Origin of the sequence: Larkinella bovis, assembly GCF_042655385.1 — a bacterium.
GTDB classification, from domain to species: Bacteria; Bacteroidota; Bacteroidia; order Cytophagales; family Spirosomataceae; genus Larkinella; species Larkinella bovis.
Genome location: NZ_JBHSMA010000008.1, coordinates 115344 through 225752, shown reverse-complemented (window position 1 = coordinate 225752; position 110409 = coordinate 115344). Strand labels below are relative to the sequence as shown.

Genomic DNA, 110409 nt, shown 5'->3' with positions numbered 1-110409 from the left:
GCAATCATCTTCAGCACGTCTGCTTTAAAAGTCGCGTCGTATTTACGCCTTTTAAGGGGGGTGTTTTTAGGCTGCATGTTCTTGCAAGTTAAGCAAGTTCACTGTGCCGATTTATTGGACCATCTCAAAGTAAACCATTGGTTGTTCGTTTTAACGGGGGGCATCAGGCAGGACATACTGTCGTTACTTCTGAGGGGAAAAGACATATCTTTTCCAATTTTGGCTCTGGAACTTTAAGAGGGATACCTACCTATTGGTCTAAGTATTGTACATTTTCTCCAGAATCAACATCAAATGAATACAAAGAGCTTAAAAAGTTAGATGTATCTCCGACTCTTATAGTTGATCAAAGGTGTCCAATTACTACTCATTATGACATTCTTTACAATCGAGCAATAGAAGCAACCAGAGGAAGTGCGAGACATGGAAGTTGCGGGCAAGGTTTTGGAGCTACTATAGAAAGACATAATCTTAAAAAGATAAAATTATACGCCCAAGATCTTTTGGTTCCATCTCTTTTAAAAGAGAAACTTCATAATATTAGATTATACTACAAGAAAAAAATAAATCAAGAAACACAATTTACTTTTGAGCAATTTGATCACGATAAGGAAGATGAGCTTTTTCATCAATATGTTGTTGAAATTTATAAATTAAATCAGGAAGGTAATATCCGTTTTTTAAAAGAATCAGAAATATTTTCTTGGAGCCATGAATGGGAGTCTTTTGTTTTCGAAGGTGCTCAGGGAATCCTATTAGATGAAGATTTTGGATTTTACCCTTATGTGACTCGAAGTAATACTACTTCTAAGAATGCAATTAATATTTTGAATAATTATTCATTATTCAATTTCGATATCGAAATTTTTTATGTAACCCGTAGCTATCTGACTCGACATGGTGCAGGCCCCTTTCCAGAAGACAGATGTATTAGTTTAGTAAATGTTGAAGAAGAGTCAAATAATTATAATAAGTATCAAGGTGAATTTAAAACTAGTTGCTTAGATATAGACCTTTTAAATTATTCACTTAGATGTGATACGAAGTTTTCGTCCAATTTTAAAAAAAAATTGTTAGTAACATGCCTGGATCAGATGCCAAACAATTTTGTTCCAATATATCAAAACAATACTTTAAAAGTAATTGCATGTAATGATCTTTGTGGGTTTTTAGAGTATACATTTGAATCTTGTTTATTTAGTTATAATAAATGTTCTGAGCATTTGGGGAATCATGATTTTATAATGACATAATCTGCAAACAAAATGCATATTTGTCATTGATAACCATATCAACATTCTATATGAATTAGCTTAATATTAATGCTATCAAGTAAATTTTCTAAACAAGTATTGTTAGGGAAACATGAATAGTTCTACAGAAATAATCTTTTACATAAGGGAAAGATCTAATCAAGTATCTGAAAATGATAAGAACATAATCGTTCTTATTCATGATTTATGGGATGATTGGTTCACTTATTCTACTCTTTATAATATTTTTTATTTTAACCATTATGGAGAAAAAAAACGATTAGGTTCTATAAAAATTGGTCAAAAAGGTATGGGTGTGTCCCAGAGAAAACCAAATTTGCCTGAAATTTTTACCTCATTAAGTTCTGATTTCTTCTCTTTGGGACAAGATGTAAGCTATTATGAAGAATTAAATGAATTAGGTGAGGATCTTAGAGATAATATATTAAGTTCTTTGAATGATATTTCATTTAATCAAGATATATATATATCAGCGCTGGAGGAAAATGTAACAAAGATTTCTTTGTTGAGGGATGTTAGCCAAAGGTCAGTTGAGGGCCAATTCAGGCGCTTAGCTCAAGGCAATGCAGTTTTAACTTCCTATAAATTCCAGTTTATTGTGCCATCACAAAGCAAGTCAGAAATTCCAAATATGGTCCTAGATTTTAATGTAGAACCTAAATCAAACCCTCCAACAAATATACATGTAATTATCGGTAGAAATGGAGTTGGGAAAACCCATTTATTTAACAATATGATTTTAGCTTTGCTTAATGAAAATCAAAAAAACACAAAAAGTGGATACTTTTCCTCTGATGAGGACGAAAAGCGATTATTCGCAAATTTGGTATCAGTATCCTTCAGTGCATTTGATGAAATGAGTCCAATTAATGAAAAAAGAGATAAGGTAAACAATATAAACTATTCTTATATAGGATTAAAAAGACAAAGTAGTGGGAATAAAATGTTGCCACCGAAAAGCCCTACAATTTTAAAAAATGAATTCGTAAAAAGTGTAGAAAAGTGTAGACTTGGATCGAAAAACTTAAGGTGGCTTAGAGCTTTAGAAATGTTAGAGGCAGACCCTAATTTTAAAGAAGCTGAAATATCAAAAATCGCACTAATATCAATTTTTGAAGATTTTAAAGATTATTCATCGAATATTTTTTCAAAACTAAGTTCAGGCCATAAAATTATCCTATTAACTATTACTAGGCTTGTAGAAACAGTTGAAGAAAGAAGCTTGGTAATATTGGATGAGCCCGAAGCTTATTTGCATCCTCCGTTATTGAACGCCTTTATAAGAGCTCTATCTGATTTATTAATACAAAGAAATGCAGTTGCTATAATAGGTACACATTCACCCGTAGTACTTCAAGAGGTTCCTAAATCTTGTGTTTGGAAATTAAGAAGAATAGGAAATAATGCTATTGGTGAAAGGTTAGATATTGAATCATTCGGGGAGAATGTTGGGTTATTAACTCAGGAAGTATTTGGATTAGAAGTAACAGATTCTGGATTTCATAAAATATTAAGGAAACTAGCTGACAGTAACGATACGTATCAAGAAGCTATATTAGAATTAAATAATCAGCTTGGCTTGGAAGGAAAGTCAATCTTACGAAATTTAATCTCTACAAAAAAATGAGAAAGATTGAAAGACCCGGCTTTAATGTAAGAACAGTTTTTGAGCAATGTATAAGTAATATGGCAAACCAGGAATTAAGAACTGAACTAACTGACTCACTAGATAAGATTGAGAGGTCTGAAGAAGATTTTAATGAAAAGAAAGAAACAAATGAAATATATTTAATTAAAAGAAACGTCGAAATAAGCGAAACTGCAAACACAGATGTTCTTGTTAAAATTTATACAGAAAGGTTAGTGAATAAAAAAAATAATGCAAGAAGATATTATGATCAAATTTTATTATCGGCTCCAAAAGGGAAATGCCCATTATGTAATCAAAGGATTGCAGATACATTAGATCATTACTTGCCAAAAACTTTATATCCATTATTATCAGTTACTCCTATTAATCTTATTCCAGCTTGCTCAGTATGTAATAAAGGAAAATTAATTGATTATCCTTTGAATAGTGAACAAGAATCTTTACATCCTTATTATGATAATATTGAAAATGAAGAATGGTTAAAATGTGAAGTATTAGAGGTAAATCCAATTATTTTTAAATATTCAGTTCAATCGCCTGATTGCTGGAGTGAATTATTGAAAGAACGCGTTATGAATCATTTTAATTCCTTTAAATTAAATACTCTATATGTAATTCATGCCATTGAAGAATTCGCAAACATTAAATTTCAAATCGAAAAATTATTTAATAATGGAGGACAGCAGCTTCTGAAAGACCATCTCTCTGACTGCTACGAGAGCCGTAAAATAATAGATAGGAATTCTTGGCAAACCGCTTTTTACAAGGCATTGTTTGATAATGATGATTTTTGTAGAGGAAATTTTATTGGCAATAGTTATTGATCCGTGAATTAGTTTGTAATGAAGGCCACCTCTTTTTTGTTGAAAAAAGCCTTTACTGATTTAGGATCATTTTCTAATCGATTGGTTTGCTCAAGAACTGCTACAGTTAGGTGTTCCAGACTAGTGAATACTTGGTTTTTCAAGTCGTCCTTCAACCGACTCCAGACCAGTTCAACGGGGTTCAATTCCGGTCGGACCGCCGATGCGGCTGTAAGCGGGCAAGCGTTCCAAATGAATCCGACCGGGGCGCTCACGAAGGAACTGCTTAACGGCCTCGCAACGATGAATGGCGGCTCCATCCCAGATAATCAGTAAATCCCGCTTCCGATAACGCCTACAGAGTTGGCTTAAAAACCATTCGATGTCCTCACCCGTGAAGGGCTGATCTTGACCGGCCACATAAATTCGACCGTTGGGGGCAATAGCCGCAATGAGGCTTAAGTGGGTCCGTCCCGCTTGCTCAACCAGTACCGGTGTCCGCCCACAAGGAGCCCAGGTATGAGCTACCAGAGGCAGTAGATAACAGGCTGACTCATCAACATATAAAATGGCTCTCCCTTCGTCCTTAGCTTTTTCGCTTCGGCGATCCGATTGAGTTCGGGTAGGCGCTCCTCTCGCCATTGGGCAACTGCCCGCTTATCCTGCTGGCGGGCTTTGCGCTGCGGTAACTGCCTGCTCCAGCCTACTTTTTTCAAAATACGCCCTATTTGAGATGGGTCATAACTGACGCCAAACAGCTTTTTAATCACTTCATTGACTCGGGGACGGGTCCAGATGGCTCCGCTAAATCCGTGATATTCTGCCCCTTTGTTAAGTTCGCTCACTAATTGTTCCAGTTGTTCAGCCGACAGACGGGCTGGTGCACCGGTTCGCTTCCCTTCTTGCAAGGCGGTCGGTCCTTGCTGGTTGTATTTCTTCAGGGTTCGACTGACCCAGGGTTGAGTTAGCCCAAACGCCTGAGCGATAGCTAATTGCTGCCAACCGGCCTGACTAAGCTCAACACAGCGTCGGCGGAGCGCTTCGTAATCTGATTGTTTGTAGATTGCCATTGAAAGTAAAAGCAACTTATATAACAGAATTACTCACGGATCAATAAATAAATACGGCATCCATTGCATCATTGACATCATTCTGCCGCAGTTCAGCCAGATAAACCTCCGTCGTCGAAAACTTACTATGACCTAGTGCCTTACTCAAAAGACGTTTGTCACTTACTTTTTGATCGGCCAGTGTGGCAAACGTATGACGGGCTATGTGAGTGGTGAGATTCACCGGTATTTCAGCTTGGCTCGCAATTTTCTTCAGTAACTTATTAACACTTGCTGTTTTTGCTTCAATGTCCTCAACTAGTCGAGGTTCATGTACTCCTCGAATGGCGCCGTTGGGAGGAATGAATTTAAGCCATGGCATCAGATAGTAATTGCCGGGATCATAATATTTTCTTACCAACTCAATAGCGTTGAGGGAAAGCCTGACAGAAATAACATCAGCAGTTTTGAAGGATACATACTCAATGCGCCATTCCGGCCCAGTACAGACGTTTTCCGGCCGAAGCAATAGCACATCCGATATTCGGGAGCCATAAAGGTAAAATTGCAACAGAAATGTGTCCCGCGCCCAGGCCATTTTGCCCGTTAGCGGCAGTTCTTCCAATGTTTGAATTTGGGCTGCGGTCAGTTTGGGTTTGCGAACCGTGGCTTTCTTGAATTCCAGAAACCGAAACGGGTCAGCATTCGTCAAACCCCGACGTCGGGCATCATTAAAGATTGTTTTTACGTATGCCATCCGTCGATGAAGGGTATTATCCGACTTAGCTCCCTGTTCCCGTAGCCAGCGAGAAAACTTGAGTATCCATTCCTCGTTGACTTCATCCATGGCCACGTCTTTACCTCCGAGATAGTCGCTTAATCGGTTGGCATGGCTGCGATATTTGTTGACTGTGTGGTAAGTGCCATTTCCTTCCAATCGTTCGCTGTAGGCACGCGAATGAGCTAGCAGTCCGGTAGGATCTTTTTGTTCTTCAAAAACAGCTTCGGCGGAAATTGGAAGCCCCCGGTGTTGGAGTTCGAGCAATCGCCCCTCAGCTTTATTAAATTCATCCGACAAACGGTTGTTCAGTGCGATGTAATTCGGGTGAGTCTTTCGGATTCGTTTATCTTTGGGATTCCAGTACTTGGGCTCAACCCGACATACCAGTTTGCGTTTGAACTGACGACCGTTGATGGTGTCATAGATGAGCCGGAGCATGACAGCCTGGGTGTTGTCGCTGTATACTTTTTCGTGGAGGACGAGTTTTATCGAAGCCATTCAGAATTGGGTGCACAATAGGTGCACAATAAAGCTAAGATAATGCCCGCAAATATCCACTAATGATTTTTCAAAAAGTGGGTTTTTGATGGTACTAAGCTACATTTACAGGTTTTATCCTTGTAGTTTCGAGTTCCTGCGTCTCCACAATTCAAAACCCTGTAAGCCATTGGCTTACAGGGTTTATTTTTGCTGCTTCCGTATTAATGGCAAAAAATGGCAAAGAAAAATTGCCGTTGAAATGTTCCACCGTATCACTAAAAAGGAAAAGTACCCATTTGAAGAAGCATTTTTATCTAAGCCTGAGATAACAGCCTGGCAGTGGGTAGTTGAATACGGAGCCTGGTCCGGGAGCCATAAACGGTGGTCGTATCAAGTAATTTTAGGCGCTAGTTGGACCTGGTTGCAGTACGACAATTGTAGCAAATACACGCCTGTCTACTTTATCCGGAATAGGAATGCCCCATGCGCAGGTAAGACTTCTACTAATTTTGCCGGGGGAGTGTAAAGCCCCCGGCTCAACTACGGATTTGCGGTTATAACCACCGTGGCGGTTTGGCTCATTTTCAATTATTGATAAACGCTACCGGTATAGACGGTCCGCAGTTTTTCAATCACACGTTGCAACCGTGGACGGGTGTAGCGTTGCAGTAAAATGGGGTAAACGTTTAAAAAGAGGTTCGATACGATCAACCCAAGGGCATCGAGGGCTGAATACGCCAGTACAACGTAGCCCGCAAGGAGGAAGACAATGGTCCCAATGACCAGATGCCCCACTTCGGCCACGCGGCTCGCTCGCTCGTAGGCCTGAAAATCAGCAAGGCTTTTTTTAATAGGCGTCTGCTGTTGTCTGATTTTTTCCCATCCGCTTTTAATTAAAATAGCCCGGTACCACTCGATACCCAGCATCCGGTACAACTTCCCCTGCTTTTCAAACGGATAGGCGTTGAAGTAGGAAGCGTTCAGCGTTGGCTTGAGCTGGGATTCCAGCAGGGTAAACCAGAACATCAGCGCAAAGTTGACGCCTATACTAAAGGCGACCGAGGTAACATCCAGATAACGAAGCATCAGGCTGATTGTCAGCGTCGCCAGACAGACTATCAGGAGGACTTTTACCCATTTAAGAAGCATAAAAAACGAGTTATTGCTAAGGAACCATTCTTGGGAAGGGTCACGACACGGGCTACCGTTGGCCGGTTAGCAGCCTGCATCTGAGGACCCGGCCATTAAAACAAAACCGGAACCGCTACCATCACCGTATCCCAGCCCAAGTACATGGTGGCGGTTTTGGCGTCTTTTTTGGCAAACTGGATGGCGAAATTCTCAATCACCGTGTCGGATTTCTGCACCGGCACCGTCACGCGGGCGACGTCGAGGGCTTCGTTGTAACTATAGGCACCCCACTGGTCCACATCGGAGCTGAGGATAAGGGTCCACGCGGTTTCGTTCGGAATCGCCAGTAGCGCATAGGTTCCAGCCTTGATCTTTTTGCCGCCAAAGGTCACATCCTGGTAAAATTTGATCTCCGGGGCTTCATTCGCCCCCACCCGCCAGACCTTGCCGTACGGGGCCAGCTTGGTGCCGAAAATTTCCCGGCCGTTCTTCGCCGGGCGACTATAGGTAATCCGAATCATGGCCTTGTCGGTACCGATTTTGTCGGGGGCAAACTTGCGGTCGTGGGCGTAATCGTCGGGGTAGTAGGCCATATCCATCGGTGATTTGTCGAGGCCACGGAACGTAAACGATTGGGCCTGAGCGCCAATCAGGGAAAGAAAAAGCAAGCCAAAAAGTAAAGCGGTTTTTTGCATTGTGTTTTGGGGTTGAAAGGCGAATGAGCCACGGTTGGCCGGGCCAAGTTACAAAAGAAGCGGATTATTCCCGCTGTGGCCGCCAGACCGGACAGAAATCACTATATATGGGGCTCATGGGGAGTCTTCACAACCTAAAGGCAAAGCAGACTTCCATCGGTTCGTGTTTCAAGCAGGTTCCGTTACCGCAGCCGTATGGTTGCTTAACCTGACCCGAAGCTGACATCCGTTCGGTTGGGAAGACTTGTCGAAGCATGACCGCGCAAACCGCGGCCACCATGAGGGTGTAGGAAGGATGGACTCAACGATCCGCAGGCTAAAAAAAGGTAGGCGAATCCTGTTGATTTTCAGTATGTTTATGTGCTCATCGGAGTGTATAGTCCTATCTGTTCCATTCATCGCCATGAAGATGCTTTTTCGATCACTTCCCCGGTTTTTAGCCGCTGTCTGTGTTTTGGCAAATACGGTTTTTGCCCAGATTATGCCGGCGCCGACTCCTTCGTACTACGTATCAAAAGTCAAAGAATTGAACCCTGACGGGATTGGAGCTTCCGGAGCCTCGCTGGTAGAACTCAACGGGAAACTCTATTTTGTAGCCGATAATGGCACCAGCGGCAAGGAATTGTGGGTAAGCAACGGCACGGAAGCCGGGACCTACATGCTCAAAAATATCAATCTTACCGGTTCGTCCACTCCTTATTACCTCACCGTCATGAATGGCGCTTTGTACTTTTCGGCGGATAATGGAACCCATGGCCGGGAACTCTGGAAAACCGATGGAACGGCTGGGGGCACCCGGATGGTGCGGGAAATCAATCCATCGGGCGACGCTGATCCGATGGGGTTAGTAGCGAATGGAAACATACTTTACTTCTCGGCGGATAATGGAACGGTGGGCCGGGAACTCTGGAAAACCGATGGAACGGCCGAAGGCACCCGAATGGTCAAGGATATTAACCCGGCAGGAAGTAGTATGGACGCCTATCTGGCCAGCCAGCTGGTGGTGTATAACGGGAATGTTTATTTCGGCGCAAAAACGGTAGCCTATGGGCTGGAACTCTGGGTTTCGGACGGAACCAGCGCCGGAACCGTGCTGGTAAAAAATTGTAACCCCACGGGAGATGGCAACCCGCAGTACCTGACGGTTTGCAACGGAAAGCTCTTCTTTTCGGCTAATGGATCAGAATTATGGAAGTCGGACGGTACCAGTGCCGGAACCGTACTGGTGAAAACCGTTAACGCAATGAGTCTGAAGGCCGTTGGGACGACTCTGTTCTTCGCCGGGCTTGGTCCGACGACCGGGCGAAACCTCTGGAAGTCGGATGGCACCAGCGCCGGCACCGTGCTGGTGCGCAATATCAATCTTTCCGGAGACGATGATTTGAATTCCTTAACGGCTTTCCAGAATCAGCTTTTTTTTGCCGCCAGCGATGGGACCAGTTATGACTTTTGGAAGTCGGATGGAACGTATAGCGGTACGCAGAAGGTGAAGTCGATATCTCCACACCGATTGACCGTCATTGGGAATTCGCTCTACTTTAGTTCTGGAAAACTCTGGAAGTCGGACGGCACCAGCGACGGGACGAAAGCGCTGGCGTCGGGGTATGCCTACAGCGATCCGTGGTTTATGACTGGTCTGGGCAATAAGATTCTATTTTTTGCGTCGGACCAAAGTGGTGATTACGAGCTGTATCAGCTGGCACCGTGCACGATCTGCCCCATCCCGAATGCCCGGGAAGGAACCGGCCCCGAATCGGTAACCGGCCTGACCTTGACGGTTTCGAAAAACCCAACGCCCGATGACGTTACGGTTGAAATCCGGGGTGCTGCCGGTCAGCCGCTTTCGCTGCACCTTACCAACCTGCTCGGCCAGCTCATCGTGTCGAAAATGATCGAAACCGCCGGGCCGCTCGAACGGCACCGGTTTGACCTCCGGACCCAGCCGGGCGGTTTGTTGCTGTTCCGGGCCATTAGCGGGGAGCATTCGCAAACCGTGCGGATCAGCAAGACGGACTGATTGAGGTACGGGCGAAACCTTCAGCAAAGCGACCCGTCGGATTCCGACCAAACGTTGTCAAAAAGATGTACGGCGTTGCTCCCTCAGGCTTGTAAATCGGCCACCGGTTCCAACTGGGCCTCCAGCCGGGCCGAAACCCGGAAAACCGGTGTTTCTTCGTTGCGGGAGGTCACAATCAGTTGGGTGCTGTTGAGGTGCGGCAGAAAAAGGTCGCGGACCAGAAACGGGCTGTTGTTGTCTTTCGACAAATGGGACAACAGGACGTGGCTCATAAACGGCGGTTTGTGGGTCCGGAACAATGCCAGCGCCTGCTGGTTCGATAAATGCCCTTTGCCGCCCCGGATACGCTGTTTCAGAAAATACGGATACCGTCCGTTTTCCAGTAAATCTTCATCGTAATTGGTTTCCAGGAAGGCCGCATGGCACTGGCTGAAGTGGTGAATCAACTGGTCGCAGGCGATGCCGATATCGGTAAACACGCCCACTCTGGTGTCGTGGTACGAAACCGTAAAGCTGTGCGGATCGGCGGCATCGTGGTGTTTCGGGAACGCCATGATGCGCAGGTCGCCAATACCAATCGGCTCATGGCTACGAAAAGAGCGGATCGGAAACGTATGAAGCGGAAGCCGTGAATTTTTTAGCGTTTGGGCCGTGATAAAAACCGGAATCTGGTACTTGCCAGCCAGTTTCGAAAGACCGCTGATGTGGTCGGAATGTTCGTGCGAAATGAAGATCGCCCTGACCGTCTGCATCGACAAACCCAGGCGCCGAAGCCGCGTTTCGGCCTGGCGGCACGAAATCCCGGCGTCGATCAAAACCGCATCCTGCTCGTTTCCGACATAATAGCAATTTCCGTTGCTACCCGAATTGAGGGAGGTAATAAACAATGACATATACCCTAAAGGTATAAAAATAATTAACGGGATGCATTACTCACCCCCGGTTTTTGGGCCTCCACCAGAAACCAACTCTCGGGAGATTGTACGGTTTTTCGGACAAGGACTACCGGCTAAAAAACAAATCCCGGTCAATTTGACCGGGATGTTCCACTTACCAATCTCTATTAATGAAAGTCGTACCAGTAGTACATCTTCACTACTAAGAGGAAAAAAAGGGGTATTTATCACCATGAATTTGGAAATATTTTTTAAGTTTTTTTATAACTGACAGACAGTCAGTCAGTAGCAATGTGTAGAAAAGACACAATGAAACGACCGGTTCTGCACCGTTGGGGGTACGTTTACCTATTTTTCCGGTTCGGACTTATGGGCCGTCGCCCTGACGATGGTAACGGTCGATGAGGTAGCTGTGGGCAGTGCCGGTCCATCCTTCACCTCGCCGATCATGAGTGCCGCCCGGGGGCCGATGGTTTTGTCCAGAATTTGGCGGGTGGAACGGATTTTGTGGTATGTGCTGTCAAAATAGTCAAACCGCACCTCGATCTGTTCGTAGGCAAAGGCATCGGAGGTGTTAGTGATCGTAAATCGGTGTACATTGGTCGGTTTTTCGTCGGACGCGGTTGCCTCCGTTTTTTTCCAGACCACCCGGTCGACGAGCAAATCACGGTAGGCGTCGGCCGGTCGGTCTTCCTGATTTTTGGATTGGCAGGCCAGCACGCTTAAAAACAGCAGACAATACAGAATTTTCATCGGGAAAGTGCAAGTCAGGTGAATGAGAAAAAGCGTAAAATGTACGCAAGTATGGAGAATTCCCCTAAAAACTACAAAGCCCGGCAGCAAATGCGACCGGGCTTTGTGCGAATATCTATCGTACTATAAAAAGAACTCAATTGAAACACTACTCAAAAAAGCCGCAAAGAGGCTATTTAAAATAGGGTACAATGCACAAATTTAACGAAAGAGGGGCGATAAGACAAATGGAAGTAAGTATATGGTACAAAACCGGGACCGGGTTCGGTGAACAAAAGGGGGCTGTTATTGGATTAGTAAAGCATGCGTTATAACCTTAAGGAACTGATTGAACAGGGGGAAGGCACCCGGCTTGAATTCAAATCGACGATTCATACGGCCTACCGTATTGCCCGAACGCTGACGGCGTTTTCCAACACGGCGGGCGGTTTGCTGGTCGTCGGGGTGTCGGACGATGGCCGGATTTCGGGCATTGAGTCGGAACTGGCAGAGATGCAGAAAATAGAAAAAGCAACGGATTTTCTGGTCGATCCGGCCATTTCAATCAGTTACGAAGTGGTTAGCGAGGGCAGGCGGCAGGTCATTTTTATTGATGTGGCCGAGAGCAGCGAAAAACCGCACTATGCCATCGACGAGCGCGGAAACCGCACGATCTACATCCGGGCCCGTGACAAGTCGGTGCCGACCAACAAGCTGATCCTGAGCCATCCGGCCTCCCCCGATAGCCAGTTGCTGCAAACTCCCAATGTGCGCAATCTGATTCAGGCGCTTCGGAAGTCGGACTTTATTACGGCCAAACAATATGCGCAGCTGGTGAATATTTCAGAGTACCGGGCGAATAAACTACTCCTGCAACTGACCGGGCAGGGCCTGCTGGTGATGGTTGACAAACCCCGACCGGTCCGGTTTTCGCTGAAAATAACCGAATAAGGGGTCTCGGCGGACTTTAGTCTGTGAAGTCGTGCGGTTTTCGGTCCGCAAAATACTCAGGTCTTCACGGACTAAAGTCCGCCGGTACGTTATCTTTGCGGGCAGAAAACCGCACGACTTCACGAATGAGAATCGATAAACAGGCGATTACGGATTTTTTTACGGATTTACAGGATCACATTTGCCAGGCGCTGGAAATTACCGACGGCACGGGAACATTTCACGAAGACCGCTGGGAACGCGCCGAAGGGGGAGGAGGGCGTACGCGAATTATCCAGCAGGGCGGAGTGATCGAAAAAGGGGGCGTTCTTTTTTCGGCGGTTCACGGCCCGGCGTCCGAAGCCGTTCTGAAGCAGATGAAGGCCACACAACCGACGGACTTTTACGCCACGGGTGTTTCCATCGTGCTGCATCCGCACAGTCCGATGGTGCCGATCATTCACATGAACGTGCGGTATTTTGAACTCAGTACCGGCGAATGCTGGTTCGGGGGCGGTATTGATCTGACCCCCCACTACGTCGATGCTGAGGATGCCCGCTGGTTTCATGCGCAACTGAAAACCGCCTGCGACCGGCACGATCCGGCCTATTATCCGCAGTATAAAACCTGGGCGGACGACTATTTTTTCATTCGCCACCGGGCCGAAACCCGCGGTATTGGCGGTATTTTTTTCGATTACCTGCGTCCCGGCGATGACGATCATAAAGCGGCCCTGTTTGCGTTTGTACAGGAAGTCGGCAATTCGTTTGCGCCGATTTACACGCATTTCATGCAGAAAAACCGGGATTTGCCGTTTGGCAAGCGCGAAAAAAAATGGCAGATGCTGCGCCGGGGCCGGTACGTGGAGTTCAATCTGGTGTGGGACCGGGGCACGAAATTTGGTCTGGAAACCAACGGCCGGACGGAATCCATATTGATGAGTATGCCCCCGCAGGCAAATTGGGTGTACGACTACCAGCCCGAAGCCGGTAGCCGCGAAGCCGAAACCTTGCAGTGGCTGAAAAAGGGCGTTAACTGGGTATAAACCACTATGCTATCGGCGCAGCGCGAACAGCTCCGGCATTACATGAACCGGACCATCGGACCCAGGGCCGATCAGTGGGCGTCGTTTGCCGATGCGTTTGAATACGTCGAATATCCCAAGAAGAGCTTTCTGACTCCGGCTGGCACGCCCGAAAATTACCTGTATTTTTTGCTGGAAGGAGCCACCTCATCGTTCTTCGTGAACGAAGGGCGCGAAAAATGCCTCGACCTCTGGTTTGCCGATCATTTTGTTTCGTCGTACATTTCCTTTCTGACCCGGCGACCTTCCGAAATTTTCATTCAGGCGCTTTTCCCGACCAAAGCCCTGCGCGTTCATTACGATGTGTTGCAGGAGTTTTACCGAAAAGACGACGAAAGCAACCGGGTTGGCCGGCTGTTTGCCGAGGGGTTGTACATCGCCCGCACCCAGCGGGAAATCCGGTTTTTAAGCCAGACCGCCGACGAGCGGTACCGGGATTTGCTGCAACGGCAACCCGAACTGATTCAGCAACTTCCGGTTAAAATCATTGCCTCCTACCTGGGCATTCATCCCGAAAGTCTGAGTCGCATCCGCAAGCAGGTGGGACCGTGATTTCCTAACACAGATCATTTTTTACGCCGGAGGGCCGGTCTACTTTTGTCGAAATCAATCGATAACGATATGGCTTTCTTTGTGTTCATGCTTTCGATCTGGGCGGTTCTGTGGCTCATTTCCCGGTTTGCGTTTCGGCCGGAACTGGCTTCTCACGCCAAAAAAGCCCGTATAGCTGCGGGGGTGGCCTTCATCCTCATTGGGTTTTCGCACCTTGCTACCCCCGAAAAACTGGTTTACATGGTGGAAGGGTGGCTGCCCTACGCCCACGAACTGGTGCTTATCAGCGGAGTGGCGGAGATTGCCGGTGGCATTGGCTTGCTGATGCCGCGCTTTCAACGGCTGGCGGCCCAGGGGCTGATCCTGCTGCTGGTGGTGATGTTTCCGGCAAATATCCATGTGGCTGTCAATCAGTTACCGCCCCCGGGTGGGTTGCCGGTTGCGGCCTGGTACGTCTGGTCGCGGCTGTTGTTCCAGCCCGTTTATATCGCCTGGATCTGGTGGAGCGCTTTGCGAAAACCGCAACCGAAAACCGTCGGGAACTGATCGGGAAAGACTGTCCGGACCCGCCAGGGGATTTCAACGCCGGATTCGTTTCAACGATAGCAAAAACTTAGGGAAATTCGATCCGGTTCTGGACATTCTCCTCAACCCGAATACCGCGCCGGGCTTCCAGCATTGCCAGATTCCAGCGTTTGGATGGGTCGGTTTTCAGAAAACCACGGTCAATGGTCAGGGGACTTTCAAGGTTGTTGTGGTAGAGCTGACCGGTGCCGAGGCCCTGGGGGAGCGGATTTTTGAACTGCGCGGTATACTGAGCGATGGCATTCAGGCCAATATTCGATTCGAGGGCGGAGGTAATCCACCAGCCGATGCCGAGCCGACTGGCAATTTCGATCCATTGGTCGCAATGAATAAAGCCGCCTAATAAGCTGGGTTTCAGGGTGATGAACTGCGGCTGGAGTCGTTTTAATAACCGCGTTCTGTCCACATATTCCATATGGCCAATCAACTCCTCGTCGAGTGCAATCGGAACCGGCGATTGTCGGCAGAGCTCGGTCATCGAATCGAATTGCCCCGGTCGGATGGGCTGTTCGATGGAGTGGATCTGGTAAGTCGCCAGTTGCTTCAGTTTCTCCAGGGCGTCGTCTACCGAAAAGGCCCCGTTGGCATCGACGCGAATGGCAATCTGGTCGGCGCCGAACCGGGAGCGAATGGACTCGATCAGGGCGCATTCCTGCTGAAAATCAAGGGCACCAATTTTTAATTTGATCGTTGTATAACCCGCTTCCAGTTTCTCCTCAATCTGCCGGCGCATAACCTCCGGCTTGCCCATCCAGACCAGCCCGTTGATCGGAATGGCTTTTTCCCCCGTACCAAACTCATTTTTAAAAACCGTCCGCTCACCGCCATTGATGAAATCGCGCATGGCGGTTTCGAAGCCAAACTGGATCGAAGGCAGCTGATCGCTGATGAGTTGCAGAAAAATCGGGACATTCCAGTGAAAAAGCTGCAAATCCAACTGGTTGAACAGATCGCAGGTGTGTCGGAGTTGTTCGGCAAAGTCGGGCCGGTCATCGATACTCAGGCCCCGGAGCGGAGCACATTCCCCCCAACCCACCACGTCCGGATCGTCATCATCACTGATCCGGACGAAATAACTGTCTTTTTCATTCAATACGCCCCGTGACGTCCCGGCCTCGAACGTAAAATGCAGGGTGTATTTAAAGAAGTTGGCCTTGAGACTCATGGGAAAGCGGAAATGGACAGGCATTCAGCATAAAAGTAGTAATTTTGGGTGTTACTGGACAGATTTGTTACTAAATTATTACCTGAAATTTAGTGTTTGTTCGATTGCTGAAGCCCCTGAATTGGTTATACGGTGGAATTACTGATATCCGTAACCGGCTGTACGACAGTCGGGTTATCAAAGCATTAAGCCCCGCCATCTATACTATTGGTGTAGGAAATCTCACGGTTGGCGGTACGGGCAAAACACCGCAGGTCGATTACCTCGTGGAACTGCTGAAAAAGAAGGTGCCCGTGGCCACGCTCAGTCGGGGATACGGTCGGCGGACACGCGGTTTTCGGATTGCGACCGATGCCGATACTGCCGACACCCTTGGCGACGAACCCTTGTTGTTGTACCGCAAACATGGCCGGAAAACGGCGGACAATCAGCCGGAGGTGGTGGTCAGTGTTGGCGAAAAGCGGGCGGAGGCAATTCCGGCCTTGCTGCAAGTCCGGCCGGAATTGCAGGCAATTATCCTGGATGATGCCTTTCAGCACCGGGCCGTTCAACCGCACCTGAACCTGTTGTTGTCGGACTATAACCGGCCGTTTTACACCGATGAACCCTTTCCCGGTGGGCGGCTGCGCGAACGGCGGCACGGTGCCCGCCGGGCGGATGCGGTGGTGGTGACCAAATGCCCCGATGGATTGGATGCAGCCCGGCAAAAAGAGATTGAGCAGCAGATTCAACGCTATACCCGGCCTGACGTTCCGGTTTTTTTTACGGGCCTGCAGTACGGAAAACCGCACAGTTTTTCGGCCTCGCAAAAGCCGATGGAGGGGCTTGGGCGTGTGCTGCTCGTGTCCGGTATTGCCCGGCCCGCACCACTGGAGTCTTACGTGAAAAACCATTTCGCCTTGGTGCGTCACCTGCGGTTTGCGGATCATTACCGGTATTCGGCAACCGACCTGGAACGCATGCAACAGGCATTACCCGCCGACGGGGCGGTGTTGACGACCGAAAAAGATTTTGTGAAGCTGGCTCCGCTGCTGGCCAACACCGGTCTGGATGCTACCCGGTTTTATTATTTGCCCATTGAAATAAAATTTCTGGCCGACGAACCTGCGTTCCGGGAACTGGTCTGGGCGTTACTGAACAATAGACGTTAAAACCGTTGCAGGCTGTTAAAAAAAGCTAATAACCGAAAAAAGTAACCCCCGCGAATCAATAAATTGGCGGAATCGTAGTTCAGACAGTATGAATCGTCTCTATCTAGTGAGTGTCAGTGTTTTGTTGTTTTGGGTAACCCGTCCGGCTTACGCCCAGTTTCCGTCCCGGCTGCCAACCTTCCCGCAGGGAGGAGGCCGCATGGGCGGCCAGCCAACCAACACCACCGGCAGCGCAGGAGCAAACGCGGGGGGCGCCATTCTGGATGATTCCACGACGATGGTGTACGGGCCGACCACGACCCGGTATTTTCTGGAGCGTGATGTACTGAATAACCGCAAAACGCTTTTTCCGATCGATACGACGCTGGAAGAAGTGCAGCGGACCAATTACCTCAGCCGCTTCCACTACCAGTACACCGATTTGGGGAACCTGGGGACGGCCCTGCGACCGGTTTTTTACGAGACGCCCGGAATCGGTTCGCAGACCGGTTTGAACGTCTACGGTTTATACGGTTATCAGACCCAGCAAATCCGGTATTTCGATACCCGGTCGCCCTACACGAACATGTACCTGGTGCTGGGGGGACGCGGGCAGAATATCCTGAATTTTGATTTTGCCCGGAGTATTTCTCCCCGTTTCAACATTGGTTTCAATATCCAGCGAATGACCTCCGATGATCAGTACGGCAGCTCCAGTAATTCAACGACGAAGCGGCTGGCTGAAAACTGGAATTTTGTGCTGCACTCCAATTACCGGTCGAAAAACGACAAATATACCCTGCTGGCGCATTATAATAACCTCAACCACCGGTCCAACGATCAGGGAGGAGTGACGGAGGCCGGGACTGCTCTGGAGCAAAAACCGCTGTTGACGACGGTAAGCTCCCACGAAAAGCGGAACGAGTTGCACGTTTACCAGCAATACGTGGTCGATACGGCTTTTCAGGTGTACCATACGCTGGACTTCCGGGCGCAGAGTTACCGGTATACCGACACAGATATGAGTGCCGGACTGGCTGACTCCTCCCAGACGGGTCTGGACCTGTCACCGTTTTACCCGCGCGCCTACTATGACAGTGTCGAAACCCGGCAGCGGACCCTGTTTCGCTCGATCGACAACCAGATTGGCCTTAAAGGCCAGTTTTTGTGGCGTCAGTCGGCCTTTAATTACCGCGCCTGGCTGCGAAACCGGTATTACGGGCAGACGAACACCCTGAATGTGATTCGGCTGTTGCCCGATTCAACGTATCGGAATCGTCGCCTGGAAACCTACGTCGGCGGCTGGCTGGGCTACTATTTCCCGGACAGCCTGACGCGTGTAACCGCCGAAATGGAATACCTGATCGGCCGGGATTTCCGGTTTCTGGGCCGACTGGAAAGCCGGTTTCTGACGGCGGGCTACGAGAGCATCTTTGCGTCGCCGACGCTCATTCAGGATTACTTCGTCAGTAACGTCTACCAGTGGGACCATACGAGCCGCCGGTCTGCGCAGTTTGATTTGCGCGGTACCCAGCATGCTTACGGACAATTGAACCTGAAAGTGGGCAAACTGACCATCAGCCCCGGGATCGACTACTACCTGCTGACCAATTACATCTATTTCGACACGCTGGGAATGCCCCAACAGGAATCGACGGCGTTCAGTATCCTGAGGACGGGCGTGGGCCTGCAGTTTCGGGCGGGGAAGTTTCGAATTACCGGACAGGGGTATAACACACTGGTATCCAACGACGATGTGCTGCGGATACCGAAACTGTTTGCGAATGCCCAGGTCGAATATAATTTCCGGCTATTCAAAAAGCTGTATGTACTGGCGGGGCTTCAGGTGCATTACAAATCGGCCTATTATGCCGACGCCTACATGCCGTTGACGCAGCAATACCACCTGCAAAACCGGGTCAAACTGGGGGATTACCTGCTGGCCGAACCGTTCCTGAATTTCCGGATCAACCGGGTGCGGCTGTTCCTGAAAATGGCCCACGCCAACCAGGAGTTGTTGGGCCAGATTTATTACAGCGCTCCGTACTTCCGAACCATCAGCCGATCGCTATCTTTTGGCGTACATTGGTTATTATTTGATTAAATTGGAGTCATGAAAACCCTGCACGTCCTCAACGGTGATGCTACCGCCTACGCCTTTGCTGAATCCAACCTGGCCGGAAACGCCGGAACAACTGCGGTGGCCGTCTGGCGGGAAGCCCTGTCGGAGGGGCCGGTTCGGGCCGATGTCAGTAGCCTGACCGAATTTTGGGACATTCGCCGGTCCTGGCTGCAGGTGTACACGGATGGTCAGGCACCCGACTACAAGCAGGGGGTGGTTCAGGAATTTGAAAAACTGATCCGGACCGATGCCTACGACGAAATCATTCTCTGGTTCGAACACGATTTGTTTTGCCAGATTAACCTCGTTTTTCTGCTAGCACAGCTGGCCGAACGCCCCCTGGGCACCACCCAAATCAGGCAGGTTTCCGTTGATACGTTTCCGGAGATGCCGTTTTTCAAAGGCCTGGGCCAGCTCACCGGGGCGCAACTGGCCACGTTGTATGTGCAGGCCGAAGAACTGACGCGGCACGAACTGGACCTGGCCGCGCGGGTCTGGAGGGCCTACGCGAGCATGGACCCCCTTTCCGTTCAGGACCTGCTGGATGAGGATTTTGGGCGACTCCGGTTTTTGAAAAACGCGCTGATTCTGCATTTGCAGCGGTTTCCGTTTACCGAAAATAACCTGAATCTGATCGAGCACCTGCTCACCGCCATTCTTCTGGAAGGGCCGTTGCCCGAAGACCAACTGATCGGGCGGTTTTTGAGCCAGGACCGGGTGTATGGCATCGGCGATCTGAGCGTGGTCGAATACATCCGGGAACTGAATGGCAAGCTCTGGACGTACTCGGACGAGGGCCTGAGCCTGACCGAAACCGGGGCCGATGTGATGGCCGGACGCCGGACCCTCAATCCGGTGGAACGCTGGATTGGCGGTTTTTACCAGACCGAAGATTCACCGTATCGGTGGAACCGGGAAGATGAAAAATTGATTGCATTGTGATAACGACTTTAGGTTTAGAACTGCCTTCCGATCCGCGCTGGGTCGATATTGCCAAAATGAATCTCGGCGATATTCTGATCGATCACGCCTTTTGTGAGCAGAAAGCGGCTTCCTCCTGCATTTCGCTGATTGTGCAGTACCCCGAACGGGAGAAACTGGTGGAGGTGCTGACGCCGGTCGTGGCCGAAGAGTGGGGCCATTTTCAGCGGGTTTTGAAAGAACTCCGGAAACGGAATATTCCGCTCGGAAAACCGCGCAAGGATGAGTATGTCAATCAGTTGCAGCAGATTCTGCGCAAGCCCGGCGACCGCAACGAGCAGTTGATGGAGAAGCTATTGCTGAATGCCCTCATCGAAGCCCGGAGCGCCGAACGGTTTAAGCTGTTGTCGGAAAGTTTGACGGACGAGAACCTGAAAAAGTTTTACCGCGAACTGATGATTTCGGAAGCGGGGCATTACCGCAATTTTATCGAACTGGCGGAAGAATACGTACCGAAAGACCGGGTTCGGAAACGCTGGAAGGAGTTGCTGGAAGCCGAAGCGGAGATCATGAAAACGCTGGAAGTGCGCGCCGACCGGTTTCACTGAAACCCTTGAGCGGGGCTGCGCCCACCTGGCTAGAGTAGACGGTTCGACAAAAGGGAAAAGATGGGAGAGTGTCGTTTGTCTATGCTCTTTCGTCTTTTGTCTGCGTATCGTTGATTTTACCGGTGCAGATTGCTTCACCGGTTTATTCATTAATTATCCCGAATGACCTTTTTAAGTCAGGTTGCCGCCCATATTTTCCAGCGCCACGGAACGCAGATGGACAACGTGTGGGTGATCGTGCCGACGCGCCGGGCGGTTTCCACCTTTCAGCAACACCTCAGCCAGCACGCCGACACGCCGTTTTTGTCGCCCCACGTTCTGGCCGTCGATGATTTCATTACCGAAAGTGCGGGGGTGCTGCTGATTGATCCCGTCAGTCTCCTGTTCGAACTTTATGAAGTGTTTCGGGAAATTGATCCTGCGCTGGAATTTGGCCGGTTTTTGAATTGGGCCAGCGTGTTGCTCACCGACTTCGACCGCATCGATCAGTACATGATCTCGCCCTCCGAGTTGTTCAGTTACATGACGGCGGCCAAAGCCCTCGAACGCTGGAAACTCGAAGTGCCCGACGGGTATGCGCCGAAACTCGAAACCACCGGCACGCAGCGGTATTTCAAACTGTTTGAGAATCTGCAAACCGCCTATCTGGCCCTGCACGAGCGGTTGCTGGCCAAAGGCTGGGCGTACCGGGGAATGGCCTACCGCTTGCTGGCCGAGCAGATTGAGGAGCGGGTGCGCGACAATCCGGCCTACGAAAAGCTGTATTTTGTCGGTTTTAACGCGCTGAGTCGCTCGGAAGAGCTGATTGTCAAGGCATTGGTGAAAGCGCAGAAGGCCGAAATGCTCTGGGATACCGATGCGTACTACATGGAGTCGAAGCGGCAGGAAGCCGGTAAAATGCTCCGGATGTATAAGGCTGCGGGCTGGAGCGGCCCCTGGACCTGGGAAGGCAAGCACTTGACCGAAACGCGCAGACACATTCAGGTGATCGGGGTGCCGAACGCGAGTATGCAGGCCAGGGTGGCCAATGAAATTTACGGGCAACGGGCGGGCGATCCCAACGCGGGCACGACGGCGCTGATCCTGGGGGACGAAACACTGCTGCTGCCGGTTTTGTATTCGTTGGGCGGGTCGGTGGCGGACCTGAACGTAACGATGGGGCTTTCCTTGCAAAATTCGCAGTTGTTTACGCTGGTCGATGCCCTGTTCGAAATGCAGCGGACGGTGGTGGCTTTCCGGAAGAAAGACGGTTCCGGTACGGTTTACATTCCCAAATACAACCACCGGCAGGTCATTAAAATCCTGAACCATCCGTTTATCCGGCAGTACGAACAAAAGATTCTGAAAACCGCCGGTGCTTCCCCCAACCGCTTGATTCAGAAAGCTGTAAGCGCCATTACAACGGCCAACCTGGTGTATCTCGACGAACAGCAATTGATGACGTTCGGCGAAAATAACCCGCTTTTTGCGGCCCTGTTCCGGCGGTGGCCCGACGACAAACCGCTGGCGATCATTCACCAGTTTTACAGCCTGATTGCGATTCTGAAGGCGGTGTATGCCGAACGGCAGGATGCGATCGAAACCGAATACCTCTACCTGTTTGAAAACCTCCTGCACCAGTTGGAAACCACCCTCGAACGCGAGGAACGGAACGAACTGGTGACGATCAAAAGCCTGAAACTGTTTCTGTACGAACTCATCCGGCAGACCAGCATTCCGTTCGAGAGCGAGGGAGGCAGCGCGTTGCAGGTGATGGGAATGCTCGAAACCCGGGCGCTGGATTTCGACCGGCTGATCATTCTGTCGGTGAACGAGGGTGTTTTGCCCCAGGCCCGGAAGCTGAATTCGCTGATTCCGTTCGATGCCTGCGTGGAAGTGGGGTTGCCAACGTACCAGGATCAGGAGTCGGTAATGTCCTACCATTTTTACCGGTTGCTGCAACGGGCGAAGGACGTCACGCTGCTCTATGTCACCTCGGCGGAGGCTTATGGCACCAGCAAGGGCGAGAAAAGCCGGTTTATCCGCCAGATTGAGCACGAACTGGTGCCGGCATCGGCCGGAGCCATCACCATCAGCTATCCGAGCGTGCGGTTTGGACAGGTGGCGGATAAAAAACCGGTGGCGGTGCCGCACGATTCGCTGGAAATTCCAAAGAGTGAGGCCATTCTGGCCCGGTTGCATCAGGAACTGACGGGGCAGTTCAGTACCCGGAAAAACCGGGTTTTCGGCGGTTTGTACCCCACAGCCCTGAATAATTTTATGAATTGTTCGCTCAAGTATTATTTCAGCCAGGTGATCAGCATGCAGAAAGACGACGAGGTGAGCGACGAGATGGATGCCGCCGAATTCGGGCAGTGGATCCATAGCACGCTGGAAACGCTCGACCTGAAATACCGCATGGCCGGTGAGGAGGTTACCGCCGAAACCGTCATCGAAAAACTGCAAGAGCAGTACGAAAAACAGTTTGCCAACCGGGTGACCGAATCGGGGATGAACCGGCTGCTGTACCGGGTGGCCGAGGATCTGATGGTGCGGTTCAATGCCCTGCAACAGGAATGGTACGGGCGTAATCTGGACGTGTTGCAAACGGAAGAAGAATGGGACACTGAATTACTGGTCGAAACCGCCATCGGGACGCTCCCCATCCGGATTGCCGGTAAAATCGACCGCGTGGAGCGTTTGCGGCAGCCCGACGGCACGACGCTGATTCGGGTGGCCGACTACAAAACCGGCAAGGTCGAAGCGCGCGATGCCGATGTCAAAAGCATGGATATTCTGCTGACCGACTCCCAGAAGGACAAGGCGCGGCAATTGTGGCTGTACCAGTACCTGGTTTACAAAAAGATGCTGCAAAACAAGGGCCTGCAGTTCGGGAACGAGTGGATCGACGGTGTCAACACGAAGGTCGTCGCCGGTTTTTACTCGTTCCGGAACCTGGAAGGCGGTTTTCTGGAAAACAAACTGTATCTGGGGACGCCGGAAGAATTTGTGGCCCAGACCGAAATTCACCTTCGGAAACTGGTCGCCGATCTGTTCGATCCGGTGCAACCCTTCCGGAAAACCGCCAATACGAAAATCTGTGAATGGTGCGAATACCGCAAACTCTGCGGTCGCTGATGTCCTCTGGCCCGATTTTACCGTTGATTTACTCCCGGTGCTGCGGGGAGCCGGCTTTTTCTTTCGACGTTTCGTTGAGTAAAATGGCTTCCTGCAACAAGCTCCGGATTAGGTTTTCATCCACCTCGCCCTCCCGGACCACCAGCGAGCGAACCGTCCGACGACCCCGGTTTTCGAGCACATTCTGCTCATTGGCTAACTCATAACCTCGTAAGAAACAAAGATCAACAGCGGGTTCGCTGGTTCGGAGCGGGTTAAGGTAACAAAGATGACCTTTATACAAAAAAAACGGGACGCCCCAGTTGATTTTTTCCTGAACACGGGGAGCGGCTTCTTTGATTAATCGACGTAATTGGGCTAATAGGCGGTGAATTTCGGGGTTTTGTCGATTAATGTATTCGTCAACTGTCATGGCTTGTTGTAATGGAGTAATTTCGGTGCTAAGTTAGCTGAAAAATCAGATTCCGAGCAGTACGATTTCGATCTGATGGTTCTTTCGCAAAGGGCGTAATGCCGCGCCCGACTCAATAGACTGTTTCTGTGAAAAGGTGGATTTCTATTATTCTGGTGCTTGCGGTATTAGGCGGCATCATTTATTACAACAAGTTCTCTAAAAAATCGTCCGGCGGCCCGGGTGGTCCCGAGGGGGGGCGGAAAGGAGCTACGGCGGGTGGTCCCGGCGGAGGCCGAAACAGCGGGCCGACGGCGGTGAATGTGTTTGTGGTAGCTTCGCAGAATCTGAAGGATGAGGTGGTCGCTACGGGGTCGCTGCTTGCTGCCGAGCAGGTGGATATTTACCCCGAAGTAGCGGGTCGAATTGTGCAGTTAAACATTCAGGAGGGCCGTCAGGTTAGTCAGGGGACGTTGCTGGTGAAGCTGTATGATGGTGATTTACAGGCTCAATTATTGAAGCTGAAAGCCGTTGAAGAAAACAATCGTCGAACCGAAGAGCGTAACAAACAGTTACTGGAGCGGGGCGGTATCAGCCAGCAGGAATACGATATTGTGGCAACGAATCTGAAAAGTACGCAGGCCGATATAGAGGTGACGAAGGCGGCCATTCGCCGGACCGAAATCCGGGCGCCGTTTTCCGGCACTATCGGGTTACGGAACGTGAGCATGGGGGCCGTTGTAACGCCCAACACGTTGATTGCGCGCTTGCAGCAAACCAGCTCGATGAAACTGGATTTTTCGGTGCCGGAAAAGTATGGCTCGGCAGTAAAAATTGGAAGCACGATTTCGTTCCAGATCGACGGATCGGATAAAACATTCAATGGGGCTGTGTACGCGATCGAACCGGGAGTTGAGGAAGCTACCCGGAATCTGCGGATCCGGGCGCGGGTGGCCAATAATTCAGCCAATCTGCGGCCCGGTACGTTTGCAAAAGTAAACCTGGTAATCAATACGACAGACGCGCTGGTAGTCCCGACGCAGTCGGTGATTCCGCAGACGCGGGGCAGCCAGGTCATTGTCATTGAAAATGGCAAGGCGGTTTTCAAAGATGTAAAAACCGGCTTGCGGAACGCCAATGTCGTGGAAATTACGGCGGGCCTGCAGCGGGGCGACACGGTGGCCACCACCGGGTTGATTTTCCTGCGGCCCGATGTGCCGGTTAAGGTGGCCAAAGTGGACAAATTAACGGGCGAAGTTCTGCCTGCCGCCGGATCAGGGGCAGGAAATAGTGCCAGTATGAGATAACGAGCTAAATCGATGAGTCTACCTTCTTTAAGTCTCCGACGACCGGTTCTCGCCATGGTTATGTCGATCGTGATTGTCCTGTTTGGGGTGATCGGCTTTACCTTTTTGGGCGTTCGTGAGTACCCGGCCATTGACCCGCCGATTATTTCGGTGCGGACCAGTTATGTAGGGGCTAACCCGGATATTATCGAATCCCAGATCACGGAACCGATTGAAAAATCGCTCAACAGTATCGAAGGGATTCGGACCATTTCGTCGACCAGCGCCCTGGGCAGCAGCAACATTACCGTTGAATTTGAACTGGGGGCCGACCTGGAACGCGCGGCCAACGACGTGCGTGATAAAGTGGCGCAGGCGCAGCGGCAGTTGCCGCAGGACATCGATGCTCCGCCGGTGGTGAGCAAGGCCGATGCCAACTCCGATCCCATTATCTTTCTGCCGGTTCAGAGCTCCTCCCGCAATGCGATGGAGCTTTCGGACTATGTCGAAAACGTACTGCAGGAGCGCTTGCAAACCATTCCGGGCGTTAGTCAGGTAATGGTATACGGGCTGAAACGGTCGGCCATGCGGCTTTGGATTGACCCGCATAAACTGTCGGCTTACCGCCTGACGGCGCAGGATATTCAGGATGCCTTAACCCGGCAAAATGTGGAGTTGCCTGGTGGGAAAATCTATGGCAACAACACCGAACTAACCGTTAAAGCGGTCGGGCGGCTCGCTACCGAAGAGGACTTTAACAACCTGATTATTCGGCAGACGGCCAACCAGATTATCCGGTTTAAGGATGTCGGGTATGCGATTTTAGGGCCGGAGAACGAGGAAGCCGCTGCAAAGCAGAATAATGCCTCGGGTGTTATTCTGGCCCTGATTCCTCAGCCGGGAGCCAATTATGTGGCCGTAGCCGATGAATTCTACAAACGCCTGGAAGATATCAAACGCGATCTCCCCGGGGATATCCAACTGCTCGGTTCGGATGACAAAACAAAGTTTATTCGGAAGTCGATCGAGGAAGTGGCCGAAACCATTGTGCTTTCGTTCATTCTGGTGGTCATTGTCATTTACCTGTTCTTCCGCGACTGGCTGATCTCGATTCGCCCGCTGATTGATATTCCGGTTTCGCTGATTGCGACCTTCTTTATCATGTACATCGCGGGCTTCAGTATCAACGTCCTGACCCTGCTCGGGATCGTGCTGGCGACGGGGCTTGTGGTGGATGACGGGATTGTGGTCACGGAAAATATCTTCAAGAAAATTGAAGAAGGAATGGATTTAAAACGGGCCGCCAAAGAAGGCTCGGAAGAAATTTTCTTCGCCGTTATCTCCACGTCTGCCACGCTGGCCATCGTGTTCCTGCCGGTGATCTTTCTGGAAGGGTTTACGGGGCGGCTGTTCCGGGAATTTGGCGTGGTGGTGGCGAGTTCCGTCTTGATCTCGGCGTTTGTTTCGCTGACGCTGACACCGGTGCTCAGTGTCAAACTGGTGAGCAAGGACCACGGGAAAGGGTCGTGGTTCTATAAAAAAACCGAGCCCTTCTACCAGTGGCTTGACCGGAGTTACCGGTCGGCCCTGACCGGGTTTATGGGCCGGCGCTGGATTGCGGTCGGAATTATTGCGGTTTGTATGGGCATTATTGTCTGGGTCGGTACCAGCCTGAAATCGGAGCTGGCCCCGCTGGAAGACCGGAGCCGCATTCGTATCCCGGTGACCGCGCCGGAGGGAACCAGCTACGAAGCCATGACCAAGATTATCGAGAACGTTAATCAGTTCGTGCTCGATTCCGTACCCGAAACCAACTATACCTTTAGCGTAGTGGCGCCGGGCAACTCGTCGGCTGGGGCCGTCAACTCCGGCTTTATCAATGTAAACCTGGTTGAGCCGAATGAACGGAAGCGCTCGCAGCAGCAAATCACGGATTACCTGGGCAAATACCTGCGAAGTTCCAGTGAAGCCCGGATGAATGCGACGCAGGAACAGACCATTCAGGTCGGTCGCCGGGGGGGAGGATTGCCGGTGCAGTTTGTGATTCAGAATCTGAATTTTGAAAAGCTCCAGGAAAGTCTGCCCAAATTCATGGATGAGGTTCAGAAAGATCCGACGTTCCAGGGATTTGATGTGGATTTGAAGTTTAACAAACCGGAGCTGAATATCACCATCGATCGCGAAAAAGCTACCAACCTGGGCGTAACCGTTCAGGATGTCGCGCAGACGCTGCAACTGGCCCTGAGTAACCGCCGGTTGGCGTACTTCCTGATGAACGGAAAACAGTACCAGGTGATTGGGCAAGTGGCACGCGATGACCGGGATGAACCGGTCGATCTGGCTTCGTTTTACGTTCGGAACAATGTGGGTGAACTGGTTCAGCTGGATAACCTTGTGAAGTTCTCCGAAGTGTCGAGCCCCGCGCAGGTGTATCACTTCAACCGGTTTAAGGCTGCAACCATTTCGGCGGGTCTGGCCCCGGGCAAGACCATTGGGGACGGTGTGGAAGCGATGCAGGCCATTGCCGCCCGGACCCTGGACGATACCTTCCAGACTGCTCTGTCGGGCTCGTCGCGCGACTATGCCGAAAGTTCATCGAATACGATGTTTGCCTTTATCCTGGCGCTGGTGCTGATCTACCTCATTCTGGCCGCCCAGTTCGAAAGCTTTACCGATCCTTTTATCATCATGCTGACGGTGCCGTTGGCCGTGGCCGGGGCGCTTCTTTCGTTGTTCCTGTTTGATCAGACGATGAATATTTTCTCGCAGATCGGGATCATCATGCTCGTTGGTCTGGTTACCAAAAACGGTATTCTGATTGTGGAATTTGCGAACGAGAAGCGGAAGGAAGGCATGAATCGGATCGAAGCGGCCATCGAGGCTTCGGCGTTGCGGCTCCGTCCGATTCTGATGACCAGTCTGGTAACCGCTTGCGGGGCCTTGCCGATTGCGCTCGGACTGGGGGCTGCGGCCAAGAGCCGGATTCCGCTCGGGGTCGTCATTGTCGGTGGGATTATGTTCTCGCTGGTCCTGACACTGTTCGTTATCCCGGCCATGTATTCGTTCATGTCCCGGTATAAACCGGTCGATAACTCGGCCTACGAAGACCATCCGCAACCGCTGCACCCGCAACCGCTGCCCGAACCGGAGCAACCCCGGAAACGGAAAAGCGAAGAGTTGTACGAAGAAGAAGTTTAAAACTAAAAAACCGGCCATCGAGCCGGTTTTTTAGTTAAAATGGACGTCAGACCTGCGGAGCGCGGGCTAGACCGGTTCCAATGTCGGCCGGATCGAAACCCGCTTTCAGGCCGGTTTCGGTACCGGAAGCCACCAGCTTGGCCGTTAGCGTCAGGGGGGTCAGCAAACCGGTTTTCATGATCTTTTCGGCCCAGAGTGCCGCGACGCCGGCCACGTGCGGGGTGGCCATACTGGTGCCGCTCATCTGGACAAAACCGCCCCCGGGCTTTGCCGAAAGAATTTTGACACCGGGGCCGGCGATATTAGCCCCCGTGTTGGAGAACGGAGCCACGACCAGACCCTGCGTGCTTTCGCCGAGGGCCGCTACCGAGATAATTCCTTCCGACACGGCAGGGGGACTGACCGAAATTTCAAAATCCGGATTCACATTGCGCTGGCTTTCGTTACCGGCTGCTGCCACAATCACGGTCGCCTGGGCAAACGATCCCTGAATTCTGATCAGGGCGGCCAGGCGCTCAAAGAGTTGCACATTGGCCCGGTAGCCTTCCAGCGCGTACGACGTAGCCAGTTCGGCGGGAAAACCCTGACCAATCAGTTCCTTGACAAAACCGGGGAAGTCCATCCCCAGCGACATCGAAATGACATTGGCCCCGTTTTGGCCCGCCCACTGAATAGCGCTGACAATCTGGTCGCTCGACCCTCCGCCGTTTTGACCCAGTACTTTGCCAATGAGCGCTTTCTGAACTCCAGGAGCAACGCCGATCCGTGTGTTGCCACTGATTCGACCAAAAATCGTCCCTGCGCAGTGCGTACCGTGGCCGTGGGCATCGCCGTTGCCTTCGCCCGTAAAATCCTGTTCGATGACCTGGACGCCCGCAAAGGCCGGATGGGCAGCATCGATGCCCGTATCCAGTACGGCTACTACGACCCCGGCTCCCGTGAACGGTGAGGTATCGGCCCCGACGGCTTTCACACCCCAGGCGACGGTTTGCGCGGCTGGTTTGGCTACGGTTTTTTTATCCATCGGTTCAACCAGTTTCATGGGAATGGCCGGTGCCACCGCCAGAATATCGGAATTGCGGGTCATGGAAGAAACCTTCCGGCGGTCGATTTCGTCGACTTCAACCGTCAGTCCGGCGGCCACCGACTCGGCGGAGCGGGCGTGCGAAAGGGCCCCCAGAAAGGGGTCGCGGGTGGCGGTTTGCGTAGTGCGGAGAATGATGTGTTTTTGTTTCATTGGGCAAGGGGTTTAAACAGAATACCACGAATTACTAGTTGGCACGTTGCCGCAGCGGACCCTGCCGACATGGGTCGGGAGAGCAGAATAAAAGCAGAATTACCGGAATAAGCCGCACAGACCGGCGTTACCGGAACCGGTCCACAACCGTTGATTGACCGGAAAAAACGCAGCGTTACAGGCGGCTCCGCCCGGATCATCCCCCGGAGCTTTCATCGCCCTCAGGCGGTTGATGTAATCAAAAATAGGAAGATAACCTGTTCGGAACTAGCGTATTAGTACCTGATTTAGGGAGCGTATCGCCCGTGGAATAGCGATACGTTATACGAAAAAAAAGAGATACGGTTTTTCCGTATCTCTTCGGACTGAAAACCGGATGCTGTGTGGACTTATTCGGAGCGCAGCGCTTTTACCGGATTCATCAGGGCGGCTTTGGCGGATTTGAAGCCCACGGTTAAAAACGCAATCAAAAGCGTGCCCAGGATGGCGGAAAGGAAGACACCCAGCCCCAGGTCGACACGGAAAATAAAACTTTTCAGCCAGGTGTTCATCAGGTAGTATGCCACCGGAGTGGCCACCAGAAAAGCCACCAGAATCAGGCGTGAAAACTCTTTGCCGAAGATCCACAGAATCTGGCCGACACTGCTGCCCAGCGCCTTCCGGATGCCAATTTCCTTGGTTTTTTGAGTGGCCATAAACGACACCAGCCCGTATAAACCCAGACACCCGATAAAAATGGCGATGGCCGCAAAGACCTCCACGACGTGAAGCATCAGGTCTTCGGTTCGGTAAAAATTCGCAATGTGTTCATCCAAAAACTGGTACTCGAAAACCTGGTCGGGGTGCATTTGGCTCCACGTTTTCTCGAGGGCCGCCAGAGTAGGGCCAACGGTTTTCATATCGATCCGGACCGCATAGCTTTCATACCGGTCGCTGGCTGACATCAGGCAAACGGCATTAATGTTTTCGTGAAAAGAACGGTCGTGAAAATCCTGAACAACCCCAACGATCGGTCCCGCCAGTTTGTCATTATTCAGGCTGAGTGGTTTGCCAATCAGTTCTTGTGCCGATTTCAGCCCCAGCTTACGGGCAAACATTTCATTGACAATAAATTCCTTCGTGGTATCCGAGGGAAGTAAATTGCGGCCCGCCACCAGCTTCAGGTCAAAGAGCGGAACATACTGTTCGTCGGCGGCTTTTACGCTGACGCTGAAGGCTTCGTCTTCGGTGCGGTTGTCATACCGGGGCGAGGTATTCCAGACGTTGTAGTTCGAAGCCGGAGCCGCCTGACAGAGCGAAGCCGTTTTTACCCCTGGAATCCGGGTCAACCGCTGGTGTAACGTTTTCATGGTCTGAAGCTTCGAATCCGACGCGACGGGGAGCATGACCACGGCCTCTTTATTGAAACCCAGGTCCGACTGGGTTGAATACCGCATCTGGTTGGCAATGACAATCATCCCAATGATCAGGACCTGGGAGATGGCAAACTGGCCGACAATCAGCGTTCGGCGGACGTTGAAGCCACCCACGTTCTGGTGCGAGAGCTTGCCTTTCAGCGCCATTACGGGCTGAAAACCGGCCAGGATCAGTCCGGGGTAGGAACCGGAAAAAAACGTGACGAGCAGCCCCAGCACCGGCAGAAAAACCGCTGGCTTCCAGTCGGCAAATGGGTTCAGCGTCAGTTGTGCCCCCAACCAGTCGTTGATGAAAGGCAGTAGGGCCCAGGCCGCCAGACCGGCAAGCAGAAGAGCCAGGGTTGTGATGAACCCGGTTTCGGTAATGAACTGCCAGAAAAGCTGCCCGCGTACGCTGCCCAGCACTTTCCGAACCCCCACTTCCTTGGAACGCCGGAGGGCCTGGGCGGTCGCCAGATTGACAAAATTAATGCAGGCCGTCCCAATCAGAAAAAGCGCGATACCGCCTAAAACCCACAGATTACGGCGGGTGATGGTGCCGCCATACCGACCGTCGAAATGAATATCGTCCAGGGGTTGTAACTTATAATGGTGCACATTTTTATTCGTCGGGCGGTATTTTTTCACGTAGGCGGGTAACACTTCCTCCACCTGAGCCGCCGTCACCCCGGGCCGAAGCCGGACAAAGCACTGCATGGCGCTGTTCATACCGCCCCAGGCTTCCTCGTTGGCCATCCATTCGTCATACTGTTTTAGGGTGTTGTAGGACACGTATATTTCCGTTCGGCGGGCGGTATTGGGGGGTAGATCGGCCAGAATACCCGTTACCCTCAAATCGATCTTGTTTTCCACCCGGAACGTTCGATTGATCGGATCGCTGTCGCCGAATAGTTTCTGCGCCATTTTTTCGGTTATAATAGCCGTGTTGGGGTCGGCCAATGCGGTTTTTATCGACCCTTTTCGGAGCGGATAATTGAAGATGTCGAAGAAGTCGATTTCGGTAAAGGCCACGTCATCCTTGAATTTCCGGATTTGCTGGCCGTGCTGGATGGTCAGTAACACGCCGTCGGCGGTGGCGATGCGGGCCACTTTCTCACCAAAAGTGTAATCGTCCCGGAATACTTTGCCGAACGGATTGGGGACATTGGGCTTGTAGCTAACGGTTTCGCGGTGCTGCTCCGTCACGAAGCGATAAATCCGGTCGGCATGCGAATGAAAACTGTCAAAACTCAGGTGATAATTGATCAACGTGAAAATCAGGATGGCACAGGCGATTCCCATGGCGAGGCCCGAAACATTGATGAACGTGTACGTTTTATGACGGCTCAGATTTCGCAGGGCGATTTTGGAATAATTTCGGATCATAACAGTATTTGTTGGTTGGGAATATTCACGAGGTTTCCGTCTGATAAAAAACGGATTCAGGTAATTCAAAACCGCCCAGATAAACTTCCGACGGGCTTTGTGCAAACCGACTTCCCGGACTTGCTTATAAAACACCTCATGCAAATCGCCCTGCACATCTTCCAGCAGATGCGGTGCGACGAACAGTTCCAGCAGCCAGTCGGCCCAGCGGGGAGGGGTCATGGGAGTGATGAGTTAAGAGTTATGAGTTGCAGAATGCGTCCGCCAGCTTTGCATTCGTCATTCTTCACTCGTGACTTAAAAGGGGCCGATCAATTGAAATTTTCCAGGTGGGATGGCCTGCCAGAGTCGGCTGCGGACCTCCTGGATATCGTGCAAAGCCCGCACCCCGGCGGTGGTCAGGGCGAAAAACCGCTTTCGCCGGCCCCCGCGTTCGGCGGTGGCGCCCCCCATTTGTGAGGAGAGGAAGCCTTTCTCTTCCAGGCGGTACAGCGTGGCGTGAACGGCGCTCATGGTAATGGTCCGGCCGGTTTGCTGCTGGACATCTTCCCAGATCGTAACGCCGTAGGCTTCAGCGGGGCAGGCTGCGACCACCAGCAGGACGATCTCTTCGAATTCACCTAAAAAGGATCTACGCATGTTCTTAAACCGGCTGAGAATATTAGTTATAATTTTGCAAAACAAATAGGGTGCCAAAGCTAAAAACCGCCCTGGAATGCCTTTGAAGCGTGGGTTTGAAAGAAGCTGTGTCCGAATTCGTACAGGTTTTGTCCGCGCTTGGACAGGGAGGTTACGGTATACGGTTTTCGGGTTACAGTTTTCGGTTTTAGTCTTGGGAAGCCTCTACCGGGTTACGCCTTCTCGATGGGCTACCGAAAGGTACTTCAACCGTAAACCGAAAACGGTAAACCGTTCCCCTATAACCCACCGATCAGCGCGGCCATCTTCTCGCGCAAAGCCGCATCCGGCTGGCGTCCGTGGCCGGCCAGCATATTGTCGGCTGCGTGTTTGGGGTTGCTGGTGCCGGGAATGACGCAGGTAACAGCGGGGTGGCCGATGAGGAATTTCAGGAAAAACTGCGCCCAGCTATGGATCTCGTTTTCGTTGGCCCAGGCGGGTAATTCTTTGCCTTTAACCCGCGAAAACAACCGGCCTTCGGCAAACGGCTGGTTGATGATCGTCGCGACGCCTTTGTCCCGGGCGGTGGGCAACAACCGCTTCTCGGCGTTGCGGGAAAGAATCGAATAGTTGAACTGGACGAAGTCGATCGGCTCTTTCGAAAGGATGTCGATCAGCTCATCGTGCCTCGAATCCGTGTAATGCGTAATGCCAATGTAGCGGATTTTACCGGCGGCTTTCCAGGCTTTCAGGGTTTCGAGATGGGTTTTCCAGTCAACCAGGTTATGAATCTGCATCAGATCCAGGGCTGAACGTTTCATTTTCTGCATCGACTCCTCCATCTGCCGGATACCCGCTTCCCGGCCCCGTGTCCAGACCTTCGTGGCGTAAAAAAACTGGTTCTGAAAACCGGATTTGGCGGTGAGGTCGCCGACTACTTCTTCCGAGCGTCCGTACATCGGCGACGAATCGATCATTTTCCCGCCGGCCTGCTGCACCGCTTTCAGAGCTTGCAGGAGCGGTTCCTTTTCGGCGGTTCCGGTAACATCGAAGGTTTGCCAGGTGCCAATGCCCACTACGGGTAGGTTCTCTTTACTGACTGGAATGGGTCGGTTGAGCATGGGGGTTGGAGCGGCTGCTGAAAAACCGGCCAAACCGCCCATTGCCAGTGTTGCCGCGGAAGTCGCCAAACGTTGGAGGGCTTCGCGTCGGGAGAATTGTTCCGGGTTGTGATTCGTCCGTTTCATCAATCGAATATACCGGTTTTTAGACAAATTACTACCCGGTTTTATCCCTCACCGGAACCGCGTGTCATCAGCCATTATTGACAGACATACCCGCCATCCGAACTGACCAGGCTGCCGGTCATGAACGAGTTCTCGTCGGAGAGCAGAAATGCCACTACCTGCGCAATTTCTTCCGGTTTTCCGACCCGCCCCCAGGGCTGAACGGTATCCAGGGATGTGTATACGTCTACTTCCGGAACGGAATTGACACGCGCAAAATGCGTCACGGCTTTATGCAGCAGGGGAGTGTCAATGGTGCCGGGGCAAACGCAATTGACCCGGATGTTAAACGGAGCGCAGTCGATGGCCGTACTTTTGGTCAACTGGCCAATGGCCCCTTTGGTCAGGCCGTAGACGGAACTGCTGGCTTTGCCCACCAGCGCCTGATCCGATCCCATCAGGACAATGCTGCCTTTTCGTTGCGCTTTCATGTACGGCAGCACTTCCCGGATCGTGTAAAAGGTACCCTTGATGTTGATGGCAATCAGGTTATCGAGTTCTTCGTCGGAGGTTTGCTCCATGCTCGCGAACAGGTGAACGCCGGCGTTGGCAAACAGCAAGTCAATTTTCTGCTCGCGTTCGATGATGATCTGGTAGGCCCGATGAATATCGGTTTTTTGGCGGACATCACAGGGAATAAAGGTACCCCGGGTGTCATCAGCCGGCAGCTGGTGTACATCAAGATTATAAACCGTCGCCCCGCGTTCGGTGAGAAGGTGGCGGGTTGCTTTTCCAATACCGGTGGTGGCGCCGGTGATCACTACGACTTTGTTGACCCAATTCATGTAATAGGAAGGAGTTTAGTCAGGCAGTTGCGCCGGATGCCCCGGAACAACCGGTGGAAACCAAGGTCCACAGCGCAAACGTAGGGAAACCGGCGCTCAAACCCTATCACATTTTTCCCAAAGAGGCCCAAAATCGTGTTTTTACAAACGGCTGGCGGGAAGTTGGACAGGCCAACCCGGTTTCATTCCGGTCAAAAACCGGAATGATGGCTGGGAGCAGGAGGGATAGGGCCAGCCGAAAACCGGTCCCGGGGAAATTAGCGTTTTGCGCTGACGCGCCAGATCCGGCGGCCGGCATCGTCGGCTACGAGCAGCGATCCGTCGGGCAAAACCGTAACGCCAACCGGACGACCGTGTACATCCTTATCGTCGATGATAAAACCGGTCAGGAAATCTTCCGGTTTGCCGCTGGGTTTTCCGTTCGAAAACGGGACGAAAATGACTTTGTAACCGGCAAAAGCCGAGCGGTTCCACGAGCCCCGCTGGCCGACAAAAGCGCCGTTATGGTATTTCGCCGGAAACGCATCTTTGTCGTAGAAAGCCAGCCCCAGCGAGGCCGTGTGCGATCCGACCGCCACATCGGGCACGATGGCTTTTTTGACCAGATCGGGCCGTTCGCCTTTCCGGCGCGGGTCTTCGTTCTGACCGTAATAGGAATAAGGCCAGCCGTAGAAGGCGCCCTCTTTAACGCTCGTGATGTAATCGGGAACCAGGTCGTCGCCCAGCTCGTCGCGTTCGTTGACGGCAGTCCAGAGGGCGCTGGTGACGGGGTTCCAGGCCATACCCACCGGGTTGCGGAGGCCACTGGCAAAGACGCGCAGGCCGGTGCCGTCGGGGTTGATTTCCAGGATATTGGCCCGGTTGGCTTCGTGTTCCATGCCGTGTTCGGCCACGTTGCTGCCCGAACCCACCGAAATGTAAATTTGGGAACCATCGGCGCTGGCAATCAGGTTGCGCGTCCAGTGGTTGTTATAGCCCCCCGCCGGAAGCGACAGAATGGACTTGCCGTTGGCGGTTATTCGGGTCTGACCGGTTTGGTACGGAAACGTTAACAAACCGTCGGTATTGGCAACGTAGAACGTAGTGCCGACCAGCAGCATACCAAATGGCTGATTCAGGCCGTCCAGAAAGGTTTGGCGAACGTCCGGTTTTCCGTCCTGGTTGGTGTCGCGCAGGAGGGTGATGCGATTGGCACTTTTGCCGGAGGCTTCGGATTGGGCCTGCCCGCTGACCACCGAGCTAACTTTCTTCACAATTCCTTTACGCTCGGTTTGCGATTCCACCACGAGTACATCGCCGTTCGGCAGGACATAAGTCTGGCGTGGGTTGTCCAGATCGCGGGCGTATTCGGTGACCACAAACCCGTCGGGAGCTTTGGGGGTCTGGCCATCTTTCCAGCCAATAACGTTGCTGAAATGGGTGGATGATTCGGCCGGGGGCGGCAGATCGGGTGCTCTCGGCGCTTCAGCTATTTCCGTCGTATCGGTAGCTTCCGAATTTTCGGTCGATTGTTGACCCTGACCGCAGGCCATCAGGAATCCCGCCAGCAGGAGGGAACAGGAGAAACGAACCAGTATATTTTTCATCGTTGAACAGAAAGAATCGCTATCCTCTATCAACCGATGAAGGGCGGCTTTGTTCGCTGCTGAGCCCTGGTAACCGTCCGGGCGCTGCCCACAAACTGGAGTTTGAAACCCGTTACCCGCTTCGTTGCGGCCTCCCGGGCGAAGGTAAAAATAGAACCGAATTCGCCAGTCGAAGGTATCGGATGCAGCCCGCTTAACCCGGTTATTTTTCGAAAGCTACCCCCACGGTTGTCCGGCTAAGGGGTTAACGATTCGGCAACGGGCCGGGCGGGTTTCGGCACGGATAGAAACTGGCTGATTGCTGCCCGCCATTGGGCCGGTTCATTCGTGCAGTACGACTGATGGCCCGAGTTTTCATAAACCACCAGTTGCTTGGTTTTTGTGCCTAAATTTTCAAAAATGGCGTCGGTTTCGTGGCGCAAAACGCGCGGGTCTTTGGCGCCCCAGTTCAGCAAAACCGGCATGGTAAGTTGCCGGGCCGATTCCGACGGACGAAATTTGAAGACATTCATGCCCCGTTGCATACCGCCCCACAAGGCAAGCAATTCGGAGGCCGGGTGGGCCGGAATGTGCATTGACCGAAGTCGTCCCTGCACGGCATCGTATAACGACGCAAACGGACATTCCAGAATTACCCGCGTCGGTTTCAGACCGTGTTCGGGAATGGCTTTCAGGATGGTGGCGGCCCCCATCGAAACGCCCCAGAGAATAATGTTTTTCTCACCCCCCCGGGTTACAAAATCGTAGGCGGCTTTCAGGTCGTTGGTTTCCTTAAAACCGATGGTGCAGATATTGCCCCCGCTATTGCCGTGCGCCCGGAAGTCGAAGGCCAGGGTGTTATAACCCAATTGGTGAAAATAATCGGTTTCGCAGAGAATGCGTGACTTGTTCGACGCGTGCCCGTGGCAAAGAATCACCGTGCCTTTGGCCGAATCCACCGGGATGTACCAGCCTTCCAGTTTTTGGCCGTATTCGTTGGTCAGCCGAATGGTTTCGAACGGTATTTTGGGCTGGTCGCTGATCACCGACTTTTTCAGTTTCATCCCAAACAGGGCCGCGTTCACTAATTCGCCGGTGGAGTACTCTTCCGGTTTTCGGGACGGGGTTTGGTCGGGATTGTCGTAGAAATAGGTAAACCGGGCGGCATGAAAGGCCAGACTGATGTTCAACAGGACGAACAAGACGAGCAGCGCGAGCCCAATACGGCGCAGAATCAGCATGAAAATTAACGTAAAGTGAAAGCCGGACAAACATACCGATTTTTAAAGACAGTTCGAATGGCACCAGTGGTTCAAAAGGCCATTACCGCGCCCGGAAAACGGCCGGAACGTCCGGCGCATCGGTCGGGTCGGATAAGTCCAGTTCCAGTTGCGTTCCGTCGTCGGTTTCGGCACCGATCGTGAAGGCACCCCAGGCGGTTTTTTCCAAAACCGCCCGATTGTTCACCACCGGAACGCTTTGCCTGTCCGGAACGAAGGTATCGTGTAAATGGAAAATGACGTTGCCGGTAAGCGGATGATGCTGCGGGTCGGTCGAAATCACTTCCATCCGGACGTTGAACCAGTCTTCGTCGTCATCGATGGCGGTCACGGTGGCCTGGAGTTGCCTGAAATTAACGGTATGCTTTCCTCCCCACCGACCTTTTTGCGGGTCGTCCGGGTGAAGCGGGGACGAAATTGCCGGCGACGGCCCCCGTGTGGCTTCCCGTGTTATCGGAACGGCGTTGGTAGGAGCGGTTTTGCGGGCGATGGAGTTTTCCTGGATTTTTTTCTTGACGGCCTGTAAGGTTGCCCGGTTGGTCGTGGTTTTCTTCTCCGTTTCTTCCACCTTCTGGTCGGTTTCCCGGACTTGTTGCTGGGTCGCCCTGACGTCTTTCTGGGTTTCCTGAACCTGCTCCTTCGTTTCCCTGACTTCTTTTTTTAGTTCGATCATCAGCCGGTCACTCACGGAAGAAATAAACCGGGTCGATGAGATGGCCGCGATGGTGCAAAAGCTGAAAAAGACCAGGTAATTCTGCACTTTCTGGCCGATGGCCACCGAAAGCGGCTGATCGGTTGCTCCGCTGGCGGGTGGTGCCGGAAGAACTTTGACGAGTTCGTCCAGAATTTTGCTTTGCGTGAGAAACAGAAAAACCGGGACAATCAGCGAGGCTCCGATGCCCATCAAGACACATTTCCACCAGACTTTGGTTGGTTCGCCCTCGGCTGCCGGGAGAAAACAGTTGACCAGACCGCCCACCAGACCAGCCAGTGTCATGGCGCCCAGAATGGTCCATAGATCGGGAGAAGCAAGGACAGAGTTCATGAAAAGAAGGAAGGGATGAGGTAAGCCGTTGTAAGATAATGAATAAGGGCAACGCTGAGTAGATCGCTGTCTAAAAAATCTTACCGGGATAGCGAAAACTTCGAAACCCTATGCCTACCCTGCTGCAACGACGTGAACTGTTAAAAGGCCTGCTGGCGACCGGTCTGGTGGGTGCATCGGCCGAAACAAAGGCGGTATCGGAACCGGCGGCTGATGCGGCCCCGTTCAGCGTTCATATTTTCTCCAAACACCTGCATTTTCTGGATTATACCGAACTGGCAGCGGTGGCTTCGGACCTCGGTTTTGAAGGCGTCGATCTGACGGTGCGGCCCGATGGCCATGTCGAGCCTGCCCGCGTCCGCGACGATTTGCCGAACGTGGTGGCAGCCCTGAAAAAGAAAAACCTGAGCGCATCGATGATCACGACGGCGGTGACGAAAGCGGATGACGCGGTCGGCCGGGCGGTTTTGGAAACCGCCAGTAAACAGGGTGTGCGGTATTACCGGACGGGCTGGCTGGCGTATCCGAATCATCAGCCCATTCCGACGATCCTGAAGCAATACCGGCAGCAACTCGGCGATCTGGCCCGATTGAACCAGCAACTGAACCTGGCGGGCGCTTACCAGAACCACGCCGGAACCAATTTTGGGTCGGCCACCTGGGACTTGGCGACGGTTTTGCAGGACATCAATAATCCCGGTTTGGGGTGTCAGTACGACATTCGCCACGCGACGGTGGAAGGCGGCACGTCCTGGTCGACGGGATTGCGCATGATTCATCCCCACATCAAATTTATTGCCATCAAGGACGTGATCTGGGAAAAAAACGGTGGGAAATGGAAAGCCGTCAGCGTTCCGCTGGGGCAGGGGATGGTCGATTTTCCGGCGTATTTCGCCCTGCTGAAGCAACTGAACGTCCGCGTCCCGATCTCGCTACACCTCGAATACCCGCTGGGTGGGGCCGATCAGGGGCGTCGTGACCTCACCATTCCCCGCGACAAGGTCTACCAGGCCATGCAGACTGATTTGCAAACCTTGCGGGGAATGCTGAAAAAAGCCGGACTTGTGTAACTACCCTTTCTTCGAAAATTCCTGGCTGTCGCGGGTGTTTTTCTGGACGGCAATGGCCCCGAATAAACCCAGTAAAAAAGCAAAGGCATAAAATCCTTTTTCACTCGGCAGCAGCGTTGCGTTCCAGAGTCCGATGGTCAGCAGTGTGATCGAAAGGAGGGTGGAGAACCAGCTGAGTCCGTAATAAATATCCGTTACCGGGTAACCTTCCAGCCGGTCCCGAACACTTTTTTGCAGTGATACGACCGAGAAAAGGCCGAACATCAGCACGGTGAAGTAGAAGCCTTTTTCATTGAGAAGCATGGTCGAGCGCCAGAGCCCGATGAAGTACCCGAACATTCCGGCCCCAAGCGCTACCCACGAAGCGCCGACAAAAGCGGCAGACGGTTTTTGATTCATTTGTTGTTTCCTGTTTACTGTGTATTCTGATTGCCTTTTACAAAAATAGGCGGACGAAATGCTTGCCTGGTAGCGGAAATTGGTAACGCGCTATGCTGAGGAAACAGCCGGTTGATTTGGTGCCGCAACTGGTAAAAACCGGGTGACCGGAAGGACGCGGAGAATGTTACCAACCGCGCCGAATTAGAATACGCTTAGAAATGTAGGCGGCAAGAACCGCAGAAACCATTTGTTGCGTTATTTCAGTAATCGTTCTGATTTTAAAACCGTATGAAGCGTATACTGATTGTGGAGGATGACCGCCGGATTGCCCAGAACATCAGCCGGGGCCTGATGGAAGAAGGTTACCAGACCGAGGTGGCTTACGAAGGCTACAATGGCCGCGATCTGGCGTTGCGCCAACCCTTTGACCTGCTCATTTTGGACATCAACCTGCCGGGCTTGAACGGCTACGAAATTTGCCGGAACGTGCGGGCTGAAAAACCGCATTTGCCCATTATTATGCTGACCGCCCTGGGCGAAATCGAGGATAAGGTCGAAGGGTTGGAGCGCGGTGCGGATGATTATATCGTAAAGCCATTCGATTTCAGGGAGTTAAGTGCGCGCATTGCCACCTGTTTCCGGCGGTTGGACTTACTCGGAAAAAGCGCCGTGGATGAAGTCCTGCGGATTGCCAACCTCGAAATCAACGTTTCGACCAAACAGGTCCGGCGCGATGCGACCCCCATCGACCTGACGGCGCGGGAGTTTGCGCTGCTCGAATACCTAGTGCGCAATCGGGGCCGGGTGGTTTCCAAGATGGACCTGGCCGAGAAAGTCTGGAGTCTGAATTTTGACCCGGGAACGAATGTCGTGGAGGTGTATATCAATTACTTACGAAAAAAAATTGATCGTGATTTTGAACCCAAACTGATTCATACCCGCGCGGGAATGGGCTATTTGTTAAAAGTAGAGTAAGAAATGAAGATCAGAAACCGGATAGCGCTTCAGTTTTCGCTCATCGTAGCGTCCATTTTGCTGACCTTTTCGCTCCTCATCTATTTCACAACGGCCGCATACAGCCGGGATGACTTCTACGAACGGCTGAAAAAGAAAGCGCGGACCACCGCCCGGTTTTTGATTCAGGTGAAAGAAGTTGACCAGAATCTGCTGAAAATCATCGACCGGAATACGCTGACGGCCTTGTACGATGAGAAGGTACTGGTATTTGACGAGCAAAACCGGCTGATTTACGCCAGTGTGGATGACCATATTATTCATTATCAGCGGAGTTTGCTGAACGACGTCCGGGAGTCGAGGGAGGTGGAAACCTGGAGCGATGAAAACCAGCTGGCCGGGATTTTATACGAGGAGGGTGGCCGGCGGCTCGTGGTGCTGGCGTCGGCCTACGACCAGGTGGGGCGGAGCAAACAGCGGAACCTGCGGGTTACGCTGGTTTGGGGGCTCATCGGCGGCATTGGCCTGACCGTTGGCCTCGGAATATTCTTTGCCGGCCAATCGCTGAGACCCATCGACGAGATCAATACCCAGATTTCGACCATTACGGCCCGAAACCTGCGGCAACGGCTGGATGAAGGGGATCGCCGGGACGAAATCGACCAGCTGGCGGTGAATTTCAACGCCGTACTGGGCCGGTTGGAGCAGGCTTTCGAGCAACAGCGCAGCTTCGTTTCGCACGCGTCGCACGAACTGCGAACGCCACTGGCGTCGCTCAAATCCGAGATTCAGCTGGGGCTGCGCCGACAACTGGATGCGGGCGAATACGAAACCATTCTGACCAACCTGCATTCGGATGCGGATCGGCTTATTGCCCTGACCAACAGTTTATTATTTCTGGCCCGAACGATCGAGAACATTAGCCAGATGCCGCTCGAACCGGTGCAGATGGAAGAGGTGGTGTTGCTGGCGCGGGACGAGTTGCTGAGTGCCAAACCGCATTACCGGATCGAATTCGATTACGACAATTTGCCCAATTCGGAAACGGAAACGACGGTTTCCGGCAACGAAGAACTCCTCAAACGGGTGTTGCAGAACCTGATGGACAACGCCTGCAAATACTCACCGGACCACACGGCCCGCGTCCGAATTGGAACCAATGAGCAGTTTTGCCGGGTTAGCGTCCATGACAACGGGGTTGGCATCAAACCGGAGGAGGTTGAATTGATTTTTGAGCCTTTCTACCGGACGGCCAACGCGGTCGGCTACGAAGGTTTTGGCATTGGTTTATCCATTTGTCAGCGGATTCTGGAGCTTCATCAGGGCCAGATTACGGTCCAGAGCCAGCCGGGCGAAGGGAGTGTGTTTACGATGCAAATTGCTCATCTGTAATCAGGGAGACGGGTTTACGGTTTTCCGTTTCAGAGGTTTCGTCGGGATGGTTGCGTAGAGCTAACCGCAAACGGAAAACCGTACCCTGTTGACCATCCTGCTTCTAATTTTTTTTTAACGGGTATTTAACCTTTTTCTAATTCACTTTTAACGGTCCTCTAACTTCTTTTGGTGAACCTTGCAATCGCAATGTGCTAACCATTTGAATGCGATTTAGAGTAATTTTTAGCATGTTCTGGTTGCTCTCGGTAGCCAGTCATGCCCAGGATTCCCTGCGGCTTAGCCGACGACAGGCGGATAGCCTTTTTATCAAAAATAATTTGCTGCTGCTGGCTGGCCGATTTCGCATCGAAGCCGGGCAGGCGCAGATTATTCAGGCCAGTTTGTACGATAATCCCACGGCTTCGGTGGAGGTGAGTGCGTACAATAGTGATCAGCACCGGGTGCTGGATGTGGGTCGGCAGGGGCAGAAAATCATTGCGGTCGAGCAACTGCTCTACACGGCCGGAAAACGCAACAAACGGATTGCGCTGGCGCAGGAAGCCGCCCGACTCAACGAGTACGAGTTTGCCGATTTACTCCGGTCTTTGCGGTTTGAGCTGCGCACCCGGTTTTTCGATCTGTATTTTCAGCAGGAAACCCTCCATCGCTACGACCGCCAAATCACAACGTTGCAGGGCACCGTAACGGCTTTTGAGCAGCAGTACGACAAAAATAATGTGTCGCTGCGCGAACTGCTCCGACTCAAGGCGCTGCTTTTCCAACTCAATAACGACCGGCTGGAGATTCGGTTACGACTGGCCGAAAATCAGCAGATTCTGCGTACCCTGCTTTCGGTCGATCAGCCCATTCTCCCGGTAGTGACCGAGGCTCAGCTGCAAGCCTACCGGCTGCCGGATTTACCCGTTGATTCGTTGCGGGAACATGCGCTGCGCCACCGGGCCGATGTGCTGGCGAATCAGTCGCTGACCCGGCAATCGGAGTTGAATTATACCCTGCAAAAGGCCCTGGCCGCCCCGGATTTGCGCATCGGCGGTACCTACGACCAGGCCGGAAGTTACATTCCCCACTACGTTGGCGTTTCGGTAAGCATGGATTTGCCGCTGCTGAACCGCAACCAGGGCGCGATCAAAGCCGCCCGCTCGCAGGTCGATTACCAGAAACAGATGCAGAACCAGAAGGTCGTGCAGGTGGGTAATGAGGTGATTGCGGCTCTGCAAAAAGTGCAGGAAGTCGAGCGGACGGTTTTGTCGGTTGAATCCCGGTTTTCGGAGCAGTTCGAGCAATTGAACCAGGGACTGTTTGCCAATTTTCAGAAACGGAATATTTCGCTGCTGGAGTTTATCGACCTCATCGAAACCTACAACGAAAGCACCAAGGAACTGAACCGGTTGAAAGCCGACCGCATCGGGGCATACGAAGAACTGAATTACGTCGTAGGCGTGGAATTATTTAATTGAAAATCAGCATGAAATCAGTCGCGGGTTGTTTGCTTTTGGGGATGCTCGGCCTGGCAGCCGCCTGTCACCAGAAAGCAGAAGTTGAAGAGGAAAAAGCCTTTATGATGTCGGACACGATGATGAACCGTATCCGGCTGGACACGGTCATTGATCTGCCGGTTCGCAGCGAACTGACGCTGGTGGGCAAGGTGGCCGCCGACGAAAACAAGGTAATTAAAGTATTTCCGCTGGTCGGGGGCGTGGTGGAGGAAGTGGACGTTGAACTGGGTGATTATGTCAGGAAAGGCCAGCAACTGGCCGTCATTCGATCCGGTGAAGTGGCTGATTTTGAGCGGCAGATGATTCAGGCGCAATCGGACTTGTTGCTGTCGCAGAAAAACCTGAGCGTTGCCGAAGACCTTTTCGAAAGTAAACTGAACTCCCAGCGCGAGGTGGTAGCGGCCCGGAAGGATGTTGAAACCGCCCAGGCCGAACTCAACCGGGTGAAGGAAATTTTTCGGATTTACGGATTGGGCAAAACACCCACTTACATCGTTCGGGCGCCGATCGATGGCTTTGTGATCGAGAAAAACGTCAACCGCGATATGCAGCTTCGCTCCGACAATGCCGACAACCTGTTTACCGTGGGCCAGATCAGCGACGTCTGGGTGCTGGCGAATGTCAACGAAAGCGATATTGGGCGGGTAAAACCGGGCATGGCGGCCAGCGTGCAGACGCTGAGTTACCCCGACCAGCGGTTCAAGGGGCATGTCGATAAAATCTTTAGCGTGCTTGATCCGAATACGAAAGCCATGACCATCCGCATCCGGCTCAAAAACGAAGGAATGAAGCTCAAACCCGAGATGCACGCTACCGTCGCGCTCCGGTTTGATGAGGGCCAAAAAATGGCCACGGTGCCGTCCAATGCGGTTATTTTCGACAATTCGAAGTACTACGTCATGATTTTCCGCAGCCGGTCGGACATCGAAACGCGGGAAGTTCACATCCACAAATTTCTGGGAGACATCGCCTACATCAGCGCCGGGTTGAAACCGGGAGAACAAGTCATCTCCAGAAATCAACTGCTGGTTTACGACGCGCTTAACGATTAATACGTGAGTGAGCGACTAAACCTCATCGCTTTACAGACGGCCAATAAACGTTCTCGATCACTCAGTCGCTCCATCACGCCTTGGACAGATGAATAAGCTTATTCGAAATATTGTCGGGTTTTCCCTCAAAAACCGGTTTTTTATCTTTTTTCTGACGGCTGGGCTGATCATTGCCGGGGTGGTTAGTTACCTGAACACGCCCCTGGAAGCGTTTCCGGATGTTACCAACACCCAGATCATCGTCGTGACGGAGTGGAACGGCCGGAGTGCCGAAGAAGTGGAGCGGTTTGTAACTGTACCCATCGAAGTCGCCATGAACTCGGTGCAGCGGAAAACCAACGTCCGGTCCATTACGATGTTCGGGTTGTCGGTCATCAAGATCATTTTTGAAGATGATGTGGAAGACTTTTTCGCCCGCCAGCAGGTGAACAACCAGCTTCGGACCGTCACCCTGCCCGAAAGCGTTGAACCGGATGTACAGCCTCCCTACGGCCCGACGGGCGAAATTTTCCGGTTTACGCTCAAAAGCGATAGTCGTGACAGCCGCGAACTGCTGACGCTGCATAACTGGGTAATCGACCGGCAGTTACGGAGTGTGCCCGGCGTGGCCGACGTCGTCGCCTTCGGTGGGCAGGAGAAAATCTACGAAATCCGGGTGAACCCGACCCAACTGACCAAATATGATCTGACGCCCCTGGAGGTCTACCAGGCCATCACGCGCAGTAACATCAACGTGGGGGGCGATGTCATCGAACGCAATGGTCAGGCGTATGTGGTCCGTGGCGTCGGCTTGCTGACCTCCATTGCCGACATTCAGAACATCATCATTGAAGAACTGAACGGCAACCCGGTTTTGGTCCGGAACGTGGCCGAGGTCGCCGAATCGAGTCTTCCCCGGGTGGGGCAGGTCGGTCTGAACGACAATGACGACGTGGTAGAAGGCATTGTGGTCATGCGGAAAGGCGAAAACCCGAGCGAGGTGCTGGCGCGGGTGAAAGATAAAATCGAAGAACTGAACACCCGGATTCTGCCCACCGACACCAAAATGGTGACGTTCTACGACCGCGATAACCTGATTGCCTTCTGTACTAGGACGGTGATGCACAACCTGACCGAAGGAATTGTGCTGGTAACGGTCATTGTCTTCATTTTTATGGCCGACTGGCGCACTACCGTCATTGTCTCCATCATCATCCCGCTGGCGTTGTTGTTTGCGTTTATGTGTCTGCGGTTACGGGGCATGTCGGCCAATCTGCTGTCGATGGGGGCGGTCGATTTCGGAATCATTATCGATGGAGCCGTAGTGATGGTCGAAGGAATCTTTGTCAGTCTGGATCATCTGGCGCATAAAAAAGGAATGCCGGTTTTTAACCGGATGAGCAAGCTCGGCCTCATCAAGAAAACCGGGGGCGAACTGGGAAAAGCCGTCTTTTTCTCCAAACTCATCATCATCACCGCCCTGTTACCGATTTTCTCGTTCCAGAAAGTGGAAGGAAAAATGTTTTCCCCGCTGGCCTGGACCCTCGGTTTTGCCCTCCTGGGTGCCCTGTTGTTTACGCTTACCCTGGTGCCGGTTTTGTGTTCGATTCTGTTGCGGAAAAACGTTCGGGAGAAAAATAACGTCATTGTCCGGTTTTTCGACCGCTCGGTGACGGCCGGTTTTGAGTGGTGTTACGCCCGCAAACGGCTGAGTTTTCTGCTGGCCACCGCTTGCCTGGGCCTCACGTTTTTCTCGGCAACCTTGCTCGGAACGGAGTTTTTACCCCAATTGAACGAAGGGGCACTGTGGGTCGAAGCGAAGCTGCCGATGAGTTCGTCGCTGAACGAAACCACCAAGATGGTGCGGGTGCTGCGGAAAAAACTGATGGAGTTTCCGGAAGTGAACGGCGTGTTGTCGCAGACCGGCCGCTCCAACGACGGGACCGACCCGTCCGGTTTTTATTACGTACAGATGCAGGTCAACCTGAAACCGAAAGAAGAGTGGCAGCGGAAAATTACGACCGACGGTCTGATTGAGGAAATGGATGCGAAACTTAAACAGTTTCAGGGAATTAACTACAATTATTCGCAGCCGATCATCGATAACGTGGCCGAAGCCGTGGCCGGGATGAACGCGTCCAACGCCGTCAAGATTTTCGGGGAGGACCTGAACCAGCTGAACGGTCTGGCCAACGAAGTGATTGCTGCCATTAAGGATGTGCCGGGCATCAAGGATGTTGGTATCCTGCGTAATATCGGTCAGCCGGAAATCAGCGTGTTGTTTCACGATCATAAAATGGCGTTATACGGCGTTTCGACAGCCGACGCGCAGGCGGTAATTGAGATGGCGATCGGGGGAAAAACCGCTTCGATTCTGTACGAAGGCGAACGCCGGTTCGACATCCGGTTGCGTTATGCTGAGAATTACCGGAAAACCGAAGACGACATCATGCGGCTGATGGTGCCGACCCTACATGGCAGCAAAATTCCGCTCAGCGAGATTGCCACGCTCCACAAAACTACCGGTCCTGCCTTTATTTACCGGGACCTGAACAAGCGGTTTATCGGGGTGAAGTTCTCGGTTCGGGAGCGGGACCTGGGCAGCACCATTGCCGAAGCCCAGCAGAAAGTCGAGCAAAAACTGAAGAAATTGCCGAAAGGGTATTCGGTTACCTGGACCGGCGAGTTTGAAAACCAGGTGCGGGCGACGCAGCGTCTGGGGCAGGTCGTTCCGCTCAGTCTGGCCGCGATTTTTATCATTCTGTTTATCACCTTCGGCAACGCCAAAGATGCCGGTCTGGTGCTGCTGAACGTGCCTTTCGCGCTGATGGGCGGAATTCTGGCCCTGCACGTGACCGGCATCAATTTCGGGATTTCGGCGGGGGTGGGCTTCATTGCCCTGTTTGGAATCTGCGTGCAGAACGGGGTCATTCTGGTGTCGGTTTTCAACCAGAACCGGGCCGACCGAAAACCGCTCGACGAGGCCATCCGGCAGGGGTTGAAAACCCGGATTCGTCCGGTGGTGATGACGGCCCTGATGGCGGCTATTGGGTTGCTCCCGGCGGCCATCTCGACCGGTATTGGCTCCGAAACCCAGAAACCGCTGGCCATTGTGGTGATTGGTGGTTTGATTACCGCCACGGTGCTGACCCTGCTGATTTTTCCGATTCTTTACCGGTATTTTTACCGCAAAGCCGACACCAACGTGACCCCCTGGCGCCGGGAACCGCAGCCGCAGGTAGGATAAATTAACTTTTTTCTAAGATTCCTCTAAGCATTTTCTAATCCGCCGGATGCTATTTTGTATGAGTTGGAACTCCAGGAGCTGCTACAATTTCCTCCCGGTTTTCCGGATGCGGTGATTCGTACTTCAATAAAACCCAATGACGGGGAGTTGATAAATAGACAGTATCAACGAGGATTGCTAACTTCCCTCCCTTCCCGGGCTTTATTCGCAGTATTTTTGTAGAAGGTTTTTGGCGAGAAAATTGCTAATTTCAGGTGATCATGATAGCCGGTTGCTCCTTAGAGACCGGCTATTTTTTAGGGGAAAATTCTAATTTTTTTCTAATTCACCTCTAAGCATTATTTAAAAAGGGTATTCCATCTTTGCAGAGACTAACCCTTAAGCGTATGTCCTGGTTTGAATATAGTCAATGCGTACTGAATAAAGTTGATTTCGACCGGCGACTGTTCCGAAAGGAATTACGTAAACTGATGCAGTGGCTGTCTCCGCTCGAACGGCTGCAACTCCTCCAATGGTGTCGGCAACAGGTAAAGCGGAAGAAGCGGTTGCAAACCAGCCATTAATTCGGAAAAGCGACGCGTGAAATCAGAAGGGTGCGCGTTCTTGATTGACCGGATTTCTACAATCTTTTGGGTGTGTTTTCTTTAGCGTTTTAGGTAGAAAGGGAGTAGCCGGTCCAGCAAATGGACCGGCTATCTTGTTACGGATTGGTCGGAGTCTTTTCGGAAAACGATAAACTGGTTGAATATGCCCTTAAAACACAGTCTTGTTTTTATTGTCGATGACGACGAAGATGATCGCTTCATGCTTTGGCAGGCCTTTCAGAAAAACCATCCCGGTTGTTTGTTATTCACCTTTTCGGATGGACAGGAGATGCTCGACCACCTGACGGAGTATTACGATCTGCCGGACTTGATTGTCCTGGATCTGAATATGCCGGTGATGGACGGAGTTACGACCCTGAAACGGCTGAAGCGGAGCAGCCGGTTTTCGAACATTCCGACCGTTTTGCTGGGGTCGCCGTTCGAGACAAACACCAACCTGTGGTGTAACGATCTGGCGGCCAGTACGCTCCTGGTTAAGCCCAGCCGGTATAGTGACCTGGTTCAGCTGACGAACCGGTTGTATCCTTCCTGAACCGTCCGGAAAACCGGCCCGTCAAAACGGCAATTTGCCCAAATCTACGTTGCCCCCCGTGAGGATCATGCCGATTTTCTGACCGGCAAACTGCTCTTTATTCTTGAACAGAGCCGCCAGTGGAACGGCGCTGGAAGGCTCAATGATGATCTTCATCCGTTCCCAAACCAGTCGCATTGCCGCCACAATTTCCGCATCAGAAACCGTCAGAATGCCGGTAACGTGCTCCCGGATGTAGCCCAGCGTCCGTTCGCTGAGCGACGTCATCAGACCGTCGGCGATGGTTTTAATGTAGGGCGCTTTTTCGACCTTGCCGCTTTGGAATGACAAAACCGCATCGGCGGCCCCTTGCGGTTCGCCGGCAATGACCCTGGTGTGCGGACTCAGAAAATGCGTGGCCAAAGCCGTTCCGCTCAGCAAACCGCCCCCGCCCACCGGGGCCATGATGACATCGAGCGGGCCTTCGGATTCGGTATCCTCGATCAGCTCCTTGGAAGCCGTGGCCTGGCCGGCAATGACGCGGTCATCGTCGAAGGGGTGAATCAAAACCGCCCCGGTTCGCTCGATGACTTCCTGCACACCCGCTTCGCGGGCTTCGAGCGTGGGTTCGCATTCGATCACCTCCGCGCCGTACCCGATGACGGCTTCTTTCTTGACCTGGGGCGCCGTTCGGGGCATCACGATATAGGCTTTCACGCCCACCTGCCGGGCGGCAAACGCCACCGCCTGGGCGTGGTTGCCCGACGAGTGGGTTGTAATCGGCCCCAGCGCCCGGCCGTAATAGCGTTCCTGTTCCGCCAGTTGCAGGACGGCATTCAAGCCACCCCGCGCCTTGAAAGCCCCGATTTTTTGCAGGTTTTCCGGTTTAAAATAAATCGACGCGCCACTGAGGTGGTTGATGGTCTGGTTGGTCAGGACGGGCGTCCGGTGGATGTGCGCCCGAACGCGGTCGTGAGCAGCCTGAATGGTTTCGAGGTTGATCATTTTTGGAAATAGAGGAATAAATATGAACGCAAAGCCAAGCGGGTAAGGCCCGGGGAGTGGAGACAAAACCGTCACATCCAGTTACACGTTATCTCTTTATACGGTTGTCTTTCCGCTCTTATCTCTTAATTAACGGAAATTTCCTGGGTGGCCCTGGTGTACCCACCGCTGCGCAGAATCAGGTTTTTGACCATTTCCGAGTGGGAATTGGTGATCAAATGACCGGCTTCGGGCAGAAAAATGTATTCGGCCGGTTTTCCCGCCAGCACTTTTTTGGCAAAATCAAGGTTTGCCGGATCGACCAGCCAGTCTTTTCCGCCCTGCATCAGCGTCACCGGAACCGTCAGTTTCGACCACAAGGGTAACAATTGGCGTAGTTCGGCGATGTGCGTATACTTTTCGGCGGTTGCCAGATTCATGTGCCGGTGCAAAAATAGTTTGACGGGGGGCATTTTTCCCCATTTCGAGAACCAGAAAAATTTTTCCTTGTCGGGGTCGAGGGGGGAAGCGATCAGGAAGAGGTGTTTGATGCGGTTGGGATACATCATCGCCAGCCGGGCCGCCACGGGCGACCCGTAGGAGCGTCCCAGGACAATAGCCGGTTTTCCCGAATGATTCAGATTGAGTGCGTGGGCAATCCACTTCGCCTGTTGGGTCAGCGAAGTAACGGCTTTCCGGCCTTTTCGCGATTTGCCATAACCGGGTCGATCGACGGACAGAATGTGAAACCGCGTAGGCAGCAGGCTGTCGTCGAACATTCGCAAATACCCATACCAGGAACCCGGTGCGCCGTGAATCAGCAACAGCGGGGGCAGGGTGTCGGCCCCGATGCTGGCGACATGCAGCTTCAGACTGTCGTCTTCAATCGTGAAGAACGTTGGCTTAACCGTCCGTTTGGCAAAGTGCTTCCGGATTTCGCGGTCGCTCATAGTCCAACGACTGAAGCAGCCGCTCAGGCTGACAAAGAGGCTCAGGACCAGGAGGCTAGGAATGAATCTCACGCAACAGTTTAAATACAAATGGTTTATCGAAAATACTATACGGTTTTCAGGAATGCCGCATCCTACAGAAAAACGCGTCAGGCCCCGGAAACTGTATATATAAACCCGTTTAGGAAAAGAGTGTTAACTGACCGTTGGCAATTTGTTCGTGTTCCAGCAGCCATTTTTTCCGGGCGAGTCCACCCGCGTAACCCGTCAGATCACCATTGGAACCGATGATGCGGTGGCAGGGAATGATAATCCAGATCGGATTTTTACCGTTGGCTGCGGCCACCGCCCGGATGGCTTTTTCATCGCCCAGCCGTCTGGTTAACTCCATATACGACATGGTTCGGCCGTAGGGTACTTCGGCCAGCATCTGCCAGACCGACCGCTGAAAAGGCGTCCCCTGAGGACAGAGCGGAAGATCGAAAAACCGGCGTCCGTTCAGGAAATATTCTTCCAGTTGACGCGCGCACTTATGCAAAATGGTCGGAACAAACGAAGATTCCGGCACCGGTTCGTTGCTGCACCGAACGCTCGTGATACCGTCTTCATTTCCGCAGATGACCGCCAGACCAACTGGCGTATGGATCGATGTCGTGTACATAGGTGATGCCGTAACGTTCATGGATACCAATCTACAGAAATAAAGACAAAAAAGACAGATCCGGTTATGAATCTGTCCATGATTTCGGTCTGTGCATATCGGTTCGGAAACCGGACGAAATTATTTGGCTATAAACCGTTTAATAACGCCACTGCTGTGGTCGAGCAGGTATAACTCCTGATTCGCATCTTCGCCAAAAGCCGAAACCGGCCCGCCGTCGCTGGTTAGCAACTGATTCCCGGTTTTTTTATCCCCTTCAAAACTCAGCGCCCAGATTTTTCCGCTGCCGAAGTCGCCGTAAATGTATTTCCCTTGCAAACCGGGAACACGGTTGCCGCGGTAGACAAAACCGCCCGTAACCGAAACGCCTTCACTGCGCTCATACTGATGAATGGGTTCAAGGAGTGAACCCTGGTTACAATTGCTGGCCGGATTGAAGCAATCCTGGCCTTCTTTCAGACGCCAGCCGTAATTTCCCCCTTTTTTGATGATATCGATCTCTTCCAGTTTGTTCTGGCCCACATCAGCCGCCCAGAGGGTACCGGTTGTTTTGTCGAAGCTAAACCGCCAGGGATTCCGCAGGCCGTAGGCGTAGATTTCGGGCAGGGCATTCGCATCGTTGGCGAACGGATTGTCGGCCGGGATGCCGTAGTTGCCTCTATCGGTTTTGTTGACGTCGATCCGCAACATCTTGCCGAGCATGGTTTTCAGGTTTTGCCCGTTGTTCTGCGGATCGCCACCGCTGCCTCCGTCGCCCGTTGCGATATACAGAAAACCGTCTGGGCCAAAGGCGATTTTGCCGCCATTATGATTGGCATAGGGTTGTTCAAATTTGAACAGAACGGTTTCCGTGGCCGGATCGGCCTGGTTGGCCGTTGGTGTCGCTTTATACCGGGCGATGACGGTTTCGCGCGGATTGTTTTTGGTATAATTAACGTAGAAGTAACCGTTTTGCCGAAAATCCGGGTGAAAGGCCAGCCCTAACAAGCCCATTTCCCCCCCTGAGGCTACCTTGCTGACAATATCGAGGTAGGTTTCGGCGGTTTTGGTCGTTGCGTTATTTTCAAACACCCGAATCCGGCCTTGCTGTTCAACCACGAAAACCCGGTTGGTGCCATCGCCCGCGTGCGTGAATTCGACCGGTTGTTTGAACGTTAGGCTCGGAAAAGCGTTCTCTAACTGAACTGCCGGGGGCGTCGTGGTGTTACCGGGAGTGTCGGGTGATTTCTCCTCATCCGACTCCCGCGACTGACAGGCCAGCGACACCATAAAGGCGAAGGTGACCGTTGCAATCAGGGATCCGAATACGGTCGCAACCGTTTTTTTGAGGTGAGACATCGATCTATGCATGAAGTTCTTTATTTTCGTCATAGCAAGATCATATCCAAAGGGGTTGAACAAACGAATTGGTATTGTTTTTGTTTCTTTTTCAACGCGTTAGCTAATTATTTGTTGTCAATGTCGATTTTAAAGCAAAAGGGCTGTTGTTGTCGTCTTTCCCCATATCGGGGTGAGTGATCTACGGTTTTTCGGAAGTTGATCACCCTTCGCAAGAAGGATTTTTTTTGCGGTAAAAATAGATTACTCGATCGAATTGATACTATCCATAGGCTTTTACTCTGAAAGACCATTCCATGACTCCTGCCGAACAGCAACACTTCTTTGAACGGATGGCGACGCAAAACGCCAGCTTTCGCTACCGTCTGCCGTCCAGACCTGATGCCGGCCGGTTTATCGACAACCTGATCCGGTTTCTCTTCCCAATAACGCAGGATTGTCAGCACTTTGCCCTTAGCACGGGCGATACCTACCATGATCTGAATAACAAACTCTCCTGTCTGCTGAAACCGCTGGAAGAACATTTGCCGGCGCAGCGCGAGGTACTTGTGGAGCGGTTTTTCGACCGGTTACCGGATACGTACGATGAATTATTGCTGGATGCCCACGCCATTTCGGCTTTTGATCCGGCGGCTGCGGGGGTAGAAGAAGTGATTGCGGTCTATCCCGGCTTTTACGCCATTGCGGTTTACCGGATCGCCCATGTACTGACGGATTTAGCGGTTCCGCTGCTGCCCCGGATGATGACGGAACACGCTCATAGCCATACGGGGATCGATATTCACCCCAACGCCCAGATTGGATCTTCCTTTTTCGTGGATCACGGCACGGGCGTGGTCATTGGCGAGACGGCCATTATCGGCAATAATGTTAAAATTTACCAGGGCGTTACCCTCGGCGCTACCAACGTTGCCAAGTCGATGGCGTCGAAAAAACGGCACCCGACCATCGAAGACAATGTGATTATTTACGCCAATGCGACCATTCTGGGCGGCCGAACGGTTGTCGGGCATGATTCGGTCATTGGCGGAAACGTCTGGCTGACCCAAAGTGTTGAACCGTATTCGCTGGTTTATCACACCAGCCAGGTGGAAGTGCGGTCGCTGGCAACGGAATCCTGACCGGGTAGCTGGTCGGTACCGGTTTACGGTTTTTTGTCACGGGCTTCAACGAATTGTTACTGGGTTCATTGAAAATGAAACCATAAATTTTTAACCATAAACCGAGATCTCGCGGGTGATTTTTAAGCCGCTGTTGGTATGAAGGGCTATATGAATCTGCCATGAACTGCATTTGTGATCATAGCCTCGTGGAATCGCTTCGCGCCGGAGATACAACGGCTTACGAATGGGTCTATAAAAAATATTATCCGTCGGTTGCCCGGTTTATTCAGCGTAACAACGGCCATGAGGGCGATGCCGAAGATACGTTTCAGGAAGCCGTGCTTGTCTTGTATCAGAAAATTATAGCCCCTGATTTTCAGCTCACGGCGACGCTGAAAACGTTCCTTTTTTCGATTGCGAAGAACATCTGGCTCAAAAAACTGCGGGATGAGAAACTACTGATCGTTCCCGACGATCAGCTGGTGGCGCTTCAGGATACCCACGAATTTGTTACGGCGGAACCCGCAACCGAGGATGGGCAGGAGGCACGACTCCAGGCCTGGATGACCCGGATAACCGGTCATTGCCAGCGCGTAATCCAATCCCTCTATTTTTCCCACGAACCCATGGAGCATCTGATGGTGACGATGGGCTGGAAAAACCGGCATACCGCCGTGAACCAGAAATACAAGTGCATCCAGCAGTTGAAGCGGGTTTCGGAAAACGGCTGATTTTTTTTGAAAACCGGGTGATTTTCGGGCATGGGGTGGAATTAATTCCTAAACAACCATTCGAACCATGATGACCGAAAACACCAAAGCGGTTTACGCAACCGATCATACCTGGAATGATTTGCTCGCCCAATCGGGCGTCCTGCTCGTTGATTTTAGTGCGGAATGGTGTCCGCCCTGCCGCCGGCTGGAACCCATTATCAACGAGTTGGCCGGGGACTTTGCCGGTTTGGCCACCGTCGCCACGATCGACGTGGAAATGAATCCCGCCGTGACAGCCCGCTACAACGTCCGGAACATGCCGACTATTCTGGTGTTTAAAGACGGCGAGCTGGTGAACCGGCAAGTCGGTTTTACGACGAAGCCCGTCCTGGCCGGTTTGATCGGGGCACACTTGGCGGGCGTGGCGTCATAAGCAATTGAAGGTTCCGCTTTTCGGACAGGCGATGGAAAACCGCCTGTCCGAAATCGTTTAAAATTTACGTAAGAGGTTACGTACGTTGAGGAGAATCAACCGATATTGGGCTTATACTTGCGGAAAAGGCGATCAGCTTATAAACGGTATCCCATGAGAAGTAGACGTATTGGTTTGATTTTTAGTGTTATTTTTCTGTTCTCCCTAACGGTTCAGGCGCAGGAGAGGCCCAACATTGTCCTGATTTATGCCGATGATCTGGGCTACGGCGATCTGAGTTGTTACGGAGCGACCCAACTAAAAACGCCGAACATCGACCGGGTGGCGGCCGAAGGATTGCGCTTCACCAACGCCCACGCTACCTCGGCAACCTGTACGCCGTCCCGGTTTTCACTGCTGACCGGGCGGTATGCGTGGCGCCAATCCGGAACCGGTATCGCTCCTGGCGACGCGGCCCTCCTGATTCCTACCAACAGTGTAACCTTGCCGTATGTGTTGCAACGGGCCGGTTATAAAACCGGGGTGGTCGGAAAGTGGCACCTGGGTCTGGGACCCAAAGGCGGCCCCGACTGGAACGGCGAGATTAAACCGGGTCCGCTGGAAATTGGCTTCAATTATTCGTTTATCCTGCCGGCAACGGGTGACCGGGTGCCCTGCGTATACGTTGAAAACCACCGGATTGTCGGGCTGGACCCGACCGACCCGATAAAGGTGAGTTACAAAGAACCGATCGGGAACGAACCCACGGGGAAAGCGAATCCGGAACGGTTGAAAATGAACTATTCCCACGGTCACGACCAGACCATCGTTAACGGAGTGAGCCGGATTGGTTACATGAGCGGGGGGCAGTCGGCGCGCTGGGTGGACGAAGATATGGCCGATGTGCTGACCGATCAGGTCAATCAGTTTATGGATACGTACCAGCGAACACCGTTCTTCATGTATTTCTCGACGCACGATATCCATGTACCGCGCATGCCCCATTCCCGTTTTGCGGGAAAGAGCGGAATGGGGCCCCGGGGCGATGCTATTCTGCAACTGGACTGGTGTGTGGGGGCGGTTATGAAGACCATCGACCGGCTGGGGTTGAAAAACAATACGTTGGTGATTATCAGCAGCGACAACGGCCCCGTTGTGGACGATGGGTACGAGGATGAAGCCGTGGCAAAGCTGGGCAATCACAAACCGGCCGGTCCGTTGCGGGGTGGAAAATACAGTGCCTTCGATGGCGGAACGCGCATTCCGTTTATCGTTCGCTGGCCGGGGAAAGTAAAAACCGGCACCTCCGATGCGTTAGTGAGTCAGGTTGATTTGCTGGCGTCAGTAACCTCCCTGATCGGCAAAAAGCTGGGGGTGAATGTCGCGCCGGACAGCTTCAACATGCTCGATGCGTTTTTGGGGAACGACCCCAAAGGCCGTGATTACGTCATTGAACAGGCGTTGAATAACACGCTTTCAATTGTCAAAGGCCATTGGAAATACATCGAACCCAGTTCGGGGCCGGCGGTACAGAAAAATACCAGAACGGAACTGGGTAACAACGCCGAAGCCCAGTTGTATGACTTGAAAACCGATCTGGGCGAAACCAAAAACGTGGCTGCCAAGAACCCGCAGGTCGTCAGCGAACTGGCGGCTATCCTCAAAGCCGAAAAGGAAAAACCGTAGGGATAGGGAGTTAAGAGTTATGAGCATCAGCTAATTCATAACTCTTAACTCTTTATTCTATTTCAGGCCGCGGACAAACCGGCGGATCGAGTCGCGGTAGACCTGTTCCGACAATTCCAGCGGGTGGTTGTCGCGGAGCATCATCGCGAGCGTAATCATGCCGTGCGAAAGCGACCACCACTCAAAATACAGTTTCTGAATGCTTTCCTTCGACTTCGGAATGAACGAGAAAATAATTTCCCGGATCAACACACTGATGGCTTCCATTTCACTCGATTCGCTCAGTGGGCGGGTGCAGTAAGCGCCGTTTAAATTGTGCATAACCTGGTAGATTTCAGGTTGTTCTATGGCGAACTGCCACTGCGCAATGGATATTTCAAACAGGCGTTTTTCGGGATCACGGTATATTTTCTTGATCCGTTCGTATTCCAGCCGGAGGTGACGAAATCCCTCGTTGCGGATTTCATCGAGCAATATATCTTTACTATCGAAGTATTCGTAAACAATCGGGGCACTGTAATCGATTGCGTCGGCAATCTTACGGATTGACACCGCTTGCCAGCCTTCCCGGCGGGCAATGTCTTTGGCAGTTGTTATAATTCCGAAGCGGGTTTGCTCGCGGCTACGTTGCTTGCGCTCAAGGGTCTCCATTCGGTTTTCGTCAAGTTAACAGTGTTAAATTGACGTTAAACTACGCATAAGTAGCCAAATGATCTAATCAAATTGCAACTATTCTTCTAATTGTTCAATTTTTACAAAAAATAATATTGTTAATTATTTCGTTGTCAGAATATTAGGCGAGGGAATCGTCTGAGAAGGTTATTCAGGCTTTTTTTGGGCCACGAGAAACAGTCGGTCATCCCCCAGCACAAAGTCGGAACCGTCCAGATTACCAAACAGTTCGACGATGACCAGACCGGCCTGAGCGAACAACCGGTGCATTTCGGCGATCGTATACACATAATGCCGGGACTGGCGACGGACGGTTTCGCCGTGGCGCAAATAGGTTAGTTGAGCGTTGATGCAGCTTTCACGAACGTCGTATTCGTTCTCAACCAGAAAGGTAATCTCGTCAATCTGCATCCAGCTCCGTTCCTGAAAATCGGGTAAGATGCTTTCCGCAATCAGTGCCGTATCGGCCACAAACCGCCCGCCCGGAACCAACTGGTCCGCAATCTTTCGGAGAAAGACGAGCATCTGGTCGTGCGGAAAAAAGCTGAAGCTATTGCCCAGGCAATAGGCCCCGTGAAAACCGCCATCAAGGGAAACCGTCATAAAATCCCCCGTTATTGCTTCGATGGGCAGCTTCTGCCGTTGAGCGGTTTTTTGCAGGTCCCGGATGGACTCCGGAGCAATGTCAACACCCGTAACGGCATAATCCATTCGGGCGAGTTCGAGCGCGTGTCGTCCGTGCCCGCAGAAAATATCGAGCACCCGCTGGCCGGTTTGTAGCTCGAGCACATCGTTGAGGAAGTCGCACTCCAGTTCCGTTTGCTCATCGGTCTGGGCTGCTTTCCAGGCGTCCTGCACCAAACCGCTAAAGAAATTTTTATACCACATCAGGGGTAAGAATTGGGGAGAGAAACGTATGAATAATATAGAGCAGGGGGAGCAACTCTTCACCTATCGCTCTTCATTCTTAACGCTTTTTTTCTTAATTCGCGGAGCAAAATTCTTAAATCTATTCATGCAAACCTATTGGGGTATCGATTTAGGCGGTACCAAAATCGAAGGAGTAGTGCTGTCGGCACCGTCGCCCGACGCCGTGGTGATTCGGAAACGGATTGATACAGAGGCAGAAAAGGGCTATGAACATATTGTTAATCAGATTGCCAAACTGGTTGATCTGTTGAAGGCTGAAACCGGTTACCAGCCCGAGCACGTCGGGATTGGGACCCCCGGCACGTTCGACCCGGCCCGGCACGTGATGAAGGGCTGTAACACCACCTGCCTGAATGGCATGCCGCTGCCGCAGGAGCTAGAGAAAAAACTGGGCGTTCCGGTAAGCATTGCCAATGACGCCAACTGTTTCGCGCTGGCGGAAGCCACGCTTGGTGCCGTGCCCGATGTCGTGCCGGATTTCCGGGCGGTTTTTGGCGTCATCATGGGGACCGGTGTGGGCGGGGGCGTTGTCTTTCGCGGAAAAGACGGTCAGCCGTTTGTCCTGAACGGTTTTCAGGGCATCGGGGGCGAATGGGGGCATATCATTCTGGAAGAAAACGGCTATCCGTGTTTCTGTGGCAAACGGGGTTGCAACGAACAGGTTTTCTCCGGCCCGGCCCTGCAACGCTACTACGCCGACATTAGCGGAGAAAAGCGCAAACTGAAAGAAATCGTGGAGCGGCATTACGCGGGTACCGACGCTTACGCAACGCAGACTGTAGACCGGCTGCTGGAAAGTTTCGGGCGGGCTATTTCGGTGATTATAAACGTCCTCGATCCGGATGCGATCGTGCTGGGCGGGGGAGTGGGTAACATCGATCTGCTGTATACCGAAGGCGTGGAACGCGCCAGGAAATACGTCTTTAACGAAGGTCGGCTGGAAACCAAATTCCTCAAACCCAAACTCGGCGACAGCGCCGGAGTCTTCGGCGCAGCCATGTTGTAGTTAAAAGTTAAAAGTTAAAAGTAAAGCTTTGCCAGGATTGTAGGCGTCAGCTTACTTTTAACTTTTAACTTTTCACTTTTAATTTTTAACTCTTACTTACCGTTGCCGGTTGTTACCGCCTTGCTGGCCACCGTCACCGCCGTCTTTGATGTCGTCGTTGTTGACGGATTTTTTCCGGCGCTGGGGCTGGTCGAAGCTCATTTTACCGATTCGGTAGCTGAACGTCAGCCGGACACCCCGGTTGTAGATGTAGGTGGTCATGTTCTGCTGGAACGTGGGTGATGTGAGTTCCGTCCGCATCCGGAAGCGATTGGCGAAGAAGTTCTCGCCCGCCAGTCCCAGACTTCCCCGGGTCTGGCCCTTGTCGTCTTTGAAATCCTTCTTAATACCGAGTGTGTAGAAGGCAAAACCGCTCTGATACCCCTGCAGTTGCACACTCCGTCCCTGCATGAAACCGAAGCCCTGAAGCCCCCAGCCGTTTTTCATGGAGAGGTTGGTGAATAACCGGCCCGTAGCGACCCAGCCTGAATTGCTGGCGTTCAGCGCTGGCGATGGGCTGTTGTTGGTGATGTAGGAATAATAGGTGTCTACACCGCCACCAACCTGCCATTTCGGCGTTATGGTAACATTCCCGAATACGTTGGCGCCGTAGTTTTCTTTGTGACCAATGTTCTGATAGGTCGTCGTGATGACCCCGTCCTGACTCGTGCTCCGCACGCTTTCAATCGAATTGTCGGTCCGGCGGGCAAACAGCGATACGTTCAGGTACGTTTTCTTGATGCTCGCACTGGTGCTGAATTCGACATTGTCGGTCAGTTCAGGTTCCAGATAGGGGTTTCCGTAGGTGATGTTCTGCGGGTTGGCTGCGTTGACGTTCGGATTCAGGAACTGGATACCCGGCCGCTGCAACCGCCGGTTGTAGGCCAGCTTTACTATTTTTCCGCCTTTCAGCGATTTTGAGACGTTGATGCTCGGGACCAGGTTGCCGTAGCTTGGAATGTCAATGGACTGCCCCGGCGTTTCCGACCGGTAATTGGCGTTGATCATCGTGTATTCATACCGCGCACCCGCCTTGATCGTGTACTTGCTTTTGGTGGTGTAGGTATAGGATACATACGAGGCCGCGACGTTCTGATTGTAATCCAGGCCGTTGTTGGGCCGGTTCGGATTTTGGCCATAGTCGCCATCCGGGCCGGACGAAAGGAAGTATTTGTAGTCGCTGTCAACCTGCCGGAAGATTCCTTTTCCCCCAAATTCAATCTGCTGATTGGTTTTGATCGGCGTCTGGTAATCGATCTGAACGGTCGATTCCTGGTTATAGCTCAGGTTGTCGTTTCGGTCACGACCGGTGATCAGGTTGGTGTTTCCGAACAGTTCGGCTACGTAATCATTGGTCCGGTTATTCCGGCTGAATTGCGTCAGAATGCTCAATTCCTGTTGCGGTTTTTTGAACGTCCGGGTATAATCGACGTTCAAATCGACGGTTCCCGAGAGGTTTTTCAGGTCGACATCCCGCCGTGAGGTTTCAACCGGATTCAGGCCGCCGGGGAAAAACAGCGTTGCCAGATTCTGGGTAGATTTTCCGTTCTGGGCGCCATAGCGTAATGTGGCCGTAAGGCTTTGATTTTTAGCAATGTCGTAGTCAAAACCCAATTGGTAGTTTCCGAAAAGAAACTGGTTTTTCGAATCGCTGGTTTGCCGGGTTTCGGTCGTTGCACCGTCAAAAAAGCTCCGCTGGACGTTTTCGGACTTACCGATCATATTATAATTGGCGCGGCCAAAGCCGCCCAGGGATAACCCTACTTTTCCGGCCCGGTAATTCCCGTTCAACCCCAGGTTCGACCCCCGGTTTCCGACGCCCGCGTCCATGTTCAGGGTCAGGCCCTGCAGCGTATTTTTCTTCGTGATGATGTTGATAATCCCGGCGGAACCTTCCGCGTCATACTTCGCCGAGGGGGAGGTAATTACCTCAACCGACTTGATCATATCCGCCGGAATCTGTTTGAGGGCGTCGGCTACGCTGGCGGCCACAATCGTAGACGGTTTATTGTTGATCAACACCCGGACGTTGCTGTTACCGCGCAGCGACACGTTACCGTCGAGATCCACCGACAGCATCGGGACTTTACGCATCACTTCGGCCGCATCTCCGCCTTTGTTTGTCACATCCTTGTCGGCATTATACACCAACCGGTCAACTTTTTCCTCGATAACCGCAGCCTGACCCACCACGTTCACTTCCTGCAAGGTTCGGATGTCCGGAATCAGCAACAGGTTGCCGACGTTGAGGTCAGTCCCACGTTCAATTTTCAGTTTACCGGTTTCTGTATTTTTATAACCCAGAAATGATGCCTGTAGGCGGTATTCGCCCGGGAGTAGTTTCGATAATGTAAATTTCCCTTTTTCGTCGCTGGTGGTACCGTCGATGGGTTTGCCCGTCTGGCTGTTCAGCAGTGCGATGGTTGCGAATTCGACCGGTTTTTTGGTCGTGGAATCGACCAGTGTCCCCGTAATCTTTCCGTTTCCCTTCGGGGCGTCCGGATTGACGGTTCCGGGGATGGCTGCCGGCGGTTTTGTCCCACCCTGCGGGGGGCGGTTGGCGGGTTGCTGTGCGTGCGAAAGTGTGGAACAGCAAATAATACCAAAAAGTATAAACTTTTTCATAATTCTAATAGAACTGTAAGCCGGACCTCGAAATCGGATGGATTAAATTGAATTATACAAAGTTACTGTTAACCGTTATCATTCAGATAACCGGCAGGATCATCGTTCTCCTGAAAGTGTGGAACGGCAAAATTTGGCCTTCCGGTGGTACGGGAAATGGATGAGCGGAACGCAAGACGTTTATTAAAAAAGACACCCAAAAGTAGGGCAAGGGGGGCGGTTTTAAACCGGTTTTTCGATGAATGGCCGTTTTTTCGGGACAAACCCCGGGTATTTCAGGGCCAGTCAAAATGTTGACCTAGGGGGCTGGTTTGAACGGCCCCCAGGGCGGATGAGTGGGAGAGAAAAGGCTATGCGCCGGCTTTAAACGAGTCCAGTTCCTGAAGGTTTTCCCGTAATTCCTGACCAAGTCTGTCTTCAAATAGAGTAAAGATCCAGCGGGCAGCTGCGTACAGCAGCAGAATGAGCACCGCCTGTCCGACCAGCAACCCGCTTGTTTTCGCCATACCGTACGCTTCGAATTTTCGGGCGACCATCGATACGCCGAACAGAAAACCGGCCAGCATGCACAGAAGCCAAACCCGCGCCAGGGCAGCCTGTGCTTTCTCGTGCGCCTGTAGGACGGTTTTCAGGCTGTCATACAAGGTTTGCTGACTCAGGTTGACCCGGTGGAGCGTCCTGTAAGTCCGTGCCACCACCGTCAACGCCACGAGTGCTAAGCTGATATACAGAACGGATGGAAGGTGGAAATACCAGCTGGTATAATCAAACGCATTGCCAATCATGGCGGCTCCGAAAAAAAGGACAAGGCCGGTCATGATAAAACCGGCGAACAGCAGGCGACGCTCCATTTTAGCCAGCGTACTTTTCGACCGGTCTTTGATCAACTGAAAGACGATTTCTTCGCTTAACCGGCGATTGGCGGATAGCTTGTCATCCAGGGTTTTCCAGGTTGATTTGAGTTCTTCTAAAGTCATGGCGTTGGGAATTAGCGGGTTGCAGAATGGATGAGTTTTTCCAGTTTGGCTTTAATTCGGTTTAGTTTGACGCCCACGTTGGAGGTGGAGATGCCGATAATGGCGGCCATGTCGTCGTAACTTTTGTCATCCAGGTAGAGCATGATAACGGCTTTTTCAACGGCTGAAAGCTGTTCGATGGCGTCGTATAGCAGGCTGCTTTGTTCGTCGGTCGCGTTGTCGTGCAGGTCCGGGATTTGGAGGTCCAATTCCGAGAAGGAGACGGTTTGCGGTTTTCGGGCGACTTTCCGGTAATTCGAAATGGCGGTATTGAGCGCAATGCGGTACATCCAGGTCGTAAAAGTGGATTCCTTTTTGAAAACCGGGTACGCTTTCCAGAGCTGAAGGACAATCTCCTGAAAAAGATCGTTGCGGTCGTCGGGTGTCTTGCCATACAGCGAGCACACTTTGTAAAGAATGCCGGGGTGGCGGTTCAGTAAGGTCACAAACTCTTGCTCCATGGCAGTTCGTCGTAAAGGCTTTCACGGTAGTTAGTCGCAGAAAGCACGGAAATATTACACGAGTCCTGAAAACGAGGTAAAAACCAAACGTCGCGTCCGGAGTTAACAGGGATAGATGGTTAGGGTATGAACAACGGGCGGAAGCAATTCGATTACAGTCTCAACTACAATTCCTTAAACCTGCGGGAAAAACCGGAATTGTACCGGGTAGGAAAAGGGGAACAGGGCGTGCTGCTCGTGCAGCCGTATAAGTCCGAAATTCTGCCGTACTGGCGATTTAAGACGCCCGAAATAGCGCGTGAATCGTCGGACAAAATTTATGAGCTGTTTCTGGCGTACAAAAAACAGGGGGATTTTATCGGCATGGACATGGCGCGGAAATTTCTGCAAATGGGGGTGACGCGCGCCCGGCGCTACGCCAACCACCGCACCGGCCAGAAGTACGATGGCCCGGTGCCCGCCGATCAAAAAGGCCGCAGCGGAAGCCACGGCCGGGAAACCTTACCGCTGGATGCCGATCCGCTGAAAGCCGAAAGTGCCGCCATCTTCCGCGAAAAATACCTCCAGGCCCGGGAAGACCCGGATTATCAGCGGCTTCGCAAAGAATGGCAGGAGGAATATGGGTAATTAAAAGTTAAAAATTAAAAGTTAAAAATAGAGACCGTCAAGTGTTCCAGAACTCATCTTCACTTTTAATTTTTAACTTTTAACGGATTACTTCCCTTGCGCTTCGACGACGGCGATGGCGACCATGTTGACGATTTCGCGCTCGGAGCTACCGAGCTGGAGAACGTAGACCGGTTTGCGCAGACCCAGCAGAATCGGGCCGATGGCGTCGAAACCGGCGGATTCGGCCATCAGGTTATACGCGATGTTCGAGGCCGACAGATTCGGGAAAATCAGCGTGTTAGCGCCTTCTTCTACCAGTTTACTGAACGGGTGGTTAATTTTCAGCAAGTCGGTATTGAAGGCCAGGTGGGCCTGGATTTCGCCGTCAACCACCATATCCGGGTGTTTACGTTGCAGGATTTCGACGGCCTGGTTCATTTTCTGCGCATCTTCGCCTTTCGCACTGCCGAAGTTGGAATACGTCACCAGCGCAATCCGGGGTTTGATGTTGAACCGCTCGACGGCGCGGGCCGTCAGTTCCGTAATTTCGACAATTTCATCCACGGTCGGATTGAAGTTTACCGTGGTGTCGGAGAAAAACAGCGGACCGCGTTTGGTGAGCAGGATGTACATCCCGGCCACTTTCTTTACCCCGGCTTCTTTTCCGATCACCTGCAAGGCCGGGCGGATCGTATCCGGGTAGTTGCGGGTCAGGCCCGAAATAACCGCATCGGCTTCACCCGCTTCGACCATCATTACCCCGAAATAATTCCGGTAGTACATCTGCTTGGTCGCTTCGGTGGCATTGACGCCTTTGCGCTTCCGTTTCTCGTAATAGAGTTCGCTGAATTTCTGAATCAGTTCTTCCTGCTCCGGAGCGCGCGGATCCAGAATCGGGACGTTGGCCAGATCCAGGTTATTTTCGGTGATCAAGGCACGAATCCGGCTGACTTCCCCCAGCAGAATTGGGAATGCAATGCCTTCATCCCGCACCTGTTGGGCGGCTTTCAGAACTTTGAGGTTTTCGGCGTCGGCAAAAACGACTCGTTTGGGGTTCGATTTGGCTTTATTCAGAATAACCCGCGAAATCTGGTTGTCTTGTCCTAACCGACGGGCCAGTTGGTGCTCGTAGGCTTCCCAGTCCGTAATCGGGTGTTTGGCTACGCCCGAGTCCATAGCCGCTTTTGCCACTGCCGGGGCAACGGTGCTCAACAACCGGGGATCAACCGGTTTGGGGATGATGTATTTGCGGCCGAACATCAGATTGGACTCGCCATACGCCAGATTGACCAGATCGGGAACGGATTTTTTCGCCAGATCGGCCAGGGCGTGAACCGCAGCCAGCTTCATAGCCTCGTTGATTTCAGTGGCCCGAACATCGAGGGCGCCCCGGAAAATGAACGGAAACCCGAGCACGTTATTGACCTGGTTGGGGTAGTCGGAACGACCCGTAGCCATGATAATGTCCGGACGGGCCGCCGTGGCATCCGGGTACGAAACTTCGGGGGTAGGATTCGCCATGGCAAACACAATGGCATCGTTGGCCATCGAGCGAACCATGTCCTGCGTAACGACATTGCCTTTCGATAACCCGATGAAGACGTCGGCATCCACCATCGCTTCGTCGAGTGTGCGGAGGTCACGGTTGGTAATAAACTGACTCTTGCGTTCGTCGAGATCCGTGCGGTCGGCGCGAATCACCCCTTTGCTGTCGCACATGACGAAGTTTTCAACCCGGGCACCCAGCGCAATGTATAGTTTTGAACAGGAAATGGCGGAGGCTCCGGCCCCGTTGACGACAATTTTAACGTCTTCGATTTTCTTGCCGACGAGTTGCAGCGCGTTCAGCAGGGCAGCCGCCGAAATGATGGCGGTTCCGTGCTGGTCGTCGTGCATGACCGGAATGTTGAGTTCGCGTTTGAGCCGCTCTTCGATTTCGAAGCATTCCGGTGCCTTGATATCTTCCAGGTTGACACCGCCGAAGGTGGGTTCCAGAATTTTGACGGTTCGCACAAACTCATCGACATTTTTCGTATTAAGTTCAATGTCAAAAACGTCAATGTCGGCGTAAATTTTAAACAAAAGTCCTTTCCCTTCCATCACCGGTTTTCCGGCTTCGGGGCCAATGTCACCCAGGCCCAGCACCGCACTTCCGTTGCTGATGACGGCCACCAGATTACCCTTGGCGGTATATTTATAGACATCTTCAATATTTTCGGCAATAGCCAGACAGGGTTCAGCCACGCCCGGCGAATAAGCCAGCGTCAGGTCGCGCTGGGTATTGTATTCTTTGGTTGGGATTACTTCAATTTTGCCCGGGCGCCCCTTGGCATGATACTCAAGGGCGTCCTCCCGGCGAATTTTCTTCTCCATAATAAATGTGTCAGGGATGATTAAATTGAACTAAAATGTCGGCGTCTGGATAAATGATGGTTCTTGTAGCGGCCACGAATCGGGGCGGTTTGAGCTTGGGGCGCTAAGGTAAGGAAAAAAATAGCTGCCCTTACCGATTAAAATAAGATGACCCGCTGTATGGCGGGTCATCGGAGAATCAGACGATTGGTAGTAAAAGGTATATCCAAATTAGACAGAGGGGTTAAAACCGGGATTTAACAACCGAAGCAGGGGATAATGATGGCGTCGTTTTGGCAAGCGACTGGTCGTTCATGGATGATCCCTGCGTCGGGAGGACCATCTGAACGGGACTACTTTTCGGCAGCACCTGCTCGTATTGAAACTTCCAAAAAGCCATTGCCGCAATCAGAACGGAAAGGACTGACAGCTGGATAATTTGCCAGCGCGACAATTTTAAGGTGGGCCATTCACGGGGCTGGGTTAAATGATTCATTGACAGTTAAGTACGGTTTAAGGCGTCTACTAAGCAGGGGAATGTTATGCGTTCGTTAGCAGGTTGTTAAGTTACGTACTCAAATATAAAAATTTCTTAAAATTAAAATGCTAAAAAATATGCTAAAAATATAAAAAAATAGTCGGCCTGAGTAAAATCCCAGGCCGACTTAAAGAAGTACTATTTCGTAATTTCCTCCGGAAGAGAAAACGTAAATGCTTAGTGCGCGTTGCGGGCTTTACGATTACGTACCCAGAACCACAGGAACGTGAAAGCAACGATCAGGATGATGGGAAATGACGTCATTTTAAGCAGGGTGGCCTGCCCGGCCGCCAGTTCCAGAGCTTCACCCGTTAAACCGGTAGCCTCCAGCTCGGCGCGGGCGCTATCGATCCAGCCACCGATGATGGGTTGGAAAATAGCCGTTGAGAACATCCCGACACCACCGACAATCGACATACCCAGCGCACCACTCAGCGGAATACGCTCGGCCACAAAACCGATCATGGTTGGCCAGAAGTAGCAAACCCCGATGGCGAAGAAAACAGCCGCAACGTAGGCACCCGCACCGGTTTGGCTGCTGAACAGGTAAATACCGATGGTGGCAAAAACCGCTGACCCCAGCAAGACCCCGGTTTGGTCAAGCCGATGGATGATCGGACCGGCAAAATAACGCCCGATGGCCATTAAACCGGTTACCAGCGCCAGAATCAGCATCGGGCTGGCACCGCTTTTCGCCATGATCAGACCGACCCACTGTTGCGGACCGAATTCGGAAATGGCGGTAAAGGCCATGCAGCAGAAAATAAAGATATAGAGCGGGGTAACCATGGCCTTGAAGTTTTTGGCCAGGGAGGTAGCCCCTTCAACCTGCGGTCTTGGAAAAGCTTGTCCGAAATACAGGAACACATAAATGAGCGTCGGAATCATGATGACCCAGATTTGCGCCTGCCAGCCGAAGCCATTATCCGTCATGAATTTGGAAATCAAACTGCCGAGTACGATACCGCCCGGGAACCACATATGGAACCGGCTCAGCATCTTGTTCATTTTTTCGCCCGTGTACATGTCCGCAATCATCGGGTTACAGGCCGCTTCCGTACACCCGTTTCCGAAACCGATAAAGAAGGTCGAAAACAGCAGACCGGTGTATCCACCGGCATAAATCGTCAGCAGGATTCCCAGCGTGTGGGCTAAAAACGCGACCTGCATGATGATTTTGGGGCCAACCGAGTGATAGACCAACCCACCAATAATCATGGAAATGGGGAAGCCGAAGAAGAACATGGAGTTGATAAATCCTAACTGCGTAGCCGTTAGGCCAAACTCGGTGCCCAACTGGGGCAGAATCCCGGCCCGGATACTGAACGAAAAAGCCGTGGTAATAAGGGCAAAGCAACTGGCATTGAATAGTCGGCTCTGGTTGACAGACGACGTCGCCATAACTGTCTCCATAAAGGTGATGTAGGGGGTTTAGTTGAAAAATTTTAGGTCAATACTAAGTTTTATTGAATGGAAATATACAAAATTTCCGAAAAATAAGTGAATCTGCTAATTTCCCGGTCAAAATCTTCGGATTTTAAATTTTCAAATTTTTTGTTGGAAAGTAGTAGGAACTGATTTTCTGAAACTTCCCTTTCAAAATCCAAACAATCTGGTCTGAAATCAACAATTCTAATTTAAACCTTCAGTTTTTTTATACATATGGCGCACAGAAAAATGCGGATGGGCATGATCGGCGGAAGCCTTGAAGCCTTCATTGGGGCCGTCCACCGCCGGGCTGCCGTTTTCGACGGGGAAATCGAACTGGTCTGTGGGGTATTTAGCTCCAATCCGGAAAAATCAAAGGCTACCGGACACGCTCTTTATCTTCCTGACGAGCGCGTTTATGGGAGTTTTGAGGAAATGATCCTGAAAGAAAAAGAATTGCCGGAAGGTGAACGGATGGATTTTGTGTCGATCGTGACGCCGAACCATATGCACTTCCCCCCGGCCAAACTGGCGCTGGAGAACGGGTTTCACGTGGTCTGCGATAAGCCGATGACGCTGAACCTGGCAGAGGCCAAAGAACTCGCCCGGCTGGTGAAAGAAACCGGAAAACTGTTCTGCCTGACGCACAACTACACCGGCTATCCGATGGTGAAAGAAGCCCGCGAAATGGTGCGCAGCGGTAAGTTGGGCAAACTCCGGAAAGTTGTCGTCGAATACCCGCAGGGCTGGCTCTCGACGCTGGAAGAAGCGACGAACTATAAACAGGCGATCTGGCGGACCGACCCGGCCCAGTCGGGCGCAGCGGGTTGTATGGGCGATATTGGAACCCATGCCGAAAACCTGGCCGAATACATAACCGGCCTGAAAATTACGGAGTTGTGCGCCGATCTGTCCATTTTCGTTCCCGGCCGGAAGCTGGACGACGATGGCAATGTACTCCTGCATTTTGAGGATGGAGTCAAAGGTGTACTGCATGCCAGCCAGATTGCCAATGGGGAAGAAAACAGCCTGAACATCCGGATTTACGGCGAACTCGGCGGATTGGAGTGGCACCAGATGGAACCGAATACGCTGATTTATAAATCGCAGGAAGGAAAACGGATTTTCCGGCCGGGCGTGGGCGATCTGTCGGCGGCTGCCAAAGCACACATCCGCGTTCCTTCGGGGCACCCCGAAGGCTTCTTCGAAGCCTTTGCCAACCTGTATCGGAATTTTGCCATTACCTTGCGCAGCGTCATGGAAGGCAAAGAACCGGACCCGATCTACGCCGATTTCCCATCCGCCGAAGACGGCGTTCGCGGATTGGCTTTTATCGATACCGTTCTTAAATCCAATCAGTCCAGCGAAAAGTGGACGAAGTTTGTGGACTAGTGACTGAAAGTAAAATTCGTTACACAGAGTTGATCAGAGGACATCAGAGTTATCAAAGTTTCTCTGATCAACTCTGTGTAATAACTCCTTTTTAACCTCTTTCAATATATTCTTTTAAATCTCACAAATGGAAAAAATCAAAGTTGGTGTAGTTGGTACGGGCTTTATTGGGCCGGCCCACATTGAAGCCCTGCGTCGGCTTCCGAACGTCGAAGTAGCGGCTTTATGCGAAGTGACGGCTGAACTGGCGAAACAAAAAGCCGATTCGCTCGGCATTGCCCGTTCCTACACCTTTGAAGAGTTACTCAAACAGGACGACATTCAGAGCATTCACATCTGTACGCCTAACTTCCTGCACTACTCGCAATCGAAAGCCGCTCTGGAAGCTGGCAAGCACGTGGTCTGCGAAAAACCGCTGGCCAAGGATCTGAAAGAAGCCGAAGAACTGGTAGAACTGGCGGCCAAAACCGGTCTGGTCAATGCCGTTCACTTCAACCTGCGGTATTACCCGCTGGCCCGGCAGATGAAAGTGATGCGGGAGAAAGGCGATTTGGGCGAGGTGTATTCCATTATCGGTTCGTATCTGCAGGACTGGCTGTTCTATGAAACCGACTACAACTGGCGGCTCGAGCCGGATAAGTCGGGTGATTCACGGGCCATTGCCGACATCGGGTCGCACCTGATGGACATCCTCGAGTACATCACCGGGTTGAAAACCGTAGCGGTGCTGGCCGATTTCAACACGATTCACAAAACCCGGAAAAAACCGCTCAAGGCCGTTGAAACGTATTCGGGTAAGATGCTGCAACCGGAAGATTACGCCGATGTACCCATCAACACCGAAGACCACGCCAACGTGTTGCTGCGGTTCGATAACGGGAACAAGGGGGTCATTACGGTTTCGCAGGTATCGGCGGGTCGGAAAAACCAGATGAAACTGGAAATCGCCGGATCGAAGAAAACCTTCGCCTGGAACTCGGAAGCCCCGAACGAAATGTGGATTGGAAACCGCGACGGGTATAACGAGAACCTGATGCGCGACCCGTCGCTGATGTATTCGGAGGCCCGGTCGGTCATTTCCTTCCCCGGCGGTCACAATGAAGGGTTCCCTGACACTTCCAAGCAGATGTTCAAGGAAGTATACGAAGCCATTGCGGCTGGAAAACAGCCCGAAAACCCCACCTTCCCGACCTTCGCCGACGGCTACCGCGAGTTGCTGATCTGCGAGCGGATTCTGGAATCCAACCGGAAGCAGGCGTGGGTTGAAGTATAAAGAGTGAAAGAGCGAAAGAGTGATGGACGACTTCAAGAGCGATGATCTGCTGAACGAACCCCTTATTGATTATACGAATCAAACCAAGGGGCAGTTTCTGGATGACCTTGAGCGACGGCTGAAAATGTTTATGCTCCGTTGCGTCAAGGTCTGTCGCTCTTTACCGACCGAGTTTGATGCTCAGCATTTTGGTCGCCAGCTCCTTCGCTCTTCATCGTCAGCGGCTGCAAATTTTCGGGCTGTCAGACGAAGCAGAAGCCAAAAAGAGTACTATGCTAAACTTAGCATTTCGCTTGAAGAACTGGATGAATCGCTCTTTTGGCTGGAAACCCTCAGTTTAACTGAAATCGTACCTGAACATCGGTTAGCCGAACTCAGTGATGAAGGTTATCAGCTTCTTAAAATTTTGTCAAAATCACGCAAAACAGTGAGCGACTGAAATAAAGAGTGAAAGAGCGAAAGAGTGAAAAATCACACTCTTTCACTCTTTCACTCTTTCGCTCTTTTAAACCATGAAAACCATCCAAGGCCCGGCCATTTTTCTGGCGCAGTTTCTGGGCGATACCGAACCGTTTAATTCCTTAGAGTCCATTGCCAAATACATGGCCGGACTCGGCTACAAAGGCATCCAGATTCCGACCTGGGATCCGCGGATGATTGATCTCAAGCAGGCGGCCGAAAGCGCGGGATACTGCGATGACCTGAAAGGCAAACTGAAAGACATCGGTGTCGAGATCACGGAGCTTTCGACCCACTTGCAGGGGCAGCTGGTGGCCGTTCACCCGGCCTACGGGGCCATGTTCGACGGTTTTGGTCCGGCGGAGCTGGCGGGTAAGCCGAAGGAGCAGCAGGAGTGGGCCGTGCAGCAGTTGAAGTGGGCGGCTAAAGCCAGCCAGAATTTGGGCCTGACTTCGCACGTGACCTTCTCGGGCGCCCTGCTGTGGCCCTTTGTGTATCCCTGGCCGCAACGGCCGGCGGGTCTGGTGACCACGGCGTTTCAGGAGCTGGCCAAGCGCTGGACGCCCATTCTGGACGCGTTTGACGAAGCCGGTGTGAACGTGGGCTACGAGCTGCACCCCGGCGAAGACCTGCACGACGGGATTACGTTCGAGATCTTCCTCGATCACGTCAACGGTCACCCGCGTGCCGGGATCAACTACGATCCGAGCCACTTCGTGCTGCAACAACTGGATTACCTGCAGTTCATCGACTTCTACCACGACCGGATTTACGCCTTTCACGTCAAGGATGCCGAGTTTAACCCGACGGGCAAACAGGGCGTATACGGCGGCTATCAGGGCTGGGTCGAGCGCGCGGGCCGCTTCCGTTCGCTGGGCGACGGTCAGGTCGATTTCGGCGGAATTTTCAGCAAGCTGTCGCAGTACGATTACGACGGCTGGGCGGTTCTGGAGTGGGAGTGCGCCATCAAACACCCCGAGCAGGGCGCGGCTGAGGGCGCTCCGTTTATCGAAAACCACATCATTCGTGTCACCGAGCGGGCGTTCGACGACTTTGCCGGAACGGGGGCCGATGAGGAGTTTAACAAGAAGGTATTAGGCCTGTAAAACCGTGCGGGGGAGTTGTTTCAACTTGCTTTTTGTCAAAGCGTTGGAACGACTTCCCCGCATTTTTTAAAACCGCCCCGGATTTTGACAGTTTAAAGCCGTGTAGGTCCGTTTGTCAAAAACCGGATGAATCGATCTCCGGTCCCTTTAACTTGAGGGACGATTTTACGCTTTAAACACGCAAAACATGGCAGGTCAGGGATCGGGCGGTAATGTATTGGCAGCCCTCTGTAGTTTCTTCATTCCGGGTTTGGGGCAGCTGCTGCAAGGGCGGTTGATGATGGCGGTTGTGCAGTTCGTGCTGGCGGGAGTCCTCTGGTTTTTCCTGCTCGGCTGGCTCATTCACCTCTGGTCGATTATTGATGCCGCACGGTTTGACCCGGGGAAATAAGAAGATTCCGAAACACAAGGCAAAAAGATAGTCTTTATTGGGTATACCTTTACAGGGAAGTAGCTGTAAGTTTTTGAAAGTCTGTCTATTATGTACCATGTTCTGCCGCCGTGGTTAACCCGCAAGCAGGGATAGGCGGTTTGGGATTCAATGCCCAGAAAACCGGTACTCAGGCCTGCGGGGATTGCTCAATTGGTGATTTTTTTGAATCAAGCCCGGCGGCAAGGCCAGCCGGAAAGAATTGAACACCGAAATAGGGATGAATGACTCGCTGGCTACTCTTCTTGAGAAGATAAGACTCATCGTACCCCTGCGTGAAACGGACATTACGCTGATCGGGACCCTGTTCCAGCCCTGGCATCTAAAAAAGGGAGCGTATTTTGTACAACCAGGTCAGGTTTGCCAACAGGTGGGGTTCATTCAGACAGGCTTGATGCGGTATTTTGTCAATCAGGATGGAGACGAAAAAATTTATAGCTTCGGTTTGGAAAACGACTTTGTCTGTGATTATGAAAGCTTTCTGTCGCAACGGCCCTGCCGACGGGCTGTTCAAGCCATTGAGGATGTATCCTTACTTGTGATCTCATCGGCTAACCTACTGCGGTTGTACGCTGAAGTGACGGATGGTGAACGCTTTGGCCGGATCGTCATCGAACAGATTTTTGTTAAAACGATCGGGCAGCTCGTCTCCCTGTATACGGATTCTCCCGAACGCCGTTACCAAACCTTTCTGGATGATTATCCCACCCTTTCGGCCCGGATCAACCAGTATCATATTGCCTCTTACGTGGGGGTTAAACCCCAGTCATTAAGCCGTATCCGGGCGCGGTGGGCGGGCAAGGATTATAACCGTATTTCTTCACCTGAGTGAATGCACGGGTGCCATCTGCTCATCAATTTTGTGCCATACTTTAAACCGCACAAGATTATGACAATGCAACGGATTGCTTCCCCGGTTAGGCTCACCAGCCTGTTGATTGGGTTCGGACTGCTCTTCATTGGTGGTCGTTTTTTGCTGGCTCCTGAAGCCGGAGAGGCCGGATTTGGCCTGCATTACCAGGAACCGAACTACGCTTTTCACTATATTAAAGGCACCCGGGACCTGTTCTCCGGATTGATTATTGTGCTGTTGGCCTGGTTTCATTACCGCAGACCCCTCTTGCTGACCTTCCTGTCCGGTTCCATTATACCCTTCGGCGATCTGCTCATTGTGTGGCATACCCCCGGAAGTAACCTGTGGGCCATGCTTATTCATGGCGGCACGGTTTTTACGCTTTGGCTACTCTGTTACTTTTTACGACCATCGACGGCTGAAAAAGAACCGCAACGAAGCCCGATCTGATAGCGGACCGCGCCCTGGTAGCCCGCCCGGGGCGTTGCAGCCCCTGTTCTAAATCTCCTTACAGAACCCGTAGGCCAGAAGCCAACCTATGGGTTCTGTGTTAGTTCATTGCCTTTAAATAAAAAGCACTAGTGGTCAATGGGTTATGAGTGGATAAGTAATAGATTGCAGGGTGTAAACTTAATGCTGACTAATTCATGGAAGAAGCCTTTGCCCCCGATTCTGGGCGATCTGCTCAGTTGTTTACGAAAGCCAAAGAGGTATTGCTGGAATTGTTCAATACACCTGAAGAAATGGTTATTTCCAATCAGTCGTTACGTGAACTGATCAGCGGCTTTTCCTCCAGACTGGAACGGGCCTTTCAGGATGGAACGGAAGAGGACTTGTTGCAATTTTGGCAAAACGAACTCCCTAAAGCCAAAAAGCGATTGTTGAACGAAGCCAAACGTGATCCGATTCGGTTAGCAGACAACCGGACGTTGCCTCTTTTGTCCGAGAACAAGGCGGGGAACTTCCTGCGCATGTGTCCGGATGCCCCTGAACCGTTTTAAAACGCCGAGGCCATACGATGACTGCTCCTGACACGGTAACGCCGGAACTTCATTTGCCTGCTTCGCTAGGCTGGTATCGGGAAGCGGCTAACTGGCTGGTTGGGTTGGCCACCGCTTCTATTGTCTTCGGGATCACTAACCTGGAAAAATTCTCGTATACACCGTTTGCCTCCTGGTTATACGGGCTAATGCTGCTGGCCTTTTTAGTGACGACGGTGAGTGGAATCTTCTTCTATTTTTTTATTACCGACTACGCACACAATTATTTAAGAAGGGAGAAGTATGCTTCCTTGTACAACAACGCGAGTGCTACACCTGAGCAGAAGCAGACCTACGAACAGGAGTGCACGGTAAGTAAGAAAAAAGCCGATTCATCGGCTCAAAGCTATGCCTTTTACTTTCGCATCATGCTTCCCTCCTTCTCAATAGGGGTATGTTTAGCCGCTGGGCTGGCCCTGACTACGCTGCTCATTCAGGAGAAGAAACAAACACCCGGTTTCAAAGTAGTGGCCATTCCAATTACTCCTCTAACTCCGCAAGGTGCCCTGATGATCGACGAAACAACGGGTAAAAGCTGGGTGCTTCAAGCTGATACCACTAGCCAGTTGCGGTGGCGGATGGTAGAAGAGCCCGTCAGCGTTCAAACTCCCTGATGGGTGAAGGGCGCTCTTCAAACACGAACGGGCCAAGACCCTTTCGGCATTTCGGTCCCTCCAGAACGATGGCAACAGCCAGTCGTTAGATCAACAAGGTATAGCGATGCTGCAACTTCTCATTCATTTTTTCAAGAACTCGTTATATTTGGAAAACCATAACGAATTCTTATGCGCCAGTGGCTTGTTCTGCTGTTACTTGCGGTCAGCGGTCCGGTTTCAGCCCAGGAAATCCGGGTGGCCGTAGCGGCCAATGCCCAGTTTGTGATGGAAAAACTGAAAACCGGGTTTGAAACGAAAACCGGTCAGAAAATTGAAACGATCGTCAGCTCGTCGGGCAAACTGACAGCCCAGATAAAAAGCGGTGCTCCATTCGATGTCTTTCTATCGGCGGACATGACGTATCCCGCAGCGGTCGATCAGGCGGGTCTGGCCGCTACCAGGCCCCGGGTCTACGCCTACGGCCTGCTGGTGCTCTGGACCAAAGCGGGCTTCGATCCGGGCAGGGGGCTCGGCATTTTGAGTGATAGCCGGATTCAGAAAATTGCCGTGGCAAATCCCAAACTGGCTCCGTATGGCGCCACCGTCATCGAAGTTCTTACGCAACAAAACCGGCTCACGGCGCTGCAACCGAAGATTGTCTACGGCGAAAGCATTGCGCAGGTCAATCAGTATTTGATTTCGGGCGCGGTCGAAGCCGGTTTTACGGCCAAATCGGTCGTGCTGGAACCTTCCCTGCGCGGGAAAGGCCGCTGGGCGGAGGTGAAAGGAGCAGCTCCGATTGCGCAGGGCGTGGTGCTGCTTAAAAACGCCCGACCCGACGCCCGAACGTTCTACGACTATTTATTTTTGGCCGAAGCCCAGGCTATTTTCCGGCAATACGGTTACCAACTGCCCGCCCGCCCATGACCGATTTCGACTGGCAACCGCTCCTGCTGACGCTCCGGCTGGCCACAATTACCACCCTTTGGCTGCTCCTGATCGGAATTCCGATGGCGGGTTGGCTGGCATTCAGCCGGTTTCGGACCAAACCGGTCGTCGAAGCGGTGATCAGTCTGCCGCTGGTGCTGCCGCCCTCCGTACTCGGTTTTTACTTTCTGCTGGCGTTCAGTCCGACCGGCTTTCTGGGCGAAAAGCTGCTGGCCTGGTTCGATTGGCGGCTGTTGTTTACCTTTGAAGGACTGGTGGTAGCCTCCATTTTCTATAGCCTGCCGTTTATGGTGCACCCGCTTCAGGCCGGTTTGGAGAACCTGCCGGTTTCGCTCCGGGAAGCCTCGTATACCCTCGGGAAATCGCGCCGGGAGACATTTTTCCGGGTTTTATTACCCAACATAAAACCGTCTCTGCTCACAGGTGTGGTGTTGTCGTTTGCGCATACGATCGGGGAGTTCGGGCTGGTGCTGATGATCGGCGGCAACCTGCCGGGGCAGACGCGCGTAGCCTCCGTAGCGATTTACGATGAGGTTGAATTGCTCCATTACGATACGGCCAATGCCTACGCCCTGTTGTTGTTAGCCATCTCCTTTGGTATTTTGCTGGCGGTTTACGCCATCAACAAACGCTGGGTAGCCTTCTGATGTCTATGCTCCAGCTACGCGCCCGGATGATGCTTCACTTTGCCAATGGCCCGGCTCCGCTCCATGTTGAGGTTGAATTAAAAACCGGTAGCCTGACGGGGCTTTTCGGTCCTTCGGGCGCCGGCAAGACGACCTTGCTGCGCATTCTGGCCGGCTTGACCAAACCCGAGCAGGGATTGATCCAGATCGAAAACCAGCTTTGGCTGGATACGGAAAAGCGAATCGATCTGCCCACGCAGCAGCGAAAAGTCGGGATGGTTTTTCAGGATGCCGCGCTTTTTCCTAATATGACTGTACGGCAAAATGTGCAGTATGCGGCCCAAAACCGCCGGGACCCGATTGTGGACGAATTGCTGGAACTGGTTGGATTGACGAGTCTGGCCGACCGAAAACCGGCCACCCTTTCGGGCGGGCAGCGGCAACGCGTGGCCTTGATCCGGGCACTGGCGCGTCGTCCGCAGGTGCTGCTGCTGGATGAACCCTTTTCGGCGCTGGACCGGAACACCCGCGATCATTTACTGGCCGAACTGGTGAATTTACACCGTCGTTTTGGGACCACCACTGTGCTGGTAAGTCATCAGCTGGACGAAATACAACGCGTCGCGGATCAGGTGATCGAACTGAAACAGGGACAACTCTATTCCGTCGGAAAAACGAACCGTTTTTCCTCAGTATCCTCAAAATACGTGTCTGGTAATGTGACTTCCATCCGGGTGGAAGCCGGCCGGGCGCAGGTCCAGGTCCGGCTGGATGCGGCTATACTGGCGGTAGAAATACCGGTGGATGCATTGAAATGGCGGGTGGGTGATGCGGTTTCGGTAGCCATCGATCCGGATAGCCTGTAAAAGAAAAATCCCCGAAAGTACGGGGATTTTTGCTACCATTTTTCTCTGTCCTACCTACCTTACTCCGTTAAGAGTAAGGCTAAAAAAAAAGATCAGTATAACCATTTCAGATCACTGAGCCGGCCAGCCGTCTACAGGAAATGAAACCTCTATACCGGACTTTCCGATTGATCACTTATTTGCAAGCGAATTTCTATATATCATTGAATCCATGATTCCGGTGAGGAAGAACTTCAAAAGGTGCAACTTTGCACCTTATAAATTCACAGGAATAAAGGATGATATTGTCGAGTGTAAAAAAACAAATACCTCAACGACACGACGAGCCCGAAACGGGCCGTACGGCAGGAGAATTCATTATGTTCATACACGTCAAGTATCTAAAACCTAGACCAAAGGTAACTATTTTGTCTGGTAAATGCAAGCCGATTTTGAGTTTTTTATAAAATACACCCTGGTTTTGCGCGTCTTTTTAAGGATCATTTTTTGGTTTTAAAGACATTCTTATATCTTGGCGGCCGCAGGCAAGCGCCTGATTCGTGCGTTTTTTGTTTATGCAACTATGACTCTACAAACGATCGATACCGGTTTTTTTAAGTTGGATGGCGGAGCTATGTTCGGTGTCGTGCCCAAAACGCTCTGGAATAAATTTAATCCGGCCGATGAACGTAATCTTTGTACCTGGGCGATGCGCTGCCTGTTGGTTGAAGACGGGAATCGATTGCTGTTGGTCGACACGGGAATGGGCGATAAGCAGGAGGCCCGGTTTTTTAGTTTCTACGAACCGCACGGTGAGGCTTCGCTGGTGACATCCCTTCATCAGGCCGGGTATTCCGAAACGGACGTTACCGACGTGCTGCTGACCCACCTGCATTTCGACCACGTGGGCGGAGCCGTTCGGCGGACGAATGGTGGCTTACGGCCGACTTTCCCGGCGGCTACCTACTGGAGTCATAGCGCGCACTGGCAGTGGGCGATGCATCCGAATCCTCGTGAAAAAGCGTCGTTTCTGAAGGAAAATATCGAGCCGATTCAGGAGAGTGGGCAATTGCGGTTTCTGGACCAGGATTCCTTCCCGTTTTCCGGGATTCAACTTCTGCCGGTCGATGGGCATACCGAGAAAATGACCCTGCCCATCCTGAAGGTGGGCGAGCGGACGGTCGCGTACGTGGCTGACCTGATTCCGTCATCGGCGCATATTCCGTTGGCCTGGGTGATGAGTTACGATGTTCGTCCGCTGCAGGCCATCGAAGAAAAAGCCCGGTTGTTGCAGCAGGCAGCCGATGAAAACTGGGTTCTGGTGTTCGAACATGATCCGGTGGTGGAAGCGGCCACGGTCGAAATGACCGAAAAAGGTATTCGGATTCGTGACAAAGGACCGCTTGCTTCGTTAATATAGTAAATCGATGATGCCGCCGATCCGTCGGAATGCCGGCTTGGCTTCGTTTCCTTTTTTGCGATGAAATTCGGATTGGTTTTGTCCGGGGGCGGAGCCCGCGGAATCGCTCACTTGGGCGTTTTGAAAGGGCTGCTGGAAGAAGGTTTTGGGTTCAGCCAGCTTGCGGGCACCAGCGCGGGGGCCATTGTTGGGGCGCTGTTTGCCAATGGTTATACGCCCGATGAGATCCTGGAAATTATCGAAACGACGCCGTTCTACCGCCACATTCGTCCGGCCTTTACCCGTATGGGGCTGCTGCGGATCGATCGGGCGGAGGAACTGTACCGGCAGTTGTTGCCCCACGATAGTTTCGAAGCACTCCGAATTCCGATGCATGTCGTGGCTACGAATCTGACCGATGGCGTACTGGCGGTTTTCGATTCTGGTGAATTGGTTCGCCCGGTGTTGGCGTCCTGTTGTCTGCCCGGCATTTTCGAACCTTATATGATCAATAAGCGGCAATACGTGGACGGCGCGGTTTTGAATAACATGCCGGTGGAAGTGGTAGCCGATAAAGTAGACTTTATTGTCGGCATTCATTGCAATCCGTTTACAACCCAGAAGCCGATTACGTCGATCAAAGGGGTGCTGGAGCGGAGTCTGGTGCTGGCGGTGCGGAGCAAAACCAAAGAGCGGCTGGCCCAGTGCCACCTGCTGCTCGAACCCCCCGAACTCAGCCGTTTTGATGTCTTCGACTGGCGACGCGCCCGGGAGCTTTTCCGGGTTGGATATCAGTATACACAATCTCTCAAACCGCAACTCGCCAGGGTGATCGAATCGGCTTTATAAAAAACCGGTCGGGCGGTGCTAAAACGGCGCCGTATGTCTGGTTAACTGTGTCTGGTATTAGCCTGGAATGGGTAGCCAGTGCCCGGGTTATTACTTATTGGGTCGGAGAAAGGGCTTCCTCTACAACTAAACCGTTGAATCACATTTTTCAGATTAGCGATACGGTAAACTACTCGCTTATTTTCCCAGTTCTGCTACCGATTTTGGTAGAATAGCAGGCTGAGATAGAACGACTTTTCTATCGGTAAAAAAAAGTTTGACGAATCGAAAAATATTTTGAGAATGACGGCAGAAATAATTTACCATTCCTGGTTTTGGGCTTTCAGAAACTGTCCGTAAGAAGTTACAAATTATTCGGTCGCACTACTTAGGAATGGCAGAAATATTTTCCTGTCTGTTAATTATGCAATAGAATTGACGAAAAAAAAGCGTGCAACTATATTATTAATTATAGGTTATATTTGAAAACGCAACCTTAGTTAATCCGTTCTTCCCTGGCCCTTCCATTCCCTGCCATTTGAAAATAACAATTTCATACCACTGCGTTTTATACTATTTTATGAAAAAAACTTTACTGTCATTTCTCTGTTTTCTCATTTCCATCGCCCTTTTTGCACAGACCGAAGAACGAGTTCGCTTTGTCTCCGTAACGCCCAGCGAAGAAACCGGGCAGGATTATTCGCCCTGGCTCAACGATAATACGGATAGCCTGGTGGCCCAGGCCTGGACGGGTAATTTCAAATGGGTCGATGTAACCCTGAAACTGGAAAAGAAAGCCATTCTGACCCGTCTTTCCCTCTTCGATGGGGAAGGCTGGTTTACCGAACAACCCGCATCCATTTACGCCGTTAACGGGACCGAAAAAATTCTGCTGGGAACGTTTGAAGGACCTACCTACATGACCTGGCTTGACATGCCGCTGGCGCAGCCAGTCTATGCCGATGCGATTGTCATTCATAAATACAGCAACAACATTCCCCAGAAAATCAAGGCATTTGGATATCCGGTTTCGGCCATGTCGGCCTTTACGCCCGTTCCGGGGAAAATCGAAGCCGAAAATTATGCCGCCATGAACGGCATCCAGACCGAAAATACCGCCGACACCGGCGGTGGTTTGAACGTGGGCTGGATCGACGATAATGACTGGCTGGACTACCACATCAATGTAACGACGGCCGGAATCTACACCTTTAAATTTCGGATTGCCAACGGGTGGGGCAACGGCCAGATTGAGCTGAAAACGTATAATGGCACGGTTTTAAGTACGCTCAGTGTCCCGCAAACCGGTGGTTTGCAGGGCTGGCAAACCATCTTTACGACCGCCCACCTGAATGCGGGTGAGCAGATTGTACGCGTGCGGGCCGTAGCCGGGAACTGGAATTTTAACTGGTTTGAGGTTGAAGGAGCGACGCCGGTGCCGGGTAAAGTCGAAGCGGAAAACTACGCCGGAATGAACGGCGTGTTGACGGAAAGTACGACGGATACCGGTGGCGGCCTGAGTGTGGGCTGGATCAGCGATAACGACTGGATGGACTATAACCTGAACGTGGCGTCGGCCGGAACGTATGCGTTCAGTTTTCGGGTGGCCAAGCAGTGGGGGGAAGGCGAAATTGAACTCCGCAATGCGGCCGGAACGGTTTTAGCCACGGTGGAGGTGCCGATAACGGGTGGCTGGCAAAACTGGACCACCGTGAGCGGAACGGCCACCTTACCCGCCGGAAACCAGGTGTTGCGGGTCCATGTGGTCAGAGGTGACTGGAATTTTAACTGGTTTGAGGTTCAGCCAACGACCCCAACGACGCCGACCACGGCTCCCTCCGTAATTACCTTCGCGGCTTTGTCGGACAAAACCGTGGGCGATGCGCCGTTTACCCTGGTGGCCAGCAGCACCAACACCGAAACCGCCATTACGTTTGCGTCGTCCAATGCGTCGGTGGTGTCGGTTTCCAATGCAACCGGTTCGTGGAAAGCCACGGTGGTTGGCGCGGGAACGGCTACGATCACGGCTTCCCAAACCGGTAATACAAATTTTGCCGCGGCTGACAATGTGACCCGTACGATTGTCGTCCATGCCGCTGAAACCCCGCCAACGTCGTCTACGGCGGTTAAAATTCCCATCGAAGCCAAGCGATGGTACCAGCTCAACAACGTCAGCAATGGGCTGGAAGGGCTGTTTGACGGGAATACCGCCAACGAAGTGAATACCGGTTATGGCAAAGTTCTGAGCAATTTCGACGCCTATTATCCGCTGCTGCCGGGTGAAACGATGACCATCGAAAGCGTTAAGTTTTACGATGGTTCCGGAACGATGAGTGACAGTCCGATGACCCTGTCGATTATCACCGATCAGTGGGAGCGGATTCCGATTGCGACCTTTACCGGACAGGAGTACAACAACTGGGTGGGGCCGTATCCGAGCCGCCCAACAACCGGCGACGCCCGGTTTAAACTGGATACCGCGATCAGCAACGCCCGTTATCTGGTCTTGAATGCCTGGTGGGGCTATCCGACGGAAATGGAACTCTACGGAAGTTACACCCCGACGACGGTGCCAAACACCCCGATTCCGCAGAAAACGATCAAACTGAAAGACATGTTCGGTGCCAACGCCTTCGAATGGGATTTCATCGATGGCCGGATTCCGGACGTGATCGACGAAACGCGGATGAATGCCGTCAAGACCTTCCGGGGCATTCGGCACTACATCGACTGGGAAAAACTGGAAGCCAACGAAGGCCTGTACACCTATAACCCGACGCATAGCGGGGGCTGGAATTATGACGCCATTTACGAACGGTGCAAAACCGAGGGCATCGAGGTGCTGGCCTGTCTGAAAACACTGCCCGGCTGGATGCTGGCGACCTATCCCGAAGATCAGCGGGATTCGGAAAATGTACCGGTTCGGTACGGAAGTGATTTTACCAATCCGAATTCCTACATCGATCAGGCCAAGGTGGCGTTTCAGTATGTTGCCCGGTACGGATCCAATCCGAATGTTAACCCGGCATTGGTGACGGTCAACCCCGCCCAGCGGTGGACCGGCGACGGCATCAATACCGTCAAAATTGGCCTGGGGTTGATTAAATACATCGAGTGCGACAACGAGCGCGATAAATGGTGGAAAGGCCGGAAAGGCTACCAGACCGCCCGGGAATATGCCGCCAACCTGTCGGCTTTTTACGATGGTCACAAAAACACGATGGGCGCGGGCGTGGGCGTTAAAAATGCCGATCCGACGATCAAAGTTGTGATTGGGGGGATGGCGTCGGCCTATGCCGGAACCGACTACCTGCGGGGAATGATCGACTGGTGCCGGGAGTTTCGCGGGTACAAACCCGACGGAACGGTTAATCTCTGCTGGGATGTGATCAATTACCACCTGTATCCGGATAATTCCAACTCCTCGCAAAGCGGACTGTCGACGCGCGGGGCGGCCCCGGAAGTTTCCTCGGCGGTGAATGTGGTGCAGCAATTCATCGAAACCGCTCATAAATATGCCTACGATATGCCGGTTTGGGTAACCGAAACCGGGTACGACGCCAACCAGGGAAGCCCGCTGAAAGCCATCCCGATCGGTAACAAAAACGAGTATCAGACCCAGGCCGACTGGATTCTGCGGACGGCCTTGTTCTACGCACGGTCGGGGGTGGAGCGGATTTTCTTCTACCAGATGTACGATGACAACTTCCTGAATCCCACGCAGTTTGGTTCGTCGGGCTTGATCAACCAGAATTTTACGCGCAAACCGGCCGCCGATTTTATCTTTCAGGCCAACAAGTTGCTGGGGGAATATACCTACAAGCAGACGATCAGCACCAACCCGATCGTGGATCGGTACGAATACCAGGGTAAGTCGGCCTACGTGCTGGTGGTGCCCGACGAGGTGGGCCGGACGGCGCAGTATACGCTGGATCTGGGGACGGCGACATACGCTAAGGTGTACACCCCGAAAGTCGCCAGCGATACCGCCGATGTGCAGACGCTGAATACCTCGGCCGGCAAACTGACGCTGACGGTTACGGAAACCCCCATTTTTGTCATTGCCTCCGATCAGGTGGTTACATCGTCAACCTCCACGACGGCCACGGCCCGGCTGGGAACTGCCGAGCTGGGGGGGCAATCGCTGCACGAAACCGTTCGGGTCTATCCGAATCCGTCGGTCGATCACGTGACCGTCGACCTGGAAAATGATAATAATCAGCCAGTGGAAATCAACCTGTTCAACGCCAGCCTGGGGACCTTGCACAAGCAGGTGAATACGGGGAAAGCGTCCCGAACGTATTCGGAAAAAATCAATATCTCCGCCTTGCCCGCCGGGATGTATATTCTCGAAGTGAAGCAGGGCAATGACCGGGCCTTCCGGAAAGTGCTCAAGGCCGATAAATAACCAGGACTGAAGACCAAAAAGGCTTTCAACCCACGGGTTGAAAGCCTTTTTTTGTGCGCTTGTCTCAGAAGAGGGACTCAAAAAATCAGGTCGAAGTTGTACTTGATCTGCCGGTAGAGCGCCCGGCCCCAGACCACGAAGAAATTGGTGTTTTCGTGCCGCCAGTTGCTGCGCGTGACCGTGCTGGGTTCGTCCTCCGAATTTTTCTGCTCGAACATCGCATTGAAATCCGTCAGAAAAAGCCCTTTTCCGTTGTTCTTTATAAACGAAATGCACATGCGGTATTCGGTCTTGTCCGACTTGATTCCTTCCACATAGCGGCCAAATTTATCCAGGAAATTGCTCCGCCGTAAATGCGGATGATCGCTGTAATAGTAAATCTTGGTATAGTTGGTATACCACGGTTTGTACAGCATTCGCGAAAAACCGCTTTTATAGGGTTCCAGATAGGGATACGGATAATAGGCATAAAACCGGATAATATCCAGGTCTTTCTCCTCCTGCATCATTGCCAACGCGTCGTTAAAATGCGCCGTAAACGCCGGTTTGGGAATGAAGTCTTCCTGCACATACAGCGTATACGGGGTTTTAACGGCCTCCTGCCCCTTATTGAGGTTGTTGGCCAGGCCTTTATTTTTCGGGGTTGTAATGAGCCGGAATGTATACTGTTTTTTCAGCTCCCGGATGGCATTTAAATGATCGGGTTTGCTACCGTCGTCGGACACCACAATGTCGTCGAAAGAGCAGTTCAATTCTTTGAAGGAGCGGAGCAGCCGTTCCAGCGAACCACTACGGTTATAGTGCGTAATGAGGAGGGTAACAGCCGGAAAATGGGTCAAGTGCGGATTCATGTGTGATGAGGAACAAGGCAATTCACTAGAAAAACGCGGGCTAAACGGGCTAATCTTTCAGCAGAGCCAGCTCGAACGTATTTTTGAGAAGGCGGTATTTTAAGTACCACCACCGGGCAAAAAGCAGTACCGGGTGGGTACTTTCCCGCCAGCTCGCCCGGTAGAAGGTACTCGGTTCGGTACTTGAGTTTTTCTGGTCGAATACTTTCGTAAATTCATCGAATAAGAGCCCTTGGCCTTTCTTTTGAATGACCGAAAGACACATTTGAAATTCGGTAACGTTTACATCTTTCCCTTCCACATAACGACCAAATTTTTGCAGAAAATTGCTCCGGCGCAGGTGCGGGTGATCGCTGTAAACATAGAATTTCAAATGGTTGGAGAACCAGGGCGAGGGTTTGAAAACCATTCTCGAAAACCCTTTGCCGTAGGGTTCCGTATACGGATAGGGGAAGTAGGCGTAAAACCGGATGAAATCCAGTTCCGGCTCCTGGTTCATAATGGTCAGCGCATCGTTAAAATGCGTGGCAAAGTCGGGTTGCGGCACAAAATCTTCCTGGACATACAGGGTATACGCCGTCCGGACGGCGTCCTGTCCCTTGTTGATGTTGTTGCCTAGTCCTTTATTTTTTGGCGTAGTAACGAGTTGAAAATCAAGCAATTTTGCTAAGGATTTGAGCTTGTCGAGGTGTTCGGGCTTGCTGCCATCATCCGAAACCACAATGGCGTCGAAGGAGCAGTCCAGATCCGTAAAGGTTCGTAGCAACCGCTCCAGGGAACCGCTTCGGTTGTAGTGCGTAACGAGTAAGGTCACGCCCGGAAAATGATTCTTCATAAGTTGAATAAGTTAATAGAGCTGCCTCCCAGGGCTGCGATCAGCGTACTAAAAGCACCTGGCCGGTTTTAAAATAATCATTTTCAGTCTGGTTCGTATCTGTCGATCGGTAGGTTACTTTCCACGGATAGATACCTTCCGGACACGGTTTTTCCAGGTACGTTCCATCCCAGCGAAAACCGTTGGTGTCCGTTCTGAAAATGACGCTTCCCCAGCGGTTAAAAATGCGCAATTCAAAGATGATATTATCGAAATGGTATACATTCAGGACATCGTTAAAACCGTCGTTATTCGGTGTGAATGAATCCGGTATGTGAATCTGCGGCCCCCGGCAATCGTTCGGATTTCGAATGGTTACCATGAGGGGATTGGAAACCGACTGACAGGGCGTATCCTGCTCTGTAATCGCATTCGGATAGGGGGCGCAGACTAACCGATAATACCGATTTTCCGATTCATGGACCTGCACCAGGTACGAATCAGTAGTTGCATGGATGATGTTGCTCCATTTTACACCATCCGTGCTTTCCTGCCATTGATACACCGGTCGTTCATAACCGCTACCCAGGTCCGACTGAATCAGGTGCTTGCTATTGGCACATCCTTCCAGCGTCGAACTGGCGGTTTCGGTGTAACGAATTGCCAGGACCGGGTGACAGGGCCGGAACTGAATATCGTCTAAGCTCAGGTCGTTGCCACAGCCGCCCGGCCCGTTATTGACGAGCTTTATAACCACCGAATTACCCGTATCGGGCATCGTAAACAGCACCGCGTACCGCAACCACGTTGGCGTGGCAGAACGGCCGATCGAACCGGTATTGATGGTTTGAATGACACTCCCATCCGGTCGTTCAATCTTCATGGTAATATTCGGGTCAAGCGGAGCCGGTTCAATCGGATTGCAGCCGTTGGCTAAAACCGGATTCATTAAATTCAAAACCCAGACCGAAAATTCGTACGTAATGCCGCGGCATAAACCCGTCACGGTATGGCTATAAAATTCCCCCGCTTCGTGCGACGCATTGACGATTAACATGGCCCCGCCCACGTCATTTTCGGTATGGTCTTCGGTAATCGTGTGCCAGGTGGAGCCGAAACAATGGCTCGAATTCGCCAGAATATACTCGCCGTCGCCCGGGCACCGATCCGACACAAACCGGTAGGTCGTTTCGCCCGATTCCAGCGGGCGGGTCACGCTGGTTCCGAACGTTTCGTTGATGATGGCTTCGCCGAGCACCCCGTTGCAGGTTTGCGAAAAACCGGCAAACGCCAGGCCAGTCAACAGCATCGTAAATCGTATTTTTTTACGCCACAAAATGCGCATCAAATACCCCGCAACAAAACGGACCATAGGCGTTTTCAGTAATTCATGACGGGCTTGAGCTCGACCGGGAAACCGGTGCGCCCAGCGTTCGGATGGCTTGCCAGACGCGGGTTGTAAACGCTTTGCCCAGGCTACCGTCGGCCAGTAATCGGCGGTCGCTCGTCCATACCCGGGCCGCCGGATCCGTCACCCGAACCGTTCGCCCTTTTCCTTCCTGCTGCAGCGAGAGCGACATCCAGCCATCTTCGCATTTACCGGACGGGGGCGGTTTAATCCCGGCTGCGACCAGTTCCGCCACCGATCCTTCGCGGCCACTGTCGAGGGCAAAACCGCCTACCGCCAGCGCGTCGGCCCGGCGAAAGGCAAAATTGAACCCGTAGACGTTCATGAACTCCCGGTTCCGGTAGCGAATGTTGTTGGTGAGCTGGGCGGTTTTTTCGTACAGCATCAACGCCAGCCGGGACGAATTCGGGCTGGGCAGAAACGAATAAAGGCCGTAGGTACAGGCGATCTCGGGGTCCTGGAGCGGTTTGGTAATGGCCTCCGCCCAACCCGACGGATACAGGCAGTCGGCATCGGCATTGGCCAGGTAAAGGCCCCGGGCCGCTTCCAGACCGGCCTGCCGGGCAAACGCGACCCCTGGCCGGCGCTCGATAATCGACCGGACCTCGCACTTGTCGAGCAAATCCTGCGTCCGGTCGGCGGAATTATTGTTGACCACCAGTAGCTCGGTCGGCCGCAAAAGCCGCTGATCCGCCAGTGATGAAAGGGTATGCAGCAAATTAGCCTCCTCGTTGTACGCCGGAATGACGATGGAAATCTCGGGCTTATCAACCTTAAACCGGGCCAGCCGGTTACGCAAATCCTGAAGCTGCCCCTTGGCAACATTCTTTGGATTATAGGCAAACGTATGTTTCGAAAGCCAGTCGGGTAAAAGTAGCGTGCTCACGGCTAGAAGGGGCTAAGTTTTCACTCATTGTGGAAGTAATTTCATGCGGCATTCACCGTTTTTAATGGTTATAACACCCGACCACGAACGGCTTTTGGACTGTGCATAAAAACTGTACGTTCCGTCGGTGTTCTGAAAAGTAACATAGCCATCCAATCCGCAGGACGAGGGCGTGCCATTGGCCTGATGGGTGTTGATAACGCCCTGCATGGCGTTGGCAACATAGACTTCAATATCCGAACCATCGCCCCGGCCATTTGTCCAGAACATCACGCTGCCTGAGGTGGGAACGCCGGAGATCGTAACACTCTTGGAAACCTCGTCCGTGCTGTTGGCATTTTTGGCAATTAAGCGAGCCGTATAGATTCCATTGCCTTTGAATTCAATGAGTGGATTGGGTTCCGTGGAGGCCTGTCCGTCGCCAAATTGCCACTGATACCGATCGGCATTCATGGAGCGGTTGGTAAACTGAATCCGGCTGGGTGACCCGTTGATCGGTGCGTAATCAAAACCGGCGGTGACGTATTTAACCAGGCCCCCGATTTCGACACTATTGGAAACCTGATCTTGCCCCACATCATTTTTAGCCGTCAGTACAACGGTATACGTTCCGTCGGTTTTGTATTCGATTTCCGGGGCCTCTTCCGTCGATGCCCGGCCGTCGCCAAACGTCCACTGGTACCGTTTGGCATTCAAGGATTTGTTTGTCAATTTGATTTTTCCCGGCGATCCGGTGATTTTTTCAATCGAAAAATCGGCAACCGGCTGGGGCGTAATAGCGGGTTGACAACTGATCACCAACGAGATCAGCGTAAGTAAAAGCAGAATGTTGTTGAAACGAAAATTCAGGGTATTCATCGGACTAAAACAGTTGTATCAATTCAACGATTAGGGTTGGATGCTGTTGGATATCGGCTTTTTACGGCCCGTAGGTATAGCCTTTATTCCCTTCGTAAACCGCATCTCAATAGTATGGTATGTCCAGCGAGACACGATGTAAATGAGGTAATAATTCAGGAAAACAAGATAAACGTAGGACGAGGGCGGTAAGTTGAGCAATCGAATAAAAACAACATTAAAAAGGCTTAACAGGAGCGTATGGGTCATGTAAATGGAGTAACTATACGTTCCGATATTTTTCAGGAAGACAGATTTTTTTAATACAGCAGAAATAATGCCGCGTTCAAACGAAAAAATAAGAATGCACGCAAAGAATATGAATTCGAAGACGAAGCCGATTTCTTTTAAAACCGTTCCGTTACCAATCATACCGCCTAAGATGCCTAGCGACACAACTTCCGCTATTGAAAAATAAAAAGGATTGCGTTTGCTGAAAGAAGGATAGAGTTGACTGAAAACGAAGTAGCAGACAGAACCGGTGAAAAAACCGATAATAGCCCGCAGAAAACCGTAGTCGAAACTATAATTAATTGCGAACCCGCCCGTGATCAAGACCAGAAGCATCAGGGCCAAAACCGGCAAAGCCGCAAACACACCATATTTAAAGGCCTGCGATCGGGTCTTGTACAAAAGCACCAGCAAACCGCTAAAAAGGACGTAAGAAACCATTTCGGCGCTGATTGACCAACTGGGAATGTTCCAGCTCACATCCCGGATACCCGGAAATTTGACGGAGTTCAGCAGGAACAGCGACGTGAAAAAAGTAAGGACGTTGTTGCTCTCGTTAAACGGTTGATTGATGTGGATATAGCTGGAAAAATATAGTTTTATATTCTCAATAATCAGGAAGCTGAACAGCAGGATGACGTGCAGGGGATAAATTCGAAACAATCGCTTTTTTAAAAAAGAACCTAGCTCAGCGCCATTCGAAATAGTAGGATAACTGTACGTAATTACAAAACCGCTGAGGACAAAAAAGAAATCGACGAACATGTCGGAGTTATCGACAAAACTATTGTTGATCAGGGGGGTGTCGGCGAACGGGGCGAGGTGGAATAAAACCACCATTGACGCAAAAATGCCCCGGAAAATATCCAGAACGTGAAATCGATGCCTGATGGGTTGGTTGTCCGTCATGTTACAATGATTGTCTGAAGGTTCTGATTTCGGGAAGTGAAACTTTATACTTCAGCGTAAGGGCCAGATAAACCAATCCTCCAATCGCAATTTCGACGATGGTATTCACTACGCCCTGATAACCGACCAGCTCTTTATAAGCGAAAATCATGATCACCATCAGCAAACAGAAACTGAGCGGTTTTACAATGTTTTGCAGGAATTCTTTAAAGAAATTGCCAATCAGTGAGTGGGCGATGTAAAAGTTTAGAAAAAGGCTCAGGAACGTAGTCGTTAAATACGAAAGCGCAATACCGGTAACGTGCCAGTATTTTCCGAAGAAATACAGCAATGGAATCTTGATAACCAGGGTGGCCAGATTCAGATAGAACAATAAGTTGGGCTTGCCCTTCGTAAAGGCTAACGTGAAGAGCGGATGCGCCAGGCAGCCGAAGAAACTCTGGAAAACAAAAATCTTAATGAGCGGAATGGTGTTGTCCCAGCCCGGCCCGTAAAACAACGGAACCACGCTTTCGGCGGTGATGAATAAACCGGCCAGCAATGGCAGGTTTAAATAGCTGATAATGTCCAGGATCTTGATGTAGGAATTCTTCAATTCCTGATCATTGCCTTTCATTTTAGCCAGAACCGGATACGCAACCTGTAGAATAATCGGATTGAGTTTATTGATCGGAAAAACCGCCAGTTGATAGGCAATCGTGTAATAACCCAATGGCGTTACCCCCAGCAAACTACCGACAATAATGTTATCGGCATTGCCCTGAATAAAACCGATTAAACCGTCACCCACGTTGAATAAACCAAAGCGCAGGTGGTCTTTAATCAGGCCGAAATTGAAGTAAAAGGACGGTTTGAAATATTTGAGCCCGAGCAGAATCGATAGCACCGTCCGGACCACGTGCATGATCAGATAACCGATGATCAGGGACGTTTCGGCGTATCCGTTATACGCCATCGTAATGGCGATGGAAGTGCCGGTAAACGTACCGATGATTTCGATAATAGCGACCGACCGAAACTGCAGTTCTTTCTGGAGAATGAATAAATAAATCTGGCCTAAATAGTTGATAATAAAGTACAGGGAGGCCAGTTTAATGACTTTGTCCAGCCGAGGCTCGTGGTAAAAAGCCACCACCAGGGGAGAACTGAAATACACGATCAGAAAAACCGTTCCGCCCAGCAGCAGCCCCATAAAATACAGCGACGAAAGCACTTTGGGGTTGCTCTCCTGCTTGGAGATGATGGAGTTGGAAAAGCCTAAGTTGCTGAAAATGAAAAAGAAATTGATGATCAGCGTGCTGACGCTGACCACCCCGAAAACCGAAGGCTCAAGCAGTCGGGCCAGGATGGAAACCTGCAGAAACTGGAACACCGTCGAAATTACGGTGGAAATGGTAATCCATTTTCCGCCACTGATGGCCTGCTGTTTCGTACTCATGCGCTTGATGGGCTACACTATTTTTCCGTATTGAAGCATCCGCTGGTTTTCCAGGGAACGGAGCGTCCGTTGTACCTCGACCGAGTGTTCGGGCTGGGTGGGCCACTGCTGCGCGTCGGCCTTGCTCGGGGCATCGAGGTAGCTGCCATCGACCCGGTTCAAAATCGTCACCACGGCATGGGTGGCAATTTTCAGGAACATTTCGAGTACTTTCCGTTCCGTTCGCGCCCAGATGCTGTTGACATCCGTGACCAGGACCGAAACCGAACTTTGGTTGATCAGGTATACCGGAATCGGGCTGCTGATCAGTGCCGGGATTTCGAGGATGATTCGGTCGAACTGCGAGGCATCGAACTTGGTGTTCTCATCGAACAGGTAATCGATTTCCGTGACGTTCATTAAATCCGACCGGCGCGTGTAGGGGAAAAACGTAACCCCGTCCTGCTCGACCTTCTCCTGGCTATCTTTCAGACGCGGGTAACAATAGGCAACCTGCTGACCCGCTTCGGCATACATCCGGCCTAAACTGTGGGCAATCCAGGTTTTGCCCTGCTTCGAACGCACGCTAAAGAGGGTGATGACCGGCGGATACGGCCTGGTGCCCGACGCCTTGACGATCTCGAAATTAATGGCGTTGCACAACTGCTCGAACATGCTCAGCGCCGTGCGGCCGGCTTTCGAATCGATGGTGAATTTTTTGACGGTCGGGAAAACCGCGGCCACCGGGCGGCCGATCAGCGTTTCGGCCTGCTCCGGCGAACTGATCCGGCGATCGACCCAGTAGCGGATGGCCGTCAGCATCATGGCAATGAAAATGCCAACCCCGAATCCGATGGCAATGAACAACCAGCGTTTGGATTGGGCCTCGTACGGGAAGTTAGGCGGGTCCAGAACGGTCAATGCCCCATCCACCGAAACATCCTGCCGGTGCGTAATGGCCTGATTCAGGTACTGTACCGACGACAGATAGTCTTTTTCGGCCAGTTCGAGTTCCCGGTTGAGTTGCCGCAGCTGCGTCTGCAAGGGGCTGTAGGCGTTCGTCCGGGCCTGGTACTCGTTCATGCGCGATTTGTAGACCTCCAGCCGGGCCGACGACTCCTCAAAGTCGATTACTTTTTCCAGCCACTCGTTCAGTAACGTCCGTTGCGGAATCGCTTCGGGCGAATTTTCGGCCGCCGAATAATTGCGGGCGGTGGCTTTCAGTGCTTCCGAGGCCTGGTCAACCCGGGTTTGCAGGCGGCTGATGACGGTTTGCGGTTGTCCATAGGCCTGCGCATTCACCAGTTGTGTCTGGGCTTCGGTGAGTTCCGCCTGGCGGGTTTTCAGTTCGCCGTTGGCCGCCAGCAAGGCGCCCTGCTGGCCCATGCGCTTGCTCAGGCCGTCCATCGAGGCTTTGGAAGCCCGGTTGCGCATCAGTTCCTTGTTATAATCTTCGGTAAACAACTCGCGCGCAGCGGCCACGTTTTTCGACTCTTCGTCAAAATTCACCACTTTGTGCTGCACGTTGAAGGCCCGAAGTTTGTTTTCGGCCTCGTCCAGTTTCTTCTTCGCTTCCTGCGTCTGGTTTTCGTAATAGTTGACTACCGAATTGGTTTCCGACGTTTTCAGGGTCGTATAACGCTGGTTCAGGATCGAAATGGCGTGATTCAGGGTTTGCTGCGCCACCGCCGGATCGTCCGATTCATATTCCATATCGAGCATGTCGCTGGGAGCCCGGCGGGTTGCTTTCAGGTTCTTCCCGATCGTTCGGATCGAGCAGTAGGCATTCGATTTCAGCACTAAATACTGAACCGGATTGTCGGTCACCGAGCGCGACAAGCTGTCGATCCGCGTGAAAAGGGTCGCCTGATCCGCGTTTTTAAGGAGCGATTGGCGGAGATTTTCGGGAATTGCCTTCCGGATTTGCTGAAAACCGGGGGGCGACAGCACCTTACCATCCGGTTTAGCGAGGGGCAGGTGTTGCACCAGGAGACGAACCGCAATCTGCCGCAGGGTTTCCTGCGAGTTGAGCGTCGTGAGCAGGTTTTCGAAAGAAGCCGCGGAGTGGTCGACGAAACCGGCCTGCTGGTCCGAAAGCAGGGAATAACCGGAGGCCAAACCGGTATACAAGGTGGCCTCCGATTTATAAATCCGGACTTCATCCTTGGAAAAGTAATACACGGAGCCCGCCGTTAGCAGGGGAATCAGGATAAACCAGAGCGCATGCTGCTTCAGGAGACGTAAAAATATCCGTGGTGTCATTGAGTCCTGGGTTATTTACGTTTTAACTGGTGAAGCGGAACCCCCACCATAATTTCGAGATAGTAGACATTTTTCAGAAATTCGCCCTTCGCCTGTTCGGTAATGGTCTTTGTCTGGGTGTAGCCATTGCTGGCTATTGCCAGGCTTTTCGGATCGAGCCGGCCCTGCTGGGAATCGGCTTCGGCAATCCGATACACCGCAAAAGCCGCCTGTTCGTCCTGAAGCCGCACTTTCAAGACCCGTTGCGACGTCATCAGATCTTGATAAACCGTCACCAAATCCTTTTTGAGTTGCAACTCGACCGACTCTTTTTTGACCAGGGCTGCCTGATAATTGGCCTTGGCCTGCCGGATCTTGTGGCTCCGGCTGAACAAATCGTACAAACTGAGCTGAAGGCCGACGCCGGTTCGGTACCCGTTGGCAATTTGTCCCAGGGCATCCGCCCCGAACGAGGTATTCGACAGAATGGCCTGATTTCCGAAGGAATAGTTGGTGAAACCGGTGGCCGACTGTAAAATCGATATTTTGGAAAGTTTATAGTCCGCATTCTGGGTAACAACGACTTCGTTCTCGTACCGGATCAGGGGCGATTTGGAGAGCGCAATGCGGAAGATTTCGTCGAACGGTAACAACTGCACCGACAGGTCCTGCGTCACATCGAGATACAGCGTATCATTGGCGCTGGTGACGGCCTGCTGTGCGGGTGTCGGAGGGGTAACAGCCGGGGTCTGTCCGTATAGATACGGCGAAATAAATAGACAATAAAAAGGCAATAGGATGACTTTTCGGCCTGTCGTCGCCAATAAATCCAATAATCGGGCTATCATCTCAAAAAACAACCGTTCCAGGCTTTCAAGTTACTATTAACAGAGTATAATTAGCAAAAATAATACCACGATGCCGACTGCGGTTTCAGCCCTTCTAGGGGGGGCTGGCCAACGGATGTCATTGTAAAGAATTGATAATGTTCGATTTAAAAGCGTATTTTTACCAATTTGGTAGGGCGGAACCCGTCGATTTTTATTTTTGCCTATTTTAAACACACAGAGCAGAATAATTTATCAGACCTTAGCTCGGAATTGTTTTACAGCCCGGAAATCAAGCATACTATTTGCTGTGGTATCGGATGGAACCGGATAGGGAGCTGTAATTATCAGACAATTTTAAGAATAAAACACGAGGATTTTATCCGAAGTTATACCCGTATTTCCCCAAGTCATGAATAAACCGTCTGGCAGAACCAATTTTGTCATCACCTCCCGGCAACCGTGGGAAGAAAAACAACTGGGCAGTAACATCCGGGATATGGCCCGCACCTTATCCGAAACGCACCCGGTGCTGTTTGTCAACGAACCCCTGGACTGGTCGTCGCGGTTTTCCAAAAAATCGGAGCGGGCGCAACGGCGGGATGAGTTTATTGCCCAAAACGGGGGGCGTCATTTGATTGAGGCCCAGAAAAACCTCTGGGTTCTGTCGCCCAAAAACCTGCTGGGATCGATCAACTGGCTTCCGGATACGGGACTTTATGACTGGGCCAACCGCTATAACGGTACGATCCTGTCAACCGAAATCCGTCAGGCCGTCAGCGAGTTAGGCTGGAAGTCGTTCGTGCTCATCAACGACAACGATATGCTCCAGGGCTTTTTTCTGAAAGAACTGCTCAAACCGGCGGTGTATGTGTATTACCTGCGGGATAATTTTCTGGCGGTCGATTTCTGGAAGCGGCACGGTGCCCGGCTGGAACCGTTGCTGATGAGCAAGGTGGATCTGGTTGCCAGCAATTCCCTGTACCTGGCCAGGCAGGCGGCCCGCTACAATCCGAATTCGGTCTATGTCGGCCAGGGGTGTGACCTGAAAATGTTCGATCCGTCGGCCATCTCCGAAATTCCGGCTGATCTGGCCGCAATCCCCAAACCCCGGATCGGCTATGCCGGAGCGCTGACCGGTTTACGGCTGGATGGCGGGCTGATTGAAACGGTGGCCCGGCAACGGCCTGACTGGCAGGTTGTTCTGATTGGCGCCACGGACGATTCATTCCCGACCGAACGGCTGAACGCGTTGCCCAATGTCACCTTCCTCGGCGCCAAAACACCCGGCGAGATTCCGGCTTACCTGGCCGCGATGGATGTGCTGATCAATCCGCAGGTGCTGAACGAAGTCACGATTGGCAATTATCCCCGCAAGATTGATGAGTACCTCGCTATGGGAAAACCGGTGGTGGCCGGCAAGACGGAAACGATGGCGCTTTTTGACCAGCACGTGTACCTGGCCGAAAATGCCGAGCAGTTTATTGCCCGTATCGACGACATCCTCAACGGCAAAGTCCTGTCGTCGCCGGCGGAGCGGATTGCCTTTGCCTGGGAACACACCTGGGAAAATTCGGTGGGAATGCTGACCGATGCCATCGATCAATTGCTTGTCTCCCAGCCCCAAACCACCTGATTCATGGCTAAAAACCGCATGAAAGATTTTATTGCCCGGTACCCACAAGTCAAGCAATTGGTTCACTGGCTGCTGATTCCCCGGCACGAAGCCCGGCCCCGGCGGTGGGTCAGCTGGCTGGTCAATCCGTTTATTCACCAACGCCACCGGACCTCCCGGGTTCGGTCGTCGGTGCGGCTGGATGTGCTGCCCTTCAATCCGTTTGCGCTGGGCGCGCGCAGTGTGATCGAAGCTTTCAGTGTGGTCAATAACGGGGTTGGACCGGTAATCATCGGGGATCGCTGTACGGTCGGGATCGGATCGGTAGTGATCGGGCCGGTAACGATTGGTCAGGATGTCATTATCGCTCAGCATGTTGTGTTGTCGGGACTCAATCATTCGTACGAAGATGTCAGCCGGTCGATTCGGGAGCAGCCCGTCATTACGCGACCCATTGTGATTGAGGATGAATGCTGGATCGGGGCCAATGCGGTGATTACCGCCGGAGTCACCATCGGACGGCATTCGGTGGTGGCTGGCGGGAGTGTGGTCACGCGGAATGTTCCCCCGTATTCGGTAGTGGGAGGGAACCCGGCCCGCTTGCTGAAACATTACGATGTCAACGAAAAAGCCTGGGTAAAACCGGCGGTGCAGGTATAGCTCAGACGGTCAGAAACCGGGTGTCCAGCCTATCCATGATTTCGGCATCAATGGTCGGATTGAATTTGCGGGCAAATAGCTTGCCCGACTGCCGCAGGGCGGTTTCGTCGCTCATGGTCAGCGTTTTCGGACTGGCCTTCTTCTCCGACCAGTCGATGTAGCGGAGGTTGTCGTTCGTCATCGCCGGTCGAAACGGCGAATTGTACAACAGGGTCTGGAAAACCAGCTCATCACACCCCCAGCTTAGTTTGAAAAACCGGGTAACCTTCGGGTGCTTTTCCAGGTACAACAGGATATACTTAACGGCTTCCCGGGTAATGGTAAACCATTGCGAGCGGCCCATGAACGTGAGATTTTCGGGCGGTTTTCGGTCGGGCATGATCCGGTTCAGCCATTTTTCGACCGCAAATTTTCCGGGAAAGGAATAATCGACCAGGTGGTATTTTTTCACGCGCGGAATTGCTTCCTGCCATTCGTCTTCCACCGACAGGTACTCCATAAACTCCGTTCCGGCGTGTTTTTCCAGATAAGCGTGGATAAAATCCGGTGCTTTCAGCGGATAATCCTGACCACTCAGCAGATTCACATACGTGTATGGTTTGCCCGACGCCACAATTTGCTCAAAACCGTTCAGCGTGGCCTGCACGATGCTGTAAGCTCCCCAGGACACTTTTTCCCGGTTTTTAACCAAGTATACATTAGGCCGTTGGGTCAGCATCTGAAACGGAGCCAGGTCGGTTTTTCGGTCAATATGCAGGTAAAAGTCCGCGTCCGGGTGCTGCAACGCCCCAATCAGCCGGTCGAGCTGCTCGGGCTGGGCGTGGGCCAGAATCAGGTGGGCGAGTTTCATGCGCCGGTGGGGCTACAGGTTAAGTTTGTTCAATTCCGAAACCGCGTGGGCGCAGGCGCGGGCGGTCAGGGCCATGTACGTCAGCGAAGGGTTCTGACAGGCGGCTGAGGTCATGCAACTGCCGTCGGTGATGTAGACATTTTTGACGTCGTGCATCTGGTTGAATGCGTTGAGAACCGAGGTTTTGGGGTCGCGGCCCATGCGGGCGGTTCCCATTTCGTGAATGGCCGAACCCGGCGGCTGATCGTAATAGAATTTCTCCACGTTCTTAAAACCGGAGCGTTCGAGCATTTCGGCGGCACTGTCCTTGATGTCCTCCCGCATGTTTTTCTCATTTTCGCGGTACGTGAAATGGACCCGAACCAGCGGTAAACCCCATTGGTCCCGCTTCGAATCATCGAGCGTCACCTGGTTGTCGAAATACGGAAGGGTTTCGCCCCAGGCACCCATCACCACGTTCCAGGGGCCGGGTTTGGTCAGCGTCTGTTTCAGCGATTCGCCGAAACCGGCCGCCGACCGGAACAGGTCGCCCCACTCGGCGCGTTCCCCCCGGCCCTGATACCCAAAGCCACGGAGGTAGTCCTTGTGTTGCGTTTCAGGGCTGATGTTCCGAAACCGGGGAACGTAAAAACCGGTGGGTCGCCGGCCGTTATAGTACTGATCCTCAAAGCCTTCGAAGATGCCCTGGGCGCCCCCCATCATGAAGTGATCCATCAGGTTGTGCCCAATCTGGCCGCTCGAATTGCCCAGGCCGTTCGGAAAGCGGGACGAAACCGAGTTGAGCAAAATCGAGGTCGTGGCAATCGTGGATGCATTCAGGAAAATGATGCGGGCAAAATAATCGGTTACCTCGTGCGTAATGGCGTTGATGACGCGCACGCCAGTCGCCCGGTTTTTGTGCTCGTCGAACAACACTTCGGCCACGATCGAATCGGGTTGCAAGGTCAGGTTTCCGGTCGCGGCTGCTACGGGTAGCGTCCCGGAATTGCTGCTGAAATACCCCCCATACGGGCAGCCCCGGTTGCAGAGGTTGCGGTGCTGGCAGGGACCCCGCCCGTTCCAGCCCCGGGTCAGGTTGGCCACGCGGCCAACGGTAATCACCCGGTCTTTGTACTGCCGGCTCACCTGCTGCTTCAGGTGTTTTTCCACGCAATTCAGATCCATCGGCGGCAAAAACTGCCCATCCGGAAAGTGAGGTAACCCTTCGGCCTGCCCGCTGATGCCCACGAATTTCTCGACGTAATCGTACCAGGGGGCAATGTCCCTGTACCGAATGGGCCAATCGACCGCCAGGCCGTCTTTGGCGTTCGCTTCGAAATCGAGTTCGCTCAGTCGGTAACACTGCCGCGCCCAGGTCAGCGATCGTCCGCCCACCTGATAGCCGCGAATCCAAGAGAACGGTTTTTCCTGAATGTACGGATGTTCCTGATCGTTGACGAAAAAGTGCTTGGTGGCTTCGTTGTAAACCGGGCAGCTGCTTTGGACTGGGTTTTGCTCGCGGTCCTGCTTGACGCTGCTGAGTCGGTACGGAAACTCCCAGACGTTGGTTTCCGTGGTCGGGTAATCAACGATGTGCCGGACATTCCGGCCTCGTTCCAGCACCAGCGTTTTCAATCCTTTCTCACAAAGTTCTTTGGCCGCCCAGCCGCCACTGATGCCCGAGCCAACAACGATGGCGTCGAAGGCAGGTGCTTTTTGTCCTTGGCTATTATTATGGATGGGAATCATGCAGCAGGTCAGATTAACGGATGGCCCAGGCTTTCTGGCCGGGTTGGAGTGGGACGCAACCCTGATAAATGCCGGGCGTAAAGACGTAAGCCAGCGCCTGCGTGGCACCAACCATCGACGTAAAGTAACCGATGCAGGTATATTCTTTCAGGGTCGTGAAAAACGAATTGCCAATCAATTTGCGCTGCACTTTCCCGGGAATGCCGTCGAACGGTTTGCCGTCCTGCTCGAAATGGCGCATGATTTCATTTTGCTGTTCCCGGCTGCATTTTACATACGGTTTTCCGAAGTGTTCGAGGCTGTACGGATCAATGGCTTTCAGCCCGTCGATAAACCGGTTTTGCGACGGCGTCCCCGTATTTTCGAGTACCATCTTCAGGACGAATTCAGGAACACCGGCTTCGATCGCACCCGGCGTATCGGTCGTTGGAATAATCGTTTCCGTTAAGGCAGCCAGGAGGTCTTTCTGGCGGTGGATATAAATCAGATCAGGTCGTTTGTACCAGTTGATCCATTTAAAACCACTGATGGCCATACTGCCAGCTCCTAATAAGGCTATTCCCCAGAGGGCTTGGCGACGCTTCATAAAGGTAGATCGATCAATCGTTAAGGGTATTAGAGTTTAGGTTTTTATACATGGGCAACCGAAAAGCAAATCGATCACGGTTTACTTGGTTGTAAATCAGGGTACTGTGCTCGCGTCTCTGGTCTTTTCTCTTCTCTTCTCTTCTCTTCTCTTCTCTTCTCTCGTTTACGATCACGGGTTAAAACCGGAATACCGAAAAACCGCATTCCGGTCAGCTTTTATCCCACCGATTGCAGGTGGTAAAGACGAGAGCATTGATGTATAGCATGGCACTGGTCGGAAACTGGCCCAGAACCGGATTGGAATACCCCATGACCGCAATACCGACGAAAACCGATAACATGCCCCGCATCAGCGAGATCAGTTGCGGATCTTTCAGGTGCCAGATGCGGTAGACGCCAATCGCAATGAGGCAAACCAGCATGCCGATGTAGATGGACAACCCGACTTTTCCGGTTTCGATCCACAACTCCACATACCAGCTATCCGGCGAAATCCGGGCGGCCCAGTGTTCGGGCGAAAACCGCTGGCCGGTGTCGAGGGAGGTCCCAATCCCGGCACCGAAAGGCAAGTCTTTCAGGTGATTGGCGAGCTTGCGCTGGTTTTTCAGCCGCAACAGAAACGAGGCATCTTCCATCGGATTCAGGGCCGTCCGCATGCGTTGAATCTGGTAGTTGCCGCTGCCCACGGTGGTGTATTTCAGCATGAACAGCAACGGCAGGGCCAGACAGAGACCCAGGGCGATCTTGAGGAGGTCGCGCTTCATAAACAGGTAAAAACCGTAGCCCGCGATCAGCACGAAAAGAGCACTGCGGGTTCCCGACACCGCGTAGCCCCAGAAATAAATCATCAGCAAAACCGCAAAGCCGATTCGGCGCGCCAGCGTGTCCGACTCAAAAATCCAGATCATACACAGGAGCGAAACAGCAGCCATTTCGGCCCCGAACTGCGAGGCATCCGTGTAAAACGAGAAGCTCCGCAGGTGCCCGAACAGGATGTGCGTTTCGGCGGCTCCCGAATTGAGCCAGATCATTTCGGCGGTTGTGAGGCCGATATACTGTTGTTTGAACGCCCAGAGGGCCGCCAGCACCGACCAGGTGAACCAGGTCCGCAGGATAATCTTGAAATCATTCCGGGTGATTTCGGTGAGCAGAATCGTACAGGTAACGATGAAAAAATGGAGCGAAAACGAGCGGGCGTGGAAAAACCAGGCGGGGCGGTAAGGCGATTCCGGGTTGAAAATTTCCATGACCGTGTAAAACGTCCAGAAACCGACCAGGTAAAACGCCGGATGGTGCAGGTTTTTCCAGGAATACCGCCGGCTGTTCAGAAGCAGACTCACGACCGTCAGACCCAGAATGCCGTCGATGATTAGTCCGAACGGGATGCTGATGGGCAAAAACCGGGCGAGGGCGTTGACCAGAAAAATCAGTTGCACGTAGACCATGAACCCGAATTTGGGATCGGCCAACATCGCCCCAACCAGCAGCAGCCCCAGTGGCATAGTAATGATCACGGCCGGCGCCAGTACGCCCAGTTTGGCAATCAGAAAACCGGAACCCAGCGCAATGAGGGTTCCGAGCAGGCTATACAGCCAAAACCGTTTCTGAACGTGGGATGATATGGACGACACCTGATTCAACATGGTACGGCTTCGAGTGCCCCGGCATTATTTGGAATTAAAGACGGTGGGTACGGAATTTTCGATCGGAATGGCCTCCGTAGGCGCTGCGCTGGCGGTATTGTCACCGCTGATAACTTTTGAGAATTTGAGTTTGGCTTTGATAAACCGGCGTTCAAACCATTCGTAGGAAGCAGCCGCCAGCAAGATGGTGAGCAAAATACTCGCACTGTAGAGAAACCAGTTGTTGCCGGGAAAAACCGGTTGCAGCAGCTTGAAGGCGATCACGATGGCAATCATGTGGTACATATAAATGCCGAAAGAAATCTTCCCGAGGTAGTGCAAAACCGGGTGTTCGAGCCGGATCAATGTCTGTTTATTGGCCGCCAGATTCAGAATGATCACGGCAAAAAGGCAGGCGTAGGTTTCCTGATGCAGGTACGGAATTTCAACGCCCCGAACGATCAGGAAGATCGTCAGCCCGTAAACCGCAGCCTGAAACCAGCGATTGAATAAAACCCGGAGGATCCCTTCGCGCTGGTAAAAAAGTGCCCAGGCAATCACCCCGCCGATGGCCATACAGTCGACGTTAAAACTGTTCCAGAACCTGGTTAAAAAGCTGATACCTCCGTTGTTAAGGCCAAGGACGGGGAGCAGCAACAGGCCAAATTTGATGACCAGATAAACGGTAATTGTACCCAGCGCAACGCGCAGGGGATCACCGATCGTTTTCATCAGCAGCGGCCAGAAGGCGTAAAACTGTTCTTCCACGCCAATCGACCAGGTTTGGTTGATGTGCGGGATCGGTGTCGCAACCAGGTTGGGGAGAATCAACAGGAGTAAAACGACTTTGATGGCAAAGCTACGGTGGAGTAATTCGGAGTAGATTGGAATGTCAAAAAACGGGATATGCGGCAAGACAAAGAGCCCCAAAAGGACGATCAGGTAGTATAACGGCCAGATTCTCAGGATGCGACGCAGGTAAAAATGCTTGATGGCGATGGTGCCTGTAACCCGCTTTTCCTGCAGAAGAAGGTAGGTAATCAGAAAACCGCTCAGGACAAAAAAGAGGACAACCCCCAGTTTTCCAATCAAATCGACGAAGGGCAAATGCCAGTAGTTCTCGACCTTGAAAATCAGCTTGATTTGCTCAATATGGTGAACGATCACCAGGAGCGCAGCGATGAATCGGAGGCCATTTAAATTCGGGAAGTAAACTGCTCGCATTGTGCCGGAATGAGTTTACATGTCTGCCGTATCAACATAGCGGTAACATGTCATAAATCACCCCAGATAAACATCACATATCGTGCCAAGTCCGTCTGATAATTGCCGGGAAGTGGTTAAAAACGAACAGAACGGGTAGAAATACGGAGGATTTCGGCGTACTCGGATACGTAATTTGCATTCGTTTACCCGGTTTTTTGAGTAGTTGTACAATCGTTTTTCAATATCTGCAAAAATAAATACACATTTTAGTTTTTTCTTTAAAATTAAGTATTCTATCTTTGTTGCATTGGTTGAGGATCTGAAAAGTAGAGCCGATAGACGATCAAGATTCGGTTTGTAGTTTCCTGTAAATCAATGTTTTAGTTTTGTGGATTGTCGTCGGTGATGAAGCTTTTTACATTCTTGCCGTGGTAAAGTAGTAACGCTTCAGGCGCTTTTTGTTGAGTAGTAAAATAAGGTATTATACTTATTAAATATTTTTTATTATTAAGTATTTGTAGGTATCGTAATATTTTCCCTTGCAGAAACACAAAAAAAGTCCATTATGAGCTTTCCTAAGTTGAACCTGTTAATTGTGGAGAATAACCGATTTCTGGCGAATGTGCTTCAACAGACCCTGGCGACGGAATTTAGCATTACCGTGGCTGCTAATGGGTTTGAAGCCATGGCGTTACTGGAAAGAGGGCTGAGTGTTGATTTCCTAATTACCGATCTGAAGCTGCCGAAGTTCGACGGACTGGAGCTTACCCGTCTGATTCGGAACAGCATCCGGTATCAAACGTTACCCATTCTGATGCTTTCGGATTCCGAGGATAGTGGAGCCCGCATTGATTGTCTGGAGAGTGGCGCCGACGACTGCATGCCCAAACCCTTCAATCCGTTTGAGGTACAGGCTAAAATCCGGGCCATGCTTCGCCGGTCGGGCAGTCATTTTCCCCGCGCTGCCAGCGTATCAAGCCACTTCTTTCCCGGTTTATATTCGTTAAACCTAAATTGAACGGCCGCGTTCGTTCAGGGTATTATCAGACTTTTTTTCTCTTTGTTTTCTTGGTCCTACCTTTTAAATGCTGCCCCAAAGATTTACTGCCGGCGAAACCGGCAGTAAATCTTTGGGGCATACTTTCGTAATTTGGCCGAAATTTGGCCGAATGGTATATTATTTGCTGTCAGATGGTCATCAATCTGATGGTTATGAAGAAAGCCAGATCGAAGAAATAACACCTGTATTTCTGGATACTTTTAAAATTATCAGACAAATTGATGGCTGAATTGATTTGTTTCGCGATAATTTTATTGTTTCATGGATATTCTGGGCTATCTGGTCATCCTGCCAATTAGTATCTACCTTGTTTTTAATGTGGTCTATCTTGCCATCTTTGCCGTCGCCGGATGGTTTGGCGGGGGAGATGATAGTCCGATAAAGCAGCCCGTTTCCCGCATCCGGCGTATTGCCGTGCTGGTGCCTGCCTATAAGGAAGATACGGTCATTCTGGAATCCGTACAGGCCAACCTGCGGCAACTGTACCCCGCCGATTCCTACGATATCTACGTCATTGCGGACTCCTTTCGTGCCGAAACCCTGGAGAAGCTTTCGCACTTACCGGTGAAGGTGCTGGTCGTCAGCTTTGAAGAATCGACCGTCCAGAAGTCCCTGACCAAAGCGCTCGAGAGGTTACCCGTTGGGCAGTACGATATCGTTGTTGTCTCGGATGCCGATAACCACATGGCTCCCGATTTTCTGGTTCGCATCAATCAGGCCTTCGACAAGGGCTGGCGGGCCGTACAGGGGCATCGGGTAGCCAAAAATACCAATACCAGTGTGGCGGTTTTTGACGCCATGAACGAAGAGGTATTGAATCATATTTACCGGGGGGGGCAGCGGGCGCTGGGACTGTCGTCGTCGTTGATTGGATCGGGAATGGCCTTTGAACCGGCTACGATGAGACGGCTGATGGGACAAATCCGGTCGGTGGGTGGTTACGACAAGGAACTGGAAATGTTGCTGTTGCTCGAAGGCATTCCGATTGCCTACCTGAAACAGGCCCTGATTTACGACGAAAAGGTACAGAATCTGGAAGTTTTCGAACGGCAGCGAACCCGCTGGATTGCGGCCCAGGTGCACTTTGTAAAACTCTTTTTTAGCGAGGGGATTAGACAGCTTTTCAAAGGCAATATGCACGCTTTCAACGGTTTGCTGAAGGCGTTGATTGTTCCCCGTATCCTGTTTTTAGCATTTTTATCGTTTGGGACACTCGTGGGGCTGGTTATCGGTAATCCGCCGGTTTTTCAGTTTTTTGGGGTGCTGCTGTTGACGCTGGTGCTGACGATGCTGATCTCCATTCCGGGATCCCTGTGGCAGAAAATCTCGCTCCGCGACCTCCTGACGTTCCCGATGCTGATTTTTCGAATGATCCGTTCCCTGTTGAAAATCAAAACCGCCAGCAAGAAATTCCTGCATACCCCCCACGGCGAAAGCTCCCACGGGTCGGCGGGCGGTTCTGTCTAATGGGTGTCAACGTTGAACCGTTGAAGGCTTGATTTATAACAAGAAAAACCGCTGATTTTCAGCGGTTTTTCTTGTTAGTCCACGGGCTAACAGCGCAATATGGGTCACCCGTTACAGATTCTTTTTCTTCATTTCCTTCACCGCGTAGTCCGCAGCCCGGGCCGTGAGGGCCATGTAGGTCAGCGACGGGTTTTGGGTCGACGTTGAGGTCATCGATGCGCCGTCGGTGACGAAGACGTTCTTGCAATGGTGCAACTGACTCCACTTGTTGAGCATCGATGTTTTGGGGTCCTTGCCCATCCGAACTCCGCCCATTTCGTGAATGTCCAGCCCCGGATTCCGTTTGTCGTCGCGGACACGAATGTTCGTAAAACCGGCGGCCGTGAACATTTCCGTCATTTGCTCCTGGTAATCCTTGACCATCTTATCGTCGTTGTCGTCGTAGGCGATCGAAATTTTCAACTGCGGAATCCCGTATGGATCTTTCAGGTCTTTGTCGAGCGCCACGTAATTGGTCTCTTTCGGGATCGTTTCGCCCATCATGTGCGAGCCGACGCTCCAGCCGCCCAGTGTCGGATTGGCGAGGCTGTTTTTCAGGTCCACGCCAAAACCGTCCTGATTGGTCCGTGAGATCCGGTTGGCCGAAAAACCGGCCGCATAACCCCGCAGGAAGTCGGTTTCCTGCTTGTAGACGTTGCGGAACCGGGGAATATAAGGACTGTTGGGCCGCCGACCGTCGGTGGTCGAATCCAGAAAACCGTCGTATTCGCCCGAAATCCCGGCGCGGTAGTTGTGGAAAGCTACGTATTTGCCGAGCACCCCACTGTCATTCCCCAGGCCGTTCGGGAACCGGCTGGAGGTCGAATTCAGCAGAACAAGGTTTGTGTTCAGGGCGGCTGCATTGACAAAAATGATGCGGGCGTAAAACTCGATCATCTGCTTCGTCGTGGCGTCGATCACCCGCACGCCGGTGGCCTTGCCTTTTTTCTCGTCATAGATGATCGAGTGAACCACCGAATGGGGCCGTAGCGTCAGTTTGCCGGTTTTAGCCGCCCACGGAAGGGTCGATGCGTTGCTGCTGAAGTACCCGCCAAACGGACACCCCCGCTCGCAGAGGGTCCGGTGCTGGCATTGCGCCCGGCCCTGTTGCAGGTGAATGGGCTGCGGTTTGGTGATGTGGGCCGCCCGGCCTATAATGACGGGGCGGTCTTTGTATTTGGCCGCCATCTGCTGGCTGAAGTATTTTTCGACGCAGTTCCACTCGTGCGGGGGCAGAAATTCACCGTCGGGCAGCGTGGCCAATCCGTCTTTGTTGCCCGTAATACCGGCAAACTTCTCGACGTGGCTATACCAGGGCGCGATGTCGGCGTAGCCAATCGGCCACTCCACCGCAAAACCGTCGCGGGCCGGACCGTCGAAATCGAGCTGACTCCAGCGCTGCGTTTGCCGCGCCCAGAGCAGGGATTTTCCACCTACCTGGTAGCCCCGAATCCAGTCGAACGGTTTTTCCTGGATGTACGGATGTTCGGCATCTTTGACGAAAAAATGCGCCGAGCCTTCGTGAAAGGCGTAGCATTTGCCAACAATTGGGTTTTCCTGCCGGATTTTCAGCGGGAGTTGGCCCCGGTGATCCATTTCCCAGGTATTGAGCATGGCTGTCGGGTAGTCCGTAACGTGTTTGACGTCGCGGCCCCGCTCCAGGACCAGTGTTCGTAATCCTTTTTCGGTCAATTCTTTAGCCGCCCAGCCGCCACTGATTCCGGAGCCGATCACAATGGCATCGTAGGTGGTTGCTTTTACGGCATCGATTGCAAAATTTGCCATAGGTTAGGGGCTATTTATTTTGTGGGGTTTTGGGTATGCTGTTTTTGGCGACCACCGGCACACAACCGTAGTAATGGCCGGGGATCATCTGGTAGTGCGTGATGTTGTTCATGACGTATTCGGAGGTCATATATCCCCGAATGGTCATGCCTTTCACCAGCGAGACAAACCCTTTCTGGTCCGATTCCGGCGATTGATTCATGGTTTTCAGCAAATCAGTGCGCTGGCTGGCGTCGAGGGCCGCAAACGGTCGGGTGTAGGTTTTCCGGGCAAGAGCTTCCACCGCCGTCAGGCCTTTGGTCAGGGTTTCCTGCGCCGACGGGTCCATACAGTCGGTCACGATTTTCTGGATAAAGGTGTGTACGCCCAGTGCTTTGGCGCCCGGCGTGTCGGTAGCCGGAATGATGGTTTCAACCACTTCGGCCAGCAGCGCATCCGCTTGAGGAGCCAGCAAAACCGGGCCCGCTGGCAGGCTGGCCGAGGTCCAGCTATTTGCCCAACCGGGCAGACTGACCAGCCCGCCCACGGCCACCGCCAGACTTTTCAGTGCTTTTCGTCTTTCCACGAGAGGTTAAGTTAAATAAACGTACGGTTTATAAAGTGAGTAAGGTGATTCGACTGGTAGTCGGTTTTCTGCATACAGTCTGTAAATTTACCAAAATAGCGTCAAACTTACGGTAGGAAACGCCCGGAAACCGGAATAATTTTACCCGGAGCCCAACCGGTTTGGGTTTCATTTTTCGGCCGAACAGGGACCACGCGATGAACTCAACGATGTTGATTTTAGGTTACGGGGGTAAACTTCAAAACCACGAAGCCTACTCATGAACGCTGCCGAAATCGTAGATCGCAAATTCCCCATTGGGCCTTTAACGTTTCAGGAATCGTACACCCCCGAGGAACTGGCCTGCAACATCGAAATTCTGGAAACCGCCCCGGCCCGCTACCGCCAATTGGTCGAAAACCGGTCTGCCGAGGAACTGGCTAGGACCTACCGCGAGGGCAGCTGGACGGTGCAGCAGCTGGTCCACCACGTGGCCGATATGCAGATGATGCACTATTTCCGGATGAAGAAAGCCATTGCGGAGCCTGATTACGACACCCTGACGATGGTGAACATGGGCACCTGGGCCACAACGCCCGATGCCCTAACCGCCCCGATCGAAGATTCACTGCTGATGTTCGAAGGCATCCATCGTCGGTATGCGTACCTGGCCCGATCCCTCGACGAAACCCAACTGGCCCGTAAATGCTACCACCCGGTCCGGCAAATCTGGATCAGCCAGGCGCAGGCCGTGGCGATGTCGGTCTGGCACGTACAGCACCATCTGGCGCACATCAACCTGGCGCTGGGCGTGTCCTGACAGAATCGAACGGAAACCGGGAAAACCGCTCGTCGGTCCAGGCAACGACAACAAAACCTGCGTACTCACTGGGGGGGTTGGGGATTGATTTTGTTGGAATCCGGTTGGTTTTCGGGTATAAATCGCCGGAGTGGTTGTCTTAATGGATGGAGCATACCCCGCCAGTGGGTGGTTCGGTTTTCGCTGGGAAGGTTCGGTTCGGGCCTTCTGAAACTGGCTTCCAGCCAGAATGGGAAATTAACAGTGAATTGGAATGGGGAGACCCAAGAACTGATTGCCCTGTATTTGGGTGCTTCGACCGAGTTGATCAGAGAACATCAGAGGTAATCTCCG

At 52.1% G+C, this 110409-nt stretch carries 96 protein-coding genes; 50 read left to right on the top strand and 46 right to left on the bottom strand.

The window, feature by feature from the left end; translation table 11 throughout:
- The first annotated feature begins 137 nt into the window (after positions 1 to 137).
- The 3 genes from ACFPMF_RS21450 to ACFPMF_RS21440 all read left to right on the top strand — a co-directional run bounded on the left by ACFPMF_RS21450 (position 138) and on the right by ACFPMF_RS21440 (position 3749).
- Positions 138 to 1253, top strand: coding sequence for an adenylosuccinate synthetase (locus ACFPMF_RS21450; RefSeq protein WP_379848876.1), 1116 nt, complete (start codon positions 138 to 140; stop codon positions 1251 to 1253).
- Positions 1254 to 1365: 112 nt separating this feature from the next.
- Positions 1366 to 2901, top strand: coding sequence for an AAA family ATPase (locus tag ACFPMF_RS21445; protein ID WP_379848874.1), 1536 nt, complete (start codon positions 1366 to 1368; stop codon positions 2899 to 2901).
- Entirely contained in the window at positions 2898 to 3749 is an 852-nt protein-coding gene (locus tag ACFPMF_RS21440) for an HNH endonuclease (RefSeq protein ID WP_379848872.1), read from the top strand. Before ACFPMF_RS21445 ends, ACFPMF_RS21440 begins: the two co-directional genes overlap by 4 nt.
- Positions 3750 to 3920: 171 nt before the next feature.
- Here ACFPMF_RS21440 and ACFPMF_RS21435 read toward each other — a convergent pair whose 3' ends face one another.
- From ACFPMF_RS21435 to ACFPMF_RS21415, 5 genes are all read right to left on the bottom strand, one after another.
- Complete coding sequence (locus ACFPMF_RS21435) at positions 3921 to 4370, bottom strand: transposase (RefSeq protein ID WP_379848870.1); 450 nt, start codon at positions 4368 to 4370, stop codon at positions 3921 to 3923.
- Positions 4253 to 4798, bottom strand: coding sequence for a helix-turn-helix domain-containing protein (locus tag ACFPMF_RS21430; protein WP_379848868.1), 546 nt, complete (start codon positions 4796 to 4798; stop codon positions 4253 to 4255). Before ACFPMF_RS21430 ends, ACFPMF_RS21435 begins: the two co-directional genes overlap by 118 nt.
- A 40-nt stretch (positions 4799 to 4838) precedes the next feature.
- The gene (locus tag ACFPMF_RS21425; protein WP_379848866.1) at positions 4839 to 6056 is read right to left on the bottom strand and encodes a phage integrase SAM-like domain-containing protein; all 1218 of its coding nucleotides are present in this window, start codon (positions 6054 to 6056) and stop codon (positions 4839 to 4841) included.
- Positions 6057 to 6626: 570 nt separating this feature from the next.
- Positions 6627 to 7187, bottom strand: a complete 561-nt coding sequence (locus ACFPMF_RS21420; protein ID WP_379848864.1) for a glycosyl-4,4'-diaponeurosporenoate acyltransferase CrtO family protein — start codon at positions 7185 to 7187, stop codon at positions 6627 to 6629.
- A gap of 95 nt (positions 7188 to 7282) precedes the next feature.
- Positions 7283 to 7864, bottom strand: coding sequence for a DUF2911 domain-containing protein (locus ACFPMF_RS21415; RefSeq protein ID WP_379848862.1), 582 nt, complete (start codon positions 7862 to 7864; stop codon positions 7283 to 7285).
- 403 nt (positions 7865 to 8267) lie between these two features.
- Here ACFPMF_RS21415 and ACFPMF_RS21410 point away from each other — a divergent pair, with 403 nt between their 5' ends.
- The gene (locus ACFPMF_RS21410; protein WP_379848860.1) at positions 8268 to 9881 is read left to right on the top strand and encodes an ELWxxDGT repeat protein; all 1614 of its coding nucleotides are present in this window, start codon (positions 8268 to 8270) and stop codon (positions 9879 to 9881) included.
- 83 nt (positions 9882 to 9964) lie between these two features.
- Here the strand turns inward: ACFPMF_RS21410 and ACFPMF_RS21405 are convergent, their stop codons facing one another.
- Positions 9965 to 10774, bottom strand: coding sequence for an MBL fold metallo-hydrolase (locus tag ACFPMF_RS21405; RefSeq protein WP_379848858.1), 810 nt, complete (start codon positions 10772 to 10774; stop codon positions 9965 to 9967).
- Positions 10775 to 11125: 351 nt separating this feature from the next.
- Positions 11126 to 11530 carry a hypothetical protein gene (locus tag ACFPMF_RS21400; RefSeq protein WP_379848856.1) on the bottom strand — a complete coding sequence of 135 codons (405 nt, stop codon included), beginning with the start codon at positions 11528 to 11530 and terminating at the stop codon, positions 11126 to 11128.
- A gap of 303 nt (positions 11531 to 11833) precedes the next feature.
- On the opposite strand from ACFPMF_RS21400, the gene ACFPMF_RS21395 reads away from it, so the two are divergent.
- The 4 genes from ACFPMF_RS21395 to ACFPMF_RS21380 all read left to right on the top strand — a co-directional run bounded on the left by ACFPMF_RS21395 (position 11834) and on the right by ACFPMF_RS21380 (position 14622).
- Complete coding sequence (locus tag ACFPMF_RS21395) at positions 11834 to 12460, top strand: AlbA family DNA-binding domain-containing protein (protein ID WP_379848854.1); 627 nt, start codon at positions 11834 to 11836, stop codon at positions 12458 to 12460.
- Between the two features lie 125 nt (positions 12461 to 12585).
- Positions 12586 to 13485: an oxygen-dependent coproporphyrinogen oxidase gene (gene hemF, locus ACFPMF_RS21390; protein WP_379848852.1), complete on the top strand. Its 900-nt coding sequence runs from the start codon at positions 12586 to 12588 to the stop codon at positions 13483 to 13485.
- A 6-nt stretch (positions 13486 to 13491) separates the two neighbouring features.
- Positions 13492 to 14076, top strand: a complete 585-nt coding sequence (locus tag ACFPMF_RS21385; RefSeq protein WP_379848850.1) for a Crp/Fnr family transcriptional regulator — start codon at positions 13492 to 13494, stop codon at positions 14074 to 14076.
- Between the two features lie 69 nt (positions 14077 to 14145).
- Entirely contained in the window at positions 14146 to 14622 is a 477-nt protein-coding gene (locus tag ACFPMF_RS21380; protein WP_379848848.1) for a DoxX family protein, read from the top strand.
- Between the two features lie 67 nt (positions 14623 to 14689).
- Here the strand turns inward: ACFPMF_RS21380 and menC are convergent, their stop codons facing one another.
- Positions 14690 to 15826 carry an o-succinylbenzoate synthase gene (gene menC, locus ACFPMF_RS21375; protein WP_379848846.1) on the bottom strand — a complete coding sequence of 379 codons (1137 nt, stop codon included), beginning with the start codon at positions 15824 to 15826 and terminating at the stop codon, positions 14690 to 14692.
- Between the two features lie 92 nt (positions 15827 to 15918).
- Between menC and lpxK the strand changes: the two genes are divergently transcribed.
- From lpxK to ACFPMF_RS21350, 5 genes are all read left to right on the top strand, one after another.
- On the top strand, positions 15919 to 16977 hold the full coding sequence (lpxK, locus tag ACFPMF_RS21370) for a tetraacyldisaccharide 4'-kinase (protein WP_379848844.1): 1059 nt from the start codon (positions 15919 to 15921) through the stop codon (positions 16975 to 16977).
- An 88-nt stretch (positions 16978 to 17065) separates the two neighbouring features.
- A complete protein-coding gene (locus ACFPMF_RS21365; RefSeq protein ID WP_379848842.1) occupies positions 17066 to 19060 on the top strand; it encodes a putative porin in 1995 nt (664 codons plus the stop codon).
- A gap of 9 nt (positions 19061 to 19069) precedes the next feature.
- Positions 19070 to 20020: a DUF1835 domain-containing protein gene (locus ACFPMF_RS21360; RefSeq protein WP_379848840.1), complete on the top strand. Its 951-nt coding sequence runs from the start codon at positions 19070 to 19072 to the stop codon at positions 20018 to 20020.
- Positions 20014 to 20607, top strand: coding sequence for a MiaE family protein (locus tag ACFPMF_RS21355; protein WP_379848886.1), 594 nt, complete (start codon positions 20014 to 20016; stop codon positions 20605 to 20607). Before ACFPMF_RS21360 ends, ACFPMF_RS21355 begins: the two co-directional genes overlap by 7 nt.
- Before the next feature lie 162 nt (positions 20608 to 20769).
- Complete coding sequence (locus tag ACFPMF_RS21350) at positions 20770 to 23724, top strand: PD-(D/E)XK nuclease family protein (protein WP_379848838.1); 2955 nt, start codon at positions 20770 to 20772, stop codon at positions 23722 to 23724.
- Positions 23725 to 23752: 28 nt separating this feature from the next.
- On the opposite strand, the gene ACFPMF_RS21345 is transcribed toward ACFPMF_RS21350, so the two are convergent.
- Positions 23753 to 24136 (bottom strand): DUF1801 domain-containing protein, encoded by a 384-nt coding sequence (locus ACFPMF_RS21345; protein ID WP_379848836.1) that lies wholly within the window; start codon positions 24134 to 24136, stop codon positions 23753 to 23755.
- Positions 24137 to 24264: 128 nt separating this feature from the next.
- Here ACFPMF_RS21345 and ACFPMF_RS21340 point away from each other — a divergent pair, with 128 nt between their 5' ends.
- Together ACFPMF_RS21340 and ACFPMF_RS21335 are read left to right on the top strand one after the other, a co-directional pair.
- On the top strand, positions 24265 to 25422 hold the full coding sequence (locus tag ACFPMF_RS21340) for an efflux RND transporter periplasmic adaptor subunit (RefSeq protein ID WP_379848834.1): 1158 nt from the start codon (positions 24265 to 24267) through the stop codon (positions 25420 to 25422).
- Between the two features lie 12 nt (positions 25423 to 25434).
- Positions 25435 to 28599 carry an efflux RND transporter permease subunit gene (locus ACFPMF_RS21335; protein ID WP_379848832.1) on the top strand — a complete coding sequence of 1055 codons (3165 nt, stop codon included), beginning with the start codon at positions 25435 to 25437 and terminating at the stop codon, positions 28597 to 28599.
- Between the two features lie 46 nt (positions 28600 to 28645).
- On the opposite strand, the gene ACFPMF_RS21330 is transcribed toward ACFPMF_RS21335, so the two are convergent.
- The 8 genes from ACFPMF_RS21330 to ACFPMF_RS21295 all read right to left on the bottom strand — a co-directional run bounded on the left by ACFPMF_RS21330 (position 28646) and on the right by ACFPMF_RS21295 (position 39195).
- Positions 28646 to 29836, bottom strand: a complete 1191-nt coding sequence (locus tag ACFPMF_RS21330) for a S8 family peptidase (RefSeq protein WP_379848830.1) — start codon at positions 29834 to 29836, stop codon at positions 28646 to 28648.
- Positions 29837 to 30225: 389 nt separating this feature from the next.
- Entirely contained in the window at positions 30226 to 32838 is a 2613-nt protein-coding gene (locus tag ACFPMF_RS21325) for an ABC transporter permease (RefSeq protein WP_379848828.1), read from the bottom strand.
- A gap of 75 nt (positions 32839 to 32913) precedes the next feature.
- Complete coding sequence (locus tag ACFPMF_RS21320) at positions 32914 to 33255, bottom strand: PadR family transcriptional regulator (protein WP_379848826.1); 342 nt, start codon at positions 33253 to 33255, stop codon at positions 32914 to 32916.
- 278 nt (positions 33256 to 33533) lie between these two features.
- A complete protein-coding gene (locus ACFPMF_RS21315; protein ID WP_379848824.1) occupies positions 33534 to 34481 on the bottom strand; it encodes an aldo/keto reductase in 948 nt (315 codons plus the stop codon).
- Between the two features lie 74 nt (positions 34482 to 34555).
- Positions 34556 to 35305, bottom strand: coding sequence for an SDR family NAD(P)-dependent oxidoreductase (locus ACFPMF_RS21310; RefSeq protein ID WP_379848822.1), 750 nt, complete (start codon positions 35303 to 35305; stop codon positions 34556 to 34558).
- Positions 35306 to 35562: 257 nt separating this feature from the next.
- Positions 35563 to 36891, bottom strand: coding sequence for a PQQ-dependent sugar dehydrogenase (locus tag ACFPMF_RS21305; protein WP_379848820.1), 1329 nt, complete (start codon positions 36889 to 36891; stop codon positions 35563 to 35565).
- A 236-nt stretch (positions 36892 to 37127) separates the two neighbouring features.
- Positions 37128 to 38111, bottom strand: coding sequence for an alpha/beta hydrolase (locus ACFPMF_RS21300; RefSeq protein WP_379848818.1), 984 nt, complete (start codon positions 38109 to 38111; stop codon positions 37128 to 37130).
- An 82-nt stretch (positions 38112 to 38193) separates the two neighbouring features.
- Positions 38194 to 39195, bottom strand: coding sequence for a YEATS-associated helix-containing protein (locus tag ACFPMF_RS21295; RefSeq protein WP_379848816.1), 1002 nt, complete (start codon positions 39193 to 39195; stop codon positions 38194 to 38196).
- A 110-nt stretch (positions 39196 to 39305) separates the two neighbouring features.
- Between ACFPMF_RS21295 and ACFPMF_RS21290 the strand changes: the two genes are divergently transcribed.
- Entirely contained in the window at positions 39306 to 40265 is a 960-nt protein-coding gene (locus ACFPMF_RS21290; protein ID WP_379848814.1) for a sugar phosphate isomerase/epimerase family protein, read from the top strand.
- Here the strand turns inward: ACFPMF_RS21290 and yiaA are convergent, their stop codons facing one another.
- On the bottom strand, positions 40266 to 40664 hold the full coding sequence (gene yiaA, locus ACFPMF_RS21285) for an inner membrane protein YiaA (protein ID WP_379848812.1): 399 nt from the start codon (positions 40662 to 40664) through the stop codon (positions 40266 to 40268).
- 270 nt (positions 40665 to 40934) lie between these two features.
- On the opposite strand from yiaA, the gene ACFPMF_RS21280 reads away from it, so the two are divergent.
- The 7 genes from ACFPMF_RS21280 to ACFPMF_RS21250 all read left to right on the top strand — a co-directional run bounded on the left by ACFPMF_RS21280 (position 40935) and on the right by ACFPMF_RS21250 (position 49906).
- On the top strand, positions 40935 to 41621 hold the full coding sequence (locus tag ACFPMF_RS21280; RefSeq protein WP_379848810.1) for a response regulator transcription factor: 687 nt from the start codon (positions 40935 to 40937) through the stop codon (positions 41619 to 41621).
- 3 nt (positions 41622 to 41624) lie between these two features.
- Positions 41625 to 42992 (top strand): sensor histidine kinase, encoded by a 1368-nt coding sequence (locus tag ACFPMF_RS21275; RefSeq protein ID WP_379848808.1) that lies wholly within the window; start codon positions 41625 to 41627, stop codon positions 42990 to 42992.
- A gap of 230 nt (positions 42993 to 43222) precedes the next feature.
- A complete protein-coding gene (locus tag ACFPMF_RS21270) occupies positions 43223 to 44452 on the top strand; it encodes a TolC family protein (RefSeq protein ID WP_379848806.1) in 1230 nt (409 codons plus the stop codon).
- Between the two features lie 41 nt (positions 44453 to 44493).
- The gene (locus tag ACFPMF_RS21265) at positions 44494 to 45543 is read left to right on the top strand and encodes an efflux RND transporter periplasmic adaptor subunit (protein WP_379848884.1); all 1050 of its coding nucleotides are present in this window, start codon (positions 44494 to 44496) and stop codon (positions 45541 to 45543) included.
- Positions 45544 to 45631: 88 nt separating this feature from the next.
- Positions 45632 to 48769: an efflux RND transporter permease subunit gene (locus tag ACFPMF_RS21260; protein WP_379848804.1), complete on the top strand. Its 3138-nt coding sequence runs from the start codon at positions 45632 to 45634 to the stop codon at positions 48767 to 48769.
- 386 nt (positions 48770 to 49155) lie between these two features.
- Positions 49156 to 49332 (top strand): hypothetical protein, encoded by a 177-nt coding sequence (locus ACFPMF_RS21255; RefSeq protein WP_379848802.1) that lies wholly within the window; start codon positions 49156 to 49158, stop codon positions 49330 to 49332.
- Between the two features lie 184 nt (positions 49333 to 49516).
- Entirely contained in the window at positions 49517 to 49906 is a 390-nt protein-coding gene (locus ACFPMF_RS21250) for a response regulator (protein WP_379848800.1), read from the top strand.
- 21 nt (positions 49907 to 49927) lie between these two features.
- Here the strand turns inward: ACFPMF_RS21250 and ACFPMF_RS21245 are convergent, their stop codons facing one another.
- From ACFPMF_RS21245 to ACFPMF_RS21230, 4 genes are all read right to left on the bottom strand, one after another.
- Complete coding sequence (locus ACFPMF_RS21245; protein WP_379848798.1) at positions 49928 to 50890, bottom strand: threonine ammonia-lyase; 963 nt, start codon at positions 50888 to 50890, stop codon at positions 49928 to 49930.
- A gap of 125 nt (positions 50891 to 51015) precedes the next feature.
- A complete protein-coding gene (locus ACFPMF_RS21240; protein WP_379848796.1) occupies positions 51016 to 51819 on the bottom strand; it encodes an alpha/beta fold hydrolase in 804 nt (267 codons plus the stop codon).
- A 181-nt stretch (positions 51820 to 52000) separates the two neighbouring features.
- Positions 52001 to 52480 carry a methylated-DNA--[protein]-cysteine S-methyltransferase gene (locus ACFPMF_RS21235; RefSeq protein ID WP_379848794.1) on the bottom strand — a complete coding sequence of 160 codons (480 nt, stop codon included), beginning with the start codon at positions 52478 to 52480 and terminating at the stop codon, positions 52001 to 52003.
- A gap of 120 nt (positions 52481 to 52600) precedes the next feature.
- Positions 52601 to 53818: a PQQ-dependent sugar dehydrogenase gene (locus tag ACFPMF_RS21230; RefSeq protein WP_379848792.1), complete on the bottom strand. Its 1218-nt coding sequence runs from the start codon at positions 53816 to 53818 to the stop codon at positions 52601 to 52603.
- Between the two features lie 296 nt (positions 53819 to 54114).
- On the opposite strand from ACFPMF_RS21230, the gene ACFPMF_RS21225 reads away from it, so the two are divergent.
- From ACFPMF_RS21225 to ACFPMF_RS21210, 4 genes are all read left to right on the top strand, one after another.
- Entirely contained in the window at positions 54115 to 54939 is an 825-nt protein-coding gene (locus tag ACFPMF_RS21225; protein ID WP_379848790.1) for a serine O-acetyltransferase, read from the top strand.
- 161 nt (positions 54940 to 55100) lie between these two features.
- Positions 55101 to 55652 (top strand): RNA polymerase sigma factor, encoded by a 552-nt coding sequence (locus ACFPMF_RS21220; RefSeq protein WP_379848788.1) that lies wholly within the window; start codon positions 55101 to 55103, stop codon positions 55650 to 55652.
- A gap of 67 nt (positions 55653 to 55719) precedes the next feature.
- On the top strand, positions 55720 to 56067 hold the full coding sequence (locus ACFPMF_RS21215) for a thioredoxin family protein (protein WP_379848786.1): 348 nt from the start codon (positions 55720 to 55722) through the stop codon (positions 56065 to 56067).
- 153 nt (positions 56068 to 56220) lie between these two features.
- Entirely contained in the window at positions 56221 to 57732 is a 1512-nt protein-coding gene (locus ACFPMF_RS21210) for a sulfatase family protein (RefSeq protein ID WP_379848784.1), read from the top strand.
- Positions 57733 to 57789: 57 nt separating this feature from the next.
- On the opposite strand, the gene ACFPMF_RS21205 is transcribed toward ACFPMF_RS21210, so the two are convergent.
- Entirely contained in the window at positions 57790 to 58383 is a 594-nt protein-coding gene (locus ACFPMF_RS21205; RefSeq protein ID WP_379848782.1) for a TetR/AcrR family transcriptional regulator, read from the bottom strand.
- 168 nt (positions 58384 to 58551) lie between these two features.
- Positions 58552 to 59292 (bottom strand): class I SAM-dependent methyltransferase, encoded by a 741-nt coding sequence (locus tag ACFPMF_RS21200; RefSeq protein WP_379848780.1) that lies wholly within the window; start codon positions 59290 to 59292, stop codon positions 58552 to 58554.
- Positions 59293 to 59419: 127 nt separating this feature from the next.
- On the opposite strand from ACFPMF_RS21200, the gene ACFPMF_RS21195 reads away from it, so the two are divergent.
- Positions 59420 to 60340 carry an ROK family protein gene (locus ACFPMF_RS21195; RefSeq protein WP_379848778.1) on the top strand — a complete coding sequence of 307 codons (921 nt, stop codon included), beginning with the start codon at positions 59420 to 59422 and terminating at the stop codon, positions 60338 to 60340.
- A gap of 96 nt (positions 60341 to 60436) precedes the next feature.
- Here ACFPMF_RS21195 and ACFPMF_RS21190 read toward each other — a convergent pair whose 3' ends face one another.
- The 3 genes from ACFPMF_RS21190 to ACFPMF_RS21180 all read right to left on the bottom strand — a co-directional run bounded on the left by ACFPMF_RS21190 (position 60437) and on the right by ACFPMF_RS21180 (position 64481).
- Complete coding sequence (locus tag ACFPMF_RS21190) at positions 60437 to 63004, bottom strand: TonB-dependent receptor (RefSeq protein ID WP_379848776.1); 2568 nt, start codon at positions 63002 to 63004, stop codon at positions 60437 to 60439.
- 350 nt (positions 63005 to 63354) lie between these two features.
- The gene (locus ACFPMF_RS21185; RefSeq protein ID WP_379848774.1) at positions 63355 to 63981 is read right to left on the bottom strand and encodes a hypothetical protein; all 627 of its coding nucleotides are present in this window, start codon (positions 63979 to 63981) and stop codon (positions 63355 to 63357) included.
- An 11-nt stretch (positions 63982 to 63992) separates the two neighbouring features.
- Positions 63993 to 64481 carry an RNA polymerase sigma factor gene (locus ACFPMF_RS21180; protein WP_379848772.1) on the bottom strand — a complete coding sequence of 163 codons (489 nt, stop codon included), beginning with the start codon at positions 64479 to 64481 and terminating at the stop codon, positions 63993 to 63995.
- A gap of 126 nt (positions 64482 to 64607) precedes the next feature.
- Here ACFPMF_RS21180 and ACFPMF_RS21175 point away from each other — a divergent pair, with 126 nt between their 5' ends.
- On the top strand, positions 64608 to 65108 hold the full coding sequence (locus tag ACFPMF_RS21175; protein WP_379848770.1) for a DUF4385 domain-containing protein: 501 nt from the start codon (positions 64608 to 64610) through the stop codon (positions 65106 to 65108).
- An 87-nt stretch (positions 65109 to 65195) separates the two neighbouring features.
- Here ACFPMF_RS21175 and ACFPMF_RS21170 read toward each other — a convergent pair whose 3' ends face one another.
- The 3 genes from ACFPMF_RS21170 to ACFPMF_RS21160 form a co-directional block, all read right to left on the bottom strand.
- On the bottom strand, positions 65196 to 67463 hold the full coding sequence (locus tag ACFPMF_RS21170) for an NADP-dependent malic enzyme (protein WP_379848768.1): 2268 nt from the start codon (positions 67461 to 67463) through the stop codon (positions 65196 to 65198).
- Positions 67464 to 67686: 223 nt separating this feature from the next.
- Entirely contained in the window at positions 67687 to 67938 is a 252-nt protein-coding gene (locus tag ACFPMF_RS21165; protein WP_379848766.1) for a hypothetical protein, read from the bottom strand.
- A gap of 219 nt (positions 67939 to 68157) precedes the next feature.
- A complete protein-coding gene (locus ACFPMF_RS21160) occupies positions 68158 to 69393 on the bottom strand; it encodes an MFS transporter (protein ID WP_379848764.1) in 1236 nt (411 codons plus the stop codon).
- 270 nt (positions 69394 to 69663) lie between these two features.
- On the opposite strand from ACFPMF_RS21160, the gene ACFPMF_RS21155 reads away from it, so the two are divergent.
- The 15 genes from ACFPMF_RS21155 to ACFPMF_RS21085 all read left to right on the top strand — a co-directional run bounded on the left by ACFPMF_RS21155 (position 69664) and on the right by ACFPMF_RS21085 (position 85611).
- The gene (locus ACFPMF_RS21155; RefSeq protein WP_379848882.1) at positions 69664 to 70800 is read left to right on the top strand and encodes a Gfo/Idh/MocA family protein; all 1137 of its coding nucleotides are present in this window, start codon (positions 69664 to 69666) and stop codon (positions 70798 to 70800) included.
- Between the two features lie 127 nt (positions 70801 to 70927).
- Entirely contained in the window at positions 70928 to 72073 is a 1146-nt protein-coding gene (locus tag ACFPMF_RS21150; protein WP_379848762.1) for a Gfo/Idh/MocA family protein, read from the top strand.
- Positions 72074 to 72095: 22 nt separating this feature from the next.
- The gene (locus ACFPMF_RS21145; RefSeq protein ID WP_379848760.1) at positions 72096 to 72512 is read left to right on the top strand and encodes a four helix bundle protein; all 417 of its coding nucleotides are present in this window, start codon (positions 72096 to 72098) and stop codon (positions 72510 to 72512) included.
- 73 nt (positions 72513 to 72585) lie between these two features.
- A complete protein-coding gene (locus tag ACFPMF_RS21140) occupies positions 72586 to 73638 on the top strand; it encodes a sugar phosphate isomerase/epimerase family protein (protein ID WP_379848758.1) in 1053 nt (350 codons plus the stop codon).
- 187 nt (positions 73639 to 73825) lie between these two features.
- Positions 73826 to 74029 (top strand): hypothetical protein, encoded by a 204-nt coding sequence (locus ACFPMF_RS21135; RefSeq protein WP_379848756.1) that lies wholly within the window; start codon positions 73826 to 73828, stop codon positions 74027 to 74029.
- Positions 74030 to 74288: 259 nt separating this feature from the next.
- Positions 74289 to 74900, top strand: coding sequence for a Crp/Fnr family transcriptional regulator (locus ACFPMF_RS21130; RefSeq protein ID WP_379848754.1), 612 nt, complete (start codon positions 74289 to 74291; stop codon positions 74898 to 74900).
- A gap of 57 nt (positions 74901 to 74957) precedes the next feature.
- Positions 74958 to 75371 carry a DUF4267 domain-containing protein gene (locus tag ACFPMF_RS21125; RefSeq protein WP_379848752.1) on the top strand — a complete coding sequence of 138 codons (414 nt, stop codon included), beginning with the start codon at positions 74958 to 74960 and terminating at the stop codon, positions 75369 to 75371.
- Positions 75372 to 75568: 197 nt separating this feature from the next.
- Complete coding sequence (locus ACFPMF_RS21120; protein WP_379848750.1) at positions 75569 to 75922, top strand: hypothetical protein; 354 nt, start codon at positions 75569 to 75571, stop codon at positions 75920 to 75922.
- Positions 75923 to 75939: 17 nt separating this feature from the next.
- Positions 75940 to 76575 carry a hypothetical protein gene (locus ACFPMF_RS21115; RefSeq protein ID WP_379848748.1) on the top strand — a complete coding sequence of 212 codons (636 nt, stop codon included), beginning with the start codon at positions 75940 to 75942 and terminating at the stop codon, positions 76573 to 76575.
- 171 nt (positions 76576 to 76746) lie between these two features.
- Positions 76747 to 77484 (top strand): molybdate ABC transporter substrate-binding protein, encoded by a 738-nt coding sequence (modA, locus tag ACFPMF_RS21110; protein WP_379848746.1) that lies wholly within the window; start codon positions 76747 to 76749, stop codon positions 77482 to 77484.
- A complete protein-coding gene (modB, locus tag ACFPMF_RS21105) occupies positions 77481 to 78152 on the top strand; it encodes a molybdate ABC transporter permease subunit (protein ID WP_379848744.1) in 672 nt (223 codons plus the stop codon). The genes modA and modB overlap by 4 nt, the downstream gene beginning before the upstream one ends.
- A 5-nt stretch (positions 78153 to 78157) precedes the next feature.
- Positions 78158 to 78997 carry a sulfate/molybdate ABC transporter ATP-binding protein gene (locus ACFPMF_RS21100; RefSeq protein WP_379848742.1) on the top strand — a complete coding sequence of 280 codons (840 nt, stop codon included), beginning with the start codon at positions 78158 to 78160 and terminating at the stop codon, positions 78995 to 78997.
- A gap of 562 nt (positions 78998 to 79559) precedes the next feature.
- Positions 79560 to 80396: an MBL fold metallo-hydrolase gene (locus tag ACFPMF_RS21095; RefSeq protein ID WP_379848740.1), complete on the top strand. Its 837-nt coding sequence runs from the start codon at positions 79560 to 79562 to the stop codon at positions 80394 to 80396.
- A gap of 60 nt (positions 80397 to 80456) precedes the next feature.
- A complete protein-coding gene (locus ACFPMF_RS21090; protein ID WP_379848738.1) occupies positions 80457 to 81224 on the top strand; it encodes a patatin-like phospholipase family protein in 768 nt (255 codons plus the stop codon).
- A 559-nt stretch (positions 81225 to 81783) separates the two neighbouring features.
- The gene (locus ACFPMF_RS21085) at positions 81784 to 85611 is read left to right on the top strand and encodes a carbohydrate-binding protein (RefSeq protein WP_379848736.1); all 3828 of its coding nucleotides are present in this window, start codon (positions 81784 to 81786) and stop codon (positions 85609 to 85611) included.
- 77 nt (positions 85612 to 85688) lie between these two features.
- Here the strand turns inward: ACFPMF_RS21085 and ACFPMF_RS21080 are convergent, their stop codons facing one another.
- The 9 genes from ACFPMF_RS21080 to ACFPMF_RS21040 are packed head-to-tail and all read right to left on the bottom strand — an operon-like array spanning position 85689 to position 96059.
- Entirely contained in the window at positions 85689 to 86462 is a 774-nt protein-coding gene (locus tag ACFPMF_RS21080) for a glycosyltransferase family 2 protein (protein WP_379848734.1), read from the bottom strand.
- A 49-nt stretch (positions 86463 to 86511) separates the two neighbouring features.
- Complete coding sequence (locus tag ACFPMF_RS21075; protein ID WP_379848732.1) at positions 86512 to 87297, bottom strand: glycosyltransferase; 786 nt, start codon at positions 87295 to 87297, stop codon at positions 86512 to 86514.
- Between the two features lie 40 nt (positions 87298 to 87337).
- On the bottom strand, positions 87338 to 88648 hold the full coding sequence (locus ACFPMF_RS21070) for a T9SS type B sorting domain-containing protein (protein ID WP_379848730.1): 1311 nt from the start codon (positions 88646 to 88648) through the stop codon (positions 87338 to 87340).
- 16 nt (positions 88649 to 88664) lie between these two features.
- Positions 88665 to 89570, bottom strand: coding sequence for a glycosyltransferase family 2 protein (locus tag ACFPMF_RS21065; RefSeq protein WP_379848728.1), 906 nt, complete (start codon positions 89568 to 89570; stop codon positions 88665 to 88667).
- 24 nt (positions 89571 to 89594) lie between these two features.
- The gene (locus tag ACFPMF_RS21060; RefSeq protein ID WP_379848726.1) at positions 89595 to 90428 is read right to left on the bottom strand and encodes a PKD domain-containing protein; all 834 of its coding nucleotides are present in this window, start codon (positions 90426 to 90428) and stop codon (positions 89595 to 89597) included.
- Between the two features lie 30 nt (positions 90429 to 90458).
- Complete coding sequence (locus ACFPMF_RS21055; protein WP_379848724.1) at positions 90459 to 91607, bottom strand: acyltransferase family protein; 1149 nt, start codon at positions 91605 to 91607, stop codon at positions 90459 to 90461.
- Position 91608: 1 nt separating this feature from the next.
- Positions 91609 to 93045, bottom strand: coding sequence for an MOP flippase family protein (locus tag ACFPMF_RS21050; protein ID WP_379848722.1), 1437 nt, complete (start codon positions 93043 to 93045; stop codon positions 91609 to 91611).
- A 12-nt stretch (positions 93046 to 93057) separates the two neighbouring features.
- Positions 93058 to 95286 (bottom strand): GumC family protein, encoded by a 2229-nt coding sequence (locus ACFPMF_RS21045; protein ID WP_379848720.1) that lies wholly within the window; start codon positions 95284 to 95286, stop codon positions 93058 to 93060.
- Positions 95287 to 95297: 11 nt separating this feature from the next.
- Positions 95298 to 96059, bottom strand: coding sequence for a TolC family protein (locus tag ACFPMF_RS21040; RefSeq protein WP_379848718.1), 762 nt, complete (start codon positions 96057 to 96059; stop codon positions 95298 to 95300).
- A gap of 445 nt (positions 96060 to 96504) precedes the next feature.
- On the opposite strand from ACFPMF_RS21040, the gene ACFPMF_RS21035 reads away from it, so the two are divergent.
- Together ACFPMF_RS21035 and ACFPMF_RS21030 are read left to right on the top strand one after the other, a co-directional pair.
- Positions 96505 to 97728, top strand: a complete 1224-nt coding sequence (locus tag ACFPMF_RS21035) for a glycosyltransferase (protein WP_379848716.1) — start codon at positions 96505 to 96507, stop codon at positions 97726 to 97728.
- 3 nt (positions 97729 to 97731) lie between these two features.
- Positions 97732 to 98367: an acyltransferase gene (locus ACFPMF_RS21030; protein WP_379848714.1), complete on the top strand. Its 636-nt coding sequence runs from the start codon at positions 97732 to 97734 to the stop codon at positions 98365 to 98367.
- 1 nt (position 98368) lies between these two features.
- On the opposite strand, the gene ACFPMF_RS21025 is transcribed toward ACFPMF_RS21030, so the two are convergent.
- The 5 genes from ACFPMF_RS21025 to ACFPMF_RS21005 all read right to left on the bottom strand — a co-directional run bounded on the left by ACFPMF_RS21025 (position 98369) and on the right by ACFPMF_RS21005 (position 104379).
- Complete coding sequence (locus tag ACFPMF_RS21025; protein WP_379848712.1) at positions 98369 to 99217, bottom strand: beta-1,6-N-acetylglucosaminyltransferase; 849 nt, start codon at positions 99215 to 99217, stop codon at positions 98369 to 98371.
- Positions 99218 to 99229: 12 nt separating this feature from the next.
- Positions 99230 to 100945 carry a GMC oxidoreductase gene (locus ACFPMF_RS21020; RefSeq protein ID WP_379848710.1) on the bottom strand — a complete coding sequence of 572 codons (1716 nt, stop codon included), beginning with the start codon at positions 100943 to 100945 and terminating at the stop codon, positions 99230 to 99232.
- 13 nt (positions 100946 to 100958) lie between these two features.
- Positions 100959 to 101531, bottom strand: a complete 573-nt coding sequence (locus tag ACFPMF_RS21015) for a gluconate 2-dehydrogenase subunit 3 family protein (protein WP_379848708.1) — start codon at positions 101529 to 101531, stop codon at positions 100959 to 100961.
- Positions 101532 to 101742: 211 nt separating this feature from the next.
- The gene (locus ACFPMF_RS21010; RefSeq protein WP_379848706.1) at positions 101743 to 103176 is read right to left on the bottom strand and encodes an O-antigen ligase family protein; all 1434 of its coding nucleotides are present in this window, start codon (positions 103174 to 103176) and stop codon (positions 101743 to 101745) included.
- 24 nt (positions 103177 to 103200) lie between these two features.
- Positions 103201 to 104379, bottom strand: a complete 1179-nt coding sequence (locus ACFPMF_RS21005) for an acyltransferase family protein (protein ID WP_379848705.1) — start codon at positions 104377 to 104379, stop codon at positions 103201 to 103203.
- 547 nt (positions 104380 to 104926) lie between these two features.
- Here ACFPMF_RS21005 and ACFPMF_RS21000 point away from each other — a divergent pair.
- The 3 genes from ACFPMF_RS21000 (at position 104927) to ACFPMF_RS20990 (ending at position 106888) form a co-directional block, all read left to right on the top strand.
- Positions 104927 to 105379 (top strand): response regulator transcription factor, encoded by a 453-nt coding sequence (locus ACFPMF_RS21000; RefSeq protein ID WP_379848704.1) that lies wholly within the window; start codon positions 104927 to 104929, stop codon positions 105377 to 105379.
- A 67-nt stretch (positions 105380 to 105446) separates the two neighbouring features.
- Positions 105447 to 105650, top strand: coding sequence for a hypothetical protein (locus tag ACFPMF_RS20995; RefSeq protein ID WP_379848703.1), 204 nt, complete (start codon positions 105447 to 105449; stop codon positions 105648 to 105650).
- A 32-nt stretch (positions 105651 to 105682) separates the two neighbouring features.
- The gene (locus tag ACFPMF_RS20990) at positions 105683 to 106888 is read left to right on the top strand and encodes a glycosyltransferase family 2 protein (protein WP_379848702.1); all 1206 of its coding nucleotides are present in this window, start codon (positions 105683 to 105685) and stop codon (positions 106886 to 106888) included.
- 111 nt (positions 106889 to 106999) lie between these two features.
- On the opposite strand, the gene ACFPMF_RS20985 is transcribed toward ACFPMF_RS20990, so the two are convergent.
- Together ACFPMF_RS20985 and ACFPMF_RS20980 are read right to left on the bottom strand one after the other, a co-directional pair.
- A complete protein-coding gene (locus ACFPMF_RS20985; RefSeq protein ID WP_379848701.1) occupies positions 107000 to 108712 on the bottom strand; it encodes a GMC oxidoreductase in 1713 nt (570 codons plus the stop codon).
- Positions 108713 to 108722: 10 nt separating this feature from the next.
- Positions 108723 to 109277, bottom strand: a complete 555-nt coding sequence (locus ACFPMF_RS20980) for a gluconate 2-dehydrogenase subunit 3 family protein (protein WP_379848700.1) — start codon at positions 109275 to 109277, stop codon at positions 108723 to 108725.
- Positions 109278 to 109536: 259 nt separating this feature from the next.
- On the opposite strand from ACFPMF_RS20980, the gene ACFPMF_RS20975 reads away from it, so the two are divergent.
- Positions 109537 to 110076 (top strand): YfiT family bacillithiol transferase, encoded by a 540-nt coding sequence (locus ACFPMF_RS20975; RefSeq protein ID WP_379848699.1) that lies wholly within the window; start codon positions 109537 to 109539, stop codon positions 110074 to 110076.
- Positions 110077 to 110409: the final 333 nt, after the last annotated feature.

Excerpts from the sequence above, each read along its gene's own strand:
- ACFPMF_RS21280 (WP_379848810.1), top strand. The coding sequence starts at position 40,935 with ATGAAGCGTATACTGATTGTGGAGGATGACCGCCGGATTGCCCAGAAC.
- ACFPMF_RS21425 (WP_379848866.1), bottom strand. The coding sequence starts at position 6,056 with ATGGCTTCGATAAAACTCGTCCTCCACGAAAAAGTATACAGCGACAAC.
- ACFPMF_RS21290 (WP_379848814.1), top strand. The coding sequence starts at position 39,306 with ATGCCTACCCTGCTGCAACGACGTGAACTGTTAAAAGGCCTGCTGGCG.
- ACFPMF_RS21270 (WP_379848806.1), top strand. The coding sequence starts at position 43,223 with ATGTTCTGGTTGCTCTCGGTAGCCAGTCATGCCCAGGATTCCCTGCGG.
- ACFPMF_RS21085 (WP_379848736.1), top strand. The coding sequence starts at position 81,784 with ATGAAAAAAACTTTACTGTCATTTCTCTGTTTTCTCATTTCCATCGCC.
- ACFPMF_RS21240 (WP_379848796.1), bottom strand. The coding sequence starts at position 51,819 with ATGAGCGACCGCGAAATCCGGAAGCACTTTGCCAAACGGACGGTTAAG.
- ACFPMF_RS21000 (WP_379848704.1), top strand. The coding sequence starts at position 104,927 with ATGAGCTTTCCTAAGTTGAACCTGTTAATTGTGGAGAATAACCGATTT.
- ACFPMF_RS21070 (WP_379848730.1), bottom strand. The coding sequence starts at position 88,648 with ATGGTCCGTTTTGTTGCGGGGTATTTGATGCGCATTTTGTGGCGTAAA.
- ACFPMF_RS21005 (WP_379848705.1), bottom strand. The coding sequence starts at position 104,379 with ATGCGAGCAGTTTACTTCCCGAATTTAAATGGCCTCCGATTCATCGCT.
- ACFPMF_RS21165 (WP_379848766.1), bottom strand. The coding sequence starts at position 67,938 with ATGAATCATTTAACCCAGCCCCGTGAATGGCCCACCTTAAAATTGTCG.
- ACFPMF_RS21125 (WP_379848752.1), top strand. The coding sequence starts at position 74,958 with ATGACAATGCAACGGATTGCTTCCCCGGTTAGGCTCACCAGCCTGTTG.
- ACFPMF_RS21345 (WP_379848836.1), bottom strand. The coding sequence starts at position 24,136 with ATGACAGTTGACGAATACATTAATCGACAAAACCCCGAAATTCACCGC.
- ACFPMF_RS21135 (WP_379848756.1), top strand. The coding sequence starts at position 73,826 with ATGGCAGGTCAGGGATCGGGCGGTAATGTATTGGCAGCCCTCTGTAGT.
- ACFPMF_RS21435 (WP_379848870.1), bottom strand. The coding sequence starts at position 4,370 with ATGGCGAGAGGAGCGCCTACCCGAACTCAATCGGATCGCCGAAGCGAA.
- ACFPMF_RS21100 (WP_379848742.1), top strand. The coding sequence starts at position 78,158 with ATGCTCCAGCTACGCGCCCGGATGATGCTTCACTTTGCCAATGGCCCG.
- ACFPMF_RS21015 (WP_379848708.1), bottom strand. The coding sequence starts at position 101,531 with ATGAAGCGTCGCCAAGCCCTCTGGGGAATAGCCTTATTAGGAGCTGGC.
- ACFPMF_RS21150 (WP_379848762.1), top strand. The coding sequence starts at position 70,928 with ATGGAAAAAATCAAAGTTGGTGTAGTTGGTACGGGCTTTATTGGGCCG.
- yiaA (WP_379848812.1), bottom strand. The coding sequence starts at position 40,664 with ATGAATCAAAAACCGTCTGCCGCTTTTGTCGGCGCTTCGTGGGTAGCG.
- ACFPMF_RS21225 (WP_379848790.1), top strand. The coding sequence starts at position 54,115 with ATGACTCCTGCCGAACAGCAACACTTCTTTGAACGGATGGCGACGCAA.
- ACFPMF_RS21410 (WP_379848860.1), top strand. The coding sequence starts at position 8,268 with ATGAAGATGCTTTTTCGATCACTTCCCCGGTTTTTAGCCGCTGTCTGT.
- ACFPMF_RS21315 (WP_379848824.1), bottom strand. The coding sequence starts at position 34,481 with ATGAAACGGACGAATCACAACCCGGAACAATTCTCCCGACGCGAAGCC.
- ACFPMF_RS21025 (WP_379848712.1), bottom strand. The coding sequence starts at position 99,217 with ATGAAACTCGCCCACCTGATTCTGGCCCACGCCCAGCCCGAGCAGCTC.
- ACFPMF_RS21385 (WP_379848850.1), top strand. The coding sequence starts at position 13,492 with ATGCTATCGGCGCAGCGCGAACAGCTCCGGCATTACATGAACCGGACC.
- ACFPMF_RS21230 (WP_379848792.1), bottom strand. The coding sequence starts at position 53,818 with ATGTCTCACCTCAAAAAAACGGTTGCGACCGTATTCGGATCCCTGATT.
- ACFPMF_RS21445 (WP_379848874.1), top strand. The coding sequence starts at position 1,366 with ATGAATAGTTCTACAGAAATAATCTTTTACATAAGGGAAAGATCTAAT.
- ACFPMF_RS21145 (WP_379848760.1), top strand. The coding sequence starts at position 72,096 with ATGGACGACTTCAAGAGCGATGATCTGCTGAACGAACCCCTTATTGAT.
- ACFPMF_RS21140 (WP_379848758.1), top strand. The coding sequence starts at position 72,586 with ATGAAAACCATCCAAGGCCCGGCCATTTTTCTGGCGCAGTTTCTGGGC.
- ACFPMF_RS21395 (WP_379848854.1), top strand. The coding sequence starts at position 11,834 with ATGCGTTATAACCTTAAGGAACTGATTGAACAGGGGGAAGGCACCCGG.
- ACFPMF_RS21115 (WP_379848748.1), top strand. The coding sequence starts at position 75,940 with ATGACTGCTCCTGACACGGTAACGCCGGAACTTCATTTGCCTGCTTCG.
- ACFPMF_RS21185 (WP_379848774.1), bottom strand. The coding sequence starts at position 63,981 with ATGACTTTAGAAGAACTCAAATCAACCTGGAAAACCCTGGATGACAAG.
- ACFPMF_RS21060 (WP_379848726.1), bottom strand. The coding sequence starts at position 90,428 with ATGAATACCCTGAATTTTCGTTTCAACAACATTCTGCTTTTACTTACG.
- ACFPMF_RS21045 (WP_379848720.1), bottom strand. The coding sequence starts at position 95,286 with ATGACACCACGGATATTTTTACGTCTCCTGAAGCAGCATGCGCTCTGG.
- ACFPMF_RS21440 (WP_379848872.1), top strand. The coding sequence starts at position 2,898 with ATGAGAAAGATTGAAAGACCCGGCTTTAATGTAAGAACAGTTTTTGAG.
- ACFPMF_RS21215 (WP_379848786.1), top strand. The coding sequence starts at position 55,720 with ATGATGACCGAAAACACCAAAGCGGTTTACGCAACCGATCATACCTGG.
- ACFPMF_RS21080 (WP_379848734.1), bottom strand. The coding sequence starts at position 86,462 with ATGAATCCGCACTTGACCCATTTTCCGGCTGTTACCCTCCTCATTACG.
- ACFPMF_RS21130 (WP_379848754.1), top strand. The coding sequence starts at position 74,289 with ATGAATGACTCGCTGGCTACTCTTCTTGAGAAGATAAGACTCATCGTA.
- ACFPMF_RS21160 (WP_379848764.1), bottom strand. The coding sequence starts at position 69,393 with ATGGAGACAGTTATGGCGACGTCGTCTGTCAACCAGAGCCGACTATTC.
- ACFPMF_RS21300 (WP_379848818.1), bottom strand. The coding sequence starts at position 38,111 with ATGCTGATTCTGCGCCGTATTGGGCTCGCGCTGCTCGTCTTGTTCGTC.
- ACFPMF_RS21320 (WP_379848826.1), bottom strand. The coding sequence starts at position 33,255 with ATGCGTAGATCCTTTTTAGGTGAATTCGAAGAGATCGTCCTGCTGGTG.
- ACFPMF_RS21235 (WP_379848794.1), bottom strand. The coding sequence starts at position 52,480 with ATGTACACGACATCGATCCATACGCCAGTTGGTCTGGCGGTCATCTGC.
- ACFPMF_RS21335 (WP_379848832.1), top strand. The coding sequence starts at position 25,435 with ATGAGTCTACCTTCTTTAAGTCTCCGACGACCGGTTCTCGCCATGGTT.
- ACFPMF_RS21380 (WP_379848848.1), top strand. The coding sequence starts at position 14,146 with ATGGCTTTCTTTGTGTTCATGCTTTCGATCTGGGCGGTTCTGTGGCTC.
- ACFPMF_RS21035 (WP_379848716.1), top strand. The coding sequence starts at position 96,505 with ATGAATAAACCGTCTGGCAGAACCAATTTTGTCATCACCTCCCGGCAA.
- ACFPMF_RS20995 (WP_379848703.1), top strand. The coding sequence starts at position 105,447 with ATGCTGCCCCAAAGATTTACTGCCGGCGAAACCGGCAGTAAATCTTTG.
- ACFPMF_RS21350 (WP_379848838.1), top strand. The coding sequence starts at position 20,770 with ATGACCTTTTTAAGTCAGGTTGCCGCCCATATTTTCCAGCGCCACGGA.
- ACFPMF_RS21275 (WP_379848808.1), top strand. The coding sequence starts at position 41,625 with ATGAAGATCAGAAACCGGATAGCGCTTCAGTTTTCGCTCATCGTAGCG.
- ACFPMF_RS21360 (WP_379848840.1), top strand. The coding sequence starts at position 19,070 with ATGAAAACCCTGCACGTCCTCAACGGTGATGCTACCGCCTACGCCTTT.
- ACFPMF_RS21170 (WP_379848768.1), bottom strand. The coding sequence starts at position 67,463 with ATGGAGAAGAAAATTCGCCGGGAGGACGCCCTTGAGTATCATGCCAAG.
- ACFPMF_RS21220 (WP_379848788.1), top strand. The coding sequence starts at position 55,101 with ATGAACTGCATTTGTGATCATAGCCTCGTGGAATCGCTTCGCGCCGGA.
- ACFPMF_RS21175 (WP_379848770.1), top strand. The coding sequence starts at position 64,608 with ATGAACAACGGGCGGAAGCAATTCGATTACAGTCTCAACTACAATTCC.
- ACFPMF_RS21075 (WP_379848732.1), bottom strand. The coding sequence starts at position 87,297 with ATGAAGAATCATTTTCCGGGCGTGACCTTACTCGTTACGCACTACAAC.
- ACFPMF_RS21155 (WP_379848882.1), top strand. The coding sequence starts at position 69,664 with ATGGGCATGATCGGCGGAAGCCTTGAAGCCTTCATTGGGGCCGTCCAC.
- ACFPMF_RS21415 (WP_379848862.1), bottom strand. The coding sequence starts at position 7,864 with ATGCAAAAAACCGCTTTACTTTTTGGCTTGCTTTTTCTTTCCCTGATT.
- ACFPMF_RS21265 (WP_379848884.1), top strand. The coding sequence starts at position 44,494 with ATGCTCGGCCTGGCAGCCGCCTGTCACCAGAAAGCAGAAGTTGAAGAG.
- ACFPMF_RS21210 (WP_379848784.1), top strand. The coding sequence starts at position 56,221 with ATGAGAAGTAGACGTATTGGTTTGATTTTTAGTGTTATTTTTCTGTTC.
- ACFPMF_RS21050 (WP_379848722.1), bottom strand. The coding sequence starts at position 93,045 with ATGAGTACGAAACAGCAGGCCATCAGTGGCGGAAAATGGATTACCATT.
- ACFPMF_RS21330 (WP_379848830.1), bottom strand. The coding sequence starts at position 29,836 with ATGAAACAAAAACACATCATTCTCCGCACTACGCAAACCGCCACCCGC.
- ACFPMF_RS20990 (WP_379848702.1), top strand. The coding sequence starts at position 105,683 with ATGGATATTCTGGGCTATCTGGTCATCCTGCCAATTAGTATCTACCTT.
- ACFPMF_RS21245 (WP_379848798.1), bottom strand. The coding sequence starts at position 50,890 with ATGATCAACCTCGAAACCATTCAGGCTGCTCACGACCGCGTTCGGGCG.
- ACFPMF_RS21055 (WP_379848724.1), bottom strand. The coding sequence starts at position 91,607 with ATGACGGACAACCAACCCATCAGGCATCGATTTCACGTTCTGGATATT.
- ACFPMF_RS21295 (WP_379848816.1), bottom strand. The coding sequence starts at position 39,195 with ATGAACTCTGTCCTTGCTTCTCCCGATCTATGGACCATTCTGGGCGCC.
- modB (WP_379848744.1), top strand. The coding sequence starts at position 77,481 with ATGACCGATTTCGACTGGCAACCGCTCCTGCTGACGCTCCGGCTGGCC.
- ACFPMF_RS21255 (WP_379848802.1), top strand. The coding sequence starts at position 49,156 with ATGTCCTGGTTTGAATATAGTCAATGCGTACTGAATAAAGTTGATTTC.
- ACFPMF_RS21010 (WP_379848706.1), bottom strand. The coding sequence starts at position 103,176 with ATGTTGAATCAGGTGTCGTCCATATCATCCCACGTTCAGAAACGGTTT.
- ACFPMF_RS21090 (WP_379848738.1), top strand. The coding sequence starts at position 80,457 with ATGAAATTCGGATTGGTTTTGTCCGGGGGCGGAGCCCGCGGAATCGCT.
- ACFPMF_RS21365 (WP_379848842.1), top strand. The coding sequence starts at position 17,066 with ATGAATCGTCTCTATCTAGTGAGTGTCAGTGTTTTGTTGTTTTGGGTA.
- ACFPMF_RS21250 (WP_379848800.1), top strand. The coding sequence starts at position 49,517 with ATGCCCTTAAAACACAGTCTTGTTTTTATTGTCGATGACGACGAAGAT.
- ACFPMF_RS21120 (WP_379848750.1), top strand. The coding sequence starts at position 75,569 with ATGGAAGAAGCCTTTGCCCCCGATTCTGGGCGATCTGCTCAGTTGTTT.
- ACFPMF_RS21180 (WP_379848772.1), bottom strand. The coding sequence starts at position 64,481 with ATGGAGCAAGAGTTTGTGACCTTACTGAACCGCCACCCCGGCATTCTT.
- ACFPMF_RS21195 (WP_379848778.1), top strand. The coding sequence starts at position 59,420 with ATGCAAACCTATTGGGGTATCGATTTAGGCGGTACCAAAATCGAAGGA.
- ACFPMF_RS21305 (WP_379848820.1), bottom strand. The coding sequence starts at position 36,891 with ATGAAAAATATACTGGTTCGTTTCTCCTGTTCCCTCCTGCTGGCGGGA.
- ACFPMF_RS21405 (WP_379848858.1), bottom strand. The coding sequence starts at position 10,774 with ATGTCATTGTTTATTACCTCCCTCAATTCGGGTAGCAACGGAAATTGC.
- hemF (WP_379848852.1), top strand. The coding sequence starts at position 12,586 with ATGAGAATCGATAAACAGGCGATTACGGATTTTTTTACGGATTTACAG.
- ACFPMF_RS21260 (WP_379848804.1), top strand. The coding sequence starts at position 45,632 with ATGAATAAGCTTATTCGAAATATTGTCGGGTTTTCCCTCAAAAACCGG.
- ACFPMF_RS20985 (WP_379848701.1), bottom strand. The coding sequence starts at position 108,712 with ATGGCAAATTTTGCAATCGATGCCGTAAAAGCAACCACCTACGATGCC.
- ACFPMF_RS20975 (WP_379848699.1), top strand. The coding sequence starts at position 109,537 with ATGAACGCTGCCGAAATCGTAGATCGCAAATTCCCCATTGGGCCTTTA.
- ACFPMF_RS21200 (WP_379848780.1), bottom strand. The coding sequence starts at position 59,292 with ATGTGGTATAAAAATTTCTTTAGCGGTTTGGTGCAGGACGCCTGGAAA.
- ACFPMF_RS21420 (WP_379848864.1), bottom strand. The coding sequence starts at position 7,187 with ATGCTTCTTAAATGGGTAAAAGTCCTCCTGATAGTCTGTCTGGCGACG.
- ACFPMF_RS21095 (WP_379848740.1), top strand. The coding sequence starts at position 79,560 with ATGACTCTACAAACGATCGATACCGGTTTTTTTAAGTTGGATGGCGGA.
- menC (WP_379848846.1), bottom strand. The coding sequence starts at position 15,826 with ATGAGTCTCAAGGCCAACTTCTTTAAATACACCCTGCATTTTACGTTC.
- ACFPMF_RS21430 (WP_379848868.1), bottom strand. The coding sequence starts at position 4,798 with ATGGCAATCTACAAACAATCAGATTACGAAGCGCTCCGCCGACGCTGT.
- ACFPMF_RS21205 (WP_379848782.1), bottom strand. The coding sequence starts at position 58,383 with ATGGAGACCCTTGAGCGCAAGCAACGTAGCCGCGAGCAAACCCGCTTC.
- ACFPMF_RS21310 (WP_379848822.1), bottom strand. The coding sequence starts at position 35,305 with ATGAATTGGGTCAACAAAGTCGTAGTGATCACCGGCGCCACCACCGGT.
- ACFPMF_RS21030 (WP_379848714.1), top strand. The coding sequence starts at position 97,732 with ATGGCTAAAAACCGCATGAAAGATTTTATTGCCCGGTACCCACAAGTC.
- ACFPMF_RS21400 (WP_379848856.1), bottom strand. The coding sequence starts at position 11,530 with ATGAAAATTCTGTATTGTCTGCTGTTTTTAAGCGTGCTGGCCTGCCAA.
- ACFPMF_RS21020 (WP_379848710.1), bottom strand. The coding sequence starts at position 100,945 with ATGATTCCCATCCATAATAATAGCCAAGGACAAAAAGCACCTGCCTTC.
- ACFPMF_RS21190 (WP_379848776.1), bottom strand. The coding sequence starts at position 63,004 with ATGAAAAAGTTTATACTTTTTGGTATTATTTGCTGTTCCACACTTTCG.
- modA (WP_379848746.1), top strand. The coding sequence starts at position 76,747 with ATGCGCCAGTGGCTTGTTCTGCTGTTACTTGCGGTCAGCGGTCCGGTT.
- ACFPMF_RS21325 (WP_379848828.1), bottom strand. The coding sequence starts at position 32,838 with ATGACCCCTCCCCGCTGGGCCGACTGGCTGCTGGAACTGTTCGTCGCA.